Source organism: Blautia caecimuris (genome assembly GCF_024622975.1).
Taxonomy (GTDB): domain Bacteria; phylum Bacillota; class Clostridia; order Lachnospirales; family Lachnospiraceae; genus Blautia_A; species Blautia_A caecimuris.
Genome location: NZ_JANJZT010000010.1, coordinates 1 through 115,099, shown reverse-complemented (window position 1 = coordinate 115,099; position 115,099 = coordinate 1). Strand labels below are relative to the sequence as shown.

104 protein-coding genes, 2 tRNA genes, 1 other RNA gene, 1 pseudogene and 1 other annotated feature are annotated in these 115,099 nt (G+C 45.0%); of the genes and pseudogenes, 10 read left to right on the top strand and 98 right to left on the bottom strand.

What is annotated here, in order from left to right; all coding sequences use genetic code 11:
- Nucleotides 1-116: 116 nt before the first annotated feature.
- The 20 genes and pseudogenes from NSA57_RS19940 to NSA57_RS08395 form a co-directional block, all read right to left on the bottom strand.
- Nucleotides 117-2,509, bottom strand: a pseudogene (locus NSA57_RS19940) (GH36-type glycosyl hydrolase domain-containing protein).
- Between the two features lie 99 nt (nucleotides 2,510-2,608).
- Nucleotides 2,609-3,703: a chorismate synthase gene (gene aroC, locus NSA57_RS08485; protein WP_257464565.1), complete on the bottom strand. Its 1,095-nt coding sequence runs from the start codon at nucleotides 3,701-3,703 to the stop codon at nucleotides 2,609-2,611.
- Nucleotides 3,696-4,988, bottom strand: a complete 1,293-nt coding sequence (gene hemL / locus NSA57_RS08480; protein ID WP_257464564.1) for a glutamate-1-semialdehyde 2,1-aminomutase — start codon at nucleotides 4,986-4,988, stop codon at nucleotides 3,696-3,698. Before hemL ends, aroC begins: the two co-directional genes overlap by 8 nt.
- The gene (hemB, locus tag NSA57_RS08475) at nucleotides 4,988-5,971 is read right to left on the bottom strand and encodes a porphobilinogen synthase (RefSeq protein WP_147599222.1); all 984 of its coding nucleotides are present in this window, start codon (nucleotides 5,969-5,971) and stop codon (nucleotides 4,988-4,990) included. Before hemB ends, hemL begins: the two co-directional genes overlap by 1 nt.
- A 5-nt stretch (nucleotides 5,972-5,976) precedes the next feature.
- Nucleotides 5,977-7,491 carry a uroporphyrinogen-III C-methyltransferase gene (gene cobA, locus NSA57_RS08470; protein ID WP_257464563.1) on the bottom strand — a complete coding sequence of 505 codons (1,515 nt, stop codon included), beginning with the start codon at nucleotides 7,489-7,491 and terminating at the stop codon, nucleotides 5,977-5,979.
- Complete coding sequence (hemC, locus tag NSA57_RS08465; protein ID WP_257464562.1) at nucleotides 7,488-8,390, bottom strand: hydroxymethylbilane synthase; 903 nt, start codon at nucleotides 8,388-8,390, stop codon at nucleotides 7,488-7,490. The genes cobA and hemC overlap by 4 nt, the downstream gene beginning before the upstream one ends.
- Nucleotides 8,377-8,856 (bottom strand): precorrin-2 dehydrogenase/sirohydrochlorin ferrochelatase family protein, encoded by a 480-nt coding sequence (locus NSA57_RS08460; protein ID WP_022068598.1) that lies wholly within the window; start codon nucleotides 8,854-8,856, stop codon nucleotides 8,377-8,379. The genes hemC and NSA57_RS08460 overlap by 14 nt, the downstream gene beginning before the upstream one ends.
- Nucleotides 8,846-10,075: a glutamyl-tRNA reductase gene (gene hemA / locus NSA57_RS08455; RefSeq protein ID WP_257464561.1), complete on the bottom strand. Its 1,230-nt coding sequence runs from the start codon at nucleotides 10,073-10,075 to the stop codon at nucleotides 8,846-8,848. The genes NSA57_RS08460 and hemA overlap by 11 nt, the downstream gene beginning before the upstream one ends.
- A 171-nt stretch (nucleotides 10,076-10,246) precedes the next feature.
- The gene (locus NSA57_RS08450; protein ID WP_022068596.1) at nucleotides 10,247-10,612 is read right to left on the bottom strand and encodes a DUF1667 domain-containing protein; all 366 of its coding nucleotides are present in this window, start codon (nucleotides 10,610-10,612) and stop codon (nucleotides 10,247-10,249) included.
- A gap of 2 nt (nucleotides 10,613-10,614) precedes the next feature.
- Nucleotides 10,615-11,907, bottom strand: a complete 1,293-nt coding sequence (locus tag NSA57_RS08445; RefSeq protein ID WP_257464560.1) for an NAD(P)/FAD-dependent oxidoreductase — start codon at nucleotides 11,905-11,907, stop codon at nucleotides 10,615-10,617.
- A gap of 24 nt (nucleotides 11,908-11,931) precedes the next feature.
- Complete coding sequence (locus tag NSA57_RS08440) at nucleotides 11,932-13,368, bottom strand: NAD(P)/FAD-dependent oxidoreductase (protein ID WP_257464559.1); 1,437 nt, start codon at nucleotides 13,366-13,368, stop codon at nucleotides 11,932-11,934.
- A 183-nt stretch (nucleotides 13,369-13,551) separates the two neighbouring features.
- Complete coding sequence (locus NSA57_RS08435) at nucleotides 13,552-14,121, bottom strand: glycerol-3-phosphate responsive antiterminator (RefSeq protein WP_022068593.1); 570 nt, start codon at nucleotides 14,119-14,121, stop codon at nucleotides 13,552-13,554.
- Between the two features lie 110 nt (nucleotides 14,122-14,231).
- The gene (locus NSA57_RS08430) at nucleotides 14,232-14,663 is read right to left on the bottom strand and encodes an RrF2 family transcriptional regulator (RefSeq protein ID WP_257464558.1); all 432 of its coding nucleotides are present in this window, start codon (nucleotides 14,661-14,663) and stop codon (nucleotides 14,232-14,234) included.
- Nucleotides 14,664-14,681: 18 nt separating this feature from the next.
- Nucleotides 14,682-15,578 (bottom strand): tRNA 2-thiocytidine biosynthesis TtcA family protein, encoded by an 897-nt coding sequence (locus NSA57_RS08425; protein ID WP_330671315.1) that lies wholly within the window; start codon nucleotides 15,576-15,578, stop codon nucleotides 14,682-14,684.
- 183 nt (nucleotides 15,579-15,761) lie between these two features.
- Nucleotides 15,762-17,072, bottom strand: coding sequence for an O-acetylhomoserine aminocarboxypropyltransferase/cysteine synthase family protein (locus tag NSA57_RS08420; RefSeq protein WP_257464556.1), 1,311 nt, complete (start codon nucleotides 17,070-17,072; stop codon nucleotides 15,762-15,764).
- 45 nt (nucleotides 17,073-17,117) lie between these two features.
- Entirely contained in the window at nucleotides 17,118-18,053 is a 936-nt protein-coding gene (cysK, locus tag NSA57_RS08415; RefSeq protein ID WP_257464555.1) for a cysteine synthase A, read from the bottom strand.
- Nucleotides 18,054-18,319: 266 nt separating this feature from the next.
- Nucleotides 18,320-19,789, bottom strand: a complete 1,470-nt coding sequence (gene spoIVA / locus NSA57_RS08410; RefSeq protein WP_147599205.1) for a stage IV sporulation protein A — start codon at nucleotides 19,787-19,789, stop codon at nucleotides 18,320-18,322.
- A 154-nt stretch (nucleotides 19,790-19,943) separates the two neighbouring features.
- Entirely contained in the window at nucleotides 19,944-20,759 is an 816-nt protein-coding gene (locus tag NSA57_RS08405; protein WP_257464554.1) for an AraC family transcriptional regulator, read from the bottom strand.
- Nucleotides 20,760-20,927: 168 nt separating this feature from the next.
- Nucleotides 20,928-22,307 carry an MFS transporter gene (locus tag NSA57_RS08400; protein WP_257464553.1) on the bottom strand — a complete coding sequence of 460 codons (1,380 nt, stop codon included), beginning with the start codon at nucleotides 22,305-22,307 and terminating at the stop codon, nucleotides 20,928-20,930.
- Complete coding sequence (locus tag NSA57_RS08395; protein WP_257464552.1) at nucleotides 22,300-25,401, bottom strand: glycoside hydrolase family 2 TIM barrel-domain containing protein; 3,102 nt, start codon at nucleotides 25,399-25,401, stop codon at nucleotides 22,300-22,302. The genes NSA57_RS08400 and NSA57_RS08395 overlap by 8 nt, the downstream gene beginning before the upstream one ends.
- Nucleotides 25,402-25,558: 157 nt before the next feature.
- Between NSA57_RS08395 and NSA57_RS08390 the strand changes: the two genes are divergently transcribed.
- Entirely contained in the window at nucleotides 25,559-26,419 is an 861-nt protein-coding gene (locus tag NSA57_RS08390; RefSeq protein ID WP_257464551.1) for an AraC family transcriptional regulator, read from the top strand.
- 141 nt (nucleotides 26,420-26,560) lie between these two features.
- Here NSA57_RS08390 and NSA57_RS08385 read toward each other — a convergent pair whose 3' ends face one another.
- From NSA57_RS08385 to NSA57_RS08360, 6 genes are all read right to left on the bottom strand, one after another.
- On the bottom strand, nucleotides 26,561-26,755 hold the full coding sequence (locus NSA57_RS08385) for a hypothetical protein (protein ID WP_022067209.1): 195 nt from the start codon (nucleotides 26,753-26,755) through the stop codon (nucleotides 26,561-26,563).
- A 270-nt stretch (nucleotides 26,756-27,025) separates the two neighbouring features.
- Nucleotides 27,026-27,586, bottom strand: a complete 561-nt coding sequence (locus tag NSA57_RS08380; RefSeq protein WP_257464550.1) for a Fe-S-containing hydro-lyase — start codon at nucleotides 27,584-27,586, stop codon at nucleotides 27,026-27,028.
- Nucleotide 27,587: 1 nt separating this feature from the next.
- Nucleotides 27,588-28,430 (bottom strand): fumarate hydratase, encoded by an 843-nt coding sequence (locus tag NSA57_RS08375; protein ID WP_257464549.1) that lies wholly within the window; start codon nucleotides 28,428-28,430, stop codon nucleotides 27,588-27,590.
- Between the two features lie 300 nt (nucleotides 28,431-28,730).
- Entirely contained in the window at nucleotides 28,731-30,419 is a 1,689-nt protein-coding gene (locus tag NSA57_RS08370) for a [FeFe] hydrogenase, group A (protein WP_022067206.1), read from the bottom strand.
- 15 nt (nucleotides 30,420-30,434) lie between these two features.
- Complete coding sequence (locus NSA57_RS08365) at nucleotides 30,435-32,306, bottom strand: NADH-quinone oxidoreductase subunit NuoF (RefSeq protein WP_138269914.1); 1,872 nt, start codon at nucleotides 32,304-32,306, stop codon at nucleotides 30,435-30,437.
- Nucleotides 32,303-32,782 carry a complex I 24 kDa subunit family protein gene (locus NSA57_RS08360; protein ID WP_138269913.1) on the bottom strand — a complete coding sequence of 160 codons (480 nt, stop codon included), beginning with the start codon at nucleotides 32,780-32,782 and terminating at the stop codon, nucleotides 32,303-32,305. Before NSA57_RS08360 ends, NSA57_RS08365 begins: the two co-directional genes overlap by 4 nt.
- Nucleotides 32,783-33,187: 405 nt before the next feature.
- On the opposite strand from NSA57_RS08360, the gene NSA57_RS08355 reads away from it, so the two are divergent.
- Nucleotides 33,188-34,693 (top strand): 4Fe-4S dicluster domain-containing protein, encoded by a 1,506-nt coding sequence (locus NSA57_RS08355; protein WP_257464548.1) that lies wholly within the window; start codon nucleotides 33,188-33,190, stop codon nucleotides 34,691-34,693.
- Nucleotides 34,694-34,936: 243 nt separating this feature from the next.
- On the opposite strand, the gene NSA57_RS08350 is transcribed toward NSA57_RS08355, so the two are convergent.
- From NSA57_RS08350 to NSA57_RS08280, 15 genes are all read right to left on the bottom strand, one after another.
- Nucleotides 34,937-35,791, bottom strand: a complete 855-nt coding sequence (locus tag NSA57_RS08350) for a glucosaminidase domain-containing protein (RefSeq protein ID WP_147599186.1) — start codon at nucleotides 35,789-35,791, stop codon at nucleotides 34,937-34,939.
- Nucleotides 35,788-36,642: a bifunctional 5,10-methylenetetrahydrofolate dehydrogenase/5,10-methenyltetrahydrofolate cyclohydrolase gene (locus tag NSA57_RS08345; RefSeq protein ID WP_022067201.1), complete on the bottom strand. Its 855-nt coding sequence runs from the start codon at nucleotides 36,640-36,642 to the stop codon at nucleotides 35,788-35,790. The genes NSA57_RS08350 and NSA57_RS08345 overlap by 4 nt, the downstream gene beginning before the upstream one ends.
- A 50-nt stretch (nucleotides 36,643-36,692) precedes the next feature.
- Nucleotides 36,693-37,322, bottom strand: coding sequence for a cyclodeaminase/cyclohydrolase family protein (locus tag NSA57_RS08340; protein WP_022067200.1), 630 nt, complete (start codon nucleotides 37,320-37,322; stop codon nucleotides 36,693-36,695).
- Between the two features lie 62 nt (nucleotides 37,323-37,384).
- The gene (locus tag NSA57_RS08335) at nucleotides 37,385-38,095 is read right to left on the bottom strand and encodes a DUF3786 domain-containing protein (RefSeq protein ID WP_257464546.1); all 711 of its coding nucleotides are present in this window, start codon (nucleotides 38,093-38,095) and stop codon (nucleotides 37,385-37,387) included.
- A gap of 97 nt (nucleotides 38,096-38,192) precedes the next feature.
- The gene (acsV, locus tag NSA57_RS08330) at nucleotides 38,193-40,115 is read right to left on the bottom strand and encodes a corrinoid activation/regeneration protein AcsV (RefSeq protein WP_257464545.1); all 1,923 of its coding nucleotides are present in this window, start codon (nucleotides 40,113-40,115) and stop codon (nucleotides 38,193-38,195) included.
- An 81-nt stretch (nucleotides 40,116-40,196) separates the two neighbouring features.
- Nucleotides 40,197-40,985, bottom strand: a complete 789-nt coding sequence (gene acsE, locus NSA57_RS08325; RefSeq protein WP_022067197.1) for a carbon monoxide dehydrogenase/acetyl-CoA synthase methytransferase subunit — start codon at nucleotides 40,983-40,985, stop codon at nucleotides 40,197-40,199.
- Between the two features lie 79 nt (nucleotides 40,986-41,064).
- Nucleotides 41,065-42,411, bottom strand: coding sequence for an acetyl-CoA decarbonylase/synthase complex subunit gamma (gene acsC, locus NSA57_RS08320; RefSeq protein ID WP_257464544.1), 1,347 nt, complete (start codon nucleotides 42,409-42,411; stop codon nucleotides 41,065-41,067).
- Between the two features lie 22 nt (nucleotides 42,412-42,433).
- Nucleotides 42,434-43,375, bottom strand: coding sequence for an acetyl-CoA decarbonylase/synthase complex subunit delta (gene acsD / locus NSA57_RS08315; RefSeq protein ID WP_147599180.1), 942 nt, complete (start codon nucleotides 43,373-43,375; stop codon nucleotides 42,434-42,436).
- A gap of 234 nt (nucleotides 43,376-43,609) precedes the next feature.
- On the bottom strand, nucleotides 43,610-45,736 hold the full coding sequence (acsB, locus tag NSA57_RS08310; RefSeq protein WP_022067194.1) for an acetyl-CoA decarbonylase/synthase complex subunit alpha/beta: 2,127 nt from the start codon (nucleotides 45,734-45,736) through the stop codon (nucleotides 43,610-43,612).
- 22 nt (nucleotides 45,737-45,758) lie between these two features.
- Nucleotides 45,759-46,523, bottom strand: a complete 765-nt coding sequence (locus tag NSA57_RS08305; RefSeq protein ID WP_147599177.1) for an ATP-binding protein — start codon at nucleotides 46,521-46,523, stop codon at nucleotides 45,759-45,761.
- A 42-nt stretch (nucleotides 46,524-46,565) separates the two neighbouring features.
- Nucleotides 46,566-48,458, bottom strand: a complete 1,893-nt coding sequence (gene cooS, locus NSA57_RS08300) for an anaerobic carbon-monoxide dehydrogenase catalytic subunit (RefSeq protein WP_257464543.1) — start codon at nucleotides 48,456-48,458, stop codon at nucleotides 46,566-46,568.
- A 179-nt stretch (nucleotides 48,459-48,637) separates the two neighbouring features.
- Entirely contained in the window at nucleotides 48,638-49,408 is a 771-nt protein-coding gene (locus NSA57_RS08295) for an ATP-binding protein (protein ID WP_147599173.1), read from the bottom strand.
- 30 nt (nucleotides 49,409-49,438) lie between these two features.
- Entirely contained in the window at nucleotides 49,439-50,365 is a 927-nt protein-coding gene (locus tag NSA57_RS08290; protein WP_257464542.1) for a methylenetetrahydrofolate reductase, read from the bottom strand.
- 65 nt (nucleotides 50,366-50,430) lie between these two features.
- Nucleotides 50,431-50,613: a CooT family nickel-binding protein gene (locus NSA57_RS08285; RefSeq protein WP_022067189.1), complete on the bottom strand. Its 183-nt coding sequence runs from the start codon at nucleotides 50,611-50,613 to the stop codon at nucleotides 50,431-50,433.
- A gap of 27 nt (nucleotides 50,614-50,640) precedes the next feature.
- Nucleotides 50,641-51,054: a DUF8180 domain-containing protein gene (locus tag NSA57_RS08280; RefSeq protein ID WP_022067188.1), complete on the bottom strand. Its 414-nt coding sequence runs from the start codon at nucleotides 51,052-51,054 to the stop codon at nucleotides 50,641-50,643.
- Nucleotides 51,055-51,446: 392 nt separating this feature from the next.
- Between NSA57_RS08280 and NSA57_RS08275 the strand changes: the two genes are divergently transcribed.
- Nucleotides 51,447-52,274 carry an aldo/keto reductase gene (locus NSA57_RS08275; protein WP_274605486.1) on the top strand — a complete coding sequence of 276 codons (828 nt, stop codon included), beginning with the start codon at nucleotides 51,447-51,449 and terminating at the stop codon, nucleotides 52,272-52,274.
- Nucleotides 52,275-52,417: 143 nt separating this feature from the next.
- Here NSA57_RS08275 and NSA57_RS08270 read toward each other — a convergent pair whose 3' ends face one another.
- Genes NSA57_RS08270 through NSA57_RS08255 form a run of 4 tightly spaced genes read right to left on the bottom strand, consistent with a single transcriptional unit; the run spans nucleotide 52,418 to nucleotide 56,865 of the window.
- On the bottom strand, nucleotides 52,418-53,428 hold the full coding sequence (locus NSA57_RS08270) for an NAD(P)H-dependent glycerol-3-phosphate dehydrogenase (RefSeq protein WP_147599168.1): 1,011 nt from the start codon (nucleotides 53,426-53,428) through the stop codon (nucleotides 52,418-52,420).
- Between the two features lie 23 nt (nucleotides 53,429-53,451).
- Nucleotides 53,452-54,099 (bottom strand): glycerol-3-phosphate 1-O-acyltransferase PlsY, encoded by a 648-nt coding sequence (gene plsY / locus NSA57_RS08265; protein WP_022067185.1) that lies wholly within the window; start codon nucleotides 54,097-54,099, stop codon nucleotides 53,452-53,454.
- 8 nt (nucleotides 54,100-54,107) lie between these two features.
- Nucleotides 54,108-55,433: a ribosome biogenesis GTPase Der gene (der, locus tag NSA57_RS08260; RefSeq protein ID WP_022067184.1), complete on the bottom strand. Its 1,326-nt coding sequence runs from the start codon at nucleotides 55,431-55,433 to the stop codon at nucleotides 54,108-54,110.
- Nucleotides 55,396-56,865, bottom strand: a complete 1,470-nt coding sequence (locus NSA57_RS08255) for a DUF512 domain-containing protein (protein WP_257464540.1) — start codon at nucleotides 56,863-56,865, stop codon at nucleotides 55,396-55,398. Before NSA57_RS08255 ends, der begins: the two co-directional genes overlap by 38 nt.
- A 355-nt stretch (nucleotides 56,866-57,220) precedes the next feature.
- Here NSA57_RS08255 and NSA57_RS08250 point away from each other — a divergent pair, with 355 nt between their 5' ends.
- A complete protein-coding gene (locus NSA57_RS08250) occupies nucleotides 57,221-58,393 on the top strand; it encodes a ribose-phosphate pyrophosphokinase (protein WP_022067182.1) in 1,173 nt (390 codons plus the stop codon).
- A gap of 122 nt (nucleotides 58,394-58,515) precedes the next feature.
- On the opposite strand, the gene pgeF is transcribed toward NSA57_RS08250, so the two are convergent.
- From pgeF to NSA57_RS08175, 15 genes are all read right to left on the bottom strand, one after another.
- A complete protein-coding gene (gene pgeF / locus NSA57_RS08245) occupies nucleotides 58,516-59,367 on the bottom strand; it encodes a peptidoglycan editing factor PgeF (RefSeq protein ID WP_022067181.1) in 852 nt (283 codons plus the stop codon).
- Between the two features lie 15 nt (nucleotides 59,368-59,382).
- A complete protein-coding gene (locus NSA57_RS08240) occupies nucleotides 59,383-59,736 on the bottom strand; it encodes a YraN family protein (protein WP_138269903.1) in 354 nt (117 codons plus the stop codon).
- Nucleotides 59,737-59,813: 77 nt separating this feature from the next.
- Nucleotides 59,814-60,569 (bottom strand): ribonuclease HII, encoded by a 756-nt coding sequence (locus NSA57_RS08235; protein ID WP_147599164.1) that lies wholly within the window; start codon nucleotides 60,567-60,569, stop codon nucleotides 59,814-59,816.
- A 5-nt stretch (nucleotides 60,570-60,574) separates the two neighbouring features.
- Nucleotides 60,575-61,423, bottom strand: a complete 849-nt coding sequence (gene ylqF, locus NSA57_RS08230) for a ribosome biogenesis GTPase YlqF (RefSeq protein ID WP_022067179.1) — start codon at nucleotides 61,421-61,423, stop codon at nucleotides 60,575-60,577.
- 7 nt (nucleotides 61,424-61,430) lie between these two features.
- Entirely contained in the window at nucleotides 61,431-62,033 is a 603-nt protein-coding gene (lepB, locus tag NSA57_RS08225; protein WP_257464539.1) for a signal peptidase I, read from the bottom strand.
- A 106-nt stretch (nucleotides 62,034-62,139) separates the two neighbouring features.
- Entirely contained in the window at nucleotides 62,140-62,487 is a 348-nt protein-coding gene (gene rplS / locus NSA57_RS08220; RefSeq protein WP_022067177.1) for a 50S ribosomal protein L19, read from the bottom strand.
- 286 nt (nucleotides 62,488-62,773) lie between these two features.
- Nucleotides 62,774-64,489 carry a S8 family peptidase gene (locus tag NSA57_RS08215; RefSeq protein WP_257464538.1) on the bottom strand — a complete coding sequence of 572 codons (1,716 nt, stop codon included), beginning with the start codon at nucleotides 64,487-64,489 and terminating at the stop codon, nucleotides 62,774-62,776.
- Nucleotides 64,490-64,515: 26 nt separating this feature from the next.
- Nucleotides 64,516-64,995 carry a hypothetical protein gene (locus NSA57_RS08210; protein ID WP_257464537.1) on the bottom strand — a complete coding sequence of 160 codons (480 nt, stop codon included), beginning with the start codon at nucleotides 64,993-64,995 and terminating at the stop codon, nucleotides 64,516-64,518.
- Between the two features lie 44 nt (nucleotides 64,996-65,039).
- Nucleotides 65,040-65,537 (bottom strand): hypothetical protein, encoded by a 498-nt coding sequence (locus tag NSA57_RS08205; protein WP_257464536.1) that lies wholly within the window; start codon nucleotides 65,535-65,537, stop codon nucleotides 65,040-65,042.
- A gap of 97 nt (nucleotides 65,538-65,634) precedes the next feature.
- A complete protein-coding gene (locus NSA57_RS08200; RefSeq protein ID WP_257464535.1) occupies nucleotides 65,635-65,985 on the bottom strand; it encodes a hypothetical protein in 351 nt (116 codons plus the stop codon).
- 180 nt (nucleotides 65,986-66,165) lie between these two features.
- Nucleotides 66,166-67,146, bottom strand: a complete 981-nt coding sequence (locus tag NSA57_RS08195; RefSeq protein WP_257464534.1) for a hypothetical protein — start codon at nucleotides 67,144-67,146, stop codon at nucleotides 66,166-66,168.
- 51 nt (nucleotides 67,147-67,197) lie between these two features.
- Nucleotides 67,198-68,316, bottom strand: a complete 1,119-nt coding sequence (locus NSA57_RS08190; RefSeq protein ID WP_257464533.1) for a radical SAM protein — start codon at nucleotides 68,314-68,316, stop codon at nucleotides 67,198-67,200.
- Nucleotides 68,317-68,337: 21 nt separating this feature from the next.
- A complete protein-coding gene (locus tag NSA57_RS08185) occupies nucleotides 68,338-68,604 on the bottom strand; it encodes a PqqD family protein (RefSeq protein WP_257464532.1) in 267 nt (88 codons plus the stop codon).
- Between the two features lie 389 nt (nucleotides 68,605-68,993).
- Complete coding sequence (locus tag NSA57_RS08180; protein ID WP_257464531.1) at nucleotides 68,994-69,887, bottom strand: tetratricopeptide repeat protein; 894 nt, start codon at nucleotides 69,885-69,887, stop codon at nucleotides 68,994-68,996.
- A 156-nt stretch (nucleotides 69,888-70,043) separates the two neighbouring features.
- The gene (locus NSA57_RS08175) at nucleotides 70,044-70,340 is read right to left on the bottom strand and encodes a hypothetical protein (protein WP_257464530.1); all 297 of its coding nucleotides are present in this window, start codon (nucleotides 70,338-70,340) and stop codon (nucleotides 70,044-70,046) included.
- A gap of 113 nt (nucleotides 70,341-70,453) precedes the next feature.
- On the opposite strand from NSA57_RS08175, the gene NSA57_RS08170 reads away from it, so the two are divergent.
- The gene (locus NSA57_RS08170) at nucleotides 70,454-70,678 is read left to right on the top strand and encodes a helix-turn-helix domain-containing protein (RefSeq protein ID WP_257464529.1); all 225 of its coding nucleotides are present in this window, start codon (nucleotides 70,454-70,456) and stop codon (nucleotides 70,676-70,678) included.
- Nucleotides 70,679-70,818: 140 nt separating this feature from the next.
- Here NSA57_RS08170 and NSA57_RS08165 read toward each other — a convergent pair whose 3' ends face one another.
- The 13 genes from NSA57_RS08165 to NSA57_RS08105 form a co-directional block, all read right to left on the bottom strand.
- Nucleotides 70,819-71,595 carry a ZIP family metal transporter gene (locus NSA57_RS08165; protein ID WP_257464528.1) on the bottom strand — a complete coding sequence of 259 codons (777 nt, stop codon included), beginning with the start codon at nucleotides 71,593-71,595 and terminating at the stop codon, nucleotides 70,819-70,821.
- Between the two features lie 131 nt (nucleotides 71,596-71,726).
- Nucleotides 71,727-72,740, bottom strand: a complete 1,014-nt coding sequence (locus NSA57_RS08160; RefSeq protein WP_257464527.1) for an OmpA family protein — start codon at nucleotides 72,738-72,740, stop codon at nucleotides 71,727-71,729.
- 12 nt (nucleotides 72,741-72,752) lie between these two features.
- Nucleotides 72,753-74,384, bottom strand: coding sequence for an anti-phage protein ZorA-like protein (locus tag NSA57_RS08155; RefSeq protein WP_147599158.1), 1,632 nt, complete (start codon nucleotides 74,382-74,384; stop codon nucleotides 72,753-72,755).
- A 246-nt stretch (nucleotides 74,385-74,630) separates the two neighbouring features.
- Complete coding sequence (locus tag NSA57_RS08150) at nucleotides 74,631-75,245, bottom strand: histidine phosphatase family protein (RefSeq protein WP_173752237.1); 615 nt, start codon at nucleotides 75,243-75,245, stop codon at nucleotides 74,631-74,633.
- Entirely contained in the window at nucleotides 75,245-77,662 is a 2,418-nt protein-coding gene (gene pheT / locus NSA57_RS08145) for a phenylalanine--tRNA ligase subunit beta (RefSeq protein WP_257464526.1), read from the bottom strand. The genes NSA57_RS08150 and pheT overlap by 1 nt, the downstream gene beginning before the upstream one ends.
- 233 nt (nucleotides 77,663-77,895) lie before the next feature.
- Complete coding sequence (gene pheS / locus NSA57_RS08140) at nucleotides 77,896-78,915, bottom strand: phenylalanine--tRNA ligase subunit alpha (protein ID WP_173752281.1); 1,020 nt, start codon at nucleotides 78,913-78,915, stop codon at nucleotides 77,896-77,898.
- Nucleotides 78,916-78,941: 26 nt separating this feature from the next.
- Nucleotides 78,942-79,088: a hypothetical protein gene (locus NSA57_RS08135; RefSeq protein ID WP_257464525.1), complete on the bottom strand. Its 147-nt coding sequence runs from the start codon at nucleotides 79,086-79,088 to the stop codon at nucleotides 78,942-78,944.
- Between the two features lie 118 nt (nucleotides 79,089-79,206).
- Nucleotides 79,207-79,432: a binding site (T-box leader), on the bottom strand.
- Between the two features lie 57 nt (nucleotides 79,433-79,489).
- Complete coding sequence (locus tag NSA57_RS08130) at nucleotides 79,490-80,401, bottom strand: YihY/virulence factor BrkB family protein (RefSeq protein ID WP_257464524.1); 912 nt, start codon at nucleotides 80,399-80,401, stop codon at nucleotides 79,490-79,492.
- A 124-nt stretch (nucleotides 80,402-80,525) separates the two neighbouring features.
- The gene (locus NSA57_RS08125; protein WP_257464523.1) at nucleotides 80,526-81,926 is read right to left on the bottom strand and encodes a SpoIID/LytB domain-containing protein; all 1,401 of its coding nucleotides are present in this window, start codon (nucleotides 81,924-81,926) and stop codon (nucleotides 80,526-80,528) included.
- 77 nt (nucleotides 81,927-82,003) lie between these two features.
- On the bottom strand, nucleotides 82,004-83,059 hold the full coding sequence (locus tag NSA57_RS08120; protein ID WP_257464521.1) for an aldose epimerase family protein: 1,056 nt from the start codon (nucleotides 83,057-83,059) through the stop codon (nucleotides 82,004-82,006).
- Nucleotides 83,060-83,172: 113 nt separating this feature from the next.
- Nucleotides 83,173-83,350: non-coding RNA, 6S RNA (gene ssrS / locus NSA57_RS08115), on the bottom strand.
- 109 nt (nucleotides 83,351-83,459) lie between these two features.
- On the bottom strand, nucleotides 83,460-84,950 hold the full coding sequence (gene thrC / locus NSA57_RS08110; RefSeq protein ID WP_147599146.1) for a threonine synthase: 1,491 nt from the start codon (nucleotides 84,948-84,950) through the stop codon (nucleotides 83,460-83,462).
- Between the two features lie 136 nt (nucleotides 84,951-85,086).
- A complete protein-coding gene (locus NSA57_RS08105; protein ID WP_022067166.1) occupies nucleotides 85,087-86,043 on the bottom strand; it encodes a cell wall hydrolase in 957 nt (318 codons plus the stop codon).
- Nucleotides 86,044-86,517: 474 nt separating this feature from the next.
- Between NSA57_RS08105 and NSA57_RS08100 the strand changes: the two genes are divergently transcribed.
- Nucleotides 86,518-87,114 carry a cytidylate kinase-like family protein gene (locus tag NSA57_RS08100; protein ID WP_022067165.1) on the top strand — a complete coding sequence of 199 codons (597 nt, stop codon included), beginning with the start codon at nucleotides 86,518-86,520 and terminating at the stop codon, nucleotides 87,112-87,114.
- A 224-nt stretch (nucleotides 87,115-87,338) separates the two neighbouring features.
- Here the strand turns inward: NSA57_RS08100 and NSA57_RS08095 are convergent, their stop codons facing one another.
- From NSA57_RS08095 to NSA57_RS08065, 7 genes are all read right to left on the bottom strand, one after another.
- On the bottom strand, nucleotides 87,339-88,439 hold the full coding sequence (locus tag NSA57_RS08095; RefSeq protein WP_022067164.1) for a DUF362 domain-containing protein: 1,101 nt from the start codon (nucleotides 88,437-88,439) through the stop codon (nucleotides 87,339-87,341).
- A gap of 106 nt (nucleotides 88,440-88,545) precedes the next feature.
- On the bottom strand, nucleotides 88,546-89,205 hold the full coding sequence (locus NSA57_RS08090; protein WP_257464520.1) for an ABC-2 transporter permease: 660 nt from the start codon (nucleotides 89,203-89,205) through the stop codon (nucleotides 88,546-88,548).
- Nucleotides 89,202-90,053, bottom strand: coding sequence for an ABC transporter ATP-binding protein (locus NSA57_RS08085; protein ID WP_257464519.1), 852 nt, complete (start codon nucleotides 90,051-90,053; stop codon nucleotides 89,202-89,204). Before NSA57_RS08085 ends, NSA57_RS08090 begins: the two co-directional genes overlap by 4 nt.
- A gap of 3 nt (nucleotides 90,054-90,056) precedes the next feature.
- Nucleotides 90,057-90,431 carry a GntR family transcriptional regulator gene (locus NSA57_RS08080; protein WP_257464518.1) on the bottom strand — a complete coding sequence of 125 codons (375 nt, stop codon included), beginning with the start codon at nucleotides 90,429-90,431 and terminating at the stop codon, nucleotides 90,057-90,059.
- A 135-nt stretch (nucleotides 90,432-90,566) separates the two neighbouring features.
- Nucleotides 90,567-91,124, bottom strand: a complete 558-nt coding sequence (locus tag NSA57_RS08075; RefSeq protein WP_330625833.1) for a DUF5662 family protein — start codon at nucleotides 91,122-91,124, stop codon at nucleotides 90,567-90,569.
- Nucleotides 91,125-91,127: 3 nt separating this feature from the next.
- Nucleotides 91,128-92,969, bottom strand: a complete 1,842-nt coding sequence (locus NSA57_RS08070; protein WP_022067154.1) for a type II secretory pathway pullulanase PulA and related glycosidase — start codon at nucleotides 92,967-92,969, stop codon at nucleotides 91,128-91,130.
- A gap of 64 nt (nucleotides 92,970-93,033) precedes the next feature.
- Nucleotides 93,034-93,789: an exodeoxyribonuclease III gene (locus NSA57_RS08065; protein WP_257464517.1), complete on the bottom strand. Its 756-nt coding sequence runs from the start codon at nucleotides 93,787-93,789 to the stop codon at nucleotides 93,034-93,036.
- Nucleotides 93,790-94,114: 325 nt separating this feature from the next.
- Here NSA57_RS08065 and NSA57_RS08060 point away from each other — a divergent pair, with 325 nt between their 5' ends.
- On the top strand, nucleotides 94,115-94,513 hold the full coding sequence (locus NSA57_RS08060; protein ID WP_022067152.1) for a DUF1292 domain-containing protein: 399 nt from the start codon (nucleotides 94,115-94,117) through the stop codon (nucleotides 94,511-94,513).
- A 33-nt stretch (nucleotides 94,514-94,546) separates the two neighbouring features.
- On the opposite strand, the gene NSA57_RS08055 is transcribed toward NSA57_RS08060, so the two are convergent.
- The 18 genes from NSA57_RS08055 to NSA57_RS07970 form a co-directional block, all read right to left on the bottom strand.
- Nucleotides 94,547-95,062, bottom strand: a complete 516-nt coding sequence (locus NSA57_RS08055; protein ID WP_022067151.1) for a dCTP deaminase/dUTPase family protein — start codon at nucleotides 95,060-95,062, stop codon at nucleotides 94,547-94,549.
- 17 nt (nucleotides 95,063-95,079) lie between these two features.
- Nucleotides 95,080-95,568 (bottom strand): anaerobic ribonucleoside-triphosphate reductase activating protein, encoded by a 489-nt coding sequence (gene nrdG / locus NSA57_RS08050; RefSeq protein WP_022067150.1) that lies wholly within the window; start codon nucleotides 95,566-95,568, stop codon nucleotides 95,080-95,082.
- 12 nt (nucleotides 95,569-95,580) lie between these two features.
- Entirely contained in the window at nucleotides 95,581-97,674 is a 2,094-nt protein-coding gene (locus NSA57_RS08045; protein ID WP_138269892.1) for a polyribonucleotide nucleotidyltransferase, read from the bottom strand.
- 205 nt (nucleotides 97,675-97,879) lie between these two features.
- Nucleotides 97,880-98,146, bottom strand: coding sequence for a 30S ribosomal protein S15 (gene rpsO / locus NSA57_RS08040; RefSeq protein WP_015542977.1), 267 nt, complete (start codon nucleotides 98,144-98,146; stop codon nucleotides 97,880-97,882).
- A 160-nt stretch (nucleotides 98,147-98,306) separates the two neighbouring features.
- Entirely contained in the window at nucleotides 98,307-99,947 is a 1,641-nt protein-coding gene (locus tag NSA57_RS08035; protein WP_173752249.1) for a Na/Pi cotransporter family protein, read from the bottom strand.
- 79 nt (nucleotides 99,948-100,026) lie between these two features.
- Nucleotides 100,027-100,923: a bifunctional riboflavin kinase/FAD synthetase gene (locus NSA57_RS08030; protein ID WP_257464516.1), complete on the bottom strand. Its 897-nt coding sequence runs from the start codon at nucleotides 100,921-100,923 to the stop codon at nucleotides 100,027-100,029.
- A gap of 21 nt (nucleotides 100,924-100,944) precedes the next feature.
- Nucleotides 100,945-101,832: a tRNA pseudouridine(55) synthase TruB gene (gene truB, locus NSA57_RS08025; protein WP_173752251.1), complete on the bottom strand. Its 888-nt coding sequence runs from the start codon at nucleotides 101,830-101,832 to the stop codon at nucleotides 100,945-100,947.
- Nucleotides 101,829-102,794: a DHH family phosphoesterase gene (locus NSA57_RS08020; protein ID WP_173752252.1), complete on the bottom strand. Its 966-nt coding sequence runs from the start codon at nucleotides 102,792-102,794 to the stop codon at nucleotides 101,829-101,831. The genes truB and NSA57_RS08020 overlap by 4 nt, the downstream gene beginning before the upstream one ends.
- Before the next feature lie 11 nt (nucleotides 102,795-102,805).
- A complete protein-coding gene (gene rbfA, locus NSA57_RS08015; RefSeq protein WP_022067144.1) occupies nucleotides 102,806-103,189 on the bottom strand; it encodes a 30S ribosome-binding factor RbfA in 384 nt (127 codons plus the stop codon).
- A 12-nt stretch (nucleotides 103,190-103,201) separates the two neighbouring features.
- Entirely contained in the window at nucleotides 103,202-106,069 is a 2,868-nt protein-coding gene (gene infB, locus NSA57_RS08010; RefSeq protein WP_257464515.1) for a translation initiation factor IF-2, read from the bottom strand.
- 13 nt (nucleotides 106,070-106,082) lie between these two features.
- On the bottom strand, nucleotides 106,083-106,400 hold the full coding sequence (locus NSA57_RS08005) for a L7Ae/L30e/S12e/Gadd45 family ribosomal protein (RefSeq protein WP_147599117.1): 318 nt from the start codon (nucleotides 106,398-106,400) through the stop codon (nucleotides 106,083-106,085).
- Nucleotides 106,384-106,665, bottom strand: coding sequence for an RNase P modulator RnpM (gene rnpM / locus NSA57_RS08000; RefSeq protein ID WP_138269889.1), 282 nt, complete (start codon nucleotides 106,663-106,665; stop codon nucleotides 106,384-106,386). The genes NSA57_RS08005 and rnpM overlap by 17 nt, the downstream gene beginning before the upstream one ends.
- Nucleotides 106,649-107,884 (bottom strand): transcription termination factor NusA, encoded by a 1,236-nt coding sequence (nusA, locus tag NSA57_RS07995; protein ID WP_147599115.1) that lies wholly within the window; start codon nucleotides 107,882-107,884, stop codon nucleotides 106,649-106,651. The genes rnpM and nusA overlap by 17 nt, the downstream gene beginning before the upstream one ends.
- A 31-nt stretch (nucleotides 107,885-107,915) precedes the next feature.
- Nucleotides 107,916-108,380 carry a ribosome maturation factor RimP gene (locus NSA57_RS07990; protein ID WP_022067139.1) on the bottom strand — a complete coding sequence of 155 codons (465 nt, stop codon included), beginning with the start codon at nucleotides 108,378-108,380 and terminating at the stop codon, nucleotides 107,916-107,918.
- 165 nt (nucleotides 108,381-108,545) lie between these two features.
- Nucleotides 108,546-110,792, bottom strand: coding sequence for a DNA gyrase/topoisomerase IV subunit A (locus NSA57_RS07985; RefSeq protein WP_257464514.1), 2,247 nt, complete (start codon nucleotides 110,790-110,792; stop codon nucleotides 108,546-108,548).
- A gap of 368 nt (nucleotides 110,793-111,160) precedes the next feature.
- The gene (locus NSA57_RS07980) at nucleotides 111,161-113,086 is read right to left on the bottom strand and encodes a DNA gyrase/topoisomerase IV subunit B (protein ID WP_147599285.1); all 1,926 of its coding nucleotides are present in this window, start codon (nucleotides 113,084-113,086) and stop codon (nucleotides 111,161-111,163) included.
- Nucleotides 113,087-113,242: 156 nt separating this feature from the next.
- A tRNA-Glu gene (locus NSA57_RS07975) sits at nucleotides 113,243-113,314 on the bottom strand.
- A 33-nt stretch (nucleotides 113,315-113,347) separates the two neighbouring features.
- A tRNA-Glu gene (locus NSA57_RS07970) sits at nucleotides 113,348-113,419 on the bottom strand.
- Between the two features lie 218 nt (nucleotides 113,420-113,637).
- Between NSA57_RS07970 and NSA57_RS07965 the strand changes: the two genes are divergently transcribed.
- The 3 genes from NSA57_RS07965 to NSA57_RS07955 all read left to right on the top strand — a co-directional run bounded on the left by NSA57_RS07965 (nucleotide 113,638) and on the right by NSA57_RS07955 (nucleotide 114,710).
- Entirely contained in the window at nucleotides 113,638-113,835 is a 198-nt protein-coding gene (locus NSA57_RS07965; protein ID WP_173752257.1) for a helix-turn-helix transcriptional regulator, read from the top strand.
- Nucleotides 113,836-113,925: 90 nt separating this feature from the next.
- Nucleotides 113,926-114,375, top strand: a complete 450-nt coding sequence (locus NSA57_RS07960; RefSeq protein WP_257464513.1) for a DUF6773 family protein — start codon at nucleotides 113,926-113,928, stop codon at nucleotides 114,373-114,375.
- A 5-nt stretch (nucleotides 114,376-114,380) separates the two neighbouring features.
- Nucleotides 114,381-114,710, top strand: a complete 330-nt coding sequence (locus tag NSA57_RS07955; protein ID WP_022068665.1) for a hypothetical protein — start codon at nucleotides 114,381-114,383, stop codon at nucleotides 114,708-114,710.
- The last annotated feature ends 389 nt before the right edge of the window (nucleotides 114,711-115,099 follow it).

The window sequence follows — 115,099 nt, the reverse complement described above, 5'->3', positions numbered from 1 at the left end:
AGGTTCTCAGGGCAACGCCCTGAGCCCTCGGAGAGCTTATCGGAATAAATATCTGCAATTTTCAAGGTTCATTTGAGCCTTTTTCTTTAGCTCTGTTTTTCATAGATTATTTGACACTACCACCCCATTACCACACGTACTTTGTGACAGCTTCCTTCCGGCTGTGCCGGAATACATGAAACTTTCTTTTCATCAAGATAAATTTCCCTTACCCCTTTTGAAACATGACGAGGATTTTCCACCCGGATATCATATACGGCGCCTCTCCAGTCTCTTTTTACGCAAAACTCTTCCCATTCTTCCGGAATACAGGGATCGATCTGCAGTTCTTTCAGCCCCGGCCGGATACCAAGCATATACCGGGTTGCGGAATAATAGGCCCATCCGCCTGTTCCTGTCATAAAAGGATGACGGGACCGTCCGAAGGCTGTATGATCTTTTCCCACTACAAACTGACAATAGGAATAAGGTTCTGATTCCCGTATTTCAATTTTGTCATTCTGATAATAAGGACAGAGAGCATTGTAAAACTCCATTGCCCTGTCTCCTCTTCCCAGAACGCACTCTGCCGCCCAGGCCCATGGATTGGGATGGCTGAAAATCGATGCATTTTCTTTCAGCCCCGGATACACTCTGGTAACAAACCCGATATCGTCATCCGGCGTGCGATAGGCAGGCCCGTTAAGCATAATTCCGTAAGGCGTAAACAGTTCTTTATAAATACTGTCCATTGCCTTTTTTCCTTTGTCTGCAGGAGCAGCCTGGGAGAGCACTGCCCAGGCATTGGATTCCAGATGTATCCTGCCTTCTTTGTCCGCTTCTCTGCCGATTTTTCTGCCGTTTCGGGTTATTCCTCGGATATACCATTCCCGATCCCACAGTTCCCTGTCACAGGCTGTTTTGATTCTTTCCGCCATGGCGGTATATTTCTCAATATCCTCTTTTTCTTCCCTGTATCGTGCAAGCTCCAGAAAATTCTGAACAGCCCAGTAATGAAGGAACGAGACCATGGCACTTTCTCCGCCGCCTAAATTCAGACAGTCGTTCCAGTCGGCCCGGAGACCTTTACAGATTCCGTGAGGTCCGGTTTGCTTATCTGAAAAATCAAGGATTTTTTTCATATGCTCATAAACGGTTCCTTCCCCGCGATCTGCATAAGTGATCACCTGATCCAGGAAGTCAAATTCTCCAGTCTCTTTGATATAGGTATTGATTGAAGCAACCAGCCACAGGGCATCGTCTGAGCAGGTATCCTCAAGACCATGGATCATATCAGACCGCTTTGGTTCCGGAACAACGGTCGGAGATTTAAACGGCTTTGGCTTTTCTCCGGGTGCAAACCATTCCGGCTGAAACAGATGAAGCCCGTAGCCTTCACTTACAAGCCCCCGAAGAAGCTCTACTATCCTCTGTCTGCATTTTTCCGGGTTGGAATGAGGAACAGTCATAGAATCCTGGGCTGTATCCCGGTATCCAAGCCCTGTGCGCCCGCCAACCTCAATAAAGGAAGCGAATCTGGAAAACATAATATTAATCTCTGCCTGGTACAGAGTCCAAATATTGATCATGGTATTCATCCCCTCATTGGGAGTCATGATCTGAAGCTTCTGACGCTTTTTTCCCAGAAATCATAAAGTTCTGCATATACCCTATCCACTTTTTCAGGAGATGAATATTTTTCCCGGATGCGAGCCCCTTCCTCCCGCTTGCCTTCTCCTAGGAAAAAGAAAACCCGAACCTCTTCCCCGGGATTCAACACCAGTTTTTTGTGAAGAGCGCCGCAGTGGTTTCCTCCCAGTTCACTGCTTCCGCTTAATCTTCCCTTTTCTACTCCTGCAGGATTACTTTCTGTGCGGTAAGCTCCCAGGAATCTGTCACGGACACAGTCATAACTGTCCGGAACAAAGCTTGCTGTGAAATACTGATAGCCAAACTCTTCATAAAAAAGGTCGTGCTCGATCACGCCATCTTTATAAGAGGAGCCTGCCGCATACAGACTCATCTGAAAATTTTTGTTATCCATTTCAATCTGATGAAAGGAAAATTCCAGATAAGAAAATACACTGATACTTCTCTGTTTTTCTCCGGTATTTTTAATTTTTATATCCCAGATCTCCACAGGATCATCCATGGCAACAGAAAGAGTCTGAGAAGCCTGGATTCCGCTGTACTCACATTCATATACGGAATAGGACATACCGTGTCGGCAGGTATATTTTGCCTGATCCAGCGGTTTTCCCACAGGCTGCCAGGAAATACTCCAATAGTCTCCGCTTTCATCATCTCTCAGATACACATAATGTCCCGGCCGATCCATGGGCACCCCATTCCCACGAAACCTTGTGATCCTGTGATATTCCGGCGACTGATAAAAAATATACCCTCCTGCTGTATGATTGACCACAGCACACATATCGTTCACTCCCAGATAATTGGTCCAGGATACCGGAAGATCGACCCGGTCAATGACATATTCTCTTTTTTCATTATCAAAATGCCCGTACTGCATAAAAAAACCTCCCATACATAATCGTTAAGATTATTATAGGAGGTTTCGATTTTAAAGAAAATGTTTCACTGTGGGAATATTTGTCTAATATTGTGCGTTTTATTTTTTGTAAAATTCCTGCACTTTATCCAGTCTTGCGCACATATTGCCAAGAAGAGCGTCTGCAATGGTAAGAGCGCACATGGCCTCTACCACAACCACTGCCCGGGGCACGATCACCGGATCGTGACGGCCGTGGATCTCCAGAGAAATATTTTCTCCTTTGTCTGTTACGGTTGCCTGCGGCTGACTTACAGAGGGAGTCGGTTTAACAGCCGCCCGCAGAAGGATCTCGCTTCCGTCACTGATGCCGCCCATGATCCCCCCTGCATGGTTGGAGGTTTTGACAATCCCTTTTTCAGAGGCCGCAAATCCGTCATTGTCCTGAGATCCCCTCATCTGAGCCACATGGAACCCTTCTCCGATCTCCACGCCTTTTACCGCACCAATGGACATAACAGCCTGGGCAAGCATGGCGTCCAGCTTTTCAAACACCGGTGTTCCAAGTCCTGGGGGAACTCCCTTGATGCGGCACTCGATGATCCCGCCTGCGCTGTCCTGTTCCTTCATACACTGTTCCAGATAAGCGCCTGCCTTTTCTGCTGCCTTTTTATCCGGCATATAAAAGGCATTGTTTTCAATTTCTTCCGGATGAAATTCTGTAATCTCTGCCGGTCCGATAGCTTTTGTGTAGGTACAGAAAGAAATACCCAGAGCTTCCAGAAGCTTTATGGCAACTGCTCCCGCCGCCACTCTTCCAAGGGTTTCTCTTCCGGAGGAACGCCCGCCGCCCCGGTAATCCCGGAATCCATATTTGGAATCAAAGGTAAAATCTGCATGTCCCGGACGGTAAGAGTAAGCAATATTTCCGTAATCCCCGGATCTCTGATCCATATTTCTTACCATGAGAGAAATAGGAGTTCCGGTTGTCTTTCCTTCAAATACTCCGGATAAAATTTCCACCTGATCCCCTTCTTTTCTGGCTGTGGTATAACGGCTCTGTCCGGGTTTACGCCGGTTAAGGTATTTCTGGATGTGGCTTTCATCCAGTTCAAGCCCTGCCGGACATCCGTCCACCACTGCCCCCAGAGCTTTTCCATGGGATTCTCCCCAGGTTGTCACTGTAAAAAGTTTTCCGAATGTAGATTTATTCATATAAATTTCCCTTTTCCAGAACCTCTGAAAATACCTTCAGTGTCTCATGAATCACATCCTCTGAATGCGCGTCAGATAAGAACATTGCCTCAAACTGGGAGGGAGCCAGATGAATGCCGCCCTTCAGCATGGACAGGAAATAATTTGCAAAGGCTTTTGTGTCAGAGGTTTTTGCAGAAGTATAATCGCAGACCTTTTCTCCTGTAAAGAAAATACTTCCAAGAGAAGAAATATGGTTCAGATGACAGATAAGTCCTGCTTTTTCTGCAAGGTCTTTCATTCCCTCATAAAGGAGAGTTCCTTTTTTCTCAAGTCCTGTATAAACCTCCGGATGAGCATAGAGATATTTCAGCTGGGTAAGGCCTGCTGCCATTGCCACCGGATTTCCGCTTAAGGTGCCTGCCTGATATACCGGGCCTGAAGGAGAAACCATTTCCATAATTTCTTTTCTTCCGCCATAAGCTCCTACCGGCATTCCTGCGCCGATGATCTTGCCGTAAGTGACCATATCCGGTTTTACGCCAAAGTATTCAGCCGCTCCGCCAAAGGCAAGGCGGAAGCCTGTGATGACCTCGTCAAAGATCAGAAGCGCGTTATTTTTATCGCAGAGGTCACGAAGGCCCTGAAGGAAGCCCTCATCTGGAAGAACCACGCCCATATTTGCAGCTACCGGCTCCACGATCACTGCCGCCACCTGATCCTTTGCCTGCTCCATCAGTGTTTTTACACTGTCCAGATCATTGTAAACCGCAGTCATGGTATCCTGGGTACAGCCTGCCGGAACCCCTGCGCTGTCCGGAATCCCGCTTGTCATAACTCCTGAGCCTGCGCTTACTAAAAGCGCGTCGCTGTGTCCGTGATAGCAGCCGGCAAATTTAATAATCTTACTTTTTCCTGTAAACCCTCTGGCTGCACGGACAGCGCTCATCACTGCCTCTGTGCCGGAATTTACCATACGGACCATCTCCACATGAGGAAGATGTTCACAGATAAATTCTGCCATCTCCACCTCAACCTCTGTGGCGCAACCAAAGCTTAAGCCTTTTTCGCAGGCCTTTAAAACAGCCTCCCGGATTTCCGGAAAGTTGTGTCCAAGGATCATGGGACCCCAGGAATCAATGTAATCAATATATCTGTTTCCATCTGCATCATAAATATAGCATCCGTCTGCATGGTCGATAAATCTGGGGGCTTCCCCAATGGCTCCGTAAGCGCGGACCGGACTGTTGACGCCTCCCGGAATCCTTTTTACTGCACGGTTAAATAATTCCTCTGATCTTGTCATCAGCCGATTCTCCCTTCGTCAATAAATCCTGCAAGCTCTTTTGCATAATAGGTAAGATAGATCTGAACCCCTGCGCGATACGCACTTGCAGCCATTTCACACACAATCTTGTCCTCTTCGATCCATCCCATTTTTGCAGCAGCCTTTACCATGGCATACTCGCCGCTTACGCTGTAAGCTGCAATGGGAACATTGGTTGCCTTATGTACCTCGGAAACCATATCAAGATAGGACATGGCTGGCTTGATCATAATAATGTCAGCTCCCTCTTCAATATCTGTAAGAGCCTCCTTCATGCCCTCTCTGCGGTTGTGATAATCCATCTGGTAGCTTTTTCTGTCGCCAAAGGCAGGGGCTGAACCGGCTGCGTCACGGAACGGACCGTAAAAAGCAGACGCATATTTTACCGCATAGGACATGATCGGTGTTTCCTTATGTCCGTTTTTATCAAGGCACTGACGGATGGCACGCACACGGCCGTCCATCATGTCAGAGGGTGCAACCATGTCGGCTCCTGCTTCTACATGAGAAAGAGCAGTTTTGGAAAGAAGCTCAAGAGTGGCATCATTTTCTACCTCATGGCCGCAGAGTACGCCGCAGTGTCCGTGGGAGGTGTATTCGCACATACATACATCAGTGATGTAATACATATCCGGAAACTGTTTTTTTGCCTCCCGAAGGGCTTTCTGAACAATTCCGTTTTCTGCATAGGCTCCGCTTCCCACCTCATCCTTATGATCCGGAATGCCAAACAGCATTACGCTGCTTACGCCTGTCTTTGAAAGCCTTTCCAGTTCATAGGGAAGACGGTCCACACTGTAGCGGAACTGACCTTCCATGGACGGAATTTCCTCTTCTATATTGTTTCCTTCACGGACAAACAGAGGATAGATAAGAGAGGATTTGTCAATTCTTGTCTCTCTCACCATTTTTCTCAGTGTCTCGCTACCTCTCAGTCTTCTTGGTCTCTGGATTAAATCCATGTTTCTCACTCTCTTTCCTTTTTGTGTTTTATTTCTTCTACCAGTCGGATCAGATGTTCGATGGTAGCTTTTTCTGCCATATAAGTATCCATTCCAAGCTTATCTGCCGCTGCCTTTGTCTGCTTTCCGATGCAGGCGGCAGTAAGTCCGGTATAATCAGCGCCCGGGGTGCTTTCCGCAAAGCCCTTTACCGTAGACGCGCTGGTAAATACCACACAGTCTATGTTTTTGTCAGTGATTTCTTTTTTTATGTCAATGAGACTGCTGCTCTCATAAAGAGTTTCATAGGTGGGGATATCGTCAACAATACCGCCTGCCTCCTTAAGAAGCCGCACCAGATTCTCGTTTCCTTTTCTGGCTCTTGGGATCAAGATCCGCTCTCCGCCCTTCAGCTCCTTTGCAAGTGTCTCGCCCAGACAGTCACCGTCATAGATCTCAGGCATCAGATCAGTCAGAAGGCCTCGATCCTCCAGAATCTTTCTGGTTCCCTGGCCGATCGCTGCAAGACGGATCCCGGCAAGACTGCGGATATCCATTCTGCGGCGTTTCAGCTCATCCAAAAAGATTTCTGCCCCTGTAGGGCTGGTAAACACAGCCCACTGATAATCTGAAATGTGATTCAGCGCCTGATAAAGCGCGGTCTGATCTTCCAGCGCCTGGGTACGGATAGAAGGAAGCTCCAGAACCTCCGCTCCTTTTTCCCGTAAAAGCTCTGTGGTGCGGGAGCTTCTGTTTTTCGGTCTTGTGACAAGCACCTTCCAGCCCATCAGAGGAAGCTTTTCATACCAGTTAAATTCATCTGCAAGAGCGCAGACCTTTCCTACCACAATAATAGCAGGCGTCTGGATTCCCTGACGTTTTACCTCAGCTTCCAGGGTGCTGACTGTGGCTACGATTTTTTTCTGTCCTGCTGTGGTTCCCTTCTGCAAAATCGCTGCAGGCATTTCCGGTTCCATGCCCTCGTCCAGAAGCCCCTGACAGATATCGTGAAGAGCTGCTACTCCCATCAAAAATACAAGCGTACCCTTTGTGTCCACAAGAGCCCGGAAATTAATGTCATACTCTTTTCCTGCTCTTCTGTGTCCGGTAATAATATGAAGAGAAGAACAGAAATCTCTGTGTGTCACCGGAATGCCGTTATAGGCAGGAACTGCCAGCGGAGAGGTTACACCGGGAACGATCTCATAAGGGATTCCGTGTTCTGTAAGAAGCTCCAGCTCCTCTCCGCCTCTTCCAAACAAAAAAGGATCTCCGCCTTTGAGCCGCACCACCCGATATCCCTTCTGCGCTTCCTCCAGAAGCACCTGATTGATCTGTTCCTGGGGAAGGGTATGCTTGTCTGCCCGTTTTCCCACATAGATCAGCCTTGCGCTGTCAGGGATTTTTGTGAGAACTCCCTGACCTACCAGACTGTCATATACAACTACTTCCGCTTTATTAAGAACCTCAAGGCCTTTCAGAGTAAAAAGTCCGGCATCTCCCGGACCTGCACCTACCAGCCATACTTTTCCAATACTCATGATGACTCTCCTTTTTCCATGGATTCTTTCAGACGCTTTGCAAGAGTAATCCCCAGCTCCTCTGCTCTTAAAGGATCGCCCTCCAGCTGGCCTTTTATATATGTCCCGTCTTCTTCTCTGTAATAAAGCCCCCGGAGCAGCAGTGTGTCTCCGTGAAGCTCACCATAGGCAGCCACAGGGGAGGAACAGCCGCCGTCCAGATATTTTACATAGGCCCTTTCCGCTGTTCCACATATCCAGGCTTCCCTGTCACAGTACCCCTCCAGGCAGGAATAATCTTCTTCTGCCCTTCCCTGAACTGCCAGAATTCCCTGGCCTGCTGCAGGAAGCATCTCTTCCACTGTAAAGTAGCGGCTGATTCTGTTTTCCAGCCCCAGGCGCTTCAGGCCGGCTGCCGCAAGAATCAGTCCCGCATACTCTCCTTCATCCAGCTTCCGAAGCCTTGTCTGAAGATTTCCCCGGATGCTTTTTACTTCCATATCCGGATAAAGCTCTTTCAGCTGTAACGTCCTGCGGAGACTGGAACAGCCAAGAGGCTTACTTTTATCCAGATGATCTGCGCCCTTTGGAAGAACAAGAACGTCTCTGGGATCTTCTCTTTTTGAAAAAGCCAGAAGCGGAAGCTCAGAGGGAACCTCCATAGGCATGTCCTTCAGGCTGTGAACAGAAATGTCTGACCGTTTCTCTATAAGAGCAAGATCCAGCTCTTTTACAAAAAGTCCTTTTCCCCCAATCTTATCAAGGGTACGGTCAAGAATTTTGTCTCCTGTGGTTTTCATGGTCAGGATCTCTGTATGTAATTCCGGATGCTCTTTATTGAGAAAGCTTTTTACCATCTCACTCTGCAGCACTGCCAGAGCGCTTTCTCTGCTTCCGATGATTATTTTATTCTTTGTCATTTTCCGCTGCTTCCTCCATGGCTTTCTGAATGGCGATCCGGACCTTTTTTGCCTTGTGATGATCCAGTCCGCTTGCAGTGATTCCCACTACCATTTCATCCTTCATATAAATTCCCGGAAAATAAAAATCACACTTGCTCTTATCGTCCGCAATATTCACATAAATGCCCTCTTCCTTGCAGACGCGGTAAATTTCATCATTCAGCTTCCAGTCATTGGTAGCTGCGATCACCATATATGCCGTCTGAAAATCCGAACGCTTTACAGGACGGGTAATCAGATTTACATAGCCTGCCGTTCCAAGCCCCCGAAGCTCCTCAGTCACTTTTGGGGCAATAGCCGTTACGTTTCTTGTAAACTGAAGCAGTGTCTTGACTCTCCGGGTGGCAATGTTTCCCCCGCCAACTACAACCACGTTTTTGTCTGAAAGATCTATAAACATGGGAAAATATCTTTTAGTCTTCATAAAGCTTCTCCAATCCGGCCACACATTCCAGAAAAACCTCTTGATTCAGGCTATCCCTTAAACCGAAGATCAGCTTATTCACAACCTTTCCGGCAGCAGTATCCACTGCTTCAAGCAGGCTTTCTCTGTCCTTTTGTTCCATTGGTGTTTTTTTGAGGATTTTTTCGATGCGCAGGTTCAGATCCTGTACCGCATCCTCTCTGATCTCCTGGATCCTGGGAATCACATCCCGGCCCTCCAGCCACTGATAAAATTCCTCCATCTGCTCTTCTACGATCTGTTCTGCCTTCCGGATGCTTTCACTCTGCTCAGAAGATATTTCAGACGAATGGAAGCTGTCCATGTCGTAAAGTCTGATTTCTTTCCGCTTTCCAAGAGCAGGCTCAATGTCTCTTGGCACTGCCAGATCCAGAAGGATCAGCTCTTCCGGAAGTGTGAGGTCAGAAAACTGTTCTTCTCTTAATGTAAAATTAGGGCTTGCCGTTGCGCTGACAACCAGATCGCATTTGGGAAGATACTCCATTCGCTCGCCATAGTTGATTCTTTTGCAGCCCTCCGGGATCTCCACAATCCCGCTTCGGTACTGACGCACAGTAACCGTCACATCAGCCCCTGCCTCACGGAGTGTCTGGGCAGCTACCTTTCCCATTTCTCCGTTTCCGATAACCATACAGGTTTTCCCTTTTATTTCATAGCCCTGAGATTTCAGAGAACAGACTGCCTGATGGATCACAGAAGGATTTCCGTGGGCAAGAGGCGCCTCTGTCTTAATTTTTTTGCCTGCAGTTACTGCCATACGGAAAAGAACCTCCAACACACTGTCCGAGGTAAAATGTTCTCTGGCAAGATTCAGAGCATCTTTAATCTGAGTAAGAATCTGGTCTTCTCCCAGAATCTGAGACTTCAGCCCGCCTGCCAGATAAAACAGGTGAGCTGCCGCCTCTTTATCCTTTCGTGTAACAAAATATTTTTCATAGGAAACTTCCTGTACTCCTTTTAGCCGACAAAGACACTGATACAGGGAAAGCTCCTGATCTTCTTCATGGCTTGCCCAGATTTCCAGGCGGTTGCAGGTAGAAAGAATCACACAGCCATGTATGCCTGCTGTATGCTTCAGCTTTTCCATAGCTTCCCCTGCGTTTTTCTTTGTAAAGGCAAATAATGCCCTGATATCCACCGGTGCACGACCGTGATCTATTCCAATCATGGAAATGGTCATAATGTTTCTCCTTTTTGTTCAGACATATCTTCAGCTGCCGCAAAATTTATATATCTGCTGACTGAACATACTATTCTTTATGATAAACATTACAACGCTCAATGTCAATGCTGGCTGACATTTTTCCCCTAAATAGTTCCCATCCGGGTTACTGTTCTCTCCGTTAAACAGTCAGCGTAATTCCACTGTTTTTGTGGCGACTACATCTACTCCGGTTCCTGCCGCATCGGCAAGTATGATATCGCCTGTATGCACCGGCGCCGGAATCTGGATACCTTTTAGCGCCCGGATACAGTCAAAGATTTTTTCTTTTGGAATATCTGTTCTGGTTCTTACAGAGACTGCGGGAATTTTCCCACCTGTTACCGTTACCGTGGTGGTAACGGTTCTGGCAGGGGCCGTCACCTCCTTTTCCCCGTACTCCCTTCCCCGCTTACAGGTATTTCCCTCTACGGATATCACTGCTCCCTGTTCTGTTTTTACAGTCAGGGCGCAGCCAACCGGACAGCCTATACAGATTAAATGTCTTTCCTCCATTTTTATGCCTCCTGAATTTTTATGGTGATCTGTTTCAGTGCGGGATATTCCATAAGCTGAGCTTTTTTCAGAATCAGCTCCTCCATCTCGCCCGGGGCTGCATATAATCTTTTTTTGCGGATTACCAGCTTTTCGTCAAAGTAAACACACACATAACAGTCCCGGTAAACGCGGCCCACCCGGAAGCGGATTGTAAGGCTTTCTTCCATATATTCCGGCCGGATAAAAGAGGGAATGGTATAGCGGACACCGCCGTCAGAAATAATACGGATCTCATGACTGTCTCGTATCTCTTCTCTCTCCTGATTCTCTTGGAAGGATTTTTTATTTCTGATAAAATCCGCTGCAAAACGCCCGGCTGCGGCTGCCTCCTGTGACACAAAATCCACCAAATCATGCACATGCAGTACATTTCCGCAGGCAAATACTCCGGGGATATTTGTTTCCAGACTTTCGTTTACCACCGGACCTGACGTTACCGGATTCAGCTCCACACCCATTTTTCCAGATATCTCATTTTCCGGGATCAGACCCACTGACAAAAGCAAAGTATCGCAGGCGTATTCTTCCTCAGTGCCCGGAATGGGCTTTCCTCTTTCATCCACCTTTGCAAGCGTTACTCCTTCCACCCGTTCCCTTCCTTTAATGTCCACAACTGTGTGACTGAGCTTTAAAGGGATTCCATAATCCTCCAGACACTGCACAATATTTCTTCTGAGGCCGCCGGAATAAGGCATCAGTTCTGCCACTGCCTTTACCTTTGCTCCCTCCAGAGTCATTCTTCTTGCCATAATAAGTCCGATATCTCCGGAACCAAGGATCACAACCTTGCGACCCGGAAGATATCCTTCCATGTTTACCAGTCTCTGTGCCGTTCCTGCGGAAAAAATCCCTGCCGGGCGATATCCCGGAATATTCAAAGCTCCTCTTGATCTTTCCCGGCAGCCCATGGCAAGGATCACTGCTTCTGCTTTTATTTCCAGAAGTCCGTCCTCCCGGTTCAGAGCCGTGATCACCCTCTCCGGACTGATATCTGCAACCATGGTATTCAGCCTGTATTCAATATCAAGCTCCTGTACTTTTTTTATATAGCGCAGGGCATATTCCGGGCCTGTCAGCTCCTCCTTAAACGTGTGGAGACCGAAGCCATTGTGAATACACTGGTTCAGAATACCTCCCAGCTCTCTGTCCCTTTCCAGAATCAGAATTTTCTGTATACCGTGTTCTTTTGCAGCAACTGCCGCCGCCAATCCTGCCGGACCGCCTCCTATAATTACAACATCATATGCTTCCATGATAGTAGCTCCTCCTGTATCTGGTCAGAATGTATCTTTATTGATTCCCAGAATGATTTGTGAATTTTTTCCGCATTTGGTGATCTCTGCCATATCCTTTCCAAGCTCCCGGGCAAGGATCTCCATGGTTTTTGGAGAGCAGAAGCCTGACTGGCAGCGCCCCATTCCTGCTCTTGTTCTGCGCTTGACGCCGTCCAGTGATCTGGCGCCCAGAGGACGATGGATGGCATCAAGGATTTCTCCCTCTGAAACCATCTCGCATCTGCAGATTATATTTCCATAGGCCGGCTGCTTTTTCAAAAGCTCCCGGTATTCTTCTTTGTCCAGCGCTGCCGGATTAAGAATGCCCTTTCTCTCAGAAATAAAAGCATCTTTTTCTTTAAGGTTCAGCCTTTTTTTCAGGATGCCCGAAACCATTTCTCCAACTGCAGGAGCTGCGGTAAGTCCCGGGGATTCAATTCCTGCACAGTCCACAAAACCAGGCGCGTCCTCAGACTCACCGATAACAAAATCATCCCCTTCCTCATGGGCGCGAAGGCCTGCAAAGGAAGTGATCACCTGTCTCAGAGGAAGATTTTTTACATTCATGCCTGCTTTCTGGATTACCTGCTCCAGCTCCTGCGCAGAAGTGTTTGTTCCCTCTTTGTTTTCAATGTCTTCAGCAGTTGGGCCCAGAAGAAGGTTTCCGTGAACCGTAGGTGTTACAAGAATCCCTTTTCCGTATTTTCCGGGAAGAGAAAATACAGTTCTGTTCACATGGGTTCCCGCGCTTTTGTCCAGAAGGCAGTAGCTCCCTCTCCTTGGGGTAATGCAAAGCTTTTTTTCACCGACCATATTGTGGAACCGGTCTGCGTAAACTCCTGCTGCATTGATCACTGTTTTTGTCAGGAAAACTCCTTTGGAAGTTTCAATCTCCCAGCCCTGTGAGGTTTTTCTGATATTCTGTACCTCTGTATCGAATCGGAATTCTGCTCCATTGACAACAGCATTTTCTGCAAAAGCCAGGTTCATGGCAAAAGGACATACGATTCCGGCTGAAGGCGCATAGAGGGCTGCATATACCTCATCAGTTATATTGGGTTCCATTTCTTTCACCTGTTCCCGGTAAAGAATCTGAAGTCCTTTCACCCCGTTTTTCCGTCCCCTTTCATAAAGAGTCTCAAGCTTTGAAAAATCTTCTTTATGAAGACAGATCACCAGAGAGCCGTTTCTCTTAAAAGGAAAATCCAGTTTTTCTGAAAGCTCTTCCATCATCAGGTTTCCCCTGACATTCAGCTTTGCCTTCAGGGAGCCTTCCGCAGCGTCATAGCCTGCATGGACAATGGCGCTGTTTGCTTTCGAGGTTCCGCAGCACACATCCTCTTCTTTTTCCAGTACACAGATCTTTGCCTCATAACGGGATAATTCTCTTGCGCAGGCAGTTCCCGTTACCCCTGCCCCGATAATAATTACATCATACATAGTCTCTGCTCCTTTTTTCGATACATTTTTATTCACCGGGAAAGTCAGTACACAATATATGAATTTCCTGGTAAATGAAAAAGCCCGACAAATAAACGCACAGAATCTATGCGCTATCTGTCAGGCTCTCTTCTCTCATGCCTTTTCTTTTTCAGTTGTCCGAACAGGATTCCTGTTCTGTTTCTATAACCTCCATACCTGATGACTGGTAGAGGAAACTCCCATTGCACCGGCATCCAGCGCCGCCACCACGGATTCTCTGTCTGAGATCAGTCCGCCTGCAATGATCTTTATTTTTACCAGATGACAAAGCTTCTCAATGATGCGCGGCATCACTCCCGGAAGAACTTCAATAAAATCCGGCTTTACACTGTACTGCTGCTGGCAGATATTTTCAAATGCCATGGAATCCAGAAGGAAAAATCTGAGGACGGTAAACATGGACAATTCTCTGGCTCTTCGGATCAGGGAGGGTTTCGTGGTAATGATCCCATCTGCCATGGTGCTGGTATGGATAAAATCCACAGCTACCTCTCTTGTGCTCAGTCCGCCGATCAGATCCACATGTACCATGGCGATCTTGCCCGCATCCTTCACTGCCTTCACAATCTCTCCAAGAGAACAGATGTCCCCATATAAGATAAAAACAATCCTAATCTCCGGGATACCGCAGCATTCTTTCAGATCTTCCGGACTTTTTATTGCTGCGATCACAGGATTTTCTTCCACTGCATCCAAAAAATTCTGATTCATTTCTGCTGCCCCGTTTCTTTCCTTTTGAACTGATTTTACTATATCACACAAGGCTTCCTGATTCAATAAATTTTCTGAAAAATAATAGAAACCTTCATTTCCGGATCTGCTCAGATCACATAGCTTCCGCCGTCTTCTCCCTCCCGGAGAAGATCCTCAAGTGTAATATGATCGAAATATTCATTGATCAGCTTATAAAATCCCTGCCACATGCTTAAAGTCTTACAGACAGAAGCGCGCTCACAGAGATTCGGCTCATCCTCCAGACAGGCGATAGGCGCCAGGGAGCCTTCTGTAAGTCTTAAAATACTGCCCATAGTGTACTCCTCCGGCGTTCTGGAAAGGCGGTAGCCGCCTCCCTTTCCTCTGAGAGCATGGACAAATTTATTTTTGCTCAGAACAGACACAATGGATTCCAGGTATTTTTCAGAAATTTCCTGTCTTCTGGCAATATCCATAAGGGGGATATATTCTCCGGTATTGTGTTCCGCAAGATCCAGCATAACGCGGATCGCATAGCGTCCTCTTGTTGATATCTTCATCCTAACGGCCTCTTTCTGCTATATTTCATCATACGTTTCCAGGAAATGATGCTTTACTCCGTCTTTCTTATATGCCACCACAGTATTGACGTTTACATTTTCCACACTTTTAAATATGTTAAACTCAATTACAGGATCCTTCTGAGCAAGATTATGGATCAGTTCCTTTACCTCTGCTCTTTTTGAGCTTTTATCTGTTTCCTCATCTGCGCACTGCTCTGTAAAGCGGCAGGCGCACCGAAGGAACCTAAGTCCGTTGTAGTTTGCCCAGTGGATGATATCTTCCTCTCTGATCAGGTACATGGGACGGATCAGCTCCATTCCCTCAAAATTGGTGCTGTGAAGCTTCGGCATCATGGTCTGTATCTGGGCTCCGTAAAGCATTCCCATAAGAATGGTCTCGATCACATCATCGTAATGATGGCCCAGAGCGATCTTATTGCAGCCAAGCTCCTTTGCCCTGCTGTAAAGATATCCTCTTCTCATTCTTGCACAGAGATAACAGGGAGAGCTTTCCTCTCCTGCCACCACGTCAAAAATTTCAGACTGAAAAACCGTAATGGGAATTCCAAGGGTTCTGGAATTTTCTAGGATAAGCTGATAATTCGCCTCATTATATCCGGGATTCATTACGAGAAAAACAACTTCAAAATTCTTTTTTCCATGGCGGGCCAGCTCCTGAAAAAGCTTTGCCATAAGCATGGAATCCTTTCCTCCGGAAATGCACACAGCGATTTTATCTCCGTCTTTAATCAGCTCATATTCATTGATGGCTTTTGTAAAACGTCTCCATACAGGCTTGCGGAATTTTTTTATAATACTTCTCTCAATTTCCCGTATTCTTACATTCCGGGCATCCTCTTCTGTAAGCCCGGCCTCATTTATCTGGTTGGTCTCTAAGGTATTTGTATCCATAACATTCTCCGTTCTGCTGATGTTTTCTTCTTTTTTACTGTAAAAGAAGAGAACTCCGTTACAGTATACATGCAGAGACATGTTACGGTCAAGAAGTTCTCTTTTGTTTTATTCTGTCATTGGGACTTCCGGTTATTGTTCACAACCTTCGCAGTAACTACTTCCATTTTCGGCTTACATGCCTCACAGCACTGCCTTAAAAGCCTCTTCCAGATCCTGAATAATATCATCGATATTTTCCGTTCCCACAGAAAGCCGGATGGTATTCGGCCGGATTCCCTGTTCAAGAAGCTCCTCTTCCGTACACTGGCTGTGAGTGGTAGTGGCAGGATGAATCACCAGAGATTTCACATCCGCTACATTTGCCAGAAGAGAAAACAGCTCCAGATTGTCAATAAAGTCTTTTGCCTTTTGTTTGCCGCCTCTGATCTCAAAGGTAAAAATGGAACCGCCGCCCTTTGGGAAATACTTCTGATAAAGAGCTTTCTGGCTTTCATCCTGTGTCACAGACGGATGGTGGACACATTCCACCTGAGGATGACTGTTAAGATATTCCGCTACTTTAAGCGCATTTTCCACATGACGTTCTACCCTTAAAGACAGAGTTTCCAGTCCCTGAAGAAACAGAAATGCATGAAAAGGCGACAGAGTGGCTCCAGTATCTCTGAGAAGGATCGCACGGATCCTGGTAACAAAGGCTGCCGGACCTGCCGCCTTTGTAAAACTGATTCCGTGATAGCTTGGGTCAGGCTCTGTAAGAACAGGAAATTTTCCGGATGCCTCCCAGTCAAATTTTCCTCCGTCTACGATCACACCTCCCACGGCTGTTCCGTGTCCGCCAATAAATTTTGTTGCAGAATGTACCACAATATCTGCCCCGTATTCTATGGGGCGCACCAGATAAGGCGTTGCAAAGGTATTATCCACAATAAGGGGAATTTTATGCTTATGAGCGATTTGGGCTGCTGCTTCAATATCTACCACATCTGAATTAGGATTTCCCAGAGTTTCAATAAACACAGCTTTTGTATTATCCTGAATGGCTGCTTCCAGCTCTCCGTCATTAAAAATATCTACAAAGGTGGTTGTGATCCCATACTGGGGAAGTGTGTGGAGAAGCAGGTTAAAGGTTCCTCCGTAAATATTTTTTGCCGCAACAATATGACCACCGTTCTGCGCCACATTCTGAATGGAATAGGAAATAGCTGCTGCCCCGGAAGCCACTGCAAGAGCTGCCGCTCCTCCCTCCAGGGCTGCCATCCGTTTCTCAAAAACATCCTGAGTGGGATTGGTCAGCCTTCCGTAAATATTTCCCGCATCACTTAGATCAAATCTTGCCGCCGCATGGTCACAGTTGCGAAATACAAAGGAAGAGCTCTGATAAATAGGAACCGCTCTGGCATCTGTTGCCGGATCCGGATTTTCCTGTCCTACATGCAGCTGAAGTGTCTCAAACTTAAATTTCCTGTTTTCTCTTCTGATTTTTTCACCCATAATTTTACTCCTCGTTATTCTTTATCTGCCAGACAATCGTTGTTTTTACTGTTCCATAAACAGAGGGGTGGAATAGTATCGGTCTCCTGAATCCGGAAGGAGGGCTACAATGGTCTTTCCTTTATTTTCCGGACGCCGTGCAAGCTCAAAGGCTGCATGAAGAGCTGCTCCGGAGGAAATTCCTACCAGTACGCCTTCTTTTTTTGCAAGAAGCTTTGACGCTGCATATGCCTCCTCACTTCTGATCTGAATGATCTCATCGTAAATATCTGTATTTAAAACCTCAGGTACAAAGCCTGCGCCGATTCCCTGAAGCTTGTGAGGGCCGCTCTTTCCTTCTGAAAGTACAGGAGAATCCGAAGGCTCTACTGCCACGATCCTGATCTGAGGATTTTTAGCTTTCAGATATTCTCCCACACCGGTCAGAGTTCCGCCTGTGCCTACGCCTGCTACAAAAATATCTACCTTTCCCTCTGTGTCCTCCCAGATCTCCGGGCCTGTTGATGATCTGTGGGCTGCAGAATTCGCAGGATTTACAAACTGTCCGGGAATAAAGGCGCCCGGAATTTCTCCTGCAAGCTGCTCCGCCTTTTCAATCGCCCCTTTCATGCCCTTTGCGCCTTCGGTAAGGACAATCTCTGCTCCGTATGCCTTCAGGATATTTCTTCTTTCCACACTCATGGTCTCAGGCATGGTAAGAATCACCCGATATCCCTTGACTGCCGCAATAGCAGCAAGCCCGATCCCTGTATTTCCCGAGGTAGGCTCAATGATCACAGAACCTTCTTTCAGGAGGCCTTTTTTCTCCGCGTCCTCGATCATTGCTTTTGCCACTCTGTCCTTGACGCTTCCGGCAGGATTCAGATACTCCAGTTTCACAAGAACAGCTGCCGGAAGAGAAAGTTCTTTTTCAATATTGGATATTTCTACCAGAGGAGTATTTCCGATCAGCCCCAGCGCTCCTTTGTAAATTTTTGCCATAATCCAGTTCCGCCTTTCTTTTTAATTACATACTAACTTTGTATGTTAGTATGATAATACAATTGCCATAAAATGTCAATCTTTATTTTCAGAAGTTTTTATGAAATGGAAAAACTGCCACAGTCCATATTCTTTTTTTAACAGAACATAAACCACAGCAGCTCTTCATTTAAACAGCGTTCCTGCTTCCGGCACAGAACAGCTCCCGCATTTACCATCTGAAGAAGCTGCTGTCCCCTGCTATTCTTTTTTTGATACAAAAAAGCTCAGATGATAATACACACCATCCCGCCCTTGCTGTCATTGACAATCTTCTGCATGGTATCCTGAAGCTTCACCTGGCTTTCTTCTCCAATGGAAGCCAGCTTATTCCGGATGCCGTCCTGTACAAGCTGTTCTATGGACTTGCCGAAAATATTTGTCTCCCAGATGCTTTCGCCCCGTTGGCCGCTCTGTCCGATATACTGGATCAGATCCTGCGCCTGCTGCTCTGTTCCTACTATAGGCGCGATCTCTGTCTCAATATTGGCTTTTATCATATGAATGGAAGGGCTTTTTGAACGGATTCTCACCCCGAATTTATTTCCCTGTTTCATCACCGTCGGCTCTTCAATCTCAACCTCTCCAAGCTCCGGCACCACCACACCGTATCCGGTCCCCCGGACCGCTTCCAGAGCAGACTGAACCTTAACATATTTTTCTTTCATCTGGGAAAGCTCTTTCATCGTATGGATCAGGTCATACTCGCTTGCCATAGAAACTCCGCACAGCTCGCTTAAGATCCTGTAATAATACTCATCTTTGATCTGGACCCGTATTCTGACAACGCCATCGGAAAGTCCTACATGATCAAGAAGAGTATCCTGCACGTAAGGACCTTCCAGCTGCACCCTTTCCTTAGTCACATCACGGATATGAGCCAACTCCTTCATCAGCTTCCGGATCTGTCCCAGGATCTGTGATTTCAGTTCATGATCCAGAGGAAGCATTTCTACCCATTTAGGCACATAGAAATGAATTTCACTGACCGGAAATTCATAAAGCACCTTTTCCAGAATTCTGGTGATATCTTCTTTTTTCAGCTGCTCACAGTTAGCTGTGACCGTTGTCACTCCGTATTTTTTCTGAAGGCTTTCTGCAAGCTGTAAGGTTTCTTCTTTATACGGCATCTGAGAATTTACCAGGATCAGAAAGGGTTTTCCCTGTTTTTTTAATTCCTGGACTGTCTTTTCTTCTGCCTCTCTGAAATTTTCGCCTGGGATTTCTCCAAAGCTTCCGTCCCCTGTGATCAGAAGTCCAATGGTGGAATGTTCCCGGATCACTCTTCCTGTTCCCACCTCTGCTGCCTCATGGAAAGGAATGGCTCTGGAGGACCAGGGGGTTTTTACCATTCTCTCTCTGCCTTCCTCCACATGGCCGGAAGCATCTTTAACCAAATAACCTACACAGTCTATCAGACGGATCCGAACCTTCTGATCCTCTCCCAGAGTAACCGGAACCGCCTCTCTTGGAATAAACTTTGGTTCCACTGTTGTGATCAGCTTTCCGGAACCACTTAAAGGAAGCTGATCTCTTACCTCTGCCTGCTGCTCCCCGCTCATTGCCGGAAGGGCCAGCTGCTCCATGAAACGTCTGATAAATGTGGACTTTCCGGTGCGGACAGGTCCTACAACACCTATGTATATATCACCGCCGGTACGTGCCTGAATATCCCGGTAAACCTGAAAATTTTCCATAAAAATGCCCCCTTGCATATATTCACACAATCCCATGTATTGTTATATTTATATGCAGGAGACATTTTATTCATGTTACTTTTGAGACAAATCTCTGAAACAGGTCTGTTATTGTTACTGTAAATGAAGCGGGCAGAAGCCTTTTATTTTATGATCAGGTTTTCATGATGTCTGTATTCTCCTGTTCCCAGAACGATTTTCTGTATTCGCCGGGAGTTCTTCCATATCTCTGCCGAAAGACACGATTAAAGGTTCTCTGGCTTTCAAACCCGGCTTCCAGATAAATATCCGTAATTCTCCTGTCTGTATTTTCCAGAAGAGAGGAAGCATAGTTCAGCCGGATCTCATTAAGATACTGATTAAAATTCGTATGAAAAACACCGGAAAAGATTTTGGATAAAGCAAACTTATTTACGCCAAGATTTTCAGCCACACTTCCAAGTGTCAGCGTTTCCTGAAAGTGAGACAACAGATACGTCATAACCGTATATATCAGATCATTACTCCCCACACGATCTTTTTCTATGAACCGGAAGTTCTCCCTGCACCGGTATAATATAATCTGTAAATAAGCCTGCCCCACAACCTCGTTTACCTTCTTGTCTTTTATCAGACAGCCTAACGCATTTTTGACCTCCTCGTGTAATTTTCCCCTGGAAATCACTGGATTTTCCGGACATTTTTTCTGAAGCAAGGTCATAAACGGTCCACTGAGCTCCAACGATGCATAAAACAGATATACTTCATTTTTTCCATGAGAGAACACCTGATAATGATGGATCAGATCCGGAAATACCACTGCAAAATCTCCCTGCTCCATATGATACAGCTCACAGCCAACGCCAAGCTCCAGCTCCCCTTTTGTTACATATACCAGCTCAATGGCATTGTGAAGGTGAGGGGGAACATGATGAGGTTTTTTTCTTATTATACTGAACTTTTCTTTTTTCTCTTCATAAGACGGCTGCATGTTCCTTCTCCTCTCTCTTCAAAATATGGCTGCTTCTTTTTTTCATTTGGCATGCATATCTTCCTCTGATAGAGTATAATAAGGTCAGAAATCAGGAAAGGAGGTACAGCCTTATGAAAAAGCTTATCAACTATTTACAGGAAGTCATGGATTTCTATGCAGTTTATTTTAATCATGCATATCGCTTTTAACAGCCTGTTCCTGTAAAAGTTTCTCATTGGCGCGTTCCACGTTCATTTTTGACATGATAAATGTAATAATCAGTGTAATTGCCACCGGAACCCAAAGATACATGATCTGAAGCATCTGGATACAGGAATCACTCTGTACACCCAAAGCTCCGTCAAAGCCACTGAGATCCAGAAGCCAGCCGGTAATGGCGATTCCAATTCCGCCTCCCAGCTTAATGCCAAGAGAGGTACAGGAGTACATGGTTCCGTCTACTCTTTTGTGCTTTGTCAGATAAGTATATTCCGAACAGGAAGCGATCACTGCATTCATATCTCCCTGCCAGGGTCCCATACCAAAGGCTGCGATGCCGGTAAATAAAAGCATCAGCGGCACGCTTCCCAGGTAACCGGCTACTACAACCAGAGCCCTTCCAATGGTTCCGATCACATATCCCGTCAGATTCAGTTTGTACATACCCTTCCATTTTTCCACCAGAACCGGCGTAACCAGCAGCGCAATAATTAAAGGGATATTTATGGCCCAGGAAAATACACCGTACAGATTTTCATTAAACAGAATATAGGTCATATAATAAATACCCATGTTTAACATGGCAGTATAAATCTGCTGCAAAATATAGGTGATACAGATCATTACATAATACTTATTGGTAAATAAAAGCTTTCCGGCATCGATCAGGGAATACTTCTCATCTGTTCCGGCTGCTTTTCCATCATTTAATTCTTCTTCCGGCAGTTCCTTCACAGAAAATACGGAAATCGTATTCACTGCAAGTCCGATCACTGCATAAATAATAGCGACTGTTCTCCATCCGGCAGCTCCGCCGCCCATCCATTCCACAAATCCAATGGTCAGAGACTGGATCAGAAGACTGGTTGAAAAAGCAAAGATAAAACGATAGGAACCCATCTGTACACGTTCCTTGCTGTTTTTTGTCACCAGGGCTGTCAGGGCAGAATAGGCAATATTATTCGCAGTATAAAAAACTGCGTTTAACAGAGTATAGGCAATAAAGAACCAGGCATACTGGGCAAACTCTCCCATGTCAGCAGGAATAGCAAAAATAGCCACCAGTGTTACGGCACAGCCAATATATCCATACAGCATCCAGGGTCTTGCCTTACCCAGTCTGCTTTTTGTTTTGTCGATCAGAGAGCCAAAAAAGACGTCTGTGATTCCGTCAAATAATTTTGACACTGCAATCAGAGTTCCGATAATTCCGGGATTCAGCCCTACTGTATTTGTCAGATAAATCATGACAAAGGAGGACAAAAACGCATAGACCACATTTCCTGCAATATCCCCGGAGCCATATCCTACTTTGTTGTACCATTTTAAATACTTTTTTTCATTCATGTGTTCCTCTCATTCCTTTCCAAATAAACATCATCTCAAATGTAAATCTTTCTTGATCCAGCCGATATTCTTTGCGAAGCTTTGGACCGCAGCTGTTGGAGCCGATTCCATTCTGCCCATAATCCAGACAGACAACAGTGTTGCCTGATTTTTCCAGTTCAAAATTATGTGCCTTTTCTGTCAGTTCTTCCTGGGTGTAATAAGATACATTAAATGCAAAAGGCTTTGGAGATACAGCCATAAAAGTCTGTGCTTCTTTTTCCAGGACCATATAATCACAGTCTGTATGACTTCCGTTTTCCTGGGGGCGCAGATAATCCTCATGCTGCTCTTCTACTGTGGATTCATAAAGGCCATGGCTGCAGGATCTGCGCTTATCCACATAGCTTTCGTGAGGCCCCAGTCCATAGAATTTCAGGCCTTCATACTCTTTCTTTAAAAATAACCGAAGCCCAAACCGTGGAAGCTGTGGAAATTCCATGTTCTTTTTTACCTGCATGGTTACAGAGATTTCTCCGGTACTCTGTACCTTCCATTCGGCTTCGATATCCAGAACCTTTTGAAGCGCTGCTGCCGCCACAGACATGGTGCTGTGGATGATAACGCTTTCATCATTGACACAGCCGGCAGCTCCTCTCCTTATCTCCCATGTTGTATCATAAGCTCTGGCTTTGCTGCGGTCATATCCGGCTGCCTTCCATTCCAGCTTGATCTTTCGGTCATTGTCTGTTGGCGCCCGCCAGATATTCACTTCCATTGGCGCAGCCAGCAGTTCCTTTCCATTTAAGCTTACCTGTTCAAATAATCCGGAAAGTTTACTGTAGCGATATGTAAACTTCTCGCTTTCGATAGTAAGGAACCGATCCGTTTCCGTAACCTGCACAGATGCCTGATCCTCTCTCCGGTTTTCCAGAATACACACCGCCTGCTGATTTCTACCATCTTTATTTTTCAACAATATCTCATCAAATCCCAGCACACTTCCGGGAACAACAAGGGCATTTCCCTGTTTTAAGTAATAGGATATTTTCAGGTAACATTTTCCCCGTTCCGGAACCGGAATATCCAGAAAAATGCTTCCTGTCTGCCCGGGCAGTATGGACTCCTTCAGTTCCATTTCTTCCTTTTTGAGGATTTTTCCATCACAGGTCACTTCCAATGCCAGCTCAATATAATCCTTTAAATCCAGGTGATTCATATAATTTTTCAGGCACAGCTCTCCGGTTTCCTGCCGGAAAGTCACCACTCTTGCCGGGCGGTGCACATTCCGGTATTCCAGAAGCCCGGTATGAGGTGTCCGGTCAGGATATACCAGTCCGTCCATACAGAAATTGCCGTCATGGACCTCTTCCCCAAAATCTCCTCCGTAAAAATACTTTTCTTTTCCATTAGCAGCCTTTCCCCGGTACACTCCATGATCACACCACTCCCACACAAAGCCTCCGCAAAGCTGGTCATATTGATAAATCATCTGGAAATAATCCTCCAGATCTCCCGGTCCGTTTCCCATGGCATGACAGTATTCGATCAAAAGAAAGGGCTTATCCGGTTTCTGTTCCATATATTCCTGGATTTCTTCCAGAGAAGGATACATTCTGCTGAAAATATCAATATTGCTGTAATCGTATTTTCTTTTATTATTCCGATAAAAAGAGCTTTCATAGCAGGTCAGCCTTGTTTTATCAAACTGCTTTGTCCACTTTAAAGCTTCCTCAAAGGTACAGCCATAGCCACATTCATTTCCCATGGACCAGATCACAATGCTAGGGCGGTTTTTCTCCCTGTGTACGCAAAGTCTGGTACGGTCCAGGGTAGCCGGTATGAAATCCGGGTTATCAGAAATCCTCTCATTCCACCTCTGGCTTACATTTTCCCAGCTGGAATCTTTTAAATACTGGGACTGGGTTCCATGACTTTCATTGTCTGCCTCTGCGATCACAAAAAATCCATACTCATCACAGAGCTGATAAAAATAAGGCGCATTGGGATAATGGCTGCTGCGGACTGCATTAAAGTTGTTTTCCTTCATCATCTGTAGATCTTTTTTCATCTGGTCAGGCCCAATGACAAACCCGGTCACCGGATCCGAGTCATGGCGGTTCACTCCCTTAAATTTAACAGCAGTGCCATTCAGATAGATGACAGCATCCTTCACACAGATTTCCCGGATACCGATCCGGTCTGCAATCACTTCTCCCTGTGTTTCTATTAGCAGAGTATATAAATAAGGCTGCTCCGGATTCCACAGCTTTGCATTTTTTACTGTAAGAACTGCCTTATGAGTATAAAGCTCTCCGGATTCTTCCCAAAGCATCTGAGAAGCGATTTCCTGTTTCTCTGCATCATACAGGGTAAGCTTTGTTGGAACAGCCATTCCCTGATAGTTTGCCTGCACCGTGATCACTGACTGATCTTCCTGGATTTCTGTTGTGGTAAAATAATCATACACAATGTTTTCCGGGCGGTTCAAAAGATAGACGTCCCGGAAGATTCCGCTCATACGAAACTTATCCTGATCTTCCAGATAGGTTCCGTCGCACCACTTCAGAACCAGAACGGCCAGAGTATTTTCTCCATTTACCAGAGCCTCTGTCACGTCAAATTCACTGGTGGCATGAGAAACCTGACTGTACCCTGCATACTCCCCATTTACCCACACATAAAAACAGGAATCCACACCCTCAAAATTCAGATATGCCTTTGGAGCTTCTTCTGATTTTTCGTAGTAAAATTTACGCACATAGGCTCCGCATGGATTTTCCTGAGGGACATAGGGAGGGTCCAGAGGAATCGGATACCTTACGTTGGTATACTGGTGGCTGTCATATCCGTAATTCTGCCAGACTCCCGGCACCTCCACCTCACTAAAACTGCTGCAGTCATAATCCGGTTCATAAAATTTTTCCTGCACATCATAAATACTGCTGAAATACTGAAACTGCCATGTTCCGTTCAGCGCCATGATACGGTCCGAAAAAAACCTGTCTTCTGTCAGCGAACCCATATAATGGGATGCCGGAATATAATAGGCTCTGTAAGGCATGGTATTTTCATGCACTATTTTTAAGTCCTCATAATATTTTGGCACAATCACAACGTGTTCCTCCTTGCTTTCTTTTACTTTTCCTTTGATTTAACGTTATTTTACGCCTTTTTTACATTGTTCGTCCATAAACTTCATTGGACAAAATATGCACAAAATGATACACTTTTTATATCGCAGGATATTTTCTGAAACAGGAGGAACCATTATGTATATCAATTCCGGCTATCTGCATAATTCTTTGTTGGATTTTAAGGACAAAACCAGACCTCTGGTGGTGGGAAGCTGCGGAACCTACCGTCTGATCCATCAGCCCAGGCTTCCCACCTACCGACCAAGAGGAAGAATTGATTATCAGCTGCTTTACATTGCCGCAGGAAAGGGACATTTCTTTTTTGACAACAAAGAACAGATTATAGAAGCCGGGCACATGATTTTATATAAGCCCAGAGAAATGCAGAAATACGTTTATTATGGAACAGACCAGACAGAAGTATACTGGGTGCATTTTACAGGCAGCAATGTAAAAAATATTTTAAAGGAATATGGTTTATTTGAAACAGGGCGGGTGATCCAGACTGGCAATTCTCCGGAATATCATCAGATTTTCCGAAAAATGATCCAGGAGCTGCAGCTTACCAAGCCTCATTATGAAGAATACCTTTCAATCCTGCTGCGGGAACTGTTTCTTTTAGTCAGCCGTCAGGCCCCTGTGGGCACGGCACAAAACCAGATTCTCCAAAAAGAAATGGAAGCTGCCACCCAGTTTTTTAATGAGCATTTTACAGAAAACATTTCCGTGGAAGATTATGCCCTGTCCCGGCATATGAGTACCTGTTGGTTTATCCGCAGCTTCAAGCGCTACAACGGGGTTACGCCTATGCAGTATATTGTCAATCTCCGGATCACAAATGCAAAAACCCTGCTCCGCACTACAACCTATTCTGTTTCTGAAGTGGCTGCAGTTGTGGGTTATGAGAACCCTCTGTATTTCAGCAGGCTGTTCAAAAAACAGACAGGGCTTCCGCCTTCTGAATTCCGGAACACCAACACAATCTTCCCCAAATAAAACATGTCCAGCCTTCCTCTGCCTCAAAATAAAAACAGGAACCTGAAGGTTTGCCATTTGTCATAAATACAAACCTGAAGTTCCTGTTTCCATCATTTGAATATAGCCTTATCAGTACTTCTGAACTAATCCGCGGGATGATTATTTATCCTTGTGCTCTGTTTTCAGAGGAACCGCTTCCTCTGCCTGAAATACATAGCCGCAGGAGCAGACAGTATCTTCTGTAAGCTTTCCGCGGGAAGTAAAGACTTCCACCTCTTTTCCGCATTTCGGACATACTCTCTCTTCAATTACTGAAGTTCTGTGCTGGCTTTCGCATCCATCCATAACTGCCATTTGTTCTTCCTCCTTTAATTAAAAATTTTGTTTTTATTCCGGCATTTCCCATGCCATGATCTGCTTTCAGTATATCCCCGAAAGCAGACTGCTGTCAATATTATTTTGGATAAATTTTGTCTGTTTTTCAGAATTTATGTTGCTGTTTACAACACAGCAACCTGGTCAAAATGCATTCCAAATCACCTTGGGCGATGGCATTTTACCCTGTATGTCCCGGGATTTACAAAATGACATGCATTCCAAGTCAGCTTTGTTTATGGCAGAACATTAATCTCTCTTATGGGAAAGGTAGGCTTCCCTTCCCTCCTCATAAAGATTTCTTCCCTCACTGTCAATAATTACAACAAGAGGCATATCCTCCACATAAAGGCGTCTTAAAGCTTCTGACTGAAGATCCTCATAAGCTACCAGCTCTGCTTTTTTGATGCATTTTGCAAGAAGGGCTCCGGCTCCTCCGATGGCTCCAAAATAAACTCCGCCATATTTTTTCATGGCTTCCACCACCTCCGGAAGGCGGGCGCCTTTTCCGATCATTCCTCTTGCTCCCACAGACATCATGGTTGGCGCATAGGCATCCATCCTTCCGCTTGTAGTAGGACCTGCAGAACCGATCACCTGTCCCGGCTTGGCAGGGGTAGGACCTACATAATAGATGGTAGCGTCCTTTGGATCAAAGGGAAGCTCTTCTCCTCTTTCCAGAGCCTCGCACATTCTCTTATGACCGGCATCTCTGGAAGTGTAGATCTCTCCTGTCAGGTAAACAGAATCTCCTGCACGAAGGCTTCTTGCAATTTCTTCTGTAAGGGGTAAAGTAATATGTCGTTCCATCTTAAAGCACCTCCGTCTTATGTCTGGTCACATGGCAGCTGATGTTGATTGCACAGGGCATTCCTGCAATGTGTGTGGGCATGGTTTCGATATTTAATCCCACTGCTGTTGTTCTGCCGCCAAAGCCCTGGGGACCGATTCCCAGCTCATTGATCTTCTGAAGCATTTCCTTTTCCAGATCTGCATAATAAGGATCCGGATTTTCTGAATCTACGGGACGCATCAGCGCTTTTTTGGCAAGAAGAGCCGCCTTATCAAAGGTTCCTCCGATTCCTACGCCCACTACCATAGGAGGACATGGATTCGGACCGGCATTTTCTACTGTTTCCAGAATAAAATCCTTAATGCCCTGAATGCCTGCGGATGGCTTGAACATACGGATGGCGCTCATATTTTCACTTCCAAAGCCCTTGGGACCTACCGTAATTTTGATCTGATCTCCGGGAACGATCTCTATGTAAAGCATGGCAGGTGTGTTGTCCCCGGTATTTCCTCTGCGCACAGGATCCTTCACAACAGATTTGCGGAGATAGCCTTTGTCATAGCCTCTGCGGACGCCTTCATTCACAGCTTCCGTCAGATCTCCGCCTGCAATATGTACGTCCTGGCCGATTTCCAGGAACACACAGGCCATTCCTGTATCCTGACAGATAGGAACCTGTTCATTTTCCGCGATTTCATAATTTTCAATAATATTGTCCAGAACGCCTCTGGCAATTTCTCCGTCCTCACAGGCCCTGCAGGTTCGGATTGCCTGTTTCATATCCTGCGGCAAAACCGTATTTGCCTCTATGCAGAGACGCTCAATTACTTCTGTGATCTGTGATGCTTGAATTTCACGCATGATGACACCTCTTTTATGTAGTTTTAAATTCATTATTTCTTAAATTATTTTAACGCAAACGGAAGCTAGGTGCAAGAAATATATGGAAGCCTCTTTGCTATCGTTTACAGCAGGATCTCTTCCCATTACAAATCCAGCAAAATATCTTTAAATCCCCCCTCACTACTGTATTGTTCAGTATGATGATTGATTTTTTATGAGTCTTTTTTAGGACTTCAAGCCTTCAAACTACATATTGTGAAAAAGGCAGGTATCAACTGCCCTTTTCACAGTCATACCCGCCCTTTTTCATTATTTCATTTAATAAAATTCATTATGAAGAAGCTCATGTTCTTTACCTTTAAGGAGAGTATCATACAGCTCCACCACAAGAGGATTTTCATCTGATTTTTTAATGATCATTGTGTTGTCTGCATTGTAAAGGCCTTTGGCTCTGGCTGCCTTTGTTCTGTCGCCGGCTCTTGTAGGCTGGCCTCCGCCCATAATACAGCCGCGTCTGCAGGCCATAACCTCGATCAGATGATATTCTGCCTCGCCGTTCTTTACTCGTTCCATAACCGTTCTGGCATTTGCCAGTCCGCTTGTTACGCAGACCTTGATTTCCATTCCTTTATAAGGAACGCTGAATTCCTTGATTCCCTCATCGCCTCGAACGCCGCACTCGGAAATCTCTCTCATGGCCTCCTTGGTATGTTCCGGAGAGAGACGTCTTAACACAGCCTCTGTTACGCCGCCGGTAACGCCAAAGATCACTCCGCCGCCGGAACCAAAACCAAAGGGCATATCGCAGGCTTCCGGCTCCAGTGCCGCAAAATCAAGTCCGAAGTTGTTGATCATCCGGATCAGTTCTGTTGTTGTGATCACAATATCTGTGTCCTGTTCTCCCTTTGTAAAGCTGTTAGGACGGATTGCCTCTGCCTTCTTGGCTGTACATGGCATAATGGAAACCATTACTGTCTTTTTGCCCTGAGCGTTTTCCGGATCGCGGAAATACTCCTTAATCACTGCAGACATCATCTGCTGCGGAGATCTGCAGGTTGAAATATTCGGAATAAATTCTTTATACTGATCTGTGACAAATTTTACCCAGGCCGGACAGCAGGAGGTAAGAAGCGGAAGGTTCTCACCCTTTTCCACTCTTCTTAAAAACTCTGCGCTTTCTTCCATAATAGTAAGGTCCGCGCTGAAGGTTGTGTCATAAACCTCATCAAAGCCCATTCTGTGAAGCGCATTGACAATTTTGCCCATTACACTGCGTCCCTTGGGCTGTCCGTAATGATCCCCTACTGCCACACGGACTGCCGGAGCAACCTGTGCAACCACACGGACATTGGGATCAGAAAGAGCATCCCACACCTCATCCATATGAGTTTTGATTGAGATGGCTCCTGTTGGACAGAATACACGGCACTGTCCGCAGTTTACGCAGTTGGTCTCTGCAATTTTTTTATTAAAAGCAGGCATTACCATAGCCTCTGTGCCACGGAAGGCAAAGCCAAGGGCTCCGATTCCCTGAAGCTCTTCACAGGCGCGCACACAGTCGCCGCACAGAATACATTTGTTTGGATCACGCACCAGAGACGGTGAACTGGTATCAAGCTCACGCACCTCTCTTGTATTTTCAAAACGGATATCTCTTACGCCCAGACGATGCGCCAGCTCCTGAAGGATACACTCACCGCTTTTAATGCAGGTGGTGCAGTCTCTGCAATGGGCTGCAAGAAGCAGCTCCACGATCAGCTTACGATATTTTTTAATCCTTCCGGAGTTGGTGTAGATTACCATTCCATCTCTCGGTTCTTCAGAACAGGAAGCAAAAGTCCTGCCTCTGTCATCCTCTACTGTGCACAGGCGGCATGCGCCAAAGGTAGAAACCTCGGAATGGTAGCACAGTGTCGGTATATTAATGCCTGCTTTACGGATTACAGTCAGGACATTTTTTTCATCGGTAAATTCAACTTTTCTACCGTCAATGGTCATTGTACCCATAATCGTTCCTCCCTTCTACGCTTCCACATAAATTGCATCAAAGTTACAGTTATCCTTACATGCACCGCACTTGATGCAGCGGTCATTATCAATATGATACGGATGCTTGATCTTTCCGGTGATCGCTCCGGCCGGACAGTTCTTGGCGCACTTGCCGCATCCGATACAGAACTCTTCATTAATGTGGAACTGGCGAAGGGCTGTACAAACCTTTGCACGACATTTTTTATCCCGGATATGTTCCTCATATTCATCCCGGAAGCGTTTCAGAGTGCTGATAACCGGAAGAGGCGCGCTCTTTCCAAGTCCGCAGAGAGCCATGCTCTGGACCATGGTTGCAAGCTCTTCCAGTTCATCCAGATCTGACATTTTTCCTTTTCCGTCAACAATCCGCTCCAGAATCTCCAGCATACGTTTGGTGCCTTCCCGGCAGGGAACACATTTTCCGCAGCTTTCCCTCTGGGTAAAGCTCATAAAGAAACGGGCAACTTCTACCATACAGGTATTTTCATCCATAACTACCAGACCGCCGGAACCCATAATGGCATCCAGTTTTTTTACGGAATCAAAATCAAGGGGCTGATCAAGCTGTTCATCTACCAGACAGCCGCCGGAAGGGCCGCCGATCTGAACACCTTTAAATGCAGCGCCGCTCTTTAAGCCTCCGCCGATGTCATAGATAATATGACGCAGAGTTGTACCCATAGGAACCTCGATCAGTCCGGTATTTTCAATGGAACCTGTAAGAGAAAACGTCTTTGTTCCCGGGCTTCCCTCTGTTCCGATGGTACGGAACCAGTCAGCTCCCTGAAGAATGATCTTGGGAACATTTGCATAAGTTTCTACATTATTCAGGACCGTTGGTTTTTCCCACAGACCTTTTTCTACTGTACGGGGAGGTTTTACACGTGGCATGCCTCTGTTGCCCTCAATAGAAGCAGTCAGAGCAGATCCCTCGCCGCATACGAATGCGCCTGCGCCCCGGTTAATATGTAAGTGGAAGTTTACGCCGGAACCCAGGATATTGTCTCCCAGAAGTCCGTAAGCCTCTGCCTGTTCAATAGCCATACGCAGTCTTTTTACAGAAAGAGGATATTCTGCACGCACATAGATATATCCGTTTTCAGCGCCTACTGCATAAGCGGCGATCACCATACCTTCGATCATCTTATAGGGATCGCCTTCCATAACGGAGCCGTCCATAAATGCGCCCGGGTCTCCCTCGTCACCGTTACATACCACATAGCGGGTAGTTTCTTTCTGGCGGGCAACCTGTCCCCACTTCTTTCCAGCCGGGAAGCCGGCTCCTCCGCGTCCTCTCAGCCCGGATTTTGTTACCTCGTCAATTACTTCCTGTGGCGTCATGTCAAAAAACGCTTTGGTCATGGCCTGGAAGCCGCCTGCTGCAATATATTCGTCTATGGACTCTGCATCGATCCTGCCGCAGTTTTCCAGAACGATACGGGTCTGCTGATTTAAAAACGGAATATCGTCCGGATGGGGGCAGATATTGTCATGATCTCTGTAAAAAAGCCTCTCTACCGGCTGTCCCTGAAGAACTGTACGGTCCACGATCTCTTTGCAGTCCTCCAACTGTACATGCACATACTGATAATCATACGGCTCGATCCTTACAAGAGGGCCCAGCTCACAAAGACCCTGGCATCCTGTTTTTACCACGCCAAGATGGGGAATATCTTTCTGCATCTCCACCTGCACTCCATCCAGATCAGAGCAGAGCTTTGACATTTCATCATATATTTTCTGTGCTCCGGAAGCCATGCAACCGGTACCGGAACAGACAAGAACACGGCAGGTATAGGTACTGATCGTATTCTGAACTTCTTTCTGCTTATTGAGCAGATCTTCCTTTGAAATTATACTCATGCCTTTTCACCTCTCAGTTCTTCCAACAGCTCCACCGCTTTTTCCGGTGTCATTTTCGGGTGCACTTCATCATTAACAGTCAATGTTGGAGCCAGTCCGCACGCTCCCAGACATGAAACTGTTTCTACGGTAAAAAGCATATCATCTGTGGTATGCTTTTTATGACTTAAGCCAAGTTCCTTCATCATGGCTTCTTTCACAGGCATGGATTTCCGCACATGACAGGCTGTTCCGTCACAAACCTTGATAATATATTTTCCCTTTGGTTCAAAAGAAAAGTTCTCATAAAATGTAGCCACACTGTAGGCCTTGGCCTCAGTCACACCGATCTGTTCCGCCACATAAGTGAGAAGCTCTCCGGGAAGATAGCGATATTCTGCCTGAATATCCTGCATAATAGGAATCAGGGACGCCGCTTTACGTCCATAGTGCTCAATAATCTCGTCCGTCTTTGTGTAATAAGACTGATCTAACATGCATTTCCCTCCTTAACGCTTGTATCCTTACCTTTCATCCATTGCATTGGTCATTTTCGCCAGTTACTCATGTTGTAATTATACATGACACAGGCAGTTTCCACAAGTACTATCTTCTGATTTTTCTGAAATTTTGTGAATTAACCAAAAAGTTTGTTATAGTTTAAACATTGTTGTTATTTTTTCTCCAATTATACAGATATTCTTACCGTAAACCATACAATTTATATCCATTTTTCAGCAATCTGGTCCAAATACAGGCCACTTTACCCCAAACGATGACATTTTTCCCCATATGTCTCACTTGTGCTTTTAAAAGTACAGGATAAATATTGATTTTAAAATTTTTTTCATATATGATTAGAAGAACTGGTAGACAAAATACATACAAAGGAGACACTGATTATGAGAAACCTGGATACTCCTGTAAAACAGATACGTCATAAAATTTTTACAGAAGTGGCAAAAGTCGGATTTGAATCCAAAGATGAAACTCTCATTCATGACATTGAGGCAATTCCCTATAACATTGTGGAAGAACGGGCACAGTACAGAGAGAGCATTTACCGTGAGCGTGCTGTGGCAAGTGAGCGTGTACGTCTTGCAATGGGACTTTCTCTCCGTCCGGAAAACAGAGCGGTTCATCTGACTTCAGGACTGGAAGCCAGCAATATTGATGAAAAATATTATGAACCGCCCCTTATGCAGGTAATTCCTTCTGCCTGTGCGGCCTGCCCTCCCAACAAATATATTGTCAGCGACATGTGCAGAGGCTGTGTGGCTCACCCATGTATGCAGGCCTGTCCCAAGGGCGCCATTTCCATGATCAATGGCAAATCCTGTATTGATCAGGATAAATGTATCAAATGCGGAAAATGTAAAGCCGTATGTCCTTATGATGCCATCTCTCACAATATCCGTCCATGCGAACAGGCCTGCGGCGTAAAGGCCATCGGAAGCGACGAACAGGGACGTGCAGAAATCCTGGATGACAAATGTGTTTCCTGCGGTATGTGTATGGTAAGCTGTCCTTTTGGAGCCATTTCTGACAAATCTCAGATTTTCCAGCTTGCCCACTCTCTGCGTGAAGGAAATAAGATCATTGCCATTGTGGCTCCTGCTTATATCAGTCAGTTCGGAGAAGACGTAACACCACGTAAATTTAAAACTGCCCTTGAGATCCTTGGTTTTTCCGATGTGTACGAGGTTGCTCTGGGAGCAGATATCGGAGCTATTTCCGAGGCGCACCACTATGCAAAGGAAGTTGCTACCGGAAACCTTCCGTTTCTTCTGACCTCCTGCTGTCCTTCCTGGTCCATGATGGCAAAGAAATTTTTCCCGGACATGATCGACAATATTTCTCAGGAGCTTACTCCTATGGTTGCCACTGCCCGTAAGGTAAAACAGGAGCATCCGGATGCCAAGGTTGTTTTCGTAGGTCCCTGTGCCTCAAAAAAACTGGAGGCTATACGTACCTCTGTACGAAGCGATGTGGATTTTGTCGTGACCTTTGAAGAGCTTTCTGCCATGTTTGATGCCAGAGAGATCGATCCGGCTTCTTTTGAGGGCGATGAATCTCTCCACAATGCCACTGCTGCCGGACGCGGCTATGCAGTTGCAGGCGGTGTGGCCGGCGCCATCGAAGCCTGTCTGAAAGAATATTATCCGGAAGTTCCGGTTCATATCGAACATGCGGAAACTCTTGCTGACTGCAAAAAAATGCTGACTCTTGCAAAGGCAGGCAAGCTGAAAGGATGTATGATCGAGGGTATGGCCTGTCCGGGCGGCTGCATGGGCGGCGCGGGAACCAACGTTCCCTTTGCAACATCCTCCAAAGCATTGAAGCAGTATCTTAAGGATTCTTCCAAAAAACTGCCGGAAAAAGAGCTGGAAGAGATCAAACTGGATTAAAGTAAATTACGCAGAAGGGGTTCTCTGACAGAACCCCCTCTGCACTCCCCCGGCCGTGTCTGACGGGCGGAATGGATATAAGAAAGGTACAGTAGCTTCAGATAGTAGAAGGCGGAAGGTCTTTTAACACCTGTAACTATTGTACCTATTTGTATGAAATATTTTTAATTTATCAATGCAAAAATCAAGCAAAAACGTCGAATGAGACAAGGTTATTTGCTGTAAAATATATTTATTTCCGGATTATTCTTCCTTCATATCTTCAAGCAGCTTTGTCAGCTTCTCCCCGTACCCGGCTCCGGCAGCCCAGCCGCCTCCGTTAGGGTTCTCCTGGATTCCCAGCCACTCCACATAGGGAGCGGAACCTCTTGTAACCATATCAAATCTGGAATCCACGCAGTTTTCATTTAATTCCTCTGTGCTGGCATAAGCCTTCAGATGCTGGACCTGAGCCCGGATCCCGGTTCGCACATCCGGATAGGAATTTCCCTGTACGCCTCCGCCTGTTGTTCCAAGACCGGAAAAGTTGTACTGACTTTCCACTGCGTCTCCGCCAAACTGAAGCCACCCGGTTTCCAGCATGGCCTGCACATAAACCACCTCTCCACGAACACCTTCCAGTTCCGCTTCTTCCAGAATAATGCTGCAGAAATCCTCAATGGTTTCTGCACCGCCCTCTTTTAAAGAAGAAGGATACTCTGCCCCGTTTTCCTCATAAAGGGAGGTCATTTCTTCCAGAGTAACAGTGGTTGTTCCCATAATCGTATAATAGCCATAGGTATTATCTGTAGAATCATCCACAAAGCCCTCTGTCCCGGGACCACTTTCATAAGAATAGGAAGGCTTGCTGATCTGTCCTTCTTCTGAATAGTCTGTTTCCCTGTCTTTGTTGTTTCCGTCAGTCTTTCCTGACAGGTTATCTGAGTCTCCGTTTTTCTGTACAGCTTTATTTTCTTCCTGAGGTTTCCTTACAGGGCCCTGTATTTCTGACGGATCAGGCGCTTTGTCTGCCAATGCAAAAACAGGCGCCCCGAAAATCAGAGCGCCCGTCAGGGTCAGATTCCCCCAGAAGAGCTTATTCTTCCGAGAAAAAATCATCCATTTACCTTTCTCATTGCCGCTTCTACCACATGACCAACCAGAACAGATGTTGTAACACTTCCAACTCCGCCCGGTACCGGTGTGATGGCGTCTACGATCGGCTCAACTGCTGCATAGTCAACATCTCCGCAGAGCTTGCCTTCTGCATTTACATTGATACCTACGTCAATGATAGTCTGTCCTTCTCTTACATAATCAGCGCCTACAACGCCTGCGCGTCCTGCTGCTACGATCACAATATCAGCCTCTCTTGCAACAGACGGCATATCAACGGTTCTTGTGTGGCAGATAGTAACAGTTGCGTTTTTCTTAACCAGCATCATAGCTGCCGGTTTTCCTACTACAAGGCTTCTTCCGATCACAACTGCTTTTTTGCCTGTGCAGTCAATTCCGTAATGATCAAGAATTTCCATGCATGCCTGTGGTGTACATGGCGGGAAACCGATCTTTTTGCCTGTGAATACGCCGGACATGGAAAGATCTGTCATACAGTCAACGTCTTTTTCTGCAGCAAGAGCATTTTCGATCACTGCCTGATCCAGATGCTTCGGAAGGGGACGGAACAGAAGAACGCCATGGATATGGTCGTCTTTGTTTACTTTATCAATTGTTGCAAGAAGCTCATCCTGGGAAACGTCTCCCGGAAGAAGGATTTTTTCACATGCTACGCCAAGTGTCTCGCAGCGTTTGGTAGCGCCTTTCTCATAGGAAATATCGCTTGGATTCTCGCCAACACGGATAATGCACAGTGTAGGATTTACACCCTTTGCCTGAAGCTCTGCTACATTTGCTTTAATTTTCTCGTTCAGCGCTGCTGTTACTTCTTTTCCCAATAACTGTTTTGCCATTTTATTATTCCTCCTAAAATAAAACTGCTGTTTTTATAAAAATACTGCTGTTATTTCAGTCTTCCAAGAACACTGTCAAAGGTTTCGTCAGCAATCTTTGTATATTTCTCAAGCATTGCATCAGCTTTTCTGTTCAACTCTTCTGCATACTCTCTGTCTGCCATGGATTTTGTGTTTATGTACACATTCAGGCTGGCGCCTTTTAAAGCTGCCTTGCAGAAAGCAGCGCCTACGCCTGCATCACTGATGGCAAGCTTGGAGCCCTTTGCGCCAAATTCCACGATCAGCTCAATAGCCTCGCAGCATTTTTCCATGATTTCCATCGGTACGGAGCAGGCATCCTTGAGAACGATCTCCATGACTCTTGCCTTTTCAGCCTTTTCTTCTTCCGTTTCTCTCGGCATTCCATATGCTTTGGAAAGAGGCTCAAATACTTCCGCATCTCTTTCGATGAGACGGAGGAAATCTTTCTGAAGCTGATCACATTTTGCTTTCAGCTCCCACATTTCATCTTCTACATCCGCATATTTCTTTTTTCCTACTGTCAGGCTTCCTACCATATTTCCAAGTGCAGTTCCCACTGCCGCAACAAGTGCGGAAGCGCCGCCGCCGCCCGGTACCGGTGCTTTGGAAGCCAGTACTTCAACAAACTCTGTACATGTACTTGTTGAAAATCCCATAGTTTTACCCTCCTGATGATGATACACAGCTGATCCCTTTTGTCACAACTGTATTTTTTATCTTAACCTGTTACTTTTCCAAATGCTTTCAGAGCCCCGATGATCACATCTCCCATCACAGCCATATCCTCTGCCTGAAAGGATACCGGAAAGTTATCTGAAAACAGAATCTGAGACGAAGGCGGAAACTCATCATCCCCCTCCCAGAGAATCATCTGTACCTGATAATCCGGGTAAATTTCAATTTCATAGGCAAGATCCCCGTGGTTTACAGGAACTGCCTGAATATGCTCCATAACAGCTTTAAAAGCCTTCAGACGATTTCCATAGGAAAAGGCAAGACGTTTGATGCAGCGTCCGTCAAACTGCCGCAAATACACTTCTCCCCAGGGCATTTCCCTGTAGGTTTTCATTTTTCCGGTTCCATGGGATTTCATTCCTCCCAGAAGAAAACGAATAGTCAGGATCCTGGCATATACCATTTCCTCAAGAGGATAAAAGCCTTTTTTATCCTCTTTGTGAGTCACATGAAAATCAGGCCAGGAAATGTAATAGACACTTCCCAGAAACGGAAGCTCAAAGCTTTTTTCCGCTTCATCATAAGGAATGGAAAGACGACTGGAAATCTCCTTTGGATCTGCTTTCCGGAACTCCTCCAGATAATGCTCCCAGGGCATTCTCTCCTTGCTGTCTTTTTCATATCCCAGTCTGTCGCCTACGGACCCTTCCTCTGACAGACTGACGGATTTTACTTCATTTAAGTCAGAACTCATAGCACACCTCTGTAAAATCTGATTCTTTTCCTGTTCTTATACATCCGGCAGGATACAGGATTTTCTCTGTTTCTGTACCGGACATTCTTTTATTGTTTTATTCTGCAGACGGAAACAGAGAACTGTCCGTATGAGGAATAAAGCAGGCTCCCACAAACTCATCCATATAGGTGGGCACTGTGGAAAGCTCCATATATGTCATATTTGCAGCCAACTCATATGTCTTTTTCTCCGCAGGAGTGGACAAAAGCATCAGGTATGCGCCTGACAGCGAAGAATTTCCGATATAATGGAATTTTTCAAGAGGAATATCCGGAAACATTCCGATTCTTACTGCATTACGCATATTGATACCGCTTCCGATTCCGCCGGCCACATACACGTCATCAATCATGGAAACATCAAAATCCAGTGATGAAAGCATGGTACGTATTGCTGAGAAAATTGCTCCCTTGGCACGGATAAAGTTATCAATATCCACCTCTGTGATCTCCACATCCTTGGAAGAACCTGCTTCCTCCTCGAAGGCGATCACATAACCTCCCATACCGTATTTATCATGACGGATTCTTCTTCCCTCACGGATAAATTTACCTTTCGGATTAATGATCCCGGCTGAAAACAGCTCGCTGATCACATCAATGATACCGGAACCGCAAAGTCCCACCGGTTTTGTTCCCGGCTCACCGACTATCTTATAAGAAGGCTCCATAGTCTCCTTATCAATGGTACAGGCCTCTATGGCCCCATCTGTTGCGCGCATACCGCAGCTGATATCTCCGCCCTCAAAAGCCGGTCCGGCTGAACATGCACAGCTCATCATAAAGTCAGAATTGCCGAAAACAAGTTCTCCATTGGTTCCAAGGTCAATAAACAGAGAAAACTCCGGTCTGTTCCAGATCATGCTGACAAGGGTACCTGCTGTAATATCTCCGCCTACATAGCTTCCGATGTTAGGAGCTATGATGATATGGGCATCCTGATTGATATCAATGCCAATATCTGAAGCAAACATAGAATTTGTTTTAAAAAATGCCGGAATATATGGCTCCATACGAAGAGGATCGGCATTGATCCCTGCAAAGAGATGATTCATTGTGGTATTGGATGCCACGCACATACGGTAGATCTGTTTTTCCGGAAAATGAGCGCTCCGGCACATCTCATGGATCATTGGATTAATCGTTTCTTTGATCACTGCATCCTGAAGTCTTTCTCTTCCTCCCGGCTTCTCTGCCTCAATAATACGGTTGATCACATCAGCACCAAAGCGGATCTGTCCGTTTCCTGCAGAACTTTTTGCAAGGATTTCTCCTGTTTCCATATTGATCAGAACTGCAGATACGGTTGTTGTACCAATATCCACTGCAAGTCCGCCGATGACAACCTCTTCTCTGCTGTCAAAAACATCATAAACAAACATGTCGTCCGGAGTTGTACGAAGGACACATTTTACTGTAAAATTGCTTTCTCTCAAAACATCCGGCAGTTTTCTGAGAACTGCGTAAGGAATCCTTACACGCTTCAGGTTCATAAATTTACGGAGAGCCCGGGTAAGCCTTTCCACATCCGGCATGGTGTCGTCCAGAGTTGGAGGTTCCATCTTTACTTCCACGATGTCCAGACTGTTCTTTAATTCAATTCCTGCCAGCTCCACTTCCCGCTTGGCATTTTCAAAAATAGCAAGCTCTTCTTTCGAACTCAGGTCCGCAACCTTCATTCTGCTTTTATAGGCAGAGGCGATATCCGGTACAAGCACTTCCACGTCCGCAGTAATTTTGCTCATACAGGCAAGACGCCAGCCATTCTGAAATTCTTCGTCACTAATGTGAAGTGTTTTTTTGGTGTTCAGCTCTCCGCATTTGAGCTGCACGCGGCATTTCCCACAAGCTCCGTTACCGGAACAGGGGGCATCGATCGCCACATTTGCCTCACGTGCGATTTCCAGCAGATTATCTCCCTCATTGGCATACGTCTCTACCACACTGCCATCTTCAAATGCAAATGTTACCTTAAACAAAAAGCAACCACCTTTCTTCTGATATAAAGAAAGGGCCGAAGACCGAAGTCTCCAGCCCTCTCTGTGATCCACATGTAAAAATCAGATATCCAGATAAGAATCTGCGTACAGATTATTATTCTTGATGATATCACAAGACTTAATAGTCTCCATCAGACGAAGATCGTTCGGGTTTACGATTGCGGAGGTAAGTCCCTGCATCATAGCCATAGCTACCATAGCAGAATCCATGATCGGACGGATGTGCTTCGGCATACCATTGGAGTTGTTGGAAAGACCGCCAGTACTCTTCATGCCCATGTCAGAGATCATTTTAATGAACTCAAGAACTTCCATCTGTTTGTCCTGCATTCCTTTGATAACCAGGAACAGCGGGTCAAACCACATATCGTTCTCAACATCCATGCCGTGCTCCATACCGCGCTCCATCAGTGTCTGCATGAACATCATACGCTCATCATTGTCTTTTGCAATACCTTCACCGTTGCAGAGAGCAATAACGATCGCATCGTTAGCTGCTGCAAGATCAACGTATTCGATTCTTCCTGCTGCGTCAGCAGAGTTTACGATCGGTTTTCCTTTGGAACGGTTGTATACGGAAATACCAGCTTCAATAGCTGCTACGTTGGAAGTATCCAGTGCCAGCGGAACATTGTCAAAGTTGCCCTGAAGAAGCTGAACTGCCCATTTCATAAGTTCAGGACCATCGTTCTCAGCAGGTCCGATATTTACATCCAGATAAGTAGCGCCTGCATCAAGCTGCTGTTTTGCTCTTTTAAGGATCGGCTCCGGATCTCTTTCTGTAAACGCTTTGTTTACTGCCGGTGCTGTTGTTGAAAGTCTTTCACCAATTGTGATAAATTTTGACATACCTGTGTTCTCCTTTACGTGGTTTAATACGGACCTGGAAAGGAAAGATCCTTTCCTGTCCGAAGTATATTTATGTGGCTTATGCCTGCATATCTTTTAAGAACTTCACAAGCTGTACTGCTTCTCTTGGACCTACGATGATCTCCCATCCCGGAAGTTTTGCTTCCAGATCGCCCTTCAGAACTGCAACCTTACCCGGGATCACAAGCTTACGGCATTTAACCTTCGGCTCAACCTCTTCTTTGATAAAGGTAGAGATGCTGGTGCTGGAAAACTTGCCGGCAGCCCAGGAAGTAAGTACGGAAAGTCCGCCTGCATCGTTGATCACAAGATTAAGCGGAACACCGGAACGCTCCAGCTCGCCGGATACAACGAAATATGTAAGAGCAAAGTCTACAGTGGTAACTACCAGAGAGTTCTCATCTGCTCCGTTCAGCGGGTAAATACCCGGCTCTACTTTCATTGGCTTCTGCGGGTCAGTAAATACGTTCTGACGCAGGCCATAAAGCGGAAGTGCCTCTGCATAAGTCATCTGCTCCATAACAACGATGGAACCATATTTCATAGTAAACAGGGAAGCAAGTGCTGCCTGTAAATGTTTGTCGCCTTTAGCAATCTTAACAAGATTTACAAGAGACGGATAACCAAAAGTTCTGTCCTGATCTTTAAGAGCTGCACGACGAACCAGTACAGTGTTCTTAAATGTCTCTTTTACGTCAGCGCCTGTTGTGTCAAGAACAAGGTTCTTGTTTCCAAGCTTCTCAAGAGCTGCTACTGTATCATAAAGCTCGTTGATGTCGCTTCCTGATACACCGAGAACAACGCCTGCCTCAGTTGCAACAGCGTTCATTGCCTCATAGTTGGAAGCATTTGCACCATTGAGAACCGGCTTGGAGTCCTTGCATACTTCAAGAGCAGCCTTAGCGATCTCAGGATCTGTACATCCCAGAACCAGAGTTCTTCCAAGACCTTTTGCTTTTTCTACCAGTGCTGTGTAAGCTGCTACATCTGCGCCTTCTCCGCAGTTTACATATACAAGCTCAACATGCATTCTCTCTCCGATACGGTCATAATCTACAACCGGGATCTCAGCAAGCTTGGCTTCTACTTCTGCGTCAGTCATATCTGTGCAGAGTGCAACTGCATATCTTGTTTTGCTTACAAATGTTTTTTCATGTCTGAAAAGTACAGTCTCTCCTCCAAGAGTAAACTCACCGTCGCCTGTACCAATCTTGATTGTTTTCATCGGCGGAGCAGTTGCCTCAGAAAGAGATGCCAGTGCCTCGTCAGACATATGCGGACACTGCTCAATCTGCATAGCGCCCTGTGCAACTTTCATAGCGAAAGCCATACATGTCGGGCATCCACATTCCTTACAGTTTTTCTTTGGTGTTAATTTAAAGATCTGAATACCATTCAGTGCCATAGCTCTATTTTCCTCCTATTCGTTACGCAAGTGCTTTGATCATCTTGGAAATTGCTTTTACAGATTCCGGATGTCTTAAAATAACAGCATCGGAACCGGCTGCAAGGTCTGCAGCAGCTGTCATAACTTCCATGTCAATTCCACGCTCATCCTGCGGTCCCCACTCCGGCATGTCAGCTTCAGAAGCTGTAGCTTCCTTTACTCCCCATGTCTCTGCGGATACAGGTGTAATAATAGGCATCTGCAGCATATTGTCATTCTGACCCAGGGCAGCGCCTTTGATACGGTCCATAGTGGAAACTACGTACTCATAGCCATAGCCTGCTGCTGCACTTCCGATATTCATAACGATCTTCTTTGCATCCACACCAAGCTGTGTGGTAACAACGTTAAGCTGTTTTGCAAGGTTGATATCAACGGCTGACTCTGCGCCTACGATCTGATTGTATGCAAGACCTGCAGCAGCGCCGATTGCTTTGTAGTTTTCTTCTTTTTCGGAAAGAATCAGTGCATTTCTTCCCTCAAGAGCCTCAGCAACCTTAGGGAGAAGTTCCGCATCCTTCTCTACGTTTTTGCAGCCCTCAACAACCAGAGGACAATCTACAGCCTCAGCAACCTCTTTTACAACTGCGATTAATTCATCAATGGATCTGTTCTCACCATTAGGATCTCCGCCTTCCAGATTCAGTGCAACGAAATCTGCGCCTTCCATAGCTGCAGCTTTCTTTGCGATCTCTCCCATGGTAGTTGCTCCATCATAGTATGCTTTGATTCCCTCGGACATTCCCTCAAGACCCATATCAGAAATCTCTACGCCGATTTTAGCGCAGTTCTCTGAAGGAGCGTCAAAGGTATAGAATGGAAATGTGCTGTCTCCGCCAATAGTTACAGTCTTATCTCCGCTTCCGATTGTCACTGGGTTAATCTTTGCATTAAACTTTTGTGGTTTCTGATTAAACGGCATTTTACATTAGCCTCCTCTTAAAAATTTAAATACATGTTAATTCATGATCTGCTTATTATTATACAACACGATAAAGGCCATTGACAAGACAGACAACCCCTTTTTTCCGTGTTTTTAACTTTTTGTGATCATCCACAGCCCTTACAATTCCCTTATGCCGGCATATGGAATCTTCCGGACTCTTAACAGGGTCCGGAAGAAAATTTCACAGTGTTGTTCTTCTGACAGAACAGATTACATCATCGGATCCATAGAAAGTGCCGGATGTCCTTTTTCTGTAAGGAATGCAACCAGTGTTTCCGGATCTTCTGCTACTGTCTCATCACCGATCATATCAGTGAAGTTGTCAATTCCGTAAAGCTCTTTTGCTGTTGCATTCAGTCTTTCAGCAACAAATTCTTTCAGCTCTTTCGGCATCCATACGATACGCTCGATACCGCCCTCTGCCTTCATGAACTTCTTGGAAGAAATGAAGTGTTTTCCGTGTCCCATAAATCCTGGTGTCTGAACACCGCCGCCTGTCATGGAAGCCATCTCCGGGAAAGTCATTCCAAGAGGTGTCATGCCTGCATACTCACGGTTTGCAATAACAACACCGTTGGAGAATGGCTCGATACCGCAGATACACTCGAAGCATCCGCAGGATGTCATCGGATCCTGCATGATGGAGTACAGGGTTACGTGCTCAAGAGCACCCTGTGAGAATTTCTGTACAGCTTCATCAACATCTTCATATGCGCCAAGATTTTCGTCGATCGGTCTTTCTTTTGTGATCACCTGACACGGACCTGCCGGATCAAGCTCGTTGGTAGCTTTTGCATCCAGCCATGAAACCGCACCGCAAAGGCCAAGTCTCTCCGGTGTAACCACGCATACATGGCTTGGAGAGAATGCCTGGCAGAGGATACAGCTGTAGTAAACGTCTACAGACTCATCTGTAAGGTTGTCAAGACGCTCATCACGTTTCTCAAAAGTGGGAATTGCAACTTCATGACGTACTCTTGTACACTCAGCCGGATCTGTGTAGATCACAACCTCGCATTTGTCAACAACTGCGTCAAACTCATTTTTAACCTGTGCGTAAAGAACCTCACCAAGATGTTTGATTCTGAAGCCTGCGTTAAATGCATCGATGCTGATACGGATACGCTGCATATCTCTCTGGCCTGTATGGTATACACCCTCAATGCAGTTGATGTAGTTATGGAATTTACGCTCGATAACCGGCTCAAAGTCTGCCTGCATGTTTTTGCCTGCAACCTTAACCACATAAGCGATGCTGTTTTTGCTTCCAAGCTCCATCTCGTCAGCTTCCGGTCCGATCACTGTGATCTTGTGATCCTCTACCTCGCTTGCGTCACAGGTCTGAACAAGCTCTGCACAGTCCACGCGGGAGCCGTCAAACTCAACCTGCATATCTTTACGACGGATGATCTCGCCCTCGAATGCAGATGCAAATGCAACCGGGATATCAATGTTTGTGATCTTGATCTTAATGTCACGGGCTTCCAGAGAAGTTGCGTTCCACTTGGAAACGTCTGTCTGGCAGATCAGGCTCTTCGGAACTCTCGGAACGTCAGCCTGGTTTGTGATTACTGGGAATCCAAGTGCGATAGCGCCTGCGCCGCATGCTACGATCACGTCGTTCAGAGGAGCAAATGCATTTACAAATGCAGGAACACGTTTCATTGTGTATTCCATCAGAGTTGCTGCATCGCCCGGTTTTACGTTACCAAAGATCAGAGCTGCACGAAGAGCAACAGATACAACATGGATTACAGATGTAACGTCTTTTCCAAGCGGGATCACACGTACATTTGCGCCTGTTTTGTAGTTGATCTCAGCAAGCTGATCAATGATATCGCCTACCAGTGTTACAAGGATACCCTGCGCCTGATAGGATTTTACAAGAGCTGCTGCCTCTTCTGCGGAAGCTGCCTTGCCAAGGATTACTGCAACACCCGGGATATCGCCTGTTACAAGCGGTACACCAAGCTCACGGATCACTGCATCTGCAAGATGTCCGTAGCATGGCTCTTCATAAGGAGTTGCTCCGTCGATGTATTTCAGAACCTCGATGAACTCTGCGCAGAGAGCTGTTGCAACACCTGACATAAATGCGTCATGTGTTCTTTTTTCTCTTGTCATAAGAGTTTTTACAACTGCAAGAGCTTCCTTTAACTCTGCAAGAGTACCAACCTTGGTTCCTGTTACTGCATAGTAGCATGGAAGGGAATAAGCTGTATTCGGAAAGCTGACAGCTTTGTCCGCACCATGTGTTTCAATAGCCTGGTCAATGGCATTCTCAGTGAGGCCATAAACCGCATCATTTCCCGCGAAAACACTTTCAAATAAAGTCACTGTTATACCTCCTATTTTATGATCACTGATGATCAATCCTGTCTTTGATTTTTCTGATCTCACCTGTGACCTCTTCGCTGAAATCAAAGGGGGATTTTCCCTGTCGATCCGCATCGATCACATCTGTATTATAGTGGATCATACCTAAAAGATCTTCCTGTGGAATCTTTTCCATGATAAAGGCTTCGTCGTCCTGATTTCTCACCTTGTTTGCCACAACCTTCACCTGCGCCACACCAAGGTCCTTTGCAAGACGCTTCACGTTTTTGTATGTCTGAACACTTCTTGCACCCGGCTCGATCACAACCACAAAGGCATCTACGCCTTCGGTCGTCCCTCTTCCCAGATGCTCCAGCCCTGCTTCCATATCAAGGATCACCACATCCTCCCTGCGAAGGACAAGGTTATTGATAATACGCTTCAGCATTACATGCTCCGGACATACGCATCCGCCGCCCCCTGTTTCCACAGTTCCAAGAACAAGCAGCCTGACCCCGTTGCAGACCTTTCCGTATTTTTCCGGAATATCGTCCACCCTGGGATTCAGATGGTAAAACTGATTGTTTGCGGAAGCCCCGGTTCTCTCCTCTACCAGCTTACGCATTTTGGAGATGGGTACAATGGAATCAAGTGTTTCTTCATCAAATCCCAGCGCAAGACCAAGATTTGCATCCGGATCTACATCCGCCGCAAGCACAGGTCTTCCCTCTGCCGCATATAAACGGGCCAGTGTTGCCGCAAATGTGGTTTTTCCCACACCGCCTTTTCCTGTAACTGCAATTTTCATTTTATGTCATCCACCTTTGTCAAATATTCACTGCCGGGATCCTTAGATGCCCAGAGCAGTTCTCTTTTCTTCGATTCTTTCGATCATCAGATCAACTAATTTGTCAATGTCTTTCTCAACTGTGTAAGCAGCGCCTGTCCACTGTCTTGTTCCCTCTGTAAGAAGCTGTCCCATCTGGTCAGAACCTTCAACATAAGGATCAACGCCAAGGAAGGTATCAATACCGGTACCAACAACATAGTTACCGATGGATACTGCTTTTTCGGACATCCACTCAGGAGCACAGCCTACTACCGGAAGCTGATGGATCTGAAGACCTGCATCCTTAGCCAGTGCTGCCGCAAGGTTCATCATACGTGAAATATCTACGCAGGAGCCCATGTGTAATACAGGCGGGATATCTGCCAGTTCACATACTCGTTTCAGACCGTCACCGCAGAGATCTTTTGCAGCCTTGTCCATAAGACCTGCTTTTGCAGCTGCCTGTGCTGAACATCCGGAAGCAATGATGATAATATCATTTGCAATACATTTTTTCATAAGCTCAATGTGCGCATAGTCAGGACGGATCTTCGGGTTGTTGCATCCAACCATGGCAACAGCACCGCGGATAACGCCGGAAGTGATGCACTCAAGAAGCGGTTTTGTTGTTCCAAGCTCGTCAACCTGAGAGTTGGTAACGCCGTCCAGAACTTTTACGATTGCTTCTACAGAGTAACCTACAGTAGCTTTCTGTTTCAGCTGCGGAATGTGTACAAGCTCCGGTTTTCTGTTCTTGAAGTTATCAATCGCCATCTTAACAATTGCCTTTGCATTCTCTCCTGCTGTTTCTGCATTGAATCTGATAAATTCAGAATCAGGCATCTGAGCGATCGGAGAAGTTGTTACGAATTTTGTATGGAAACATTTGCTCAGTGGTCCCAGTGCCGGGAAAATACACTGAACGTCTACAACGATCGCCTCACATGCTCCTGTGAGAACAACGTTTTCCTGCTGCAGGAAGTTACCTGCCATCGGAATACCGCGGCGCATTGCAACCTCGTTTGAAGTACAGCATACACCGGATACTGTAATTCCCTTTGCTCCTACGGATTTTGCATAGTCGATCATTTCCTTGCTGTCTGCATATTCACAAATCATCTCAGAAAGACTCGGATCATGTCCGTGAACAACAATGTTTACATTCTCTTCAACCATAACGCCAAGGTTTGCCTCAGTGTCGATCGGCTTCGGAGTTCCAAACAGAACGTCAGAGAATTCTGTTCCCATCATGGAACCGCCCCATCCGTCAGCAAGACCGCAGCGCAGAGACTGTTTTACAAGAGCCTCCGGAAGAGAAGAACATCCCATATGAGTCATATGTAAAGAAGAAGAAACTTCTCTGTCGATTGCCCGTGGCGCGATCTCGTTCTCGATCAGTTTTTCCTTCTGGCCTTCCGGCATTCTGTCCAGGAATCTCTGGTAACCAAACGGTTTTCCGTATTCCATAAGACCAACCTCAGCCATCTCATGAGCCAGATCATAGATATCTCTGCCCTCTGTTTCCACACCCCACTCTTTTGCAATGCGGATCAGTTTCTCAGGATCCTTTACGGTATAATTTCCGTCTGCTTTTGTACAGTGCAGTGTGTGACAGATCTCACGTCCGTGATCGGAATGAGTAGCTGCTCCGCCTGCTGTAAATTTCAGGAAGTTTCTTCCTACGATACCGTGTACGTCGCATCCGCAGATACCTCTCGGTGCTTTTGCAGTGATACGGCATGGTCCCATGGAACAGATACGGCAGCAGATACCTTTCTCGCCGAACTTGCAGTGTGGGGTCTGGTTTTTCACACGCATCTGCCAGGAATCCGCGCCAACTTTAGCTCCGGTCTCCAGAAGCCTGTTGGTGGCAGCTTCAAACTCTTCCACTGTCGTTAATTTGAATTCACTCATTGTTGACCTCCTTTTAATGATACAAGAATGATTCATGTATATTTTTCTCGTTTTTTATAATAACTCCGCAGGCGAAACCCATCCCCGCCCATGGGTTATTTCCGTGTGTAAAAAGCGGCCGGAATATGTTCTCCGGCACGTTATCCCTGCCGCATCCGCAGCAGGAATATTCAGATATATTATAAATTCAGATTATCCACAATTTTTCTGAGAGCCTGTTTCACAGGATTATCCTCCGGAAGGGATGCTGTGGGACGACCCTCGCAGTCATATTCATAAACCGCATCATTCTGAGGAACCACTCCCAGAAGATTCAGTCCCTGATTTTCAATCTCCTCCAGAACTCCCGGGTTCAGTTCCCCTTTCGGAGCGCGGTTTACGATCAGGCCCACTGTAGAAGGATGCATATTACATTCCTCTATCAGCCTGGCGATCCTTCCCACTGCCTGAATTCCTCTTCTGGAACAGTCGCTTACAAGAATGGCAGTCTGCATACTCGGAAGAACGCCTCGGCTGATGTGTTCCATCCCCGCCTCATTATCGACCACAAAGTATGGATAATTATTCTGATATTTTGCAAGCTGTGCCTGAAGAAGACCGTTTACATAGCAGTAGCAGCCTTTTCCCTGGGTTCTTCCCATAACAAGCAGATCAAAATCATCGTCCTCAATAAGAGCGTCCTCAAAACGTACCTCCGCATAGTCTGCTTTGGACATTCCTGCCGGGATAGGGCTCTTTGCCGCCATCTCAGCCTGAGCGATCTCTTCGCGGACATCTCCCAGTGTTGTATCTACCTTAACACCGAGAACTTCATTCAAATTGGAATTGGCATCCGCATCCACAGCAAGAACAGGTCCCTTTCCCTGCTCGCAGAGATACTGGATCAGCATTCCGCATAAGGTTGTCTTTCCTACGCCGCCTTTTCCGGCGACGGCAATTACATGTGCCATAAAACAGTCAGCCTCCTGATCGTGTCAATTTTAAATAAGCGTGCGTATACCGGACCTCTCAATGATCTGGGATACGTCTTTCCATTTGTTCATGGCATACAGGTGGATCCCCTCTACGCCAAGAGAACGGTATTTGTCGATCTGTCTGATCGTGTATTCAATTCCCGCCTTTTTAAAGTCTGCTTTTTTCTGTTCAAGCGAATCGTCAAAAGGCGCTTTGTCGAAAGGATTGGGGAAAATCCAGTATTTGGAGATCAGCCTGGAAAGCTCACGGTCCATCACACAGCCATTACGGGAAAGGGCCATGTTAATGATTGCCGCCTGATCCAGGATCGGCATGATGCCCACATCCACCGGCAGGGTCACTCCTGCCCTCCGTATCTTATCCAGCCATCTTTCAAACTGTTCCATATCCCAGCACAGCTGAGTCATAATATAGTCGGCCCCATTGTCCTGTTTCATCTTAAGGACTCCGATATCTGCCTCCAGACTGCGGCAGGAAATATGGCCTTCCGGAGACCCCGCCACCGCGATCTCAAACTGTTCCCCGAATTCATCACGGATAAACTTTACAAGATCTGTGGCATAGTTAAAATCTCCGCCTGTTGAGGTTTCGCCTCTCGGAAAATCCCCGCGCAGCGCAAGGATATGATCCACGCCCTCTTTCAGATAAGTTTCAAGCTGTTCCCTGATTCCCTGCTTTGTGTTTCTGATCACTGTAAAATGAGTGACCGGTACAGTCCCGGCGTTTCTGACCATCCGGCATACCTGACGGTTAGCTCCAACATTTCCACCGCCGGCTCCGTAAGTAACAGAAATATATTCCGGTTTATATCTGCACAGCTGCTGAATGGTTTCTGACAGATTTGCCATTCCCCGGTCTGTTTTGGGAGGAAACAGCTCAAAGGACAGAAGCTGTCTTTTTTTCATCATGTCAGATAACTTTACTGCTGTCATTTCCTCTTACCTCCGCGTATTTTTATTTTTTAACAGATCCGGTCTGTCAGATCCACGGGCATATGTTATTCACAGCAGAGCTTTACAATACTGTTTGCCAGATCTACCATGAGAATGCGGCCTTCCACAACTCTCTCATCTCCCATAATGTCCCGGAGGATCACTTTGTCTCCGTCCACATCAATACGGCTTACATTTTTAAAAATAACGGAATCGTCACTTTCTTTGTATACAGTTGCAAGACACATTGGTGCCACCTCCTGATCTTCTGTCTGTTATTTCAGTTCCTCTTTTACAAGTGTCAGGGCAAGTCCCAGACGCATGTTGCTTTTCTGGAAGTCAGCAACTGCATCGCGGATGGCTTTTGCAGAAGCTGCCAGCCCCATCTTGTCCAGATTTTCCGCCATCTGGTCAAGTTCCTGTGCGTGATGCTCATTGTGCTGGAGCATATAAGTCAGAAGAGCAATGGTTTCTTTTTTGCAGTCGCCTTCCTGGCAGGAACCGCAGTGTTCATGTGTATGTTCCTGACATCCTTCTCCGTGAGAATGAGCATGTTCTCCGCCGCTCTCATGAGTGTGGGCGTGAGAATGTGTCACTCCGTCCGCATGGGTATGCTCATGAGTGTGTTCATGGACATGCTCATGTCCGTGCTGGATCAGATTGCCGTTTTCGTCTTTAATAAGGTGCATTTTATCTTCTCCTTTCTCTGTCTCCTCCGGGAAACAGAACCTCCACTTTTTAAAAAAGTGCAGACTTATGACAAGAATTTATCAATTATAGTTATTATACATCTTTCCCCCTGGATACGCAAGGAAATAATCATTAAATTCATATAAAATAGCAGGAAATCTTTCCTTCTGCTTCTGTATATTTGTGTTATTTTTCTATAACATTATTTTTTTTGTTATTTTTATAACATTAATGTTTTTTTATTAACATAATATACTCTGTCCTCTTCGTAGTAAATATTTAATAAATTTGATGTTCTTCTTTCACATTTATATGGTATAATAGTATACATGCGAGTAAACAAATATGTTGGAATCGGTCTGAAACAGGCCAAAGGCAAGGAGGAACTGCTTTGACAACCGCTGTATTTTTAAACAACGATCAGAAAATGCCCCTTTTAGGACTGGGTGTATATAAAGCCACCGAAGATAACGAAGCAGAAAATGCCGTGATCAGCGCCGTGCAGAACGGCTATCGCCTGGTTGATACTGCTTCCGTTTACAAAAACGAAGAAGGCGTAGGCAGAGGAATCGCCAGATGCGGCGTTTCCAGAAAAGAACTTTTCATCACCACAAAGGTCTGGAATACCGCCCAGCGTCTGGGTGACATAAGCGGAGCATTTCAGAGAAGCCTTGACCGCCTGGGTCTGGATTACATTGATCTCTACCTGGTTCATTGGCCGGTACCCGGCTGTTATCTGAGCACATGGAAGGAAATGGAAAAAATATTAAGCTCCGGGCGCGCCCGTTCCATTGGCGTCAGCAACTTTAACATCCACAATCTGGAAGAGCTGAAAAAAATATCCGGCATTGTACCGGCTGTAAATCAGATTGAATGTCATCCATTGTGTTATCCGAAAGAACTGATCGACTACTGCCAGGACAACGGCATTCAGGTACAGGCCTATGCGCCTCTGGCAAGAGGAGCCTATCTGGATCACGATGTTCTCTGTGTTCTCGGAACAAAGTATGCGCACACACCGGCTCAGGTAGGACTTCGCTGGGCTGTTCAGAAAGGAATTTCCGTAATCCCCAAATCAACCAATCCGGAGCGCATCGCTGCCAATGCAAGAATTTTTGATTTTTCCATTGACCAGGAGGATATGGATCTTCTGGATACTCTGAACCAGGATTACCACAGCTCTCATGTTCCGGAAGATTTAAGAGGGATCCCCTTATAACTATGAGCATTCAGGCTTAACAGAAACGCCTGCCCATAGCTGATATGTCAGCTGCGGACAGGCGCTTCTTTTTTTCATATACAGCTCAGACGGCTTCCTCTTCCCTCTGAGCCAAAATTCTGTTTTTCTTCCTGCTCACTGTTTTACTGCCAGGGAAGCATGGGTGTTTCTACTTTTTTATCCCTGAGCATCAGATCACGCACTGCATCTGCGGCAGGCTTGTCTTCAAAAAGCACTTTGTTCACTTCTTCAATGATCGGCATTTCCACCTGATATTTCTCAGCAAGACTTTTTGCCGCTCTTGCAGAATAAACGCCTTCCACCACCATTTTTACCTCATCCATGGCTTCCTGCATGGTATAGCCTTTTCCCATAAGATAACCGGCTTTTCTGTTACGGCTGTGAACACTGGCGCAGGTTACGATCAGATCGCCGATTCCCGAAAGGCCGTAAAAGGTTTCCGCTCTGGCACCCATTTTGGTGCCAAGACGGGAAATTTCCGCAATGCCTCTGGTGATCAGGGCGGCCTTGGTATTATCTCCATATCCCAGACCGTCCGCTGTTCCTGCCGCAAGGGCGATCACGTTTTTCAGCGCGCCTCCAAGCTCTACTCCCAGAATATCCGGAGTGGTATACACACGGAAAACAGGGCTCATAAAGATCCCCTGCAGGTATTCTGCAGTTTCTCTTTTTTCTGCACTGACCACACAGGTTGTAGGAAGACCTTTTCCCACCTCCTCCGCATGGCTTGGACCTGACAGAACACAGACGTCTGCCTGAGGGATCTCCTCACTGATGATCTCGCTTAAAGTCATCAGAGTATGTTCTTCCACACCTTTGGCCACGTTCACAATGATCTGTCCTTTTTTTACAAAAGGCGCCATTCTGTGAGCTGTGCTTCTGGTAAAAGGAGACGGCACTGCCAGCACCGCTACGTCCGGATCCTGCAGACTGTCTTCCAGGTCTGCAGTGATCTTCATATCCTCCGGAAGGCGCACTCCGGGAAGCTTGGATTCATGCTCTCTCTTTTCGCAGAGCATACGCACTTCGTCCTCAAGAGCAGACCAGAGGGTTACCTCATGGCCGTTTTTACAGAGAAGAAGAGACAGAGCAGTTCCCCAGCTCCCTGCTCCCAACACACTTACTTTCGCCATTTTCTCCACCTTTTTGACCTTTCTTATTTTTTATCTTTTTTCCCAAGATAAACACGGTTCTCTGTGCCTTTTGCCAGCCGCATAATATTTGCTCTGTGGCGGAAAAAAGCCAGCGCTGTAAGCAGCCCCATAACCACATACATTTCCATGGTATGAGAAGCATCCATGCCATAGGCCCCTCCCTGACCCAGAACGATGATTGCCGCAAAAGCAGCCAGATAAGCACTCAGAGAGCATAAGGACACATAATGGGTCGTAAAGAACAGCGCAAAAAAGATCACTGCGCATATCAGGAAGATCCTCCAGTCAAAGGCAAGGATAAAACCCACCGAAGCAGCAATTCCCTTTCCTCCCCGGAACTTCAGGTAAAAAGGAAAATTATGTCCCAGAATACAGCCCGCCGCCGCATACAGACTCAGAAGCGGAAGAATATCTCCATAAGTCTTTCCAAGGAAAACACGCACAAGAACAATCGCTGCCACACACTTCAGACAGTCCCCCAGAAGTGTCAGGATCCCCGCCTTTTTTCCAAAGGTACGCAGGGCATTGGTAGTTCCTGCATTTCCGCTTCCGTGTTCTCTGATATCTGTTTTATGAAGCCTTCCGATAATGTAAGAAGTCTGAAACAGCCCGCATACATATCCGATGGCCAGACAAATCAAACGCTCCATAACCGCTCCTATTCCTTCTCTCCCCGCTGACGGATAATAAATTTCAGAGAAGTTCCTCTGAATCCAAATGCATCACGGATCTTATTTTCCAGATATCTGGTATAAGAGAAATGCATCAGTTCTCTGTCATTGACAAAGATCACAAATGTCGGTGGTCTTACTCCCACCTGAGTCATATAATAAATTTTCAGACGCTTGCCTCTGTCAGACGGCGGCTGCTGCATGGCAATGGCCTCTGAAAGAATCTCGTTCAGCACACCTGTCTGGATACGCAGGGTCTGATTTTCGATTACTGCGTCAATGGTCTCAAACAGACGGTTGATCCTCTGTCCTGTTTTTGCGGAAATAAATACAAGCTCCGCATAAGGCATATATGCCAGTACCTCGCGGATACGGTTGGTGTGTTTATAAATGGTTTTGTCATCCTTTTCAATGGCATCCCATTTATTTACAGCAATGATCACGCCCTTGCCTCTTTCATGAGCGATTCCGGCAATTTTTGCATCCTGTTCTGTAACGCCCTCTGTAGCGTCAATAACGATCACTACCACATGGGCCCGTTCCACAGCTGTTACTGTACGTATCACGCTGTATCGCTCAATCTCCTCCTTTACCTTACCCTTCCGGCGAAGACCGGCTGTATCAATAAAAATGTAATCCCGACCCTGCCATTTTACTCTGGCATCAACTGCATCTCTGGTGGTTCCGGCAATATCAGAAACGATCACACGGTCTTCTCCCAGAAGATGATTGATCAGAGATGACTTTCCTACATTAGGCTTTCCTACAACAGCGATCTTCGGAATGTCATCCTCTTCCTCTGTATCTGCGTCTTCCGGAAATTCTTTTACCACCTCGTCCAGCATATCGCCCAGGCCGGTACGGTTTGCCGCTGAAATGGCAATCGGCTCGCCGATTCCCAGATTATAGAACTCGTAAACATCCATCATATATTTCTGAAGGCTGTCCACCTTATTTACCACAAGCACTACAGGCTTTTTGCTGCGGCGGAGCATATCTGCCACTTTCGCATCAGAATCCACCAGACCCTGCTGCACATCTGTAATAAAAACAATCACGTCCGCAGTGTCAATGGCGATCTGGGCCTGCTCTCTCATCTGAGATAAAATAATATCTCCGCTCTCCGGCTCAATTCCGCCTGTATCGATCATGGTAAAGGACTTATCCAGCCATGTTACATCTGCATAAATCCTGTCTCTTGTAACGCCCGGAGTATCTTTTACAATAGAAATCATCTCTCCGGCAAGCGCATTAAACAGCGTGGACTTACCCACATTAGGCCTGCCCACGATGGCTACTACTGGTTTGCTCATACATCTGTCTCCTTATCTGTTTATTATGATCCGGAGCATCCAGTACAGAAGCCACCAGATCTGCTCCGTTTTCATCTACAACTACAATTTCTGTTCCCAGCGCATCTTCCAGTTCCCGCACAGAAACATCGTCAAGGAAAATATCCTCCCCGCTTCGAAGCATATTACAGGGGATCAGAAGCCTTTCTCCCAGATCCAGACCTGCAAGCTGCTCTTTCAGATCAGTTCCTGTGATCAGTCCTGAAACTGTGATCAGCTCCCCGAAAAAGTTATTGGTGATCACCTTTACACGAATCTTTATATTCGGATATTTTTTCTGTATCATTTTTACACACTTTTCCAGATACGGGCCCGCAAGCTTTCCTGTGGCAATGGTCATTTCCGCCGCTCTGTCATCTCCCGGACGGGCATCCACTGCGCTGCGCACCTCCGTTTCCAGAAGTCTCAGCATTCCCACTCCGTTTTCCAGCTGAAGATATCCGTCATAGCGCTCCTCTTCCGGAAGCTCCTGTTCCGCAAGGAGATACCATTCATCAGACGCATGTACAAAATGGATCCCATGCTCCCGGAACATTTTTTCCTGCCAGCGGTGAATCTGCTCCAGAACCTTTACCGCATCCTCTTTCTTAAAAGGCTCCAGAGGATACAGGCCCTGACGAAACTTTGAAAGTCCTACCGGAACCACGGACACGCTCTGAAGCACAGGCGCATATGCAGAAAGCTTTTCCAGACTGAATTCCAGTTCTTTTCCATCATTGACGCCCTTACAGAGAACGATCTGACCGTTCATGGTAATCCCGGCCTCATAAAGCTGGTCTGCCTTTAAAAGAGCCTCTCCTGCAAAGCGGTTATGAAGCATTTTGCAGCGAAGCTCAGGATTCATTGTCTGAAACGAAACATTAATAGGCTCCAGACGGTACTGAATGATCCGGTCAATATCCTTCTGGCTCATATTTGTCAGAGTCACATAATTTCCCTGAAGAAAAGAAAGTCTGGAATCGTCATCCTTAAAATAAAGAGTTTCTCTCATTCCCGGAGGCATCTGATCAATAAAGCAGAAAATACAGCGGTTGGTGCAGGAGCGGTACTCATCCATAAGCCCGTTTTCAAACTCGATCCCCAGATCTTCCTCATATTCTTTTTCCACTTCCAGTTCCCACAGCTCGCCGTCTGCTTTTTCAATGAGAAGTGTCACAAATTCATCGTTCATCAGATAACGATAATCAAAAACATCCTCCACCGGAGTGTCATTTATGGCAGCCAGGATATCTCCCGGCTCAAGCTCCAGTTCCTGGGCAATACTTCCCGGCAGGACCCTGGAGATGATATGCTTCTTTTTTTTCATAAAATCCCTTTCTTCCGCCTGTACAGACACACCCTGTCGCCTGCTGTCCGTACTGTAAGCTGTAATCATCATAACAATTTTACACATAAAAAACAACTGCAAATTTTATATCACCCCGGCCTGCGCTGTCAAGTATAAAGAGCAGCCGCCTACACAGAAACAGCAGGAGCAGCCCTTCACCGGCAATATTCCACAGGGCATTTTCGCATTCTGCTGACCAAATCCCGGAACCCGCCTGGCAAAATACGCTCTTACCGGATCCACGGCAGACAGATCTGTTCATTCTTCTGCTCTGACTGAATCGCGTACATTTTTGTATACAATATGATTTTTACAGGCGAAAAACAATAAATTCCTTGACGGGCTTTGGGGCAAATGATATAAATGTATTATGGTTTTATTTTTTATAAACAAAATATAAACAAAACTCAGGAGGAAAATTATGCCGAATATAGAGTTACTTGAAAAATCCCTTCCGGTTGCGCCGATTCGTATTGCAGCCCTTTCCGGCTGCCAGGATCTTGCAAAGGAGGTTGACAAGAAACTTGTAAAATTCCGTAAAGAGCTGGTTGCCAAGAAAAAATCTGAGATCATTCCTCAGGGATACTGCGAACCATCCTTCCTTGTAGAATGTGAATGTGTACGCTTCGGCACCGGAGAAGGAAAAGGCTATATCAAAGAATCCGTCCGCGGAACAGACCTTTTTATTATGGTGGATGTTACAAATTACAGCGAAACGTACACTGTATGCGGTCACGAGAACCATATGTCCCCGGACAATCATTATCAGGACCTGAAAAGAATCATTTCCGCAGCTACAGGAAAGGCTCACAGAATCAATGTGATCATGCCGTTTCTGTATGAAGGACGTCAGCACCGCCGTTCCAAGAGAGAGTCCCTTGACTGCGCTCTGGCACTGAAAGAATTAAGCGATATGGGCGTATCCAACTTCATTACTTTTGACGCTCATGATCCCCGTGTACAGAACTCCATCCCGCTGAATGGATTTGACAACTTTTTCCCAACCTATCAGTTCCTGAAGGCGCTTGTAAAAAATGTTCCTGACTTCAAACTGGACAACGATCATCTGATGATCATCAGCCCGGACGAAGGCGCTATGTCAAGAGCGGTTTATTTCTCCAATATCCTTGGCGTAGACATGGGTATGTTCTATAAGAGAAGAGATTACTCTACTATCGTAAACGGAAAGAACCCGATCGTGGCACACGAGTTCCTTGGCGATTCTGTAGAAGGCAAGGACGTTGTTATTATCGACGATATGATCTCCTCCGGAGAGAGTATGCTGGATGTGGCAAAGCAGATCAAAGAGCGTCACGCAAAGCGCGTGTTTATCTGCACTACATACGGACTGTTCACGGACGGACTGGCTAAATTCGATGAATATTACGAAAAAGGCTGGATCGATAAGGTTATCACCACAAACCTGAACTACCGTATTCCGGAGCTTCTTACCAAACCGTACTATGTTGAAGCAAATATGAGCAAATATCTTGCAAGTATTATCGATATTATCAATCATGATGTTTCTGTTGAAAAGGTACGCTCCAGCAACGAAAAAATCATGGATCTGATGACCAGAGTAAACGGACAGTAAATAATAGTTTCTGTCATCAAAAAAAGCACAGACTTCTGTGCTTTTTTTGTGCTTTTACTTATCATTCAGGGCAGCATCTGTAAAAACGCTGCAGAATAAGCTTCTCCGGATGAGCCCCTGTCTTACCGCTTTATTCCCAGAAACGCTCCCAGATTTCCTCTTTTTCCCTGAGAGGCCCTGTGAGAATAAAGGAACTCCGGATTGCAGCAGGTACAGAGATTCGGCATGGAAATATGTTCCGGAAGAATCCCTGCCCCAAGCAGAATCTGACGGTTTGCCTCCCAGAGATTCAGCTGATATTTCCCGTTTTCTTTTCTGTAAAAAATATCCTTCCATAATTCCCTGGAAAATGTTTTCTGAAATTCCAGAATCACATCTTCACTGACCTCATAGCAGTCCTGACAGATGGAAGGCCCTACAGCCGCATAAATATCCTCCGGGCGGGTCCCATAATGCTTCTGAAGTTCTTTTACCGTAACCGCCCCGATTCCTGCCGCAGTACCTCTCCATCCGGAATGAGAAAGGCCCACTGCCTTATGGACAGGATCTGCAAAATAAAGAGGCACACAGTCCGCATAAAAGGTTGCCAGTACAAGGCCCGGCACATTGGTTATCATTCCGTCTACATCCGTGTAAGGACGGGGCTTTGTGATTCCGTTTCCCCTGTCCTCAGCGGTTATCACACGGACATTGGCAGTGTGGGTCTGATCCGAGGTTACAATGTCCTCCGGCGAAAAGCCCAGGGCAGCAGAAATCCTGTTATAGTTTTCCCGCACAGCCTCCTCCTTATCGCCTCTTGTAAAGCTCAGATTCATAGAAGAATAAATCCCCTCACTGACTCCTCCAAGCCTGGTGCTGAACCCGTGTACAAAACCCGGAATTTTTTCAAACTCCGGCCAGGTAAGATAAGTCACTCCCTTATTTTTTCTGACATTCATATGAGGCATGTTTTCCTGATGCCATAGGATTTTCATAAAATCTCTCCTTTTTTATCCGCAGTAATCAAAGGCATTTTTTATCCACTGGATATTCTGTCCGTCAATAGCCACAACATCAAATCTGCAGGGCGTATCCTCCGGATACCCATAGCGTACAAGATAAAACAGAGAAGCCCGGCTGATCATTTTCTGCTTTTTATAATTTACCGCTGCCGATGCTCCGCCGCTGCCGGAAGTATGCCGGTACTTTACTTCCACAAAAACCAGATATCTTCCGTCTCTGGCGATCAGGTCTATTTCCCCGGATCTGCAGCGGAAATTCCGGGCTTTTATATACAATCCCTGTTGTTTTAAAAAAGCAGCCGCCTGTTTTTCATAACGACTGCCCAGCTCACGTTTATTGATCCTTCTCTCTCATTTCCTGTCTGTGTAGGTATCTTATGTAATTACTTTCCGAAAGAGCTTTTGCCTTTTCGTTTTCTCTATACAAAATGAGTAATAAAGCTGGCTCTGTGAATGGGGGAAGGTCCGTATTTTTTTAAGGCTTCTATATGCTCCGCAGAACCATATCCCTTATTGGAAGCAAATCCGTATTCCGGCAAAGCCGCATCATACTCTTCCATAAGCCTGTCCCTTGTAACCTTTGCCACAATGCTGGCTGCGGCAATGGAAGCGCTTTTTGCATCTCCCTTGACAATGGGAACCTGGGGGATTTCCACTGCCGGAATGGTCACTGCATCGTTGAGAAGAAGCTGCGGCCGTACAGAAAGCTTTTCGATTGCCTGGCGCATAGCCTCATAGGTTGCCTGAAGAATATTGATCTCATCAATGCGGGCAGGTCCTGCCATTCCAATTCCCACTGAAACTGCCTTCTCAAGAATCACCTCATAAAGCTCTTCCCGCTTTTTTGCAGTCAGCTTTTTGGAATCATTCAGGTAAAGAATCCCATGATCTTTTGGAAGGATCACAGCGCAGGCAACCACAGGGCCTGCAAGAGGTCCCCTTCCCACTTCGTCAATACCGCATAAATATCCCAGATGCTCATATTTATGTTCATATTCCATCATGTGCTCCATACGTAAGAGCTCCTTTTCAAGAGCTGCTTCTTCTTTACGGCACTTCTCTATCAGCTTCCTTACTCCGCTTCTCTCATCCTCTGCATACAGCTGACAGAGAGCTTTCTTTTCCTCTAAAGAAGCAGAGGCAAACTCATTTTTTATCTCTGTGATCGTTTTCATCTTTTTTACTCCGCAGGCGCCCATTCCAGGGTAATACGGCCAAGCTTTCCGCTTCGGAAATCGTCAAAAAGAATCCCCGAAGCCTTGGCATAATCCAGCTCTTCCCCTTTTTTCAGGCAGCCTCTGGCTCTGGCAATTCCTTCCAGAACACCCAGGTTCTCCTCTTCTTCACTTACCTCATAACGGGCATTTAATACGCCCGGATATTTTTCTTTCAGATATCCGATCAAAGTCAGTGCAAGCTCTTCCATATTCAGAATATCGTCTTTGATAGAGCCCACAAAAGCCAGACGGATCCCTACCTCCTGATCCTCAAATTTCGGCCATAGGATTCCCGGCGTATCAAGAAGCTCTACATTCTTATTCAGACGGATCCACTGTTTTCCCTTTGTAACACCGGGACGGTTTCCTGTTTTGGCGCAGGCCTTGCCTGCAAATGAATTAATAAATGTAGATTTTCCCACATTGGGGATTCCTGCCACCATAGCCCGGACAGGACGGTTTTTGATTCCGCGTTTTCTGTCTCTTTCTATTTTTTCTTTGCAGGCCTCCTGAATCACATTCTGGATATTTTTCATTCCTGCTCCGTTTCGGGAATCTACTTTTACCACATGAAAGCCTTTTCCCTGAAAATATTCTTTCCAGGCTTCATTCTGTCTTTCATCTGCCAGATCCGCTTTGTTCAGAAGGATCAGCCTGGACTTGTTCTGTCCCAGTCTGTCAATGTCCGGATTTCTGCTGGAAAGAGGAACTCTTGCGTCAACCAGCTCTATGATCAGGTCGATCAGTTTAAGGTCTTCCTGCATCTGTCTTTTTGCCTTGGTCATATGACCAGGATACCACTGTACGTTCATATATTACCTAGCCTTTCAAAAATCCCGCTTTTTCTATGGGCGAACAGATGAACCAGAGCTTACCCACAATATAGCGTTTTTTTACTGTACCGATATCTGCATACCGGCTGTCCTCACTGTTATTTCTGTTGTCTCCCAGTACAAAATATTCATTGGATTTCAGGCTAACGCCATTCTCTGCCAGTCCCGGATTCTGGATTTCCGGGTAGTCTGCCGCCTCGTCATATACTTCTCCGTCTATGTAGATCACGCCGTCCCGGATCTGAACAGTCTCTCCGGGCAGTCCTATAACACGACGGATATGAAGAGCTGCATCATCACTGGCATTTGTACGGAACACGATCAGATCTCCTCTCTGAGGAGAAGAAAATTTATATACTGCCTGATTCATGAAAAAGCGATCCCCCACTGCAAGAGTGGGCTCCATGGAGCTTTCCTGCATGGTAACGGTCTGAAACATTAATACCGCCACCAGGGCAGCGAATACAAGGTTAACGGCAAGCTCAAAGATCCAGCGCAGAGAATCCCGCACTTTTTTGTTTTCCAGCTTTGCTTTCAGCTCCAGAACCTTCGGATGCTCTTTCCAGTTTTTAATTTTTGCAATGTCCATATCTGATTTCTCCATGCACAAAACAAAATCAGAGCAACAACTGTTGAAAAAAGAGGGACAATAGCTGTCGTTATTGTCCCTGCTTTTTAAATCTCTGAAATTGTCATTATCTAACGCGCTCTTTAACCTTAGCAGCTTTACCAACGCGATCTCTCAGGTAGTTCAGTTTTGCACGGCGTACTTTACCGTAACGGATTACTTCTACCTTAACTACATGTGGGGAATGAAGCGGCCATGTTTTCTCAACGCCTACTCCGTTGGAGCTCTTTCTTACTGTGAAAGTCTCTCTTGTGCTTCCACCCTGTCTCTTCAGGACTGTTCCCTCGAAGATCTGGATTCTCTCACGGTTTCCCTCTTTGATCAGTGCGTGTACTCTTACAGTATCACCTGTGCGGAACTCCGGCACTTCTGCTTTTAACTGAGCAGCTTCAATGTTTCTGATAATGTCGTTCATGTTTTTCTCTCCTATTCTTCTGGATGTTCTTAATACATAAATTCTGTAACAGAGGACCATCTTTTTTACAACAGCTTAGATTATACTATAGTACATCCGGCATTGCAAGCTTTTTTTATTTATATTTTCTCAGTTATCGCATACTGTATACATGTTCATTTAACACATTCGACTGACTGCAGCTTTCTGAAATTCTGTCAGGACATAGATCGCTGTTTGGTAAAAAATTCGTTTCACCTTACACGATACCAGAAAGTTGATCCTTGTCTTCAGCTTTACTTCAATTCTATTCCGGAATATCCAGCCACATTTCAGAAGCTTCCATATTGGCTCCACTATTCGAAATCTGCACATAAGTTCCGGCATATTCGGAATCACCCCGAATCTCCAGTCCGCCCTGTGTATAAATCAACTCACAGGAACCGCCTTCTCCTATAATTTCATATGGATTTTCAGATGCCCCCATATATATTTCACCAATTGTTTCTTGTATATCACATTTAACATATCCGTATTCACCCAGTTGTGGTCTTGTTACACGATAGACGATTCCTATCGCTCCAGTCTCATCATATGAAGTATATAATGGAAGACTGATATAAGTATCTCCTTTCATAAAAATCCCCTCGTATGCAGACACAGAATTCCCAGGTTCTTGTGTATCTATTTCATTCTGTATATCAGTTTCATATTCATTTTCTGATTCTGTCTCATCTATTTCCGGTATTTCTTTCTCGCTTGAGAAATCCGGCATACCCCAGCCATAAAAAGAATCCCAATCTGTGTCTCCCAAATCAATAGAATACCCCTTCAGAACATTTTGAATTTCCTTTGATGTCATAGCTGGATTTTCTAATTTAGTCATAGCTGCAAGGGCTGATATGTGCGGCGTCGCCATAGAAGTCCCACTCATAGTTCCTGTTGAATCTCCAAATGTAATTCCCAGAAAAAGTTTCGGAATACAGCTTAAAACATCAACTCCCGGTGCAGAAAAATCTATACTGTCTCCCCAATTGGAAAACCCTGCCTTTTCTAACTGGGTATTAATTGCTGAGACAACAATACACTCTTCCAAATGTGCCGGTGTTATATTTTCCGTACTATTATTGTCATTTCCGGCGGCGACAACTACTGTACATCCTCTGTTGACCGCATAGATAACAGCATTGTCCAATGTTTTGTTTTTTGGACCTGAAAGGCTCATATTGATAATCTCAGCGCCTCTTTCTACTGCATGACGGACTCCCAGGCTAATTGCCAGCATACTGCCTCTGTTATCAGCTCCAAGCACCCTTACCGGCAAAATTTTCACATTTAATCCCGGTGTACAGTCCACAATTGTTCCTGCAACATGTGTTCCATGTGAATGTTTATCATCCGGTTCCATATCATCATCAATAAAATCCCATCCTCCTTCTACAATCCTGTCTTTCAAAAAGGAATGCTGATACACGCCCGAATCTACAACTGCAACTGTAATACTTGCGTCCGTCACATTCTCCACACGATTCGCATAAGCATCTGCCCCAATATACGAAACTCCCCAGGACATTGGTTCAATATTTTCTTTGTATTCAGTTGCCTCCGCATATTGATCTGGCTCACAATACGCCACCTCTTCCAAATTATTTAATTCTTCACAGACCTGCTTTGCTCTTTCCTGAGTTGTAAACTGCATAATATATATATCATCAATTCCCTGTATCACTTCTTTTGCGCCATAGGATAATAAATCAATTGGTTCTTCTGTTCCCTGCACAATAAGACGTCGGGAATAATACGGCATAGAGCCTGCCTCAGGATCAACGCCTCTGCCATCATACCTTTTTATTAAATTTACAACCTCTTCAGAAAACTCGTTAAGCGTTCCCGTTTTAGTCAGTGTTGTCTCTCCATTATATGGTTCTTCCTCTATTCGCTTGCCAGAATCCCACAAAAACATATAGCCCGATAAAATTGCCATTGTCAATATTATCATCCACAAAAAATATTTCTTTTTCATATGTACAATCCTCTTAAAATATTCCTTTATGACTCTGTACTATTTTTTATACGTCTCAATGTTTCAACACACTTTTCTGCTTCTTCAAGAGGAATCTTATACTCTACCCCCGCAATAATTACGACATATTTACAATTTTCAATCATTCTTGTGGATACCATTTGTATATCAGACAACAATAATTCATAGTCCATTTTTTTCCATAAAAACAGCATCTTTATTTCTACTGTGGTTACTTTGATTCTATCGGTATAGATTTCAATCTGATTTTTACGAGCAACAATCCATAACGCTATCTGTGTTCCCGCCAAAACTCCCATTGTATACTGCATAATCGTATAAATTGTAATCAATCTGTCATAATGATTATTATATCCATAACGGTATGGTATACGAGCTAATCCCAAAATGGCTACAAAAACTAATATACTACTGACAATACAATTTGTTACGATACGTTTATTTAGTTGTTTATCAATCCCTTTGAATACTTTTATATTTTCCATTGTTCTCTCTCCTACTCTCTTATGATTATTTTTTGAAGTATATATTACGGAAAAACATAGTATGGCTGCGCCCAAAACGAATATATTTTTGAATTGTCTGCTGTTTCAGTTAATTCAAGTTCCTCTCCGTCAGATTTAGCTTTATACTCCGCCTTTATTGTCGGATTATCCGCATTTACTAAAGTCAATCTGTTACCTGGATGAAACCTCCATTTATATTCCCCCTTTTCTAGGAATGACGCATTTAAAACATTTGCTTCCCCATTTGGTTCAACAAGCAGCGTACCATCCTTCCCTTTCCAAATCCCCTGAACTTTTTCTCTTTCAGAAAGATGCCAAAATACAGCACATGAAATCAACAATACACCTACTATTACACACAGTATCTTACCTCTTCTACGCTTCGCTTTCTGTTCTTTCTCCTGTTTCTCAAGGTAATTTTTTCCATGTATGGAATCACTTAATACTTCCTCACCGTTAGCGCAAAATATTTGTGTTTCATCATTTAAATGACCACATTTTTGACATACAATCCTTCCCATATTCCCCTCCTTACCTACTACAATATAAAAGCTCAAATTTTCACATCAAATCCATTACTGATGCAGAAAGTTTGAGTTATTTATTATATACAAAGCATCATGATTCTCTTTCGTATTCTCCAACACCATCCAGTGTCAAAATATCTCCGTCAATAGAAAATTCATGTACGCCGCCTACATGTCGTCTATCCTCTCCCAGACCAGATTCTGACGGCATCTGAATTTCGTTATTCTTACCTTCCGTAAGCTTCCATGTCCCATGCGCCGACATATTACTTACATACTGCCAGGTTCCATCTGAATTAAAAATAAACTTAATATCTTCAACTTCTGTATCCACCCAGGTTCCAACAATATCCGCTGAACCTCCAGATTCTCCACAAGCTGTAAATAAACAACTCATCAGCATTCCAATAAATAGAACCTTTACTGTTCTTTTCAACTGCATCTGCTTCTCCTCCAATAATATGTATTATTTAATTCCTATTCCCAATTTAATAAATGACCAGGTGACCTTGACAGCCCAGGTAAAAAACTGAAAAACCCCTCTGGTATCTGAATCTTTTCTTTAACTTTCTTTTCCATACTCTTTTCCTCCTTTGTTTTATTTATTATCACAGGTACATTTTTACCTATAATAGTTTTCACTGATTCTGCGTATTACAGAAGTATTGTATGCCGTAATCGAATTATAAAAAACATTCATCTCTTCCGCATGGGAAATCTTCTGTATATCCTGTTTTATCCCATTCATTTTCTTCTGCATATTTTCCACACCATGAATTAATTCATTGACTTTATTTGTAATTTCTCTTTGTCCACGAATCAGCATCTTCTGATTCTCTAATATTCTATCCAGCTTGTCCACAATAAGTCCCCGAAACAAATCTTCCTCAAATAGTGTATAAGCTCCACTATAACCCGGTGTAGCTTCCAAGGAAGGAGCTCTCCCGGATAATAAATATTCAAGGAAAGTTCCGCATGCTTCAAGATAACGGTATTTTGGATAAATAATATCCAGATTGTACAACTGCTTCAGAACCTTCTCCGTATTGTTGTAAGCCGTTTGTGCTATATTATAATTTTCCCATATAATCTTCATGTTGTTGTCGCAGTCTTTTCGGAGAATTGATGCCATTCCCCGCATCTCTTCTTGTTCCTCTTCTTTTGATTTAACTGCAAATATGTAAGCAGCAATACCTCCACCACCAAATATTATCCCAATAATACCTAAAGTCTTGACAGAATTATAGTCCTTTAAATTCTCCTCCAAACCTCTTTTATTACTTTCTAAAAAAGCTTCATTATAACTCGAAGTATAATAATCAACCAGTTCTTGATACATTGCAATATTGTGTTTCACAGCCATCAAACCAACTGCAGAGCAACATATTAATGATAACGCAACTGCTATGAAGATTTTTGCCTGCTTAATTCTTTTTAAAACTTTAGGGCTGGTCTGATACCTTTCTCTACTGTTAAACTCAAAGTTCTCCTTCTCATGGCGAAAACGTTCTTCGAGTTTCAACATCGTATCTTTTTCTATTTTATTTTGAATCTGCAATTGGTAAACATCCTGTAAATAATTGATTAATCTTTCTTTTTCCACTTGGATTTTCTCCTCTTCTAATCATTGTTCATATCGCTTACCAACAAGATGCTATTCTTTTTTTGCTAATCTTTTGATTTCATCCTCCACAAAAGCTCTCCTCAGTTCAGCTACCCGACAGAAAAATGGATCCACCTTCTCTTCATCACCATAAGCAAGCATAAAATTCGCAACACAATGTTCACAAAATCTAATATTTTCGCATGAATTACATTTATAATTTGAAGATGATTTTTTCTCTAGAAATTCTTTCTGCAAATACTCCCACCCTTCATCAAATCCACCTTTTCGGAGGTCGAATTTTCGGTAAGAAGCTCTAACACACCCCTGCATTTTGAGATCCGATGTAATAAATACATGCTGATTTGCAATTGAGCAGGGATATAAATATCCCTCTCTAAATCTTTGAATAGTCCGTTGTGGCCGTAGTTCAATTTCGCCGCTCAGAAGTTCTCTGGCAACATCTTTCCAGAACTGATTTCTGCCGTTATCCTGAACATCAAATTCAAATGCATCCTCAGGTGTTAATCTGAAAGATACAGGCTCCATAGAACCATCACTCATTGGATGGACATCTAGAATCACCACCATTGGTACACCCAATTGATTTCCAAATTCCCTTACTTTGTAAAGATCGTCTATATTTTGTTCCATTGCTACAAATTTCAATTCATATTTTATATCGTTTTTCTGAAGAAGTTCCAATCCATTCATAAATTTCCGGAAACTGCCTTTTACCCCCGTCACTTTCTCATACGATTCCTCAGAATAGCCATACATGGAAGTGCTAATAATTTCTACCGGGTATTCTTTAAAAAGATCAATATGCTTTTGTGACAAGAGTGTAATATTAGAAAGCAGCGATATCTGTACTCCTTTTTTCTTTGCGTAAATAAACATATCCTCAAAATCCGGCCGAGTAAAAATTTCTCCTCCTGTGAAATAACAATCCAAAAGACCGCGTTCAGTCAATATGTCAAAAACTGCCTTAAACTCTTCCAGCGTAAAATCCTGATGTACTCGATCCGGTTTCGCATAGCAATGTACACAATTTAAGTTACATTTTGCTGTTAGTTCAAAACCGGCAGTAAAAGGCGCCCGAATACCTTCAAAGCTTTCATCAATGAAATCATTCATAAGCTGATTGTGCATACAATATCTATCTGCCATAAACTCTCACTCCTTCCGCCACTACATCATAATCAGTTTGCTTTCAATCAACTGATCGATAAATCCTTCTACTGCTACCGCTTCAGCAGAATCAATTTTAAGGTTGTATGTCTCACAGACAAGATTCAATAATTCTGTTACATTTTTAGCTTTATCTGATAATTTCCAAATTAAAGCACCTACCTCATTGAAATAAATCGGATCATTACTTGCCTCATTAAATCGAATCGGCATAAGTATGTTTTTTCCATAAATTTCCCTTAAAATCAAATCAGGATTCTGTCTCATTTTTTCCCCTCTCTCATAAACAAAATTCCACAAATTTTTATGTATCTCTCACAATACAACTTACCTATACTTGTATTATGAGAGATACTTTTGTGATTTGTGTCCAGACCATTACCTCATAACATTATTTGCCCTGATAACAGCATGATTTAAACGTACAATGATACGGATTTTCCGGACCATATGCGGCAATTCTGTTACTTTTTTTCAGAATAACCATCTGCGGAAATGTAAATTTTCTCATAAATTTGTCTCCTCCTTCCTGTAAAAATTGTGTCTATCATCTATACCCTAGAAGTATAAACACCTTTTGCCATTCAAAAATCGTATAGCTCACCTAATACGACATTCACCACATACAGTATTCTTTTAATCCCTAAATATCTTATCTATTTTCTAAAAAGCTTCCGGAATAATCCTCCTTTATTCTTTAGACTCTCTTCTTCCGTAGGCACATCTTCTTGACCCGATTCCAGTTCCTGTAATTTTTCCCAGGCCCCCTCTGACGTAGAATCATTTTTTGAAACACAGCTTTCAAAAAGCTGCCTGGCTTTTTGGCGGTTCTCCGGAACAGCAATCCCATAAAGGCAGTATACTCCCCAGGTATACTCTGCAAGTGAATCACCCTGTTCTGCCGCTTTCTTTATCCATCCAAAAGACTCCTGCAAATCTCTGTCAGTCCTATCATCACTTTGAGCTAAAGCAATGCCAAGGGCTGTTTGAGATCTGACATCTCCCTGTAGCGCAGCACATCGAAACCATTTTCTAGCTTCCCTAATATCCCTTGCAACACCTTTTCCATCTCTATAAAAACATCCCAACTTATATTGCGCATACACATTTCCCTGTTCTCCTGCCCTCATATACCACTTTACTGCCTCAGCATAATTTTGCCTGACGCTTTCACCATCTTCGTAATTCATAGCAATAATCTGTTGATCGTCTGAACTATTCATTTCTGCCGCTTTCAAATACCATTCAAATGCTTTTACCTCATTCACTTCTACTCCAATTCCCTCTGAATAACATTTTCCCAGATTATGGCAGGCTTCTCTATTATTCATTTCTGCCGCCATACGGAATAATGATACCGCCTTATCAACGTCCTGATCTATACCTTTGCCCATGACATAACATAAGCCAAGATTCTTAATAGCTGCCGCATCTCCAAGCTCGGCAGCAGCATTATAATATTTAAAGGCTTCTTCATAATTTTGCACAATGCCTTCCCCATTAAAATAAGCATCACCTTTTTTTCGCAAAGTTTTTCCTCTGTTATCCATAATCTCCCCTCTTTCCTATTAAAATCATACAATTCTATAACTTTCTCTGATAATTTCGACTTCCTGTCCATGCCTGACAGCCGTAAATATTTTCATCTCATTTTTCGGTAATATATAATTTATTTATCTGTTCTGGCATGGCATCCATAATTTTTCTTATATAACACAAATCGCCTTCTGACAGTATCCCACTATTTCCCCCAAGTGAGAATGAAAAATCTCGCAAAAATTAATATCATACTCCCCCCATACCGATATACACTTATTCAATTTTTGAGTATTTGGAGAATAATAACATTTCTTCATCCCGTGACGTTCTATCCCTGTATCTAATTCAACATAACTGACAATTCCTTTGGATTCTCCAAGGATTCCCCCTGTTTCATATACACTTTTAGCAACACCTTTGATAATTTCTGTATATACGACTTTTGTTATATCCATAATAAACACAATCCGATTCTTCCATTTTTCAAGTATACAAAGATTTATTTTAATAATAGGTCAATCTAACCCTATTGTCAATAGGTCAATCATCCATAATCATTCAAAAATGAGGTGCTAAAATGTCACGACTTAAAGATTTACGAAAAGAACGCGGTTATACACAAATTAAAATGCAGCATTTAACTGGAATTGATCAAAGTGATTATTCTAAAATCGAACGCGGAAAGCGCTACTATTCTTTTGAACAATGCAGGCAAATTGCCCTTGCGCTTAACACAAGTATGGATTACCTCGCTGGATTAACAGATGAAAAAGAGCCTTATCCCAGAAACAATAACAAATGATAAAAGCCAAAATTTTTCACAGACATAGCTCTCAATAAAAAATCTCCTTTATAATTGCTCAAAGCAAAAATCGCTTTCGTCACAATTATAAAGGAGAATTTACAAACTTTGTTCCTTCTGAATACTCTTTATTCTTTTTATTATCCCAAAGCCACATCCAACACCATCATCAGCACAAAGCCCACTGCAAAGGCAATGGTTCCCACATTGCTGTGTTCTCCCTCATTTGCCTCCGGGATCAGTTCTTCCACAACCACATAGATCATAGCTCCTGCTGCAAAAGCAAGGAGATAGGGTAAAAGGGGCTGGATCTGCGATGCCAGAAGAAGTGTAACGCCTCCTGCAATGGGTTCCACAATTCCGGAAGCCGCACCCCAGAGAAAGGCTTTTCCCCGGGAAATCCCCGCGCCTCTGAGAGGCATGGAAATAATGGCACCCTCAGGGAAATTCTGAATGGCAATGCCAATTGCCAACGCAAAGGCTCCTGCCATGGTCACTGTATCATTTCCGGTCAGCACACCTGCAAATACCGCTCCGGCAGACAGCCCTTCCGGAATATTGTGAAGAGTTACCGCAAGGACAAGCATTGTTGTTTTTTTTAAAGCCACCTTCGGACCTTCAGACTCTTCACTGCCAAGATGAAGATGCGGTACCGCCTTATCCATCACAAGCAGAAATCCCACACCCAGAAGCAGTCCTGCTGCCGCCGGAATAAAAGCAAACTTTCCCATTGCCCCGCTCATATCCATGGCCGGGATCAGAAGGGACCATACGGAAGCCGCCACCATCACCCCGGATGCAAAGCCCAGAAATGCTTTCTGCACCAGTGGATTCAGTTCTTTTTTCATAAACAGTACGCAGGCAGATCCCAGTGTCGTTCCTATAAACGGAATCATCAGTCCAAAAAATACATTCATGTGTGATACCTTTCCTGATGTTTACATATGTCTCCACAGAGTATTCCCTGTGTGCCCAGTACATAAACCATGTTATTTTTATTTTATGCCGTATCTGCAGGTATTGTTCCTGAAACATATGGTTCCATGATTTAGGAAACCGGCTGTTCCTGTGATTTTTCCGCAGTTTTCTTCTCTGTGTTGTCTGCAGCGTTATTTTCAACATCTGCTTCTGTCATCACCTTGTTCAGCTCTTCGATCATCTCATCATCTTTTAAACGGAATTTTACCTCCACACGCCTGGACGCGTCTTTATCTACATTTCCATTGGCATCCAGAACCGGATTGGCCATGGAATGACCATTGACTGTAAGATAATCCTGAAGCTGCTGGCTCTGATCCCCGCTAAGAAAATTGCCCTGAATGTCCAGAAGATACTGAGCCACTGCCAGAGAACGCTGCTGGGACAGATACAGGTTATAGCTGTAATCACCGTCTGTATCCGTATATCCGTCAATAATGATCTCTGCAAGATACTGCCTGTAATCTTCCTGAAGAAGAACTTTACAATAGATGGGAAGAACCTGCTCCAGCGCCTGCTTTCCTTCTTCTGTCAGTTCTGCTTCATCATAATCAAACAAAACGCTTGCCTCCAAAGTCAGAGCGCCTGTCTGTGTATCAATATCCACGTTGATATTATTTTTTGCAAATTCCTGTCTCAGAGCCTCGATCACATCAGCCTTTACTCCGATGATCTGGTCGATCTGGGCCTGCTGTTCCTTTAAAAGAGCTGTTTTTTCATCCAGGTCCGCTTTCTGTGTGCTCAGTGTCGCCTCCTGATCCTTCAGCTTGGCTGCCAACTCCGAAAGCAGCGTTTCCTGATCCTTCAGTTTTTCGTCCTGTGTTTTCAGCTGTTCGTTCTGATCCTTCAGTTGACCTTCCTTCTCATTCAGTTCATTTTGCTGGGCAAGGATCTCCAGAGTATACTCCTCCTGCAGAGCAATCTTTTCATCCCGTTCCTCAATACTTTCATTATAGCTTTTCTGTGCCTGAAACAGGGTCACGCACATGATCAGTACAAACAAAAGCAATACGCCTGCCATCATATCTGAATAAGAACGCCAGACATTAAATCCCCCGTCTTCTGATTTTCTTTTTTTGCGCATCTGTTTCTCCTTTTATCTGAATAAGCCGAATTTTCCTTTCTGTGCGTTTCTGGACAGCTCCCTTATATTTCCTGACATTTCTTCCAGAAGCTCCTGCTGCTGTTCTCCCTGCGCTTCCAGGATTTCTTTCAGCTGCTCCAGAGATTCCGTCTGAGCGGTCTTTCCTGCGCTGAGACGGATCTCCCCGTTATTTTTCGCCACAGAAATATCTGCAAGCAGTCTCCGGACCTGTTCCATGGTACGGTAGGATCTTTTCTGATATTCTGCAAACTCCTGCATTTTTGCGTCAAATGCCTCAACTACACGTTTATTGGCAGCAAGAACCTCTCCGCTTACTTTGCCGGCAGAAGACACTCTGTCCATACCCTGAGCCGCAGCTTCCACATACTTCTGCATGGTCTGATTGCAGGCTACCCAGAATTTGGCAGATGATGTTTCTGCTTCCTTGAGATAATCCGCAAGATGCTGGTAATCTGCCTGCTGCTGTTTCTGGATCAGCTGGTTATCCTGAACAATACGGTTCGCTGTCTCAATATATTCTTTCTGAGAAGCGCCTGCATCCTCCATGATCTTTTTCATGATCTGCTCATGCTGCGCATAGGAATCGCTGAGCTGTCTGCTCATTGCCTGGTAAAGATTCGTAGTGTAGTTCACATTGTCTGCCTGAGCCTCTTTCAGCTGGGACAATGTTTTTCCAAACTCCGAAAACTGTACTCCGAAAGAATCGTTCATTTCCTTTAAAAATACATTCAGGATCTCCCGTATCGCATCTTCCTGGCACCGGGTAACAGAAGATACCAGAGTATCCAGAGAATCATTCATTTTTTTGAATGTAGGAGTGATCACTTTCTCAAAGCTGTCCGCCATCTGTACGGAAAACTGTTCTGCCATCTGGTTCATGGCTGCTGTCTGGATCTTCTGGCTGGAGATCAGAAGATTTCTTGACTCATTTTCTGCGGAAGGCATTACATGACTGTGAAACTTTGCCAGAAATGCCTGCAGGGCCTCTGCCATGGAAGAGTACTCGATCTTCATTCCATAGGTATAGACAATGGACAGAGAAATACCATAAATAGACGTAAGAAAGGCAACCTTGATGCCGTCTACAAGAGAGGCCACCGAAGTTGTCATAGCCTCATAATTGGAAGGCTCAAAATTTTTAAGTCCCCACACCAGTCCCACAAAGGTTCCCAGTATACCAAGGCTTGTAAAAATATCCGGCACCATTTCCAGAAGTCGTTTATGTATGTGATTATCCAGTTCCTCTTCGTTGAGATATTCTTCAATATCATCAATGCCCTCTTCACTTTTCAGAACACCGTCTGTAAAGGAATTCATTGTTCCGTCAAGATACGGATGATGAAAAATACCATTCAGTGTTTCTACCTGATCTGTTCCGATCCTTCCCGGTTTGCGGAAAAGATTTCCAAGCTCTGCGGCTGCATTCTCAAGCGATTGAGTAAGATGGTTCATCCGGAACATGCCTCCGAACATTCCCACAACATAAATTGCCACCATAACGCCAAGAAAGATAAAATTATAAACCATAACGCTGACCGCGCCCTGCCCCACATACAGGGTCATGGCTACCGCGGCTGCCAGTACCGCAAGAAACAAAACAACATTTACAATTTTTTTCTTCATAGTAAGCCTCCTCATTGGTTATTATCTTAGGCTCCGCCTTGTACAGCGGGCAAATAAACGCACAATTTACCCTTTTTTCCATAATATCATATCATATGCGCCAGTACAAGCTGTAATATTCAGCTAACTATGGCAAACTCCGGATTATCATTACTGTTCACGACCTTCACAGTAACGGATCATCTCCTGTTTTCTGCCACGACCAAAAACAGGCTGCCGCGAAATCATTCACGGCAGCCCGGGCTTTTATGCATATAATTTATCTTCTTCTATAAGGATTTCCTGTCCGTCTTTTACTTCCACAACATTAATGCTGCAGTTAGGCGGAACGCAGCCATGCCAGAAATCTTCCGGATCATGGTAGATGTTCTGAAGCAGCGCCCGTACGGCACAGCCATGAGAAGAGATCAGGATCGTTTTGTCCTGCAGCTTAGGAGCTGTTGTGATCTCCTTCCAGAACTCCTCTGTTCTTTTCAGAATATCTGAAATATTTTCCCCCTTTTCCGGACGGATAAAATTCTTCGGATCTGTAAAAAAGATCTTCATTTCCTCACTGAGGATAGTTCCGTTTTCATCCTTAAACCTGGAACCCTCCAGAACGCCAAAATTAATCTCCTGGATTCTCGGATCCACAATAACCGGAATCTGCTTTGCCCGTTCCCCGAGAACGAGCTCTGCAGTCTGTCTTGTTCTTGTAAGAGGACTGGTAAAGCAGAGATCAAATGGAACCTCCTTCAATGCCCTGCCTACTTTGGCGGCAAGAGAAATCCCCTCTTCTGCAAGAGGGATATCCACACATCCCTGAACCTTGCCTAAACGGTTCCATTCTGTTTTTCCATGTCTCAGAATATAAAGCTTCATCAGCTTCTCAGCTCGATTCCAAGGTCTGTAAGACCATTAAGGATTTTTTTCATAGCTGCTGTGATCTCAGCCTCTTCCAGAGTTTTATCATGGTCGCGGAATACAACAGAATACGCCATAGACTTATAGCCTTCCTTGATCTGGGCTCCCTCATAAATATCAAAAAGCTCATAGGATTCCAGGATCTTTCCGCCTCTCTGGTCCAGAACCGCTTCAATCTGGCCTGCGAGAACATTCTTTGGTACAACCATACTTAAATCACGGGTAACTGCCGGATATTTTGCAATTCCTGTGAATTTATGAGAAAATCCGGCAAATTCCAGAATATCCATAATATCGATCACTGCAACATAGGCTTTTTCTCCGATATTGTAATTATCTGCAACGATCGGATGAACCTCTCCAAGATAACCTACGGTCTTTCCTTCATAAATGATATTTGCCTGTCTTCCCGGATGGAGGTAAGGTTTATTGCTGTCCGGTGTATAAGAAACTTTTTTCTTCATGCCTGCCTTTTCAAAGAACTCTTCGCAGACACCTTTCATATCAAAGAAATCGCCTGCTCCGTACATACCAAGAGTAAAATGAACTCTCTCGTCAGGAAGCTCTGTAAGAGGCAGAGATTTCGGAAGATAAACCTTTCCGAGCTCATAAAGACGTACATCTTTATTTCTTCTGTTATAATTTGTTCCGAGAGAAGAAAGCATTCCATGCAGAGTTGTAGTACGCATGATGCTGTAGTCTTCCCCAAGAGGGTTGCTGATGGTAATTACCTTTCTCAGCTCACTGTCCTCAGAGATACGCAGCCTGTCAAACACCTTAGGACTTTCAAAGGAGTAGCTCATTGCTTCAGAGAATCCGCAGTATTCTGCAATGTCCCTTGCAATCTGCTCAATTCTCAGCTTAAAAGGAAGACGGCCTGTGGTAGCTTCCCCTGTAGGAAGAGTGGTTGGAATCTTATCATAGCCGAAGAATCTTGCCACTTCCTCTGCCACATCTGCCATACAGTGAATATCCTGACGGAAGGTAGGAGCCACGATCTCATTTGTTTCCGGATCAAGAGTCAGTTCCACTCTGCCAAGGTATTCCAGCATTTCTTCTTTTGTAAGATCTGTACCAAGAAGCCCATTGATCTTTTCCGGCTCAAAAGGCACTCTGGACGGTTCTCTTGTTTCACTGCACACGTCTGCCATGCCGCCCACAACCTCACCTGCTCCAAGCTCTTCCATCAGCTGACACGCACGGTCAATGGCTGCCTGGGCATTATTGGGATCAAGTCCTTTTTCAAACTTGCCGGATGCGTCTGTACGAAGGCCGATTCTCTTGGAGGACAGACGGATGTTTGTACCGTCAAAGCATGCTGCTTCAAAGAGCACTGTTTTTACCTGATCTGTGATCATGGAGTTTTCGCCGCCCATGATTCCCGCAATGCCTACCGGCTTTTTGCCGTCGCAGATCATCAGGACGTTTTCATCCATGATACGTTCCTGTCCGTCCAGGGTTACAAACTTTTCTCCGTTTTCTGCTCTGCGGACAATAATCTCATTTCCTTCGATCAGATCCAGATCATATGCGTGCATGGGCTGTCCGTATTCTTCCATTACATAATTTGTAATATCAACCAGGTTATTGATCGGGCGGATTCCATTGGCAGCCAGGCATCTCTGCATCCATTTCGGAGAAGGACCGATTTTTACATTTTTTACTACCCTTGCGGTATAGCGGGGACAAAGAGACGGATCCTCTACTGTCACCTTAATGTAATCAGAAACGTCCTCATTATTTCCTGTAGCTTTTACAACAGGAGGACAGAATTTTTTGTTAAAGGTCGCTGCTGCCTCTCTGGCAATACCCAGAACGCCATAGCAGTCTACACGGTTGGATGTGATCTCATATTCAAAAACAACATCGTCAAGTCCAAGCTCTTTGATGGCGCTTTCGCCTACCGGGGCATCCTCCGGAAAAATATAGATTCCGTATTCCGGAGCTTCCGGATACATTTCTCTTGTGCTTCCCAGCTCCTCAATAGAGCACATCATGCCAAAAGACTCTACCCCGCGGAGCTTGCCTTTTTTGATCTTTACGCCGCCTGGAGTTTTTTTGCCGTCATGGCCTCCTGCCACACGGCCGCCGTCCAGAACTACCGGAACCTTGTCTCCTTCTTTTACATTTGGAGCTCCGGTTACGATCTGTACTGTTTCTGTTCCCACATTCACCTGACAGATAATAAGCTTATCTGCGTCCGGGTGTCTTTCTATTTTTTCAATCTGTCCGATTACGATTTTTTCCAGATCTGCATCCAGCTTTTCAAAGCCCTCAACCTTTGTTCCTGACAAGGTCATGGCATCTGTATATTCCTGAGCTGTCACATCCAGATCCGGCACATACATTTTAATCCAGGACATTGATGTATTCATGTTTATATCCACCTTTCTTGTTGTTTATAGATAAAATTCGTAAAAGCAAATACTCGCTTCGCTCCTGCTTCCTTTCGGTTGTATCTCTTTACTCTGTCTTTTCCAGAACGTTTTTACTCCGGAATCCGGCATTTCATGCCGACGTATCACTTCGTGATCCTTTTGATTCCGTCGTTTAACCGACACAGAAAGTAAATACTCGCTTTGCTCGTGCTTCCTTTCTGTTGTGTCGGTTAAAATTGTTTCAGGAAGCGGATATCGTTTTCGTAAAGGAGTCTCATATCGTCGATCTCATATTTCAGAAGCGCGATTCTCTCAAGACCCACACCGAAAGCAAAGCCTGTATACTCCTCCGGATCAATGCCACACATACGAAGAACGTTTGGATGAACGGTTCCGCAGCCCAGAATCTCGATCCATCCGGAGCCTTTACAGAAACGGCAGCCTTTTCCGCCGCATTTAAAGCAGGATACGTCCACCTCTGCGCTTGGCTCTGTAAACGGGAAATGATGAGGACGGAATTTTGTTTTTGTTTCCGGTCCGAACAGTTCTCTTGCAAACTCCTGAAGAGTTCCCTTCAGATCTGCAAAAGTAATATTTTTATCAATTACAAGGCCCTCGATCTGATGGAAGGACGGAGAATGGGTAGCGTCTACCTCATCAGAACGGAACACTCGTCCAGGAGCGATCATACGGATCGGCAGCTTGCCTTTCTCCATGGTACGGGCCTGTACCGGAGATGTCTGAGAACGAAGCAGAATGGAGCTGTTAATAAAAAATGTATCCTGCTCATCTCTTGCCGGATGGTCCTCCGGAATATTCAGCTTGGTAAAGTTATAGTCTGCATACTCTACCTCAGGACCTTCCACTACCTCATAGCCCATTCCGATAAAGATTCTTTCCACTTCCTCCAGGGCAATGGTATTTGGATGACGGTGTCCGATCATTGACTTCTTCGCAGGAAGGGTTACGTCAATAACCTCTGCTTTCATTTTTGCTTCACGGGCAGCTTCCTCCAGTTTCTTTCTGGAAGCTTCCAGAAGCTCCTCGATTTTTGCTCTTGTCTCATTTACCAGCTGTCCTACTTTCGGACGGTCTTCCGGAGCAACATCCTTCATACTCTTTAAAATAGCTGTCAGCTCACCTTTTTTACCAAGGTAAGCCACCTTTACTTCATTGAGTTTGTCAGGACCTTCAGCTTCTTCAATACGTTTTCTGGCTGCTTCTGCCAGTTCCTGAAGTTTTTCCTTCATATCCATGGTTGTATTCTCCTTTTTTCTTATTTCATTTCATATTTGCACCTGCCGGATAAATCTGCAGTATCATTAATAAAGTCGATTACTCTGCGCTTATGCACTCCCGTAATCGTCAGCAATTCGCAATCCGGGCTTTTGTCCTGACTGCTCATTCCTGTCAGCCCGTCCAATGTGCACAGTCTCCTGCATGCAGGCATGCGTAAACTGTGCCCGCTGTCCGGAACTTTATTTTGTATATGAGAATATTACGGAAGTAATTTCTCCATATACAAAAAAACCGCCCCTCAAAAGAGGGACGGAATATCCGCGGTACCACCCTGTTTCCTGCATGTACATACAGGCGCTCAAAGTATCTGCTTAACGCGCAGCTACGTCATTACCTACTGCCTTCGGGGTTCAGAAATGCAGCTCCGGCGGGAAACTGAGGAACTGTCTGAACTTAAAGAAGCTTGCAGCCGGTGACTTCTTCTCTCTGAAAGAAAACAACTCCCTATAACGCCTTCAACGCTTTTATATCTTTGTTTACTATGCCACAGAAAATTTTTCCTGTCAAGATTTTTCCGTTATTTTTTTAGTTCCTGTCTATTTCTTTTTTCCGCTCCAGCTTCCATTCCCTGCGTTTTCTTGCGATCAGCTGCCAGAAAGACAGCTTTGCCTGGCGGAACTGACTTTCAAAGTATGCGTTGATCTCTGCTCCGTACAAAAGAAGGTTCATACAGAAATACAGCCATACCATAACCAGGATCAAAGTGGAAAGGCTTCCGTACATGATACTGAAATCCGGAAAAAATGTAAAATACAGAGAAAACAGATACGAAAACACAGACCATGCCACAGCTGTCAGAAAAGCTCCCGGAACCTGGCTTTTCAGGGATGCCCTTCTGTTTGGCAGATACCGGTACAGCACCAGAAAAACAAAAAACAGCATCACAAAGACCAGAAAGGTTTTTGCCCCCAGAATCCTGCCGATCATATTTCCCAGAAACGGAACATATCCGGAAATCAGAACATGGATCCTGTTTCCCATAACCAGAAGCAAAAGACTGGCGATCAGGGCAAGTACAAACAGAAACATATAGAACATGGAGTAGATTCTGTTTACCAGCCAGTTTCGTGTTTCTTTTACATGGTAAATGGTGTTCAGGCCATTGATCAGAGCCTGCGTGCCCTTTCCCGAGGACCAGAGGGCCACCAGAGCAGACAGAGGCAGCACGGCCGCGCTTTTTGAAAAAACCTCTGCCACAATATTTAAAACAAATCCCTGCAGATTTTCCGGTACAACACTCATAATTGCCTGACGTACTTCCCGGTAGGTCAGAGGTGTATACTGCACGATCGCGGTCAGGAACAAAACAAAAGGGATAAAAGACATGATCAGAAAGTACGCTGCCTGAGCCGCATATGCGCTGACATGATCTTTTCTCATTCTCTCCATAAAGCCCAGAGCCAGATGAAGAGCTCCCTTATCATTCTTCTTTTCCATAATTACTTCTCCCGTTATCCAGCTTACGACGGTTTATTTTCTGTCCAGTGTCTGAAGTCAGATACGTCTTTTATTATGATACCATGAAAATATTCCTGTGACAAGCACATGAGCGGAGGCGTTTCTAGCCCCCAATCTGCAATATTTCAATATCTTTAAAAAAATACTCAAGAATCTCCTGACAGGTATATCCCTGTTCCGCCATTCTGTCCGCTCCTGTCTGACTCATTCCCACCCCGTGACCATAGCCGCCGCCTGTGAGAACCACAGAATTTCCCGGCTTTGCGCTGATATCAAAATAGGCGCTTGGGAGAAGCTCGCTTCCCTGCACCTGAGTCCCGTCCTTTTCTGTGATCAAACTTCCCTTTGGGGACAGAAACTGACGGATATCATACTCGGTCTCAACCAGAAAATCTCCGTTTTCTGTATTTACCTGAAGCCCGGTTACAGCGCCGCTCTGATTTATTCTGGAAACAGAAACACCGAGAAGCTTTCCTGAAGCTCCCTGGATTTCCTGTGCGCGCCTTTCCAGCGTTTCCCAAAGGATCTCTGTCTCCCACTGGCTCCACGGTTCTTCCGAATCAAAACCACAGTCAACGCTTTTCAGATAAGGCGCGGGTTCCTCCGCTCCCCATATCTCGTCTGTACTGGTGACGCCGGAAGAAGTTGAAAAATAATATGCCTGAACAGGCTTTCCATTCTGACAGAGAATTTTTCCTTCTGTGTCCCTGACCGCCTCTGATGTTGCCTGCTGAGGAGCGATATTCTGGTATACCTGATAGTTTACACTGTCATCTACGTCTGCTCCGTACTTTGAAAGTCGTCCTTCCTGCATCTGTTTCCACGCATAGGTCCTGGCGCATACCGCCTGAGCTTTCAAAGCTTCCTTATGATAGCCGGAAGGCATTTCACTTGGCACCACTGCTTCCAGATACGTTTCCAGAGGCAGCTCATTGATCACAGTAAATCCCTGATCGGTCCTCTGTATCTCCAGACTTCCCTGATAAACAGGATTTCCGCACTGCCTTTGTATTGATGTAAGCTGAATCCCATTTTCATGAGCCGGTATCACCACAGGTTCCTCTGAAGCCGCCATATTTTCAAAGCTGCAGACAATCTCTTTTCCATCACGCAAAGCAGTTACCCGAGGATGAAAATACGACTGATAATCTGTTGTCATAAGAAGAACCCGTATGTTTCCGGCTTCTTTCATCCCGTCCTCAGTATCTGATTCCTCTGTTACAGAACCTCCGTTTCCGGCTTTTTCCTCCCGTGTCTCCACTTTCCCGGCGCCTTTGTTTTTTCCCGCACTCGGTACTTTTTCTTCCCCGGCTCCGGAGAACTCTCCTGTGCTTTGTATTTCAGATTCAAAGCTCTCCTGATACTCTGTATTCTGTGCCGGTTCTTTTACAGTCTCTCTTTCAGACCGACTCTGCTGCTCTGCCGCTTTTATGTATTCCTGTTTTTCTTTCAGCCGCGATTCTGCCGCCCTGTTTAACAGCATCATCCACGAAAAAAGAAGCAAAAATAAAATCTGATATCTAAAAAAAATTCTGGTTTTCCTCATATTATCATTGTATGAGAAAAACCAGAAAAATATGTTTAAGCTCTCACGGAAAAATGATAAACGGTTTCAGAATAATAACGTTCTCCTTTTTCCAGAACCGGTGAATGGAACTCTTCTACATTTACAGCATTTGGCTCTACCTGTGTTTCCAGACAGAATCCGTCTCTCTTATCATAAATATGACCGTTTTTGCCGGCCTCCTGTTCTACAAAATTTCCTGCATAAAACTGAACGCAGGGACAGTCGCTGAGAACTTCCATCACAATTCCTGTTTTTTCACAGCGGGCGCAGGCAATCTCTCTGATCTCTGCCTGAGTATATCCGTCTGTCACGTAATTGTGATCAAATCCGCCTGTAAATTTCAGCTGTTCAAATTCTGCCTCAATATCTTTTCCAATCTGTTTTTCTTTCCGGAAATCCATCGGTGTTCCTTCTACCGGAACATTTTCTCCCAGAGGAATGGAATCTTCTCTTACCGGGGTGTAGGTCTGAGCGTGAATGGTCAGATACTGATCCAGAACATTTCCGCTGCCTTCACCTGCAAGATTAAAGTAAGAATGGTTTGTCATATTCGCAACCGTCGTCTTATCGCACACACCGGTGTAAACAATACGCACAGCATTCTTTTCTGTAAATTCATATGTAACACTGATATCGAATTCTCCGGGGAATCCGTTTTCTCCATCCGGACTGATCCTGGAAAACGTCACACTGTTATTTTCCTGATCTATGTGCTTTGCCGTCCAGAGTTTTTTTTCAAAACCGTCCGGGCCGCTGTGAAGATTGTTATTTCCTTCGTTCTGAGCAAGAATTACCTCCTGACCATCCAGCTTAAAGCGTCCGCCCTCTATTCTGTTTCCGCTTCGTCCGATACATGCGCCGAAAAAGCATCCGTTTTTCATATAGCTTTCCAGTGTATCGTATCCCAGAACCACATCCGTCAAGTTCCCCTGACAGTCAGGCACGCAGATCTTTGTGATCACAGCTCCAAATGAGAGCACCTCTGCATAAGCTCCCGAGGCATTCTCCAGATGAAAACATTTTACTTCCTCGCCGGACGGCAGTGTTCCAAAACTTCTTTCTGTTACCATGTCTTTTCCTCCCGCAATACCATGTATTTTTGTTTTCCTTCAATGTCTGCCAGAACATCATGGAATCATTTTTATAAATAAAAAAGAGCCCTGTATATGGCTCGCTTTTTACAGAAAGTCCCGGAATGCCGTTCCCTTCCTTTTGACGCCTAGCCGAAGCCAGGTGGGTGTCCTCAACAGATGATCTGCCTACCACAACGAGAGGTCTGACATCACGATCTGCGATGTTGGAGTCCCTTCATGTCAATGTAGGTTCAAAATAAAAAGGGGCCTCGCACATTCCAGGATTTCTCTTTTCTGTTATTACTATTGTACCCTATTATATGTATTTTTTCAACATATTATTTGTAATGTGAATAATAAAATTTATATAAAATGTCACGGTTCAGTTCGCTCCGCCTCAGATTCCGAGGATTTTTCTTACGGCTGCAGGCATGTCCTCCGGAGCCACAACTGTATCATGAAGCACCGGCGCTGTACGGATCTCTTCCACTGCTGCCGGAAGTCTGACTCCACTGAGCGCAGACAGCGCGTCACAGAGTGCAAAATCATCCAGTCCCTCATATCTGTCAGAAATAGCCGTAATTACACTTTTTGCAAATTTATACGGGCTTGCTGTAGAGGCGATCACAACAGGAGTGGCATCCTCTGTTTCCCGGAGATATTTCTGGTATACCCCTGCTGCCACTGCAGTATGAGGATCGATCACATAATCGCTGCCGTACCATGTAGCGCTGATAGCTTCTCTCGTTTCTCCCTCGCTGCAGTAATTTCCGTAAAAATCTTCCAGTCCCTTTTTCATTTCTTCGGTGATCGTATATTCTCCGCCTTCGCTCAGAGATCTCATAAGCTCCGCACACGCCTGGGAATCCTCTCCGGTAAGACGGTAGATCAGACGTTCCAGGTTACTGGAGATCAGAATATCCATGGAAGGGGAAGCGGTCAGTATAAACTCACGTTTTCTGTCATAGGTTCCTGTCCGGAAGAAATCATAGAGAACCTTGTTTTCATTGGAAGCACAGATCAGTTTATGAATCGGCAGCCCCATCTGCTTTGCATAATAAGCAGCAAGGATATTTCCAAAGTTTCCGGTAGGAACTGTAATATTGATTTTTTCACCGGCATTGATCTCTCCTGCTTTTACCAGTTTTGCATACGCATAAACATAGTATACGATCTGAGGCACAAGACGGCCGATATTAATGGAATTGGCAGAGGAAAACTGAAAACCGTTTCTGTCAAGCTCTGCTGCCAGCTCCTGATCATTAAACATCCTCTTAACCGCGCTCTGAGCATCGTCAAAATTTCCTGTGATTCCCACCACTGAGGTGTTTTTACCTTTTTGTGTGACCATCTGTTTTTCCTGAATGGCGCTGACGCCGTTTTTAGGATAAAAAACAATGATCCTTGTTCCGGGAACATCCGCAAATCCGGCCATTGCAGCCTTTCCTGTATCTCCTGAGGTTGCAGTGAGAATTACGATCTCATTTTTTACATGATTCTTCCTGGCTGCAGTTGTCATCAGATGAGGAAGAATAGAAAGCGCCATATCTTTAAACGCAATGGTAGAACCATGGAACAGTTCCAGGAAATATACTCCTCCTGCTTTTTTTACAGGAGCAATCTCCTCTGTATCAAATTTGGAATCATAAGCTCTGGCAATACAGTCTTTCAGCTCTTCTTCTGTAAAATCTGTAAGAAAACGGCTCATAACCTCATAGGCTGTTTCCTGATAGGTCATTTCTGAAAGACGGTCCATAGGTACGTCAAGCTTTGGAATGGACGTAGGAACAAACAGACCTCCATCCTCTGAAAGCCCCTTTAAAATTGCCATGGAGGCTGTTACTGTTTCTTCTTTTTTACCTCTGGTACTTTTATATAATACCTGCATTGTCGTTCCTGCCTTTCTTCTGTTATGATTTATTTTTGCACCATTGTATCATGAACTTTAGCAAAATACCATAGTAAAATCACAAAAAGACACAGAAAACCCCGCGGAGCTTTTCCGCAGGGCCTGTATTTCATTTTTATTCTGCTTTTACCATCTGAACCAGATCGGAATCTGATTTCTTATTCTTTTTGTTCTTTTTATTTTTTTCGGACTTTTCCGTGTTCTGTTTTTCGGAGGATTTTTTATCTGCCGGCGCTTCCTCCGGATAGGTATAAAATTCATGGACGCCGTGTTTAAACAGTTTTACAAGATCTTTTTCAAACCAGGCAATGTTGTGTTTTTCCGCTGCCGATTTCTGGATGAAAAACAGCGCTCCCTGAGAATAATCCGTACCCTCCAGTGCCTGTCTGACCGCTTCTTTTGTTTCCTCTGTAACTGTAACCTCATTGATACGTCCGTCTGCCACAGGCGAAAACTGAGGTACCCCATTATCGTACTCCCAGATCACATCGGTTACAGTATCCGGAAACTCCGGATGCTTCACCCGGTTCATGATCACATTGGCAACCAGTACACGGCCTTTGATATCTTCGGTCCCTGCCTCTGCCTCCACGATCTGCAGAAGATTCTGATAATCCTCATCTGACATCATAGTTGCAGAGGATGACATGGATACCATTCTGGAATCAAAATCATTAACAGCAGCAGCCATAGATTCACTGAGATCAATTCCCTCTGCGCTCTTTCCAACTCTCTGAACTCTCTGTCCTACCACAACGTGTTCACAGGAGGTTCCGATCCGGTATATGTCAGAGCCTTCTGCCGGAGTTGCACTGAGTCCGGAAACTACTCCTGCTATTCCTGTAGGAAGTTCATAATCTGTACCTTCAGAAAAATCATATGTACTTTCTGCTTCGGAAGCAGCGTAAACTTTATGCTCCCGGTCACTGCCTGTCACTATGCCGCCTGCCAGGACTCCTACCGCTGCCAGAGCACATACACTCAGCGAAAGAAACCCGTGTACCGATGCATTTCCTGTTGTTTTGTTCCCTTTCTGTAATTCATGATTTTGTGATACTTTCCTGTTCCTCATAACTTTACTTTCCTTGCATTTTTATTATGTCATCTTTTATTTCTTTTGTAACATTTTCGTAATGCATAGGAAAATTATATTTAATATCAGCTCATATGTCAAGCTATATTTTTTGTTTTTATACTATTTCACCAATTATATCACATGAATTCCATGAAGTTTCATGATTTTTTCATGTAGTAAAAATTATTTTTTAAGAAAAAATTACATTTTCTAAACTCATTATAAGTACATCTGATGACTTCGTCAACCATTTTACATCGACTGGTTCCGACAGTAAAAAAGTCTCTTATTCTTTCTTTTTTATGTGTAATTTCGTTTCCCGGACCTAAAAAATGTGGTTTTGTATTTTCTGATATATTTGCAGTTTCTTTTTATATTTTTCATATTTTTAAAAAGTTTTCATAGAAATTACCTGATAATTATGATATGATAAAAACATATAAAAAGCGTATTCAGAAGGGAGGATTCCATATGAGTAAACGTATTATTACCATCAACCGCATGTACGGAAGCGGAGGCCGGGTACTTGGAAAAGCGCTGGCAGAAAAGCTCGGCTATGCATTTTATGACAAAGAACTGATCGAGCTTGCAGGAAAAGAGAAGCAGATTCCTTTTCATGAGCTTGCAAAAGTAGACGAAAAAAAGCCCCATCAGTGGCGCTTTTCCGGAGATCATGATGTTCAGATCACCCCTGACTTCTACACCGTTCCCATGAATGACGTTCTCTATGAAGCCCAGAGAGATATCATTCTTTCTCTGGCAGAAAAGGGCAGCTGCGTGATCGTAGGACGCTGCGCCAACCAGATCCTGAAAGGCCGTTCTCTCAGTGTGTTTATTCATGCACCCTTTGATCTCCGGGTCAGAAATGTACAGGCACGGACCGGAAGAGAAGAACGCAGCGCACGAAAAATGGTAAAGCGTACAGACAAAGAACGCCGGGCCTATTATGAATTTTTTACGGACGCCAAATGGACAGACCTCAGCCAGTACGATCTGTGTATTGACAGCAGCCGTTTTACTCAGGATCAGATTCTGGAAATTCTCACAGAGGCTGCCAGAGAATGCTGAATCCGGTTTCTGAGTCATGGAGTCTCTTTCTGATATCTCGACAGATATTTTCAATTGCTTAAAATTTTATATTTTATTTCGCAAATGATCAAATACTGGATTTTTTGTAATATAATCCGTAATATACGGGCATAAAAGAATTTTCAGTTCCTATATGTACAACGTACAGAGCATACAGAAAATCACCGGCTGACCTGCAATTTCAGAACAGCCGGTGATCTTTTTTAATTCTGATGATTTTCGATGTAATCCTTCAAAAATTTATATACTTCCGTTTCTACAGGGGGACAGCCTTCCAGATGATGTCGGAAATTTCTTGTACAGTGTCCAATGCCAAGTTCTCCTGTTTTTCCCCGGAATCCCTGCCCGATATGGATTTTTTCGTGCAGCTTTTCCAGAAGGCCTTCCTGTTTCAGCATATCAAGCGCCGGAATCAGATATCCGTAACAGGCGCTGCAGGATTCTACTTCCTCAACAGCATCTGCCAGTTCTACAACCTTACGTGATTTCGGAAGCTGTTCTCCTGTATCCGCTCCACACGCCCGGATATCAGCTTTTTCAAGCTCAGAGCATCCTACGCCCAGTCTGCCTGCCAGTTCCACATAGGGAACGTCCGAAATCTCATAATGCATCAGATTGCACACATAGGCGTCCATCAGGACCGGATCCCGGCCTGTCAGCACCCGATTCATTACAACTGGATTTCCTCCGTCCTCAAAATCCAGATCCCCGCAGATATTATCTACCACAATAAAATCCTGACGGATACCCATATTCAGATGGGCAATCGGTTTATGAAGCCCCAGTGAATGAAAACGCCTTTTTTCCGAATTCGGGATCAGGCCTTTCATATTTTTAAGGGCGCAGGTAATTTTGGTCTGGCAATGTCCCTTCAGCACAGGAACATTAATGAGAAAATCAATGTCCTTTACGCTGGTGCAGATATGAAGCTCCATTCCCCCACAGTCTGCCGTATAGCTTTTGTCCTTTTGTGTGTCATGAAAGACTACTCCGTACTCATCACAGAGTCTGTCATATCCGCAGGCATAGAAGGCATCCATGGTTTTATCTCCCACCCAGGAACCCTCCATCAGCGTCAGATTTCGGAACCCTCTTTCCTGAAGATATTCAATAATGCCTGCCAGAACCTCAGCGTGGGTGGTTGCCCCGTTAGACGGATGAGAAGGGGAAACCATATTGGGCTTGATTCCGATACGAAAAGCTTTATTTCCAATCTGCTCTGCCAGCCCGCTTTCTTCCAGAATCCTTTTTGTCATTTCCTTATACTCTGTTCCACATGTTATAAAAATCTGATTTTTTTCCATAAATGCCGTTCCTCCTGTAACAGATAAATCACTTTTTATACAGGATACCTTATTTTCCCGGAAAATTCCAGAGCCTTTTCTACAGGAAACATACGGACCAGGTATTTTAAAATTCTTTTTTCTCCAGGGCCTTTACACTAAATGTATAGGAGATCAGCATGATCACCATACAAAAAACCATAACGCCCAACACAAGCGCCAGCTTGGGGATATTTTCCTGGGCGTCTCTGATAAGAGCGTCTATGTCTACAGAAAACAGCTTAAAAAGATATCCGATACAAAAACTGGCCAGAAAAATCGCTACAACAAATCCCATTCCCACAATGCGGGATTTTTCCGGTCCAAATTTAATTCTCGTAGGGATCATTACCGCTGTCATAATCTCAGCAATAGCAAAATAAACAGGAAAAACAAACAGCATCGGCTCTTCCCCGTGGATCAGGGGCATTTTAAATATCACACTTCCCAGAACTGCCGCAATGACAAGTCCCACCGCTCCGGATAAAAAACAGATCAGATACTTTTCTTTTATATAAGTTTTTTTGCTGACAGGAAGACTTATCAGAAACGGCATTCCGTTTTCAAAATCATCATAGGAAAGTGTAGAAGCTCCGGCAAACGCCAGCATGATCATAATAAAACTGGAAGAAAAACTTCTCATCTCCTTATTGACAAGTCCTAAAACAATCCCCATTGCTATTACTGCCAAATATACTTTACCTGTATTATAAAGCAAGGCAAGGTCTTTTTTCAAAAATCCTTTCATAATGCTTCTCCTTTCGTCATCATGGTCAGTACCTGGTCTACAGTACCCCTTTCCACTGTAAGATCCGGATAGTTTTCCTGATAAAACTGTCTCTGATCTGTAAGACAGCTGTAGCCGAAGGCTTCTTTTCTAATCCTGAGAAGGTATTTTTTATCCAGAGAGGCAAAGCTTCTGTCATCTAACTTCAATACCCCGTAATTGCCCAGAATCCTGTCTGTTTCTTCTTGCATCACGATTTTTCCCCGATCGATCATATAAATTTCATCACAGAACTGCTCCAAATCTGAGGAAATATGGGAGCTTATCAAAACTCCTCTGCCCGGAACCTCCATATACTCTCTGAGAAGATCCAGAATCGTTTCCCTGGACATAACATCCAGTCCGGCTGTAGGCTCATCCAGAATCAGAAATCTTGCGTTCACACTTATGGCAAAAAGTATTTTCAGCTTTGCCTTCATTCCTGTTGAAAATTCCTTTATCTTTTTGTCAACGGGAAGCTGGAATCGGCCACACTGCTTCTCAAATTCCTTTTTCTGAAATCCAGGATAAAAGTCTCCCATAAAACTCATTAGCTGAGCCACTGTCAGGTATCCGGAAAAAAAGCTGTCCGAAAGAACCGTACCTATCTCTCTTCTGTCATTTTCTGACAGATCTTTTCTGTTTTTTCCAAAAATCCGTATTTCTCCGGAATCTGGTCGTACAAGTCCCAGAAGCATTTTAAAGGTTGTACTTTTTCCTGCTCCGTTGGCTCCGATAAGTCCGGTAACGCAATCTTCCTGAATCTTCATGGAACAATCAAGGGTAAAATCTTTATACTGTTTTTTTACCTGATCAAGTTCTGCAAGCATAGTTTATTCTCCCTCCATAATCAGCTGAAACAGATCACAGATTTCCTGATCTGTCAATCCGCCTGCCCGCGCTTTGCGGACAGCCTTATCCAGATCATGTTCCAGCTCTTTTCTTCTTTCTTCCATGAGCATCTCCTGATTGGCCTCTGCAATAAAACTGCCCTTTCCATGGACAGTATGCACCAGTCCCTCTTCTTCCAGATAATCGTATGCTTTTTTTACAGTCAGAGCGCTGATCTTCAGCTCGCGGGAAAGCATTCGGACTGACGGAAGCGCTGTCCCCGGAACCAGATCACCATTGATGATATCTGCCCGGATCTGTGATACGATCTGTTCGTATATAGGAGTCATGGATGTATGGTTAATAATGATATGCATATCTTCTCCTCCTGTGCAAACAGTATATAACAGTATAAAACTGTTGTCAAGTGTTATATACTGTTTGTTCTGTTTTTTCAAAAAAAAGAATGAAACCCCTCTTCTCAGACAGTTTCATTCTCTTTTATTGTGTTTTTAATACTTTATTCTGCTTTTTGGCTCCTGCTTCAGATACACGTACTTAATATAATGCAGAAGTTTCTTTTCTCCATGATCGTTCAGGATTCTTAAAAGTCCTTCCAGTTCTTTTTTGGTTCGGGGATGGATGAACCACAGGCTGTCCTTGCTTTTCAGGTAATATTCCAGAGGCTGGCTTTCTGTATAGGCATCCCCCAGATAGTTCCTGGATGCACTGATCCTGTCCATGACCATTTCCGCCACGTACTTCCGGGGCATCGGCGCCCCCATGATCACATGCTCTCCATCCAGTGAATAGTCCACCCAGTGTTCAAAATGATGCTTGTTTCTTCCTTTATGATGAAGCCAGGAGGTGGAAACCCCAATGTCCTCCCTTTCTGCATTATTTGGGCTCCTTGTGCCCTGATAATATTTACAGCCTACCAGAAATTCTGCAGGCGAATATTTGGACAGATCGTGAAGAAGTCCCTGTTTGTAGAGCCCGATACGAAAGCAGTATTTCATCACAAGGAGCTTGTGTCTGGTAATGGTCTTAAAATGAAGCCACGGATGCACTGCTTATTCCTCCTTTTTACCTGTCAGCACCACAATGGTGCGGGGACTGATCTCTATATTTTTTTCATAGGACTCTTCTCTTTCCCGGAAGGAGTCACCCTCCTCTGTGTCTGAGGTATCGGCTGTTTTTTTCCAGGTCATACCCTCCGGAAGGTTGGGAAGAGCAATGGTTCTGTTTTCCCAGTGAAAATTATAGCCTACATAGATGAAATCATCCTCTGAACCGTCTTCTTTTTTGGCATAGGAGCCGCAGTACATCACTCCGAGAAGGCGGCTGGTATTTTCCTGATTCAGATACCAGGCGCGCTCTCCATGGAAAGAAATATCCGGAAAACCTTTTGCAAGATAATCAGCTCCTTTTGGCTCCTTCTCCATGTGAAGAATGGGATGAGCTTTCCGAAAGGCAACCGCTTCCTTTACAAATTCAAAAATATTTTTGTTCTTTCGGAAGGCTTTCCAGTCTGTCCATCCAACAGGATTGTCCTGACACCAGGCATTATTGTTTCCGTTCTGAGAATTGCAGAATTCGTCCCCTCCGTAGATCACAGGAGTTCCCTGGCTGAGCAGGAGCATAAGAAATGCATTTTTGATCTGCTGATCCCGCATTTTTTTTACAGCCATCTTTCTGGTAGGGCCTTCCAGCCCGCAGTTCCAGGAATAATTATACTCGCTGCCGTCCTGATTGTTTTCTCCGTTTTCTTCATTGTGACGATAATTATAGGCAACTGTATCATAAAGGGTAAAACCGTCCTGACTTGCCATATAGTGGACCGTTCCACCTGCATTCCGGATATGACGCAGATGATACTCCACAGCCGGAAGCATTCCTTCGTCGCTTTTCAGATAACGGCGCATGTCCCTCTGAAAGGCATCTGTACACTCTGCAGACATTTCATCCTCAGCGCTGACAGATAAATCCCCAAAAAGCTTTTTTGTCCCGTAAAGAATATGATCTCCTGCAAGAAGCTCTGTTGGCACGCCGTCTCCCATAAAATGAAAGCCGTCCACATGGTAATAATCTCTCCAGAACCAGGCCGCACGAAGGGCTGTAAGAGGGTTAGTTCCCCCGGGAAAATACAGCTCCATAATGCATTCCATCCCTGCCTGATGCAGAGCTTTGACCAGATCCCGGAATTCATTTTCCGGTTCCTTTGTGGCACAGTAGGAGCGCTTTGGCGCAAAATAAAAGCCCTTTACATAGCCCCAGTAGTTTATCCTGTCCTGGCTTCTCTTTTCTGTGATCATATGGCTTTGTTTCCCATTGGAATACGGCAGTTCCATAAATTCATAGGCCGGCATTAATTCCACAGCGTTAATGCCCAGTTCCTTCCAGTAAGGGATCATTTCTTTCAGTCCGCTGAAGGTTCCTCTCCGTTTCTGAGGTAGCTTCTGCTGCTTTGTATATCCTCTTACATGTACCTTATACAGAATCAGATCCCGGTATGGAATCTCCGGAAACCGGTCTTCCTCCCAGTCATATTCCTTTTCTGTAAGAAAGGTACAGCGGATCTGGTTTTCATTTTCTCCGTTTCCCCGAATTCCGAACTGTTCCCTTCCGCAGATTCCATGAGCAAACGGATCCTGCACGATTTTTCCGTCAATGCGGAAATTATATTCATATTTTTTTGTGTTCAGCCCGGAAACCAGCATGGTACATACCTTTCCCATGCGTTCTGTAAAAGGAATCTCTCTGCATGGAACTGCGCTGCCTTTCTGGTACAGAACCAGCGCCGCCTCTGCCCCTGGCAGAACCTCTGCCGCAAAGTTCATTCCTTCTTCATTTTTGTTTGCTCCGAGCATTACGGGATTTCCATTTCGAATCACTATCCTGTCCCATTTTTCCATGATCGTCTCTCCTTTTCGACAGCCTGTTTCAGTCCCGTTTATTCCATTTCCTGTACAGAAAACCTCAGATTTTAAGATCCAGTTCTACCGGACAATGGTCGGAGCCCAGAATATCTGTGTGTATTTTTGCGTCCTCAAGCCGGCTTTCCAGCTGGGGAGAGGCAATAAAATAATCAATTCTCCATCCTGCGTTCTTTTCCCTTGCCTTAAACCGGTAAGACCACCAGGAATAAATGTTTTCCTGATCCGGATAAAAATATCGGAACGTATCAATAAAGCCGCTTTGCAGGACTCTGGTAAAACATTCTCTTTCTTCATCGGTAAATCCCGGATTTTTGCGGTTGCTTTTTGGATTTTTCAGGTCAATGTCCTGATGCGCCACGTTCAGATCACCGCAGCAGACTACCGGTTTCTTCTCCTGTAATTTCAGAAGATATGCCAGAAAATCTCTTTCCCATTCCATCCGATAAGAAAGTCTTTTCAGCTCGCTCTGAGAATTGGGGGTGTACACTGTCACCAGATAAAATTTCTCAAATTCCAGGGTGATCACGCGTCCCTCTTTATCGTGTTCCTCTATCCCGATTCCATTTACAACATTCATCGGTTCCTGCCTGGTAAATACTGCGGTTCCGGAATATCCTTTCCGATTGGCGAAATTCCAGTACTGATAATAGCCTGGAAGTTCCAGTTTCACCTGATTTTCCTGACATTTTGTCTCCTGGATACAAAAGATATCTGCATCCAGCTTCTGAAAGCTCTCCTCAAAACCTTTTGTGATGCAGGCTCTGATCCCATTTACATTCCACGAAATAAGCTTCAATTTTTTCCTCCTGTAACGTTTCTCAGTCTTTGATACTTACAGTATACCATATTTAACCTTTGATACCAAACCTGTTTTTACGGAATCCCGCTTTTCCTGTCAGGGCTTCTGTTACTGTTCGCAGCAACCGGCTTCTCACGATATTCTGACAGCTTCATATAAATCTCCGGATCAGAAGATCGTATATTGTTTTTCTGTATCCCGTAGCCCCTAAAGCAGACACGGCGTTTTTTCAGCTGTTTACAAGCTGACGCTTATCTGATAAAATGATTCATAATCCCTGGTCAGATGACCCCGGATAAATACAAAAAAGTGAGGAAACCACATGAACGAAGAATTTACAAGTTCCTGCAGCGCAAGCGACTGCGCTTCCTGCTCAGGCTGCGGCTCTGATCAGAATGAAACACCAAATACCATTACTCTTACACTGGATGACAATACAGAAGTAGAATGTGCGATTCTTACCATCTATCCTGTAGATGAAAAAGAATACATTGCCCTTCTCCCTCTTGACGAAAACGGTCAGAACAGTGACGGAGAAGTATATCTTTATGTATTCTCCCGCACAGAGGACGGAAATCCCATGCTGGAAAATATCGAAAGCGACGATGAATATGCAAAGGCTGCAGACGCATTTAACACAATCCTTGAGAATGCCCGCAAAGCAGAAGAAACAGGACTTGAAAATGCTCATAAAGAAGAAACAGGAGAGCTTCTGGATTAATTTCCAGGCTCTCCTGTTTTTGTAATGTATTGATTATTTATTTGTCGTGCTTCCAAATCCGCCGTTTCGAATACCCTGGGCATCGTCATCTACGGTAATCCCGTATTCTACAAAAATTCCCTGCATAAATCCGTTTCCTTTTGCAAGTTCTACGTTTTTTCCTTCACGTCCGTCATTTGTCAGCTTTGCAAAAATGTGGCCTTCATTGTCAGAATAAAAATAATCGCTGTCGATAATGCCCACTGTATTGTTCAGCTGCAGACGATACCTGAACCCAAGTCCGCTTCTGGGATAACATTTCAGAACCCAGTCCTGCTCCATCTCCACCCGGATTCCTGTGGGAATCTTGATGATCCCGCCAGGTGCAAGGCTGAAGTCTGCAGGTGAAAAGAAATCATAGCCTGCACTTCCTGCAGTGGCTCTTTCAGGAAGCAGGATATCTGCATAAATCTTTTTGATTTCTTCTTCCTCTGCATCCGGAAAAGTATCTTTCCAATCCTCAAGGAAACGTTTTTCACTTACTTTATGAAATTTTGCAATTCTTTTCATGCTTTTCTCCTTAATGCTTATGCGTGAAGGACGATCTCTCCCTGACGGAGCGTTGCAGGAACATCGATCACACGCTGATTGTCCGAACCTTTCCAGCGAAGAGAAGGATCCTTACGCTTCACAAGAAATTCTCCGTCCACACACACATCAAGGTACTGAATTATCTCTTCATTCTGAATTTCTTCCCAGAGAGATCCTGTATAAAGCCATATGGTCTTTTTCGGATATTTCTGACGGATTTTTTTTGCAAATTCTGTTACGCCCGCAATGTTTGCCGGATGCAGGGGATCTCCTCCTGAAAAAGTGATCCCGCTGATATAATCCTTGTCCAGCTCTGCAAAAATTTCATTTTCCTCTGCTTCTGTGAAGGCAAGACCTCCGTTTGGATCCCAGGTAATGGGATTCTGACATTCTTTGCAGCAGTGATTACAGCCTGCTACCCAGAGTACCACACGGAGTCCGTCTCCATTAAGCATATCGTCCTTTGTTATATTATGATATCTCATAAAACCTCTTTTTTATGCCTCTTCCGGCACATCTTTCATACTGAAGCTGATTCTGCCCATTTTATCTTTTCCAAGACAGATGACTTTTACTTCATCACCAATGCTCAGAACATCTTCTACCTTGTCGATTCTTTCTTTTGCGATCTTGGAAATATGGACCATACCCTCTTTGCCCGGTGCAAACTCAACGAATGCGCCAAACTCTTTGATGCTGACAACTTTTCCTGTGAAGAGCTGTCCTGCCTCAAAATCAGTTGTGATCATTTCGATCATATGAGCAGCCTCGTCCATTCCTCTCTGATCTACTCCGCAGATAGATACTGCGCCTTCATCGCTGATATCGATCTGTACACCTGTACGCTCGATAATAGCATTGATGGTTTTTCCTCTCTGACCAACCACATCACCGATCTTCTGAGGGTCGATCTGGATCTGGATGATCTTCGGAGCGTATTTATTTACATTGTTACGAGGCTCTGCAATACATTTTTCCATAACCTCTGTAAGAATGTATTCTCTTGCCTCTTTTGTTCTGCGGATAGCTTCCTCTACGATCGGTCTGGTAAGTCCGTGGATTTTAATATCCATCTGGATGGCAGTGATACCCTCATGAGTTCCGGCTACCTTGAAGTCCATGTCGCCGAAAAAGTCCTCAAGTCCCTGAATATCCGTAAGAACAATATAGTCGTCATCTGTTGCGCCTGTTACCAGACCACAGGAAATTCCCGCTACCGGTTTGCGGATCGGCACTCCGGCTGCCATCAGAGACATGGTGGATGCACAGATACTTGCCTGAGAGGTAGAGCCGTTTGATTCAAAAGTCTCAGATACGGTACGGATCGCATAAGGGAACTCCTCTGCTGACGGAAGTACCGGAACGAGTGCTCTCTCAGCCAGTGCTCCATGACCGATCTCACGGCGTCCCGGTCCTCTTGACGGTTTTGTCTCACCGACTGAGTAGGACGGGAAGTTATAGTGGTGCATATATCTCTTGGAAGTTTCAAATTCATCCAGTCCGTCCAGTCTCTGAGCCTCGGAAAGAGGAGCCAGAGTTGTCACTGTACAGATCTGAGTCTGTCCGCGGGTAAACATTGCAGAACCGTGAACTCTCGGGATCAGATCCACTTCTGCTGCAAGAGGACGGATCTCTGTGATCTTACGTCCGTCCGGACGTTTGTGATCTTTGAGGATCATCTTGCGGACAGTCTTTTTCTGATACTGATAAACAGCCTCACCCAGTACGTTCAGCCATTCTTCGTTATCTGCAAATTTTTCCTGAAGTCTGGCTGTGATCTCGCGGATATTTTCTTCTCTTGTCTGCTTGTCGTCTGTGAATACAGCCTCTTCCATTTCTTCCGGCGGAACGATCTCGCGGATTGCCGCAAACAGCTCTTCCGGTACTGCGCAGGAAGCGTACAGATGTTTTTCTTTGCCGCAGTCTGCAACGATCTTATCAATAAAACGGATGATCTCCTGGTTTACCTCATGAGCCTTGTAAATTGCCTCGATCATCTTGTCTTCCGGAACCTCGTTTGCTCCGGCTTCGATCATGATGACTTTTTCTCTTGTAGAGGCAACAGTAAGCTGAAGATCAGAAATCTCCTTCTGAGCCAGAGACGGGTTGATCACAAATTCGCCGTCAATAAGGCCTACCTGAGTAGTAGCGCAGGGACCGTCAAAAGGAATGTCGGAAATGCAGGTTGCAATAGCAGAACCGAGCATTGCCGGAATCTCCGGATTGCATTCCGGGTCAACAGACATTACCATATTTACAAGTGTTACGTCATTTCTGTAATCCTTTGGAAACAGAGGACGCATAGGACGGTCAATAACACGGGAAGTAAGGATCGCATGCTCGCTTGCCTTTCCTTCTCTTTTATTAAAGCCTCCCGGAATCTTTCCTACTGCATACATTTTTTCCTCATACTCAACACTTAACGGGAAAAAGTCAATTCCCTCTCTCGGCTCCTTGGAAGCGGTTGCTGTTGAGAGAACTGTAGTATCTCCATAGTGCATAAGAGCTGCGCCGTTGGCCTGTTTCGCAACACGTCCTACATCTACTGTAAGTGTTCTTCCGGCCAGTTCCATAGAATAACTTTTGTACATAGTTTTTCTCCTTTTTTAATATTGTACGGGCTGTTTGCTGCCCTGTCGAACAGGAGTCCGAAACAACTGAAAAAACCGCCTGACTCTCCACACGGGCTTTTCAGTAGTCTCGGAAATTACTCCCTGATTTCAGAAGAACAGCATAATTCCCCTTCTTTTTTGTAGTAAAACAGGGCGGATGGAAATCCGCCCTTCCGCAAACTAATTATTTTCTTAAACCTAATTTTTCAATCAGTGCACGGTATCTTTCGATGTCTGTTTTTTTCAGGTATGCCAGCAGACCTCTTCTCTGACCAACCATCTTCAGAAGACCTCTTCTGGAATGATGATCTTTGTGATGTGTCTGTAAATGCTCTGTAAGCTCCTGAATTCTTGCTGTAAGAACTGCAACCTGTACCTCCGGTGAACCTGTGTCACCCTCGCATCTTGCATATTCTTTCATAATTGCCTGTTTTTTCTCTTTTGAAATCATTGTGATTTCCTCCTTAAAATATTATTTTTCAGATTGTCCTCAGGACATCTTTTTCTGACCGCCTCGTATTAAGAAATGGTTGGAGATTCCTGTCTCTGGATACGGGCTGATTCACACCTAAACCAGTATAGCACAAAAGATATTGGCTGTAAATGATTATTTATTTTTTTACAGAATCTGTACTGTCTTCCTCTGTAAGAGAGAAAGCAATGTTGGTTGCATGGTCTGCCACACGCTCCAGTCCGGAAAGAAGATCTGAGAACATCATGCCTGCTTCTGCCGTACATTCATTTCTTGTAAGACGCTGAATATGAGATTCCTGAAGCTCTCTTTCCATACGGTCCACCTTGTTTTCCAGATCAAGAATCTCCTGCATATGTTCCTGATTATTATGAGAGAACATATCCAGAGCATAGGTTGTGATGGTGACGACCGCATCCAGCATTTCACTGAGTTCCCGCTTTGCCTGGGGACTGAATTCCACCTGATCTTCCATGCGTTTTCTGGCAGCGTCTGCCACGTTTTCCGCATGATCGCCGATTCGTTCAATATCATTGACTACATGGAACAGACCGCCGATGCTCTTTTTATCTTCAGTAGGAATGGTAGTCTGGTTTACCTTTACAAGATAATCTGTAATCGCATGGTTCAGGAAGTTGATCTGATCTTCTGTCTCATAGACCTCCTGGATTTCCCTGTCATTCATGGTAAATAAAGCGTCCATGGAATGTCTCAGGTTCTCAATAGCGATTTTTCCCATGCGTTCCATTTCTCTGGTTGCCTCAAACACTGCAGTTGCAGGTGAAAATACGGATTTTGCTCCAATGTACTGAAGCTGGAATTCCTGGGGTGATACCTTTTCTTCATCCCGTACAAAGAATCCTGTAAGTTTGACGATCTGTTTGATAAACGGAAACAGAAGAAGTACTTCCACCAGCTTGATCAGAGTATGGGCATTTGCCACCTCTCTTGCAATATTGCCGTGAGAGATCATGCTGATAAAGCCTGTGATCGGTTCCAGCGCAAAGCTGAATACCACATACATGATTCCGGTACCGATAATGTTGAAGAAAAGATGAATCAGTGCTGCACGTTTTGCAATCTTCTTTCCATTGATCGCTGCAAGCAGCGCAGATACACAGGAACCAATGTTGCATCCGAAAATAATAAAGTAGCAGATGCGGATATCCAGAAGTCCCTGCTGTGCCAGCAGAAGAACAATACCTACTGTAGCAGAAGAGCTCTGAAGCACAGTTGTTACAACAAGTCCTACCATAACTGCCAGGAAATGACTGGTCAGAGAGCTCATGATCTCCACTACCTGTGGCGATTCACGAAGAACTGACATGGAATCGGACATTCCTGAAAGTCCCATAAACAAAATACCGAAGCCCAGAAGAACCTCTCCCGCTCTCTGTATCTTTGTTTTTTTGCAGAACATTACCATAACCACACCGACCATAACGATTGCCGGCGCAAGCGCAGACAGATTCAAAGAAATCAGCTGCGAAGTTACTGTAGTGCCAATATTGGCACCCATGATCACTCCCGCCGCCTGATAAAGATTCATCAGACCGGAGTTTACAAAGCTGACTACCATAACAGTAGACGCGCTTGAGGACTGGATTACCGCCGTAAAAAATGTTCCGACGAGAATACCCCTCAAAGGAGTTTTGGTGAAAAACTCCAGAATACTTCTCATTTTGGCCCCTGCCGCTTTTTCCAGCGCGTCACTCATAAGCTTCATGCCGTACAAAAACATGCCAAGGCCGCCCATCAAACCTAGAATAATCCCTGCCATTCTCTGTTCTCCCTTGTATATTCTCCTTTTATCAATATTCCTCCTCTTACAGAAAATACCGGTAGCTGTTCAGAACCGATCAGTCCCTGCGAAAATATTCCTCGCCCATCCGGATATCCTTCTGTATCTGCTCTTTCAGAGCTTCATAGGAAGAAAACCGCTGTTCTTTTCTGAGAAATTTCCTGAATTCTACAGTACAGTTTTTTCCATAAAGGTTTTTTTCACAGTCAAAAAGATAGGATTCCACTCCGATAAAGTTTTCCCCTACCGTTGGTTTATATCCCACATTGGTAATGCCCGGATAAATCTCCTGTCCGAAGCTGGACAGAGTAATATAGACACCATTTGGAGGCAGAAGCTTTTCCGGCAAGGGGATCAGGTTTGCAGTAGGAAAAAATTCCCGGCGTCCCATTCCTCTTCCATGCTCTACAATCCCGGAAACAAAATAATCAAATCCCAGCAGGGAAGATACTTTTTCCATATTTCCTTTTGCAAGTTCCTCTCTGATGTAGGTACTGCTGATCTTCCTGGAACCATCCATCTCCTTTAGAAGGATTTCCACCTCAAATCCGTATTTCACACCGGATTTTTTCAGAAATTCCGGAGTCCCCTTTCGCTCAAAGCCAAAGCGAAAATCTTCTCCGATCGCCACGTAGGATGCTTTCAGAGAGCCTGCCAGCACCTGACGGACAAACGTATCCGCCTTCATATGCCTGATGTCACTGGTCAGCGGACATTCCAGCAGGATATCTGCTCCCATGTGTTCCAGAAAATCTCTGCGCTCTGAATTTGTAAGAACTGTTTTTCTGTCAGAAACAAAGGCCAGCACAACTGCCTGGACTCCGGTTTCTTTTTTCCGCTCCAGAATTTTGTCCATCAGTTTCCTGTGTCCCCGGTGGATGCCGTCAAACTTCCCCAGAGTTACTGCACAGTTGTTCAGTCTGGGAAACTGATCTTCGATTCTCATGTATTCCATGTCTTACTCCTGATGCCTGTATTATAAAAACATCTTGACCGGACGGTAGTTTTCACTTGCCTGATGCCACTGGTAAATTCCGATAAACTCACCTTCGCTTGTATACATCCGCACCCATCCGTCTCTGTAGCTGCCTTCTGTCAGCGCCTCTGTTACAGGATTTCCGTTTTTCAGAAGCCTGTCTGCCATTTTCCGGCCAAAAAGGACAGGATGCTCTCCCAGGATTTCCTCAATCCCGATCAGATGCTTTTCTATTTCTCCCTGATCCGTAAGCGTCTGGATCTGATCAAGAGTCAGGCTGTCTGCCAGAGCAAACTGACCGGATCTTGTGCGGAGCAGTTCTTCCATACACCCTCCGCAGCCCAGCTTCTGCCCGATATCGTGACAAAGCGTACGGATATAAGTACCCTTACTGCAGGTAACAGAAATCCTTACAAGAGGAAGCTTCATTTCCAGTATGCTGATTTCCCGAAAGTATACGGTTCTTGGCTTACGTTCTACAGTTTTCCCTTCTCTGGCCAGTTCATACAGTTTTTTTCCGTCCACTTTCAGTGCAGAATACATGGGCGGGATCTGCTGCTGTTCTCCCAGAAAGCTTTCTAGTTCTTTTTTTACATCCTCTTCCGTAACTGTGACAGGAAGCTCTTTTAATACCGTTCCCGTCATATCCTGGGTATCTGTTTCAATTCCCAGATGCAGAAGCGCCTCATAAGTTTTTTCTTTTTCTGTCAGCATATCCACAAGTCGGGTGGCTTTTCCAAGAACAACAGGAAGAACCCCCTCTGCTTCCGGATCCAGAGTTCCTGTGTGACCGATTTTCTTCATGTGCAGGATTCCGCGGAGCTTTGCCACCACATCGTGGGAAGTAAATCCCTTTTCTTTCCTGACGTTCAAAACTCCATCCATCATCTGACTTTCTCCATACAGATCTGACGTTCGATCTCTCTTGTCACATTGTTGATCACATCATACATGGAGCCCTGAAGATCGCAGCCGGCAGCTCTTGTGTGGCCGCCTCCTCCAAAATAAACTGCAATTCTGCTGACATCCACATGACCGTTGGATCTTAAGGAAACCTTAAAGGTCTGAGTTTCTGTCTCATAAAGGAACATGGCAACTTCCACGCCTTTAGTAAGACGCAGCTGACTGACAATGCCGTCCAGATCCTTGCCGTCCACACCATAAAACTCCATGTCTTTTTTGCGCAGATAACCGATAATGCACGCGCCGTTCATAAGCAGGATGCTTTCTGCCAGCACCCTTCCCATAACCTGATTCTGAATATAGGTTTTCTCATAAAATGACTGATCAATGATCCGGTTAAACTCAAATCCTGTTTTCATCAGTTCTCCGGCAATTCTCATGGTTTCCGGAGAGGTGGAAGAATACTGGAATACTCCGGTATCGTGGATCATGCCTGTATAAATGGCAGCCGCAACCGGACGGTCTACTTTGTCTGCATCCAGAAGTCCGTAAAGGACCTCGCAGCAGGAGCTGACATCCCCTCTTACATGATTGATGTCCGCAAATCCCGGATTGCTGACATGATGATCAATGCACACCGTCTTTTTTGCCCTGTCAAAATATTCGTCCGCCACAGCCAGACGGTCCCGCGCGCTTACGTCGCAGGTTACAAAGAGATCAAACTCTCTGTCTCCGTCTGTCTCTGTACGGATATCGCCGATTCTGTCAATATGAGAAAAGACAGGCTTGGGATGATCCAGATATATCCTGACATCAATTTCCGGGAAATGCTCTGTCACATAAAGATATAGCGCCATACAGGAGCCTACACAGTCCCCGTCCGGTCTGATGTGTCCGGCGATTCCCATTGTTTTTACACCAGTCAGTACCTCTGAAATATTCTTCATATCCATCCCTCTTATTCTTCCTCAGGCTTCTCAGAAGAAGCATCTTTTCTGGTCACTTCATCGATCATTTTCGACATGTTTACTCCATACTCAATGGATTCGTCCAGGATAAAACGGATTTCCGGCGTGTTTCTGAGATTCAGGTTCTTTGCAAGCTGGCGTCTGATATAGCCCTCTGCGCTTTTCAGACCTGTGATCGTGGCTTTTTTTGCCTCGTCATTTCCCAGAACGCTGATATATGCCTTACATGTTTTTAAATCAGGAGCCACTTCTACAGCCATGACAGATGTCATGGGATGAATACGGGGGTCTTTGATCTCACCCCGGATAATGGAGCTTAATTCTTTCAGAACTTCTCCGTTGATCCTTGTATTCTTAATGCTGTTTTTTCTCATTTATGCTCACTCCTATCTTGGTACCTCTACCATGATATAGGCCTCTACGCGGTCTTCTTCTTTAATATCATTAAAGCCGTCAAATACAAGACCACACTCGTAGCCTGCCTTTACTTCTTTTACATCATCTTTAAATCTCTTCAGAGATGCAAGCTCGCCCTCAAAGATCTGCTCGCCTTCTCTTGTGATACGAACCTTGCAGTTTCTCTGGAAAATACCGTCAAGCACATAGCTTCCCGCAATAGTTCCCACTCCGGAAGCCTTGAACAGCTGACGAACCTCCGCATGGCCGATCACCTTTTCCTCGAATACCGGATCCAGCATACCCTTCATGGCAGCTTCCACATCTTCGATCGCCTGGTAGATGACTCTGTACAGACGAAGATCTACGCCTTCCTGATCTGCAAGCTGTTTTGCCATAGCATCCGGACGTACGTTAAATCCGATGATGATGGCATTGGAAGTAGCTGCAAGAGAAACGTCAGATTCGTTTACTGCGCCGACGCCTCCGTGGATCACACGGACAACAACCTCTTCGTTGGACAGCTTGGTAAGACTCTGTTTCACAGCCTCCACAGATCCCTGTACGTCAGCCTTGACAATAAGCGGAAGCTCTTTGAGATCGCTTGCCTGAATCTGATCAAAGAGATTATCCAGAGAAAGCTTGCCTTTTGTTTCTTCAAGAAGACGGTTCTTGTTCTCAGATACAAAGGCTCCTGCAAAGTTTTTGGCCTCCTTGTCACTTGGGAAGGACATCAGGATCTCTCCTGCATTTGGAACGTCTCCCAGACCCAGGATCTCAACCGGAGTGGAAGGACCTGCCTCTTTTACTCTGCGTCCCTTATCATCCATCATTGCACGTACCTTACCGCTGCATGCGCCTGCCGCAATAAAGTCGCCTACATGAAGGGTTCCCTTCTGTACCAGAATTGTTGCAACCGGGCCCTTGCCCTTGTCAAGCTGAGCCTCGATCACAAGACCTCTTGCCGCACGGTTGGGGTTTGCTTTCAGCTCGCATACTTCCGCAGAAAGAAGGATCATTTCCAGAAGAGTATCAATACCCTCTCCTGTGTGTGCGGAAACCGGAACAAAGATGGTGCTTCCGCCCCAGTCCTCAGGAATCAGCTCATACTCGGAAAGCTCCTGTTTTACTCTTTCTACGTTAGCGCTTGGCTTGTCGATTTTGTTAATGGCAACAATGATCTCTACGCCTGCCGCTTTTGCATGGCTGATGGCCTCTACTGTCTGAGGCATTACACCGTCGTCTGCCGCTACAACAAGAACTGCGATATCTGTTGCATTGGCGCCACGCATACGCATTGCTGTAAACGCCTCATGTCCCGGTGTATCCAGGAAAGTGATCTTCTGACCGCTGTTTTCTACCACGTAAGCACCAATGTGCTGTGTGATTCCGCCGGCCTCTCCTCTTGTTACATTTGTGTTACGGATAGCGTCAAGAAGAGAAGTTTTACCATGGTCAACGTGACCCATAACGCAGACTACCGGAGGTCTGGAAACCATATCAGCCTCATCCTCTTCCTCTTCTTTCAGAAGCTCTCCGATCACGTCTACCTTTTCTTCAGGCTCTGCGATAATGTCATAGCCCAGAGCAATTTCCTGTGCCTTTTCAAAGTCGATCTCATGGTTTACTGTTACCATGGTTCCTTCCATAAAGAGCTTTTTCACAATTACAGACGGCTGCATTTTCATAGCCTCTGCAAGCTCGCGGATGGTCATTTTCTCCGGAAGAGTAATCTCCTTGATCTCCGGCTTCTTCTCTTCCTGCTTCGGCTGCGGAGCCGGCTTCTGAAGAGCTTTCGGAAGTCTGGACATGTTTCTTCTTCCACCCTGATTCGGTCTGTGTCCGCCGCCCTGGGATTTATCAAAATCTTTCTTTTTGTTTTTGTTCTCTCTGTCGCGCTCTCTCTTACTGTCCTTGGAAGTCTTTGTCAGCTCCGGAGTAAATACTGCATCACCGTCGTTTCTTCTTCCTCCCGGACGCTGACCGGAACGGTTTCCACCTCCGAAACGGTTGTTTCCATCAGGTCTTCCCTGACCGCCGCCCTGAGGACGTCCCTGACCTCTGTTGTCAGAAGGTCTTCCGCCCTGACCGCCTCTTACCGGACGATTTCCGCCCTCTCCGTTTCTTACCGGTCTTCCGTCGTTATTTCTTGCAGGTCTTCCCTGACCGCCGCCCTGAGGACGTCCCTGGCCTCTGTTGTCAGAAGGTCTTCTGTCTCCACCGCGGAAATCACGGCTTCTGTCACGTCCGTCACGATTGTTGTCACGGCTTCCTTCTCTGCGCTCTCTTGGCTGACGGTTCTGGTTTCTTCCTGCTCCTGCCCGCTCCTGGGAAGGTCTGTTCTTTCCCTGATTCTGCGCTGCTGTTTCCTGGCTCTTTGTTTCCGGCGCCTTTGTCTGCTCCGCCGGTTTTGCTGCCGGAGCCTCCGGCTGACGTTTTACTGCTTCAGCAGGTTTCTTTGGCGCTGCCTCTGTATTTCTCGGCGCTTTTGCCGCCTGCGGGCCTCTTGCGCCCGGTTTCTTATCCTGTGCCTGACGTTTCGGTCTGTTTTTGCCTCCGTCGCTGGCATTCTGTGCGTGATACACGCGAATAATATTTTTTTTCTTTTTGGGAGCCTCCGCTTTTTCTGCTTCCGGCTTCGCTGTTACCATCTTTTCTTCTGTTCTGGAATTATCCACCTTGGTAATCTGCTCCTTTCCCCTGTGTAAAAATTTCTGGTTAATATATGCAACAGATGCTTCGTCAAGACTGCTCATATGGCTTTTGACTTCCACACCTTTTTCTTTTAAAGCTTCTATGACTTCTCTGTTCTGTCTGCCGATTCTGGCAGCCAGCTCATGCACTCTGATTTTTGCCATGCGATTTCCTCCTTCAGGTCTGTGATTTCTCAAGTTCCTTCATGATTGCTTTCGCAAAATTTTCATCCTGAACCGCAAGGCTGGCGCGGAATTCCCTTCCGCAGTATTTTCCCAGTTCCTCTTTATCTCCAAAAACATAAACCGGTACTTCGTAAAAATCGCACATGTCCCGGAATTTCTTCCGTGTATTTTCTGACGCGTCTTCGGCCACCAGAACAAGAAAGCTTTTTCCTGTTTTGACGGACTTTTCTGTGGAAAATTCTCCACTGACGGTTTTTCCCGCCCTTGTGGCAAGTCCTACCAATGATAAAACTTTACTGCTGTTTTTCAAGCTTTTCAAACTCCTTTTTCAGGTCTTCATAGACCTCCTGCGGAATCTCTGTTTTCAGTGAACGTTCGATCCCGTGATTCTTTACTGCCTTATTCAGGCATTCCATGGAAATGCACAGGTAAGCACCCCTTCCGTTTTTTCTTCCGGTAGTGTCCAGAAGAATCTCATTTTCCGGTGTCTTCAAAACCCGCATCATTTCTTTTTTGTTTTTCATTTCCCTGCACCCGGTACACTGGCGCATGGGGATTTTAGTTTTCGCCTTCATACTCTTCTTCACCGGATTCTGCGGAAACCTCTGCCTGTTCATCGGCTTCTGTATTTTCCGCCTCTTCAGAAGCTTCTTCTGTTACCTCAGCTTCCTGCTCAGAAACTGTCTCCTGACCATTTTCCTCTTCTCCGTAGTATTCGTCATCCTCATACTCGTCGTCATAGTCATACAGTTCGCCGGATTCTCTTGCCTGAGTCTCACTCTTGATATCAATCTTAAATCCGGTAAGACGGGCTGCTAGACGGGCATTCTGACCTTCCTTGCCGATGGCAAGAGAAAGCTGATAATCCGGAACAACTACAAGAGCTGTTTTTTCATCCGGATCTGCCATAACTGCAATAACCTTTGCAGGACTTAAGGCGTTCTCGATCAGGATCGCCGGGTTCTCGTCCCAGTTGATGATATCGATCTTTTCGCCTCGAAGTTCCTCAACAATGGCGTTGACTCTGGCTCCGTTCATACCTACGCAGGCTCCTACCGGATCTACGTCCGGATCGTTGCTCCATACGGCGATCTTTGTACGGGAGCCGGCTTCTCTGGCAATACTCTTGATCTCTACAGTTCCGTCTCTTACTTCTGCCACCTCTGATTCAAACAGACGCTTTACAAGTCCCGGATGTGTTCTGGAAACAAGAATACGCGGTCCCTTGGGAGTATCCTTAACCTCAAGGATATAAACCTTGATTCTCTCAGTAGGATGGAACTCTTCTCCCTTAACCTGCTCGTTCTCGCTTAACATACCGTCTGCCTTGCCCAGGTTCACACTGACATTTCTGCCCATGATACGCTGTACAATACCTGTGACAACTTCTTTTTCCTGTCCGTAATACTGATCGTAAAGAACCTTGCGCTCTTCCTCACGGATCTTCTGAAGGATCACATTTTTTGCATTCTGTGTTGCGATACGTCCGAATTCCTTGGACTGGATCTGCACTCTTACTGTGTCTCCCTCCTCGGCATTTGCATTGATCTTCTGTGCATCAATAAGAGAGATTTCCAATGCCGGGTCCTCTACAAAATCAGTTACAATACGCTCCGCATAAACGCTGAAATCACATGTTTCCGGATCAATGGTCACATGCACGTTGTCTGCCTTGCCAAAATGGTTCTTGCAAGCCTGGATCAGTGACTGCTCAATAGCCCCAAGCAGAGTATCCTTACTGATATTTTTTTCTTTTTCCAGGATATCCAGTGCTTCCATTAACTCTCTGTTCATTTTTCTTCTTTCCTCCTGTTTTTCTACACTGTTAAAATTCGATTTTCAAACGGATCAGGGCAATTTCCTTTTTATCAAATGTGCGTAAAGCACCGTCCTCCTCAATCGTCACACTGTTATCATCATATGCAGTCAGAATTCCGCTGAATTCCTTTTGTTTTTCTATGGGACGGTAGGTACGGAGTTCTACAGCCTTTCCCATGCTTCTGACAAAATCCTTTTCTTTTTTCAGAGGTCTGTCAAGACCGGGAGAACTGATCTCCATGATATAGCTGTCCTCAATAAAATCATTCTCATCAAGTCTGTCGCTGAACTTCCGGCTGACTGCCTCACAGTCATTTACCGTAATGCCGCCCGGCTTGTCAATGTAGCCTCTCAGGTACCAGTTTCCTGCTTCCTTCACATACTCCACATCCACAAGCTCGAATCCTGCTTCCTCCACAATGGGAGCAAGAAGGGCTTCTGCCTTCTGTTCGTATTCTTCTCTTCTGCTCATGTTTTCCACCTGCCTTTCGCACATACGGATGCCGGATCACACACTGTTATTTCCCGGTGGGTAATCACTTTCGCAAAAAGAGTGGACCGAAGTCCACTCTTATGCTATCCGTTATCATGTTACAATTATCATAGCACCTTCCATAAGGAAAAGCAAGGATTAATTTCAGACTCTCGGTCTGACCCCTTTTGTATCACGCTTTGCAAGGCGCACTTTGTTCAATACATAAGGCCTGTCACGGAAAGTGATCGTATACTCCTGATGACCTCCCAGAAGGTAGGCATGCTCCAGATGATCTCCCTCTGCCAGCCTCATTCCTCTGACTCCGATAGAGGTCTTTTTCATAGTGGAAACCTCCTGCTTTAAGAATCTCAGGAAGCTTCCTCCCGCGCTCTGGAGAACCACCTGTTCCATTTCTCCGGCGCTTCCCACAAAGATCAGTTCGTCCCCGGGAGCAAGCTTTGTAGAAGCAATGGTCCGCTTGGCAACATCAAACTCTCTGCCCTCCACCAGCTTGCACATAGAAGTTTTTGTCACAAAAAGAAGGGTGTCATTTTTAATCTGACTGACAGAGGCCACATAGAGAATCTGCTCTGCTGCGCTGTCATAATTACTCAGATTATCTGCAGGTGTTCCTTTGTCCCGGAATCTTACAAGAGGAATGTCCACAGCCTTAATGGTATGAAGCTTACCGCTGTCAGTAAAAAGACAGATTTTATCCGTATTCATACAGGTAAACACATAACGGTTTTCACTGCAGGCAGCTTCCTTGTTTCTTTCATAGGCATTTTTGTCGATCAGCTTCATATAACCAAAACGGTCCATCAGGAAGCAGACCTCAGTTTCCTCCATTTTCTTTTCCTCGTAAACAGCTTCCTCTGCGTTTTCAACGGAGGTGCGTCTTTTTGTGCTGTACTCCTTCTTAATGGCATCCAGCTCTTTTATGATCACTTCTGCCATGGAATCATAATGATCAAGAATATCCTTATAAAGAGCAATATTGTTCATAGTCTGCTCATACTCTGCCTGAAGAGCCTCAATCTCCAGACCGATCAGCTTATAAAGGCGCATGTCCAGAATGGCTGTGGCCTGCTTTTCTGTAAACTGAAGTTTCTTCGCTGCTTTTTCACTTGTCTTTGTCTTAAAGCGGATGCCCTCCGTATTCCCCTCCACAAGACATTTCTTTACCTGCTCCCGGTTTTTGCTGCCGCGGAGGATCTCAATGATCAGGTCGATCACATCACAGGCTTTGATCAGACCTTCCTGAACCTCCTGTTTTTCCAGCTCCCGGCCCAGAAGGGTTTTATACTTTCTTGTAGTTACCTCAAAAAGAAAATCCACATGATGCTCGATCACCTGCTTCAGACTGAGAGTTTCCGGTCTTCCGTCTGCAACTGCCAGTATATTGACGCCAAAGGTATCCTCCAGTCTGGTTTTTTTATAAAGCATATTGGTAAGATTTTCTACGTCTGTGTCTTTTTTCAGCTCCAGGACGATTCGGATTCCCTCTTTTGATGACTGGTTGGAAATATCCACAATGTCCGTGGTCTTTTTTGTTTCCACAAGAGAAGCCACGTCATTGAGAAACTTGCCGATGTTTGCCCCAAGCATGGTATAGGGAATCTCTGTGATCACAAGCTGTTTTTTGCCGCCTTTCAGCTTCTTCGTTGTGACCCTGCCCCTGATCCTCAGCTTTCCGGTTCCTGTCTCATAAATTTTGCACAGATCGTCCTTGTTGACCACAATTCCTCCTGTAGGAAAATCCGGTCCTTTAATATAACGCATCAGACCTCTGACACTGATCTGATTGTCTTTCATATATGCCTTGACTGCATCGATCACCTCTCCCAGGTTATGAGGCGGAATACTGGTTGCCATACCTACTGCAATTCCTTCCGCGCCATTTACAAGAAGATTTGGAATTTTGACCGGAAGAACAGAAGGTTCCTTTTCTGTCTCATCAAAGTTCGGTACAAAATCCACTACATTTTTGTCCAGATCCTCCAGAAACACCTCCTGGGTCAGCTTCTCCAGCCGGGCTTCTGTATATCGCATGGCCGCAGCGCCGTCTCCCTCTATAGAACCAAAATTTCCATGGCCGTCCACAAGAGTCTTTCCTTTTTTAAACTCCTGGGCCATCACAACAAGCGCCTCATAAATAGAACTGTCGCCGTGAGGGTGGTATTTACCCATGGTATCGCCTACGATACGGGCGCATTTTCGATAAGGCCTGTCGTAGCGGATTCCCAGCTCATACATGTCATACAGCGTTCTTCTCTGCACCGGCTTCAGCCCGTCTCTCACATCAGGAAGAGCACGGGAAATAATGACGCTCATGGCATAGTCAATATATGATTTCTGCATAATCTCCGAATAATCTGTCCGGACAATATTTTCCTGTTTTGTTTCCATCTGTTATTCCTTTCAATCGTTCCATTGGCGCAGTTCTGATACTGCTGTTTCTGTCGGGAGAGACTTCCTGCATTCATTCCCGATTCTGTTTTTATATCCTTAAAATGAAAAAACTGTTTTTGTTCTCGATTCTGTTTCTGTATTTTAAAGCGAATCTCTGATTCTGCTCCTGACGCTGATCCCATATTACTGAAACAAAGCTCTGTATCTGTTCCTGACATTGTTTCTATATTCCTGAAACGAATCTCTGCTTCTGTTTCTGATGCTATTTCTATATCTCTAAAACAGATATTCGTATCTGTTCCCGGTTCTGTTTCCATATTCCCGAAATAAGTCTTGGTATCTGCTTCTGAAACTGTTCCGATATTTTACACATCCAGCTCCGCGTCAGCCGCATGTTCATAAATAAAAGCCTTGCGGGGCGGAACATCGCTTCCCATAAGGATTTCCGTAATACTGGAGGCAAGGCGGGCATCCTCGATCTCCACCCGCTTCATTCTTCTTGTCTCAGGATTCAGGGTTGTTTCCCAGAGCTGATCCGCATCCATCTCTCCAAGACCTTTGTACCTCTGAAGGGTAAAACTTCCCGGTTTGTGAGTTTTACGGTATTTTTCCAGGGCTTTATCATCATAAAGGTACTCCTCCGGGCCTTTTTTCGGCATAGCCTTGTAAAGAGGCGGCATGGCAATGTATACATGTCCCTCATAAATAAGCTCCGGCATAAAGCGATAAAAAAGAGTCAGAAGCAGCGTGGAGATATGTGCGCCGTCCACATCCGCATCTGCCATGATCACAATCTTGTCATAGCGTAATTTACTGATATCAAAGTCATTTCCGTAGCCCTCAGAAAATCCGCAGCCAAAGGCATTGATCATGGTTTTTATCTCCGCGTTTGCAAGTACTTTATCAATGGTGGCTTTTTCTACATTCAGGATTTTTCCTCTGATGGGAAGAATGGCCTGATAATTCCGGTTGCGGGCTGTCTTTGCAGATCCACCTGCAGAATCTCCCTCCACAATAAAAATCTCGCACTGAGATGGATCCTTTTTCTCACAGTTGGCAAGCTTTCCATTGGAATCAAAGGAATATTTCTGCTTTGTAAGAAGATTGGTCTTTGCCCGCTCCTCAGTTTTACGGATCTTTGCAGCCTTTTCCGCACAGGAAAGAACCGCCTTGAGAGTTTCTAGATTACGGTCAAAAAACAAAACCAGCTGTTCTCCCAGAACCTTGCCAGTAGCCTTTGCCGCATCCTGATTATCCAGCTTAGTTTTTGTCTGCCCCTCGAATCTTGGAGCCGGATGTTTGATGGACACCACTGCAGTCATTCCATTTCGGATATCCGCTCCGGTAAAGTTTGCATCCTTGTCCTTTAACACGCCAATCTCGCGGGCATAGGTATTCATCACAGTGGTAAAGGTTGTTTTAAAGCCTGTCAGATGAGTTCCGCCCTCTGCATTGTAAATATTGTTGCAAAAGCCCAGAACATTTTCCCGAAATTCATTGGTGTACTGGAAAGCTGCTTCCACCTGAATACCGTCCGCCTCTCCTTTCAGAAGAACCGGTTCATGTAACACTTCCGATTTATGGTTCAGGTCACGAAGATATCCCACAATTCCTTCCGGTTCATGGTACTCCTCAGCCTCGGTCTCATCCCCTCTTCTGTCCTCAAAGAGAATAGTCAGCTCAGGATTCAGATATGCAGTCTCATGAAGGCGGCTTTTTACCTCAGTGGCAGAAAATCTTGTTTTTTCAAAAATCTCCGGATCCGGCAGAAAATTCACGCAGGTTCCGGTCTCCCTTGTCCGTCCAAGCTTTGGCAAAAGTCCGTCTTCCAGTTCTATAGCAGGAATTCCTCTTTCATAACGGTCATGGTGCACATATCCGTCTCTGCTGATCTTAATATCAAGATAGGTAGACAGGGCATTGACTACCGAAGAACCTACACCGTGAAGGCCGCCGCTTGTCTTATAGGCAGAATTATCGAACTTGCCGCCTGCATGAAGAGTAGTAAATACCAGACGCTCTGCAGAAACGCCCTTTTCATGCATATCCACAGGGATTCCTCTTCCGTTATCAGCAACTGTACAGGAACCATCCTTTTCCAGAACCACATGGATGTTGGTACAGTAGCCTGCAAGATGCTCGTCCACCGCATTGTCTACGATCTCATAAATAAGGTGGTTCAATCCCTTTCTTGAAACACTTCCTATATACATACCGGGACGTTTCCGCACTGCCTCCAGTCCTTCCAGAACAGAAATACTGCCTGCATCATACGTTTCCTTCTTTGCCATGACTGTCTTAATTCCTTTCTTCTCTCTTTCAAACATTCGTTCTGTATCATAACCCATTCCTGTATTTTTTGCAACTGTTTTTCTAATAATGGTTAGTTATCCGCATGTTTTTACACAAAACAAAAAGTGCAATCAAATCGCTTGATTGCACTTTAACAGCCAGTACGGGAATCGAACCCGTGTTTCCGCCGTGAGAGGGCGGCGTCTTAACCCCTTGACCAACTGGCCTTATTCTGTTGTTTTATCGGTTTTTATTAAGAGCAGCCAGTACGGGAATCGAACCCGTGTTTCCGCCGTGAGAGGGCGGCGTCTTAACCCCTTGACCAACTGGCCTTATCTCTGCTGTGTTTAACGCTCCTGCGTCAACCGACTTGCTTAGTATATATCAGGTTTCGATAAAATGCAAGCTTTTTTTGAAAAAATTTCAAAAAAATATTTAAAAGCAACATATATTATTCATAAGTCATATATAATTATGATATGTAAAATATAATTGACATTTCATGAATACAGGATTATACTAAAGGCAACAAACAACACAGGAGGAACAGATGAAAAATCTGAAACTGAAGTTCGCACGAATGGAAAAAGGACTCTCTCAGATCGAACTGGCAGAAAAAGTCGGAGTTACCAGACAGACCATCGGAATGATGGAGGCCGGGGATTACAATCCTTCTCTGAAGTTATGCACAGCCATCTGCCGGGAGCTGGGAAAAACCCTTAACGATCTGTTCTGGGAGGCTGTATGAAGCATGAAGCCAGTATCAGCTGTTACCGGATACCGAAAGGAAACAGCCTGATCACAAAAATTTTCCTTTCCGCATTTCAGGAGGTGAATCATGAAACAGAAATTAGACGAGCGTCAAATGCAGGAAGCTGCAAAAATTGCATCTATCAGTTTTTATGTCATGTATGGAGTCTGCGCACTTGCGATCATCCTGCAGCTTATTGTCACAGGCCGCCTGGAAAATGTGATCGGTGAAACAGCAGTAATAGCCGCAGGCGGAATTGTATACCTTTCCGACTCCGTAAAAAAAGGACTCAGCCGGGAAAAATCTCCGTCTCCCCTGCGCAGCCTTTTTGAAAGCACAGTCTTTTCCGCCCTGTTTACAGTATTCTATGTATTTGCTATCCGAAGAAAAGCCGGACCAGAGGCAGAAATCAGTACTGCTGTCCTTCTCTTTTTTACAGGGATCACGGTTCTCTGCTTCTTCACACTGAGACTTATGAATTTCATGACAGAGAGGAAACACAGACAACAGGAACAAAAATATTTAGATGAGGAGTGAGCTTTATGGAAGAAAAACTGATCTGTATTACCACAGTAAAAAGCCGTATTGAGGCGGAGCAAATGCTTTCTTTTCTGAAAGAAAACGGTATTTATGCAGCTATTCAGGGAGGAGTTCAGGAGCTTTATACCGGCGACTCTGTTTCCGGCGACAAAATCATGGTCTCTGCCGCCCATAAGGAAAAGGCCCAAAAGCTTCTGGAAAATTTCTCTCCTGTTGAAACCAGGGCTTCTGATCCCGGAAGGCAGACAACAAAAACCCAAAAAGCCGTAAACTGGATACTCTTGGGAATCATAGCCGCAATATTGGTCTTTGCAGTAATCCTCCTGCTGTAAACACAGCATTTTTATACGATATTTTGTAAAGAAAGATGTCTAAAGTTCAAAATCAATACTCAAAAGTCACATAAGAAATAAAAAAGACAGATCTTACAACATCCTGCCTTTTCCATCTGGTTTAAACCGGTGGAATTTTGCGGCAGTCATAAGGTATCTGTCTTTTTTATATCTGCACTCATTAATATGTTCAAACACCAGAGCCAGAGATATCCCTTGATCTCTTCTTATTTCAGAGGTTCTCTCTCTTACTTTTTATAATATGCTAATTATTAAAGCTTCCCACTCCTCAAACCCGCGTTACAAACTGGAATTGAACAAAATCGCTACGCGATGGCCTGCCAAGGCTGTGGCATAGCGATTTTCTGTTTTCTATAACAAAACAGTGG

What these genes read in the sequence shown, in the direction of transcription:
- aroC (WP_257464565.1), bottom strand. Translation starts at nt 3,703, where the DNA reads ATGAATAAATCTACATTCGGAAAACTTTTTACAGTGACAACCTGGGGA.
- hemL (WP_257464564.1), bottom strand. Translation starts at nt 4,988, where the DNA reads ATGACAAGATCAGAGGAATTATTTAACCGTGCAGTAAAAAGGATTCCG.
- hemB (WP_147599222.1), bottom strand. Translation starts at nt 5,971, where the DNA reads ATGGATTTAATCCAGAGACCAAGAAGACTGAGAGGTAGCGAGACACTG.
- cobA (WP_257464563.1), bottom strand. Translation starts at nt 7,491, where the DNA reads ATGAGTATTGGAAAAGTATGGCTGGTAGGTGCAGGTCCGGGAGATGCC.
- hemC (WP_257464562.1), bottom strand. Translation starts at nt 8,390, where the DNA reads ATGACAAAGAATAAAATAATCATCGGAAGCAGAGAAAGCGCTCTGGCA.
- NSA57_RS08460 (WP_022068598.1), bottom strand. Translation starts at nt 8,856, where the DNA reads ATGAAGACTAAAAGATATTTTCCCATGTTTATAGATCTTTCAGACAAA.
- hemA (WP_257464561.1), bottom strand. Translation starts at nt 10,075, where the DNA reads ATGACCATTTCCATGATTGGAATAGATCACGGTCGTGCACCGGTGGAT.
- NSA57_RS08450 (WP_022068596.1), bottom strand. Translation starts at nt 10,612, where the DNA reads ATGGAGGAAAGACATTTAATCTGTATAGGCTGTCCGGTTGGCTGCGCC.
- NSA57_RS08445 (WP_257464560.1), bottom strand. Translation starts at nt 11,907, where the DNA reads ATGGAAGCATATGATGTTGTAATTATAGGAGGCGGTCCGGCAGGATTG.
- NSA57_RS08440 (WP_257464559.1), bottom strand. Translation starts at nt 13,368, where the DNA reads ATGTATGATGTAATTATTATCGGGGCAGGGGTAACGGGAACTGCCTGC.
- NSA57_RS08435 (WP_022068593.1), bottom strand. Translation starts at nt 14,121, where the DNA reads ATGAATCAGAATTTTTTGGATGCAGTGGAAGAAAATCCTGTGATCGCA.
- NSA57_RS08430 (WP_257464558.1), bottom strand. Translation starts at nt 14,663, where the DNA reads ATGAAGATATCAACAAGAGGACGCTATGCGATCCGCGTTATGCTGGAT.
- NSA57_RS08425 (WP_330671315.1), bottom strand. Translation starts at nt 15,578, where the DNA reads ATGGATACAAATACCTTAGAGACCAACCAGATAAATGAGGCCGGGCTT.
- NSA57_RS08420 (WP_257464556.1), bottom strand. Translation starts at nt 17,072, where the DNA reads ATGGGTGAAAAAATCAGAAGAGAAAACAGGAAATTTAAGTTTGAGACA.
- cysK (WP_257464555.1), bottom strand. Translation starts at nt 18,053, where the DNA reads ATGGCAAAAATTTACAAAGGAGCGCTGGGGCTGATCGGAAATACTCCT.
- spoIVA (WP_147599205.1), bottom strand. Translation starts at nt 19,789, where the DNA reads ATGGAAAATTTTCAGGTTTACCGGGATATTCAGGCACGTACCGGCGGT.
- NSA57_RS08405 (WP_257464554.1), bottom strand. Translation starts at nt 20,759, where the DNA reads ATGCAGCCGTCTTATGAAGAGAAAAAAGAAAAGTTCAGTATAATAAGA.
- NSA57_RS08400 (WP_257464553.1), bottom strand. Translation starts at nt 22,307, where the DNA reads ATGAATGAAAAAAAGTATTTAAAATGGTACAACAAAGTAGGATATGGC.
- NSA57_RS08390 (WP_257464551.1), top strand. Translation starts at nt 25,559, where the DNA reads ATGTATATCAATTCCGGCTATCTGCATAATTCTTTGTTGGATTTTAAG.
- NSA57_RS08385 (WP_022067209.1), bottom strand. Translation starts at nt 26,755, where the DNA reads ATGGCAGTTATGGATGGATGCGAAAGCCAGCACAGAACTTCAGTAATT.
- NSA57_RS08380 (WP_257464550.1), bottom strand. Translation starts at nt 27,586, where the DNA reads ATGGAACGACATATTACTTTACCCCTTACAGAAGAAATTGCAAGAAGC.
- NSA57_RS08375 (WP_257464549.1), bottom strand. Translation starts at nt 28,430, where the DNA reads ATGCGTGAAATTCAAGCATCACAGATCACAGAAGTAATTGAGCGTCTC.
- NSA57_RS08370 (WP_022067206.1), bottom strand. Translation starts at nt 30,419, where the DNA reads ATGGGTACAATGACCATTGACGGTAGAAAAGTTGAATTTACCGATGAA.
- NSA57_RS08365 (WP_138269914.1), bottom strand. Translation starts at nt 32,306, where the DNA reads ATGAGTATAATTTCAAAGGAAGATCTGCTCAATAAGCAGAAAGAAGTT.
- NSA57_RS08360 (WP_138269913.1), bottom strand. Translation starts at nt 32,782, where the DNA reads ATGTTAGATCAGTCTTATTACACAAAGACGGACGAGATTATTGAGCAC.
- NSA57_RS08355 (WP_257464548.1), top strand. Translation starts at nt 33,188, where the DNA reads ATGAGAAACCTGGATACTCCTGTAAAACAGATACGTCATAAAATTTTT.
- NSA57_RS08350 (WP_147599186.1), bottom strand. Translation starts at nt 35,791, where the DNA reads ATGATTTTTTCTCGGAAGAATAAGCTCTTCTGGGGGAATCTGACCCTG.
- NSA57_RS08345 (WP_022067201.1), bottom strand. Translation starts at nt 36,642, where the DNA reads ATGGCAAAACAGTTATTGGGAAAAGAAGTAACAGCAGCGCTGAACGAG.
- NSA57_RS08340 (WP_022067200.1), bottom strand. Translation starts at nt 37,322, where the DNA reads ATGGGATTTTCAACAAGTACATGTACAGAGTTTGTTGAAGTACTGGCT.
- NSA57_RS08335 (WP_257464546.1), bottom strand. Translation starts at nt 38,095, where the DNA reads ATGAGTTCTGACTTAAATGAAGTAAAATCCGTCAGTCTGTCAGAGGAA.
- acsE (WP_022067197.1), bottom strand. Translation starts at nt 40,985, where the DNA reads ATGTCAAAATTTATCACAATTGGTGAAAGACTTTCAACAACAGCACCG.
- acsC (WP_257464544.1), bottom strand. Translation starts at nt 42,411, where the DNA reads ATGGCACTGAATGGTATTCAGATCTTTAAATTAACACCAAAGAAAAAC.
- acsD (WP_147599180.1), bottom strand. Translation starts at nt 43,375, where the DNA reads ATGCCGTTTAATCAGAAACCACAAAAGTTTAATGCAAAGATTAACCCA.
- NSA57_RS08305 (WP_147599177.1), bottom strand. Translation starts at nt 46,523, where the DNA reads ATGAAAATTGCAGTTACAGGAAAAGGCGGTGTGGGAAAAACCACATTT.
- cooS (WP_257464543.1), bottom strand. Translation starts at nt 48,458, where the DNA reads ATGAGTGAATTCAAATTAACGACAGTGGAAGAGTTTGAAGCTGCCACC.
- NSA57_RS08295 (WP_147599173.1), bottom strand. Translation starts at nt 49,408, where the DNA reads ATGGCACATGTAATTGCCGTCGCCGGAAAAGGCGGCGTAGGAAAGACA.
- NSA57_RS08290 (WP_257464542.1), bottom strand. Translation starts at nt 50,365, where the DNA reads ATGACAGCAGTAAAGTTATCTGACATGATGAAAAAAAGACAGCTTCTG.
- NSA57_RS08285 (WP_022067189.1), bottom strand. Translation starts at nt 50,613, where the DNA reads ATGTGTCTTGCAACTGTATACAAAGAAAGTGACGATTCCGTTATTTTT.
- NSA57_RS08280 (WP_022067188.1), bottom strand. Translation starts at nt 51,054, where the DNA reads ATGCACCTTATTAAAGACGAAAACGGCAATCTGATCCAGCACGGACAT.
- NSA57_RS08270 (WP_147599168.1), bottom strand. Translation starts at nt 53,428, where the DNA reads ATGGCGAAAGTAAGTGTGTTGGGAGCAGGGAGCTGGGGAACTGCTCTG.
- plsY (WP_022067185.1), bottom strand. Translation starts at nt 54,099, where the DNA reads ATGGAGCGTTTGATTTGTCTGGCCATCGGATATGTATGCGGGCTGTTT.
- der (WP_022067184.1), bottom strand. Translation starts at nt 55,433, where the DNA reads ATGAGCAAACCAGTAGTAGCCATCGTGGGCAGGCCTAATGTGGGTAAG.
- NSA57_RS08255 (WP_257464540.1), bottom strand. Translation starts at nt 56,865, where the DNA reads ATGTGTAAAATTGTTATGATGATTACAGCTTACAGTACGGACAGCAGG.
- NSA57_RS08250 (WP_022067182.1), top strand. Translation starts at nt 57,221, where the DNA reads ATGCCGAATATAGAGTTACTTGAAAAATCCCTTCCGGTTGCGCCGATT.
- pgeF (WP_022067181.1), bottom strand. Translation starts at nt 59,367, where the DNA reads ATGAAAATCCTATGGCATCAGGAAAACATGCCTCATATGAATGTCAGA.
- NSA57_RS08235 (WP_147599164.1), bottom strand. Translation starts at nt 60,569, where the DNA reads ATGAAAACGATCACAGAGATAAAAAATGAGTTTGCCTCTGCTTCTTTA.
- ylqF (WP_022067179.1), bottom strand. Translation starts at nt 61,423, where the DNA reads ATGAACGTACAGTGGTATCCTGGTCATATGACCAAGGCAAAAAGACAG.
- lepB (WP_257464539.1), bottom strand. Translation starts at nt 62,033, where the DNA reads ATGGACATTGCAAAAATTAAAAACTGGAAAGAGCATCCGAAGGTTCTG.
- rplS (WP_022067177.1), bottom strand. Translation starts at nt 62,487, where the DNA reads ATGAACGACATTATCAGAAACATTGAAGCTGCTCAGTTAAAAGCAGAA.
- NSA57_RS08215 (WP_257464538.1), bottom strand. Translation starts at nt 64,489, where the DNA reads ATGAAAAAGAAATATTTTTTGTGGATGATAATATTGACAATGGCAATT.
- NSA57_RS08210 (WP_257464537.1), bottom strand. Translation starts at nt 64,995, where the DNA reads ATGGAAAATATAAAAGTATTCAAAGGGATTGATAAACAACTAAATAAA.
- NSA57_RS08205 (WP_257464536.1), bottom strand. Translation starts at nt 65,537, where the DNA reads ATGGGAAGGATTGTATGTCAAAAATGTGGTCATTTAAATGATGAAACA.
- NSA57_RS08200 (WP_257464535.1), bottom strand. Translation starts at nt 65,985, where the DNA reads ATGCAGTTGAAAAGAACAGTAAAGGTTCTATTTATTGGAATGCTGATG.
- NSA57_RS08190 (WP_257464533.1), bottom strand. Translation starts at nt 68,316, where the DNA reads ATGGCAGATAGATATTGTATGCACAATCAGCTTATGAATGATTTCATT.
- NSA57_RS08185 (WP_257464532.1), bottom strand. Translation starts at nt 68,604, where the DNA reads ATGAGACAGAATCCTGATTTGATTTTAAGGGAAATTTATGGAAAAAAC.
- NSA57_RS08180 (WP_257464531.1), bottom strand. Translation starts at nt 69,887, where the DNA reads ATGGATAACAGAGGAAAAACTTTGCGAAAAAAAGGTGATGCTTATTTT.
- NSA57_RS08170 (WP_257464529.1), top strand. Translation starts at nt 70,454, where the DNA reads ATGTCACGACTTAAAGATTTACGAAAAGAACGCGGTTATACACAAATT.
- NSA57_RS08165 (WP_257464528.1), bottom strand. Translation starts at nt 71,595, where the DNA reads ATGAATGTATTTTTTGGACTGATGATTCCGTTTATAGGAACGACACTG.
- NSA57_RS08160 (WP_257464527.1), bottom strand. Translation starts at nt 72,740, where the DNA reads ATGCGCAAAAAAAGAAAATCAGAAGACGGGGGATTTAATGTCTGGCGT.
- NSA57_RS08155 (WP_147599158.1), bottom strand. Translation starts at nt 74,384, where the DNA reads ATGAAGAAAAAAATTGTAAATGTTGTTTTGTTTCTTGCGGTACTGGCA.
- NSA57_RS08150 (WP_173752237.1), bottom strand. Translation starts at nt 75,245, where the DNA reads ATGAAGCTTTATATTCTGAGACATGGAAAAACAGAATGGAACCGTTTA.
- pheT (WP_257464526.1), bottom strand. Translation starts at nt 77,662, where the DNA reads ATGAATACATCAATGTCCTGGATTAAAATGTATGTGCCGGATCTGGAT.
- pheS (WP_173752281.1), bottom strand. Translation starts at nt 78,915, where the DNA reads ATGAAGGAAAAACTTCAGGAACTGGCAGAAGCAGCCAGAAAACGTATT.
- NSA57_RS08130 (WP_257464524.1), bottom strand. Translation starts at nt 80,401, where the DNA reads ATGGAAAAGAAGAATGATAAGGGAGCTCTTCATCTGGCTCTGGGCTTT.
- NSA57_RS08120 (WP_257464521.1), bottom strand. Translation starts at nt 83,059, where the DNA reads ATGGTAACAGAAAGAAGTTTTGGAACACTGCCGTCCGGCGAGGAAGTA.
- thrC (WP_147599146.1), bottom strand. Translation starts at nt 84,950, where the DNA reads ATGCAGGTATTATATAAAAGTACCAGAGGTAAAAAAGAAGAAACAGTA.
- NSA57_RS08105 (WP_022067166.1), bottom strand. Translation starts at nt 86,043, where the DNA reads ATGAGGAACAGGAAAGTATCACAAAATCATGAATTACAGAAAGGGAAC.
- NSA57_RS08100 (WP_022067165.1), top strand. Translation starts at nt 86,518, where the DNA reads ATGAGTAAACGTATTATTACCATCAACCGCATGTACGGAAGCGGAGGC.
- NSA57_RS08095 (WP_022067164.1), bottom strand. Translation starts at nt 88,439, where the DNA reads ATGGAAAAAAATCAGATTTTTATAACATGTGGAACAGAGTATAAGGAA.
- NSA57_RS08090 (WP_257464520.1), bottom strand. Translation starts at nt 89,205, where the DNA reads ATGAAAGGATTTTTGAAAAAAGACCTTGCCTTGCTTTATAATACAGGT.
- NSA57_RS08085 (WP_257464519.1), bottom strand. Translation starts at nt 90,053, where the DNA reads ATGCTTGCAGAACTTGATCAGGTAAAAAAACAGTATAAAGATTTTACC.
- NSA57_RS08080 (WP_257464518.1), bottom strand. Translation starts at nt 90,431, where the DNA reads ATGCATATCATTATTAACCATACATCCATGACTCCTATATACGAACAG.
- NSA57_RS08070 (WP_022067154.1), bottom strand. Translation starts at nt 92,969, where the DNA reads ATGGAAAAATGGGACAGGATAGTGATTCGAAATGGAAATCCCGTAATG.
- NSA57_RS08060 (WP_022067152.1), top strand. Translation starts at nt 94,115, where the DNA reads ATGAACGAAGAATTTACAAGTTCCTGCAGCGCAAGCGACTGCGCTTCC.
- NSA57_RS08055 (WP_022067151.1), bottom strand. Translation starts at nt 95,062, where the DNA reads ATGAAAAGAATTGCAAAATTTCATAAAGTAAGTGAAAAACGTTTCCTT.
- nrdG (WP_022067150.1), bottom strand. Translation starts at nt 95,568, where the DNA reads ATGAGATATCATAATATAACAAAGGACGATATGCTTAATGGAGACGGA.
- NSA57_RS08045 (WP_138269892.1), bottom strand. Translation starts at nt 97,674, where the DNA reads ATGTACAAAAGTTATTCTATGGAACTGGCCGGAAGAACACTTACAGTA.
- rpsO (WP_015542977.1), bottom strand. Translation starts at nt 98,146, where the DNA reads ATGATTTCAAAAGAGAAAAAACAGGCAATTATGAAAGAATATGCAAGA.
- NSA57_RS08035 (WP_173752249.1), bottom strand. Translation starts at nt 99,947, where the DNA reads ATGGCAGGGATTATTCTAGGTTTGATGGGCGGCCTTGGCATGTTTTTG.
- NSA57_RS08030 (WP_257464516.1), bottom strand. Translation starts at nt 100,923, where the DNA reads ATGGAATACATGAGAATCGAAGATCAGTTTCCCAGACTGAACAACTGT.
- truB (WP_173752251.1), bottom strand. Translation starts at nt 101,832, where the DNA reads ATGATGGATGGAGTTTTGAACGTCAGGAAAGAAAAGGGATTTACTTCC.
- NSA57_RS08020 (WP_173752252.1), bottom strand. Translation starts at nt 102,794, where the DNA reads ATGAAGAATATTTCAGAGGTACTGACTGGTGTAAAAACAATGGGAATC.
- rbfA (WP_022067144.1), bottom strand. Translation starts at nt 103,189, where the DNA reads ATGAGAAAAAACAGCATTAAGAATACAAGGATCAACGGAGAAGTTCTG.
- infB (WP_257464515.1), bottom strand. Translation starts at nt 106,069, where the DNA reads ATGGCAAAAATCAGAGTGCATGAGCTGGCTGCCAGAATCGGCAGACAG.
- rnpM (WP_138269889.1), bottom strand. Translation starts at nt 106,665, where the DNA reads ATGAAGGCGAAAACTAAAATCCCCATGCGCCAGTGTACCGGGTGCAGG.
- nusA (WP_147599115.1), bottom strand. Translation starts at nt 107,884, where the DNA reads ATGAACAGAGAGTTAATGGAAGCACTGGATATCCTGGAAAAAGAAAAA.
- NSA57_RS07990 (WP_022067139.1), bottom strand. Translation starts at nt 108,380, where the DNA reads ATGAGCAGAAGAGAAGAATACGAACAGAAGGCAGAAGCCCTTCTTGCT.
- NSA57_RS07985 (WP_257464514.1), bottom strand. Translation starts at nt 110,792, where the DNA reads ATGGAAACAAAACAGGAAAATATTGTCCGGACAGATTATTCGGAGATT.
- NSA57_RS07980 (WP_147599285.1), bottom strand. Translation starts at nt 113,086, where the DNA reads ATGGCAAAGAAGGAAACGTATGATGCAGGCAGTATTTCTGTTCTGGAA.
- NSA57_RS07965 (WP_173752257.1), top strand. Translation starts at nt 113,638, where the DNA reads ATGAAAAATCTGAAACTGAAGTTCGCACGAATGGAAAAAGGACTCTCT.
- NSA57_RS07960 (WP_257464513.1), top strand. Translation starts at nt 113,926, where the DNA reads ATGAAACAGAAATTAGACGAGCGTCAAATGCAGGAAGCTGCAAAAATT.
- NSA57_RS07955 (WP_022068665.1), top strand. Translation starts at nt 114,381, where the DNA reads ATGGAAGAAAAACTGATCTGTATTACCACAGTAAAAAGCCGTATTGAG.